At 52.1% G+C, this 115,343-nt stretch carries 88 protein-coding genes, 1 tRNA gene, 2 pseudogenes, 1 riboswitch and 1 other annotated feature (2 of these 93 running past the window's edge); of the genes and pseudogenes, 51 read left to right on the forward strand and 40 right to left on the reverse strand.

Annotated features, from left to right (window positions below; genetic code table 11):
• From EI42_RS04100 to EI42_RS04110, 3 genes are all read left to right on the forward strand, one after another.
• Nucleotides 1-136: the end of a hypothetical protein gene (locus EI42_RS04100; RefSeq protein WP_111319068.1), read on the forward strand. It extends 575 nt beyond the left edge of the window; only the last 136 of its 711 coding nucleotides appear in the window; the start codon falls outside the window, past its left edge; its stop codon occupies nt 134-136.
• Nucleotides 124-789, forward strand: coding sequence for a hypothetical protein (locus EI42_RS04105; RefSeq protein WP_137686114.1), 666 nt, complete (start codon nt 124-126; stop codon nt 787-789). Before EI42_RS04100 ends, EI42_RS04105 begins: the two co-directional genes overlap by 13 nt.
• A 68-nt stretch (nt 790-857) precedes the next feature.
• Nucleotides 858-2,030: a thiolase family protein gene (locus EI42_RS04110; protein WP_111319072.1), complete on the forward strand. Its 1,173-nt coding sequence runs from the start codon at nt 858-860 to the stop codon at nt 2,028-2,030.
• Between the two features lie 71 nt (nt 2,031-2,101).
• On the opposite strand, the gene EI42_RS04115 is transcribed toward EI42_RS04110, so the two are convergent.
• Nucleotides 2,102-2,311 carry a helix-turn-helix domain-containing protein gene (locus EI42_RS04115; protein ID WP_111319074.1) on the reverse strand — a complete coding sequence of 70 codons (210 nt, stop codon included), beginning with the start codon at nt 2,309-2,311 and terminating at the stop codon, nt 2,102-2,104.
• Nucleotides 2,312-2,652: 341 nt separating this feature from the next.
• Nucleotides 2,653-2,767, forward strand: a riboswitch (SAM riboswitch).
• A 71-nt stretch (nt 2,768-2,838) separates the two neighbouring features.
• Nucleotides 2,839-3,128: a binding site (T-box leader), on the forward strand.
• A gap of 192 nt (nt 3,129-3,320) precedes the next feature.
• On the opposite strand from EI42_RS04115, the gene metX reads away from it, so the two are divergent.
• The 4 genes from metX (at nt 3,321) to asd (ending at nt 8,557) form a co-directional block, all read left to right on the forward strand.
• Nucleotides 3,321-4,463: a homoserine O-acetyltransferase MetX gene (metX, locus tag EI42_RS04120; RefSeq protein WP_111319076.1), complete on the forward strand. Its 1,143-nt coding sequence runs from the start codon at nt 3,321-3,323 to the stop codon at nt 4,461-4,463.
• A 42-nt stretch (nt 4,464-4,505) separates the two neighbouring features.
• Nucleotides 4,506-5,831: a homocysteine synthase gene (locus EI42_RS04125; RefSeq protein ID WP_111319078.1), complete on the forward strand. Its 1,326-nt coding sequence runs from the start codon at nt 4,506-4,508 to the stop codon at nt 5,829-5,831.
• Nucleotides 5,832-5,962: 131 nt separating this feature from the next.
• Entirely contained in the window at nt 5,963-7,432 is a 1,470-nt protein-coding gene (locus EI42_RS04130; RefSeq protein ID WP_111319080.1) for an aspartate kinase, read from the forward strand.
• A gap of 51 nt (nt 7,433-7,483) precedes the next feature.
• Nucleotides 7,484-8,557 (forward strand): aspartate-semialdehyde dehydrogenase, encoded by a 1,074-nt coding sequence (gene asd, locus EI42_RS04135; RefSeq protein WP_111319082.1) that lies wholly within the window; start codon nt 7,484-7,486, stop codon nt 8,555-8,557.
• Between the two features lie 82 nt (nt 8,558-8,639).
• On the opposite strand, the gene EI42_RS04140 is transcribed toward asd, so the two are convergent.
• Nucleotides 8,640-9,599, reverse strand: a complete 960-nt coding sequence (locus tag EI42_RS04140) for a DUF2207 family protein (protein ID WP_170142335.1) — start codon at nt 9,597-9,599, stop codon at nt 8,640-8,642.
• Nucleotides 9,600-9,695: 96 nt separating this feature from the next.
• Nucleotides 9,696-11,024 (reverse strand): S53 family peptidase, encoded by a 1,329-nt coding sequence (locus EI42_RS04145; protein WP_111319086.1) that lies wholly within the window; start codon nt 11,022-11,024, stop codon nt 9,696-9,698.
• Nucleotides 11,025-11,486: 462 nt separating this feature from the next.
• On the opposite strand from EI42_RS04145, the gene EI42_RS04150 reads away from it, so the two are divergent.
• Complete coding sequence (locus EI42_RS04150) at nt 11,487-12,398, forward strand: CHAP domain-containing protein (RefSeq protein WP_111319088.1); 912 nt, start codon at nt 11,487-11,489, stop codon at nt 12,396-12,398.
• A gap of 276 nt (nt 12,399-12,674) precedes the next feature.
• Complete coding sequence (locus EI42_RS04155) at nt 12,675-12,911, forward strand: hypothetical protein (protein WP_111319090.1); 237 nt, start codon at nt 12,675-12,677, stop codon at nt 12,909-12,911.
• An 11-nt stretch (nt 12,912-12,922) separates the two neighbouring features.
• Here EI42_RS04155 and EI42_RS04160 read toward each other — a convergent pair whose 3' ends face one another.
• On the reverse strand, nt 12,923-13,279 hold the full coding sequence (locus EI42_RS04160; protein WP_111319092.1) for a DUF5522 domain-containing protein: 357 nt from the start codon (nt 13,277-13,279) through the stop codon (nt 12,923-12,925).
• A gap of 428 nt (nt 13,280-13,707) precedes the next feature.
• Between EI42_RS04160 and EI42_RS04165 the strand changes: the two genes are divergently transcribed.
• The gene (locus tag EI42_RS04165) at nt 13,708-14,982 is read left to right on the forward strand and encodes a phosphotransferase (protein ID WP_111319094.1); all 1,275 of its coding nucleotides are present in this window, start codon (nt 13,708-13,710) and stop codon (nt 14,980-14,982) included.
• 36 nt (nt 14,983-15,018) lie between these two features.
• On the opposite strand, the gene EI42_RS04170 is transcribed toward EI42_RS04165, so the two are convergent.
• Nucleotides 15,019-16,605, reverse strand: a complete 1,587-nt coding sequence (locus EI42_RS04170) for a winged helix-turn-helix domain-containing protein (RefSeq protein WP_111319096.1) — start codon at nt 16,603-16,605, stop codon at nt 15,019-15,021.
• 16 nt (nt 16,606-16,621) lie between these two features.
• Nucleotides 16,622-20,107, reverse strand: a complete 3,486-nt coding sequence (locus EI42_RS04175; RefSeq protein WP_111319098.1) for a TGS domain-containing protein — start codon at nt 20,105-20,107, stop codon at nt 16,622-16,624.
• 285 nt (nt 20,108-20,392) lie between these two features.
• Here EI42_RS04175 and EI42_RS04180 point away from each other — a divergent pair, with 285 nt between their 5' ends.
• Entirely contained in the window at nt 20,393-21,070 is a 678-nt protein-coding gene (locus tag EI42_RS04180; RefSeq protein ID WP_111319100.1) for an RNA polymerase sigma factor, read from the forward strand.
• Between the two features lie 63 nt (nt 21,071-21,133).
• Here EI42_RS04180 and pdxR read toward each other — a convergent pair whose 3' ends face one another.
• The 6 genes from pdxR to EI42_RS04210 all read right to left on the reverse strand — a co-directional run bounded on the left by pdxR (nt 21,134) and on the right by EI42_RS04210 (nt 27,622).
• Nucleotides 21,134-22,744 carry a MocR-like pyridoxine biosynthesis transcription factor PdxR gene (gene pdxR / locus EI42_RS04185; RefSeq protein ID WP_170142336.1) on the reverse strand — a complete coding sequence of 537 codons (1,611 nt, stop codon included), beginning with the start codon at nt 22,742-22,744 and terminating at the stop codon, nt 21,134-21,136.
• A gap of 144 nt (nt 22,745-22,888) precedes the next feature.
• On the reverse strand, nt 22,889-23,131 hold the full coding sequence (locus EI42_RS04190; protein ID WP_111319104.1) for a PLDc N-terminal domain-containing protein: 243 nt from the start codon (nt 23,129-23,131) through the stop codon (nt 22,889-22,891).
• 65 nt (nt 23,132-23,196) lie between these two features.
• The gene (locus EI42_RS04195) at nt 23,197-23,592 is read right to left on the reverse strand and encodes a response regulator (RefSeq protein WP_170142337.1); all 396 of its coding nucleotides are present in this window, start codon (nt 23,590-23,592) and stop codon (nt 23,197-23,199) included.
• A gap of 17 nt (nt 23,593-23,609) precedes the next feature.
• On the reverse strand, nt 23,610-25,847 hold the full coding sequence (locus EI42_RS04200) for a PAS domain-containing sensor histidine kinase (protein WP_111319108.1): 2,238 nt from the start codon (nt 25,845-25,847) through the stop codon (nt 23,610-23,612).
• A 104-nt stretch (nt 25,848-25,951) separates the two neighbouring features.
• Complete coding sequence (locus EI42_RS04205) at nt 25,952-26,545, reverse strand: HD domain-containing protein (protein ID WP_111319110.1); 594 nt, start codon at nt 26,543-26,545, stop codon at nt 25,952-25,954.
• Between the two features lie 30 nt (nt 26,546-26,575).
• Nucleotides 26,576-27,622 carry a lipid II:glycine glycyltransferase FemX gene (locus EI42_RS04210; RefSeq protein ID WP_170142338.1) on the reverse strand — a complete coding sequence of 349 codons (1,047 nt, stop codon included), beginning with the start codon at nt 27,620-27,622 and terminating at the stop codon, nt 26,576-26,578.
• 162 nt (nt 27,623-27,784) lie between these two features.
• On the opposite strand from EI42_RS04210, the gene EI42_RS04215 reads away from it, so the two are divergent.
• Nucleotides 27,785-28,195: a potassium channel family protein gene (locus EI42_RS04215; RefSeq protein WP_111319114.1), complete on the forward strand. Its 411-nt coding sequence runs from the start codon at nt 27,785-27,787 to the stop codon at nt 28,193-28,195.
• Between the two features lie 53 nt (nt 28,196-28,248).
• Nucleotides 28,249-28,908: a potassium channel family protein gene (locus tag EI42_RS04220; RefSeq protein ID WP_111319116.1), complete on the forward strand. Its 660-nt coding sequence runs from the start codon at nt 28,249-28,251 to the stop codon at nt 28,906-28,908.
• A 62-nt stretch (nt 28,909-28,970) separates the two neighbouring features.
• Here EI42_RS04220 and EI42_RS04225 read toward each other — a convergent pair whose 3' ends face one another.
• Complete coding sequence (locus tag EI42_RS04225; RefSeq protein ID WP_111319118.1) at nt 28,971-30,278, reverse strand: AI-2E family transporter; 1,308 nt, start codon at nt 30,276-30,278, stop codon at nt 28,971-28,973.
• Between the two features lie 696 nt (nt 30,279-30,974).
• Here EI42_RS04225 and EI42_RS34230 point away from each other — a divergent pair.
• Entirely contained in the window at nt 30,975-31,106 is a 132-nt protein-coding gene (locus EI42_RS34230; protein WP_282957309.1) for a hypothetical protein, read from the forward strand.
• A gap of 42 nt (nt 31,107-31,148) precedes the next feature.
• On the opposite strand, the gene EI42_RS04235 is transcribed toward EI42_RS34230, so the two are convergent.
• Nucleotides 31,149-33,221, reverse strand: a complete 2,073-nt coding sequence (locus EI42_RS04235; RefSeq protein WP_111319122.1) for an ATP-binding protein — start codon at nt 33,219-33,221, stop codon at nt 31,149-31,151.
• A gap of 347 nt (nt 33,222-33,568) precedes the next feature.
• On the opposite strand from EI42_RS04235, the gene EI42_RS04240 reads away from it, so the two are divergent.
• Both EI42_RS04240 and EI42_RS04245 read left to right on the forward strand, forming a co-directional pair.
• On the forward strand, nt 33,569-34,081 hold the full coding sequence (locus EI42_RS04240) for a thiamine pyrophosphate-binding protein (RefSeq protein ID WP_111319124.1): 513 nt from the start codon (nt 33,569-33,571) through the stop codon (nt 34,079-34,081).
• 3 nt (nt 34,082-34,084) lie between these two features.
• Complete coding sequence (locus tag EI42_RS04245; RefSeq protein WP_111319126.1) at nt 34,085-34,657, forward strand: thiamine pyrophosphate-dependent enzyme; 573 nt, start codon at nt 34,085-34,087, stop codon at nt 34,655-34,657.
• A gap of 13 nt (nt 34,658-34,670) precedes the next feature.
• On the opposite strand, the gene EI42_RS04250 is transcribed toward EI42_RS04245, so the two are convergent.
• On the reverse strand, nt 34,671-36,569 hold the full coding sequence (locus tag EI42_RS04250; protein ID WP_111319128.1) for a DUF790 family protein: 1,899 nt from the start codon (nt 36,567-36,569) through the stop codon (nt 34,671-34,673).
• A gap of 416 nt (nt 36,570-36,985) precedes the next feature.
• Here EI42_RS04250 and EI42_RS04255 point away from each other — a divergent pair, with 416 nt between their 5' ends.
• Nucleotides 36,986-39,367 (forward strand): serine/threonine protein kinase, encoded by a 2,382-nt coding sequence (locus tag EI42_RS04255; RefSeq protein ID WP_111319130.1) that lies wholly within the window; start codon nt 36,986-36,988, stop codon nt 39,365-39,367.
• A 726-nt stretch (nt 39,368-40,093) separates the two neighbouring features.
• On the opposite strand, the gene EI42_RS04260 is transcribed toward EI42_RS04255, so the two are convergent.
• Both EI42_RS04260 and EI42_RS04265 read right to left on the reverse strand, forming a co-directional pair.
• Nucleotides 40,094-40,741, reverse strand: a complete 648-nt coding sequence (locus EI42_RS04260) for a hypothetical protein (RefSeq protein ID WP_111319132.1) — start codon at nt 40,739-40,741, stop codon at nt 40,094-40,096.
• A 703-nt stretch (nt 40,742-41,444) separates the two neighbouring features.
• A tRNA-Arg gene (locus tag EI42_RS04265) sits at nt 41,445-41,517 on the reverse strand.
• Nucleotides 41,518-41,823: 306 nt separating this feature from the next.
• Here EI42_RS04265 and sufB point away from each other — a divergent pair.
• The 3 genes from sufB (at nt 41,824) to EI42_RS04280 (ending at nt 45,843) form a co-directional block, all read left to right on the forward strand.
• Nucleotides 41,824-43,224: a Fe-S cluster assembly protein SufB gene (gene sufB, locus EI42_RS04270; RefSeq protein WP_111319134.1), complete on the forward strand. Its 1,401-nt coding sequence runs from the start codon at nt 41,824-41,826 to the stop codon at nt 43,222-43,224.
• 127 nt (nt 43,225-43,351) lie between these two features.
• Nucleotides 43,352-43,813: a macro domain-containing protein gene (locus EI42_RS04275; RefSeq protein WP_111319136.1), complete on the forward strand. Its 462-nt coding sequence runs from the start codon at nt 43,352-43,354 to the stop codon at nt 43,811-43,813.
• 95 nt (nt 43,814-43,908) lie between these two features.
• The gene (locus tag EI42_RS04280) at nt 43,909-45,843 is read left to right on the forward strand and encodes a protein kinase domain-containing protein (RefSeq protein ID WP_111319138.1); all 1,935 of its coding nucleotides are present in this window, start codon (nt 43,909-43,911) and stop codon (nt 45,841-45,843) included.
• A gap of 48 nt (nt 45,844-45,891) precedes the next feature.
• On the opposite strand, the gene EI42_RS04285 is transcribed toward EI42_RS04280, so the two are convergent.
• Nucleotides 45,892-47,016 (reverse strand): citrate synthase, encoded by a 1,125-nt coding sequence (locus EI42_RS04285; protein WP_111319140.1) that lies wholly within the window; start codon nt 47,014-47,016, stop codon nt 45,892-45,894.
• Between the two features lie 340 nt (nt 47,017-47,356).
• Between EI42_RS04285 and EI42_RS04290 the strand changes: the two genes are divergently transcribed.
• From EI42_RS04290 to EI42_RS04300, 3 genes are all read left to right on the forward strand, one after another.
• On the forward strand, nt 47,357-47,989 hold the full coding sequence (locus tag EI42_RS04290; RefSeq protein ID WP_111319142.1) for a sigma-70 family RNA polymerase sigma factor: 633 nt from the start codon (nt 47,357-47,359) through the stop codon (nt 47,987-47,989).
• A gap of 21 nt (nt 47,990-48,010) precedes the next feature.
• Entirely contained in the window at nt 48,011-48,667 is a 657-nt protein-coding gene (locus tag EI42_RS04295) for a zf-HC2 domain-containing protein (RefSeq protein ID WP_170142339.1), read from the forward strand.
• Nucleotides 48,668-48,842: 175 nt separating this feature from the next.
• Complete coding sequence (locus tag EI42_RS04300) at nt 48,843-49,589, forward strand: hypothetical protein (RefSeq protein WP_111319146.1); 747 nt, start codon at nt 48,843-48,845, stop codon at nt 49,587-49,589.
• 130 nt (nt 49,590-49,719) lie between these two features.
• On the opposite strand, the gene EI42_RS04305 is transcribed toward EI42_RS04300, so the two are convergent.
• The gene (locus tag EI42_RS04305) at nt 49,720-51,066 is read right to left on the reverse strand and encodes a S1C family serine protease (protein ID WP_170142340.1); all 1,347 of its coding nucleotides are present in this window, start codon (nt 51,064-51,066) and stop codon (nt 49,720-49,722) included.
• Nucleotides 51,067-51,324: 258 nt separating this feature from the next.
• Here EI42_RS04305 and EI42_RS04310 point away from each other — a divergent pair, with 258 nt between their 5' ends.
• Nucleotides 51,325-52,383, forward strand: a complete 1,059-nt coding sequence (locus EI42_RS04310; RefSeq protein WP_111319150.1) for a tetratricopeptide repeat protein — start codon at nt 51,325-51,327, stop codon at nt 52,381-52,383.
• On the opposite strand, the gene EI42_RS04315 is transcribed toward EI42_RS04310, so the two are convergent.
• Together EI42_RS04315 and EI42_RS04320 are read right to left on the reverse strand one after the other, a co-directional pair.
• Nucleotides 52,380-53,102: a hypothetical protein gene (locus EI42_RS04315; RefSeq protein WP_111319152.1), complete on the reverse strand. Its 723-nt coding sequence runs from the start codon at nt 53,100-53,102 to the stop codon at nt 52,380-52,382. The two genes, EI42_RS04310 and EI42_RS04315, sit on opposite strands and share 4 nt — an antisense overlap.
• 114 nt (nt 53,103-53,216) lie before the next feature.
• Nucleotides 53,217-54,647: an HD domain-containing protein gene (locus EI42_RS04320; RefSeq protein ID WP_246046318.1), complete on the reverse strand. Its 1,431-nt coding sequence runs from the start codon at nt 54,645-54,647 to the stop codon at nt 53,217-53,219.
• A 213-nt stretch (nt 54,648-54,860) separates the two neighbouring features.
• Between EI42_RS04320 and EI42_RS04325 the strand changes: the two genes are divergently transcribed.
• Nucleotides 54,861-55,733, forward strand: a complete 873-nt coding sequence (locus EI42_RS04325; RefSeq protein ID WP_170142341.1) for a Cof-type HAD-IIB family hydrolase — start codon at nt 54,861-54,863, stop codon at nt 55,731-55,733.
• Here EI42_RS04325 and EI42_RS04330 read toward each other — a convergent pair.
• The 5 genes from EI42_RS04330 to EI42_RS04350 all read right to left on the reverse strand — a co-directional run bounded on the left by EI42_RS04330 (nt 55,688) and on the right by EI42_RS04350 (nt 61,810).
• Nucleotides 55,688-56,395 (reverse strand): protein-tyrosine phosphatase family protein, encoded by a 708-nt coding sequence (locus EI42_RS04330; RefSeq protein ID WP_170142342.1) that lies wholly within the window; start codon nt 56,393-56,395, stop codon nt 55,688-55,690. The two genes, EI42_RS04325 and EI42_RS04330, sit on opposite strands and share 46 nt — an antisense overlap.
• 23 nt (nt 56,396-56,418) lie before the next feature.
• Complete coding sequence (locus EI42_RS04335; RefSeq protein ID WP_111319160.1) at nt 56,419-57,387, reverse strand: DUF1385 domain-containing protein; 969 nt, start codon at nt 57,385-57,387, stop codon at nt 56,419-56,421.
• A gap of 92 nt (nt 57,388-57,479) precedes the next feature.
• Nucleotides 57,480-58,907, reverse strand: a complete 1,428-nt coding sequence (locus tag EI42_RS04340) for an MGDG synthase family glycosyltransferase (protein ID WP_246046319.1) — start codon at nt 58,905-58,907, stop codon at nt 57,480-57,482.
• A gap of 119 nt (nt 58,908-59,026) precedes the next feature.
• Nucleotides 59,027-59,236 (reverse strand): 50S ribosomal protein L31, encoded by a 210-nt coding sequence (gene rpmE / locus EI42_RS04345; protein ID WP_111319162.1) that lies wholly within the window; start codon nt 59,234-59,236, stop codon nt 59,027-59,029.
• Between the two features lie 324 nt (nt 59,237-59,560).
• Nucleotides 59,561-61,810 (reverse strand): serine/threonine protein kinase, encoded by a 2,250-nt coding sequence (locus EI42_RS04350; protein WP_111319164.1) that lies wholly within the window; start codon nt 61,808-61,810, stop codon nt 59,561-59,563.
• Between the two features lie 490 nt (nt 61,811-62,300).
• On the opposite strand from EI42_RS04350, the gene purB reads away from it, so the two are divergent.
• The 3 genes from purB (at nt 62,301) to fni (ending at nt 66,521) form a co-directional block, all read left to right on the forward strand.
• Nucleotides 62,301-63,614 (forward strand): adenylosuccinate lyase, encoded by a 1,314-nt coding sequence (purB, locus tag EI42_RS04355; protein ID WP_111319166.1) that lies wholly within the window; start codon nt 62,301-62,303, stop codon nt 63,612-63,614.
• 211 nt (nt 63,615-63,825) lie between these two features.
• Nucleotides 63,826-65,379 carry an MptA/MptB family glycosyltransferase gene (locus EI42_RS04360; RefSeq protein ID WP_111319168.1) on the forward strand — a complete coding sequence of 518 codons (1,554 nt, stop codon included), beginning with the start codon at nt 63,826-63,828 and terminating at the stop codon, nt 65,377-65,379.
• Nucleotides 65,376-66,521 carry a type 2 isopentenyl-diphosphate Delta-isomerase gene (gene fni, locus EI42_RS04365; RefSeq protein WP_111319170.1) on the forward strand — a complete coding sequence of 382 codons (1,146 nt, stop codon included), beginning with the start codon at nt 65,376-65,378 and terminating at the stop codon, nt 66,519-66,521. The genes EI42_RS04360 and fni overlap by 4 nt, the downstream gene beginning before the upstream one ends.
• A gap of 6 nt (nt 66,522-66,527) precedes the next feature.
• Here fni and EI42_RS04370 read toward each other — a convergent pair whose 3' ends face one another.
• The 3 genes from EI42_RS04370 to EI42_RS04380 all read right to left on the reverse strand — a co-directional run bounded on the left by EI42_RS04370 (nt 66,528) and on the right by EI42_RS04380 (nt 69,059).
• Complete coding sequence (locus tag EI42_RS04370; protein WP_111319172.1) at nt 66,528-67,130, reverse strand: molybdenum cofactor guanylyltransferase; 603 nt, start codon at nt 67,128-67,130, stop codon at nt 66,528-66,530.
• Nucleotides 67,131-67,138: 8 nt separating this feature from the next.
• Nucleotides 67,139-67,603, reverse strand: a complete 465-nt coding sequence (locus tag EI42_RS04375; protein ID WP_111319174.1) for a hypothetical protein — start codon at nt 67,601-67,603, stop codon at nt 67,139-67,141.
• A gap of 175 nt (nt 67,604-67,778) precedes the next feature.
• Nucleotides 67,779-69,059, reverse strand: coding sequence for a carbohydrate kinase family protein (locus EI42_RS04380; RefSeq protein WP_111319176.1), 1,281 nt, complete (start codon nt 69,057-69,059; stop codon nt 67,779-67,781).
• 274 nt (nt 69,060-69,333) lie between these two features.
• On the opposite strand from EI42_RS04380, the gene EI42_RS04385 reads away from it, so the two are divergent.
• From EI42_RS04385 to EI42_RS33085, 3 genes are all read left to right on the forward strand, one after another.
• Nucleotides 69,334-70,386, forward strand: coding sequence for an N-acetyltransferase DgcN family protein (locus EI42_RS04385; protein ID WP_111319178.1), 1,053 nt, complete (start codon nt 69,334-69,336; stop codon nt 70,384-70,386).
• A gap of 54 nt (nt 70,387-70,440) precedes the next feature.
• Complete coding sequence (locus EI42_RS04390; RefSeq protein WP_111319180.1) at nt 70,441-71,454, forward strand: dipeptide epimerase; 1,014 nt, start codon at nt 70,441-70,443, stop codon at nt 71,452-71,454.
• 302 nt (nt 71,455-71,756) lie between these two features.
• Nucleotides 71,757-73,034 (forward strand): DedA family protein, encoded by a 1,278-nt coding sequence (locus EI42_RS33085; RefSeq protein ID WP_111319182.1) that lies wholly within the window; start codon nt 71,757-71,759, stop codon nt 73,032-73,034.
• A 153-nt stretch (nt 73,035-73,187) separates the two neighbouring features.
• Here the strand turns inward: EI42_RS33085 and EI42_RS04400 are convergent, their stop codons facing one another.
• From EI42_RS04400 to EI42_RS04410, 3 genes are read right to left on the reverse strand one after another with little or no spacing between them, the layout of a single operon-like run.
• Entirely contained in the window at nt 73,188-74,057 is an 870-nt protein-coding gene (locus EI42_RS04400; RefSeq protein ID WP_111319184.1) for a carbohydrate ABC transporter permease, read from the reverse strand.
• Nucleotides 74,058-74,077: 20 nt separating this feature from the next.
• Nucleotides 74,078-75,019: a carbohydrate ABC transporter permease gene (locus EI42_RS04405; RefSeq protein ID WP_246046320.1), complete on the reverse strand. Its 942-nt coding sequence runs from the start codon at nt 75,017-75,019 to the stop codon at nt 74,078-74,080.
• A 60-nt stretch (nt 75,020-75,079) separates the two neighbouring features.
• Entirely contained in the window at nt 75,080-76,354 is a 1,275-nt protein-coding gene (locus tag EI42_RS04410) for an ABC transporter substrate-binding protein (protein WP_211326011.1), read from the reverse strand.
• A gap of 424 nt (nt 76,355-76,778) precedes the next feature.
• Here EI42_RS04410 and EI42_RS04415 point away from each other — a divergent pair, with 424 nt between their 5' ends.
• From EI42_RS04415 to EI42_RS04430, 4 genes are all read left to right on the forward strand, one after another.
• Entirely contained in the window at nt 76,779-77,354 is a 576-nt protein-coding gene (locus tag EI42_RS04415; RefSeq protein WP_111319186.1) for an HD domain-containing protein, read from the forward strand.
• Nucleotides 77,355-77,376: 22 nt separating this feature from the next.
• Entirely contained in the window at nt 77,377-77,790 is a 414-nt protein-coding gene (locus EI42_RS04420) for a hypothetical protein (protein ID WP_111319188.1), read from the forward strand.
• A gap of 9 nt (nt 77,791-77,799) precedes the next feature.
• Complete coding sequence (gene cas4, locus EI42_RS04425) at nt 77,800-78,360, forward strand: CRISPR-associated protein Cas4 (protein ID WP_111319190.1); 561 nt, start codon at nt 77,800-77,802, stop codon at nt 78,358-78,360.
• A gap of 148 nt (nt 78,361-78,508) precedes the next feature.
• Complete coding sequence (locus EI42_RS04430) at nt 78,509-79,345, forward strand: GNAT family N-acetyltransferase (protein ID WP_111319192.1); 837 nt, start codon at nt 78,509-78,511, stop codon at nt 79,343-79,345.
• On the opposite strand, the gene EI42_RS04435 is transcribed toward EI42_RS04430, so the two are convergent.
• Complete coding sequence (locus EI42_RS04435; protein ID WP_111319194.1) at nt 79,260-80,225, reverse strand: helix-turn-helix transcriptional regulator; 966 nt, start codon at nt 80,223-80,225, stop codon at nt 79,260-79,262. The two genes, EI42_RS04430 and EI42_RS04435, sit on opposite strands and share 86 nt — an antisense overlap.
• 218 nt (nt 80,226-80,443) lie before the next feature.
• Between EI42_RS04435 and EI42_RS04440 the strand changes: the two genes are divergently transcribed.
• The 7 genes from EI42_RS04440 to aceB all read left to right on the forward strand — a co-directional run bounded on the left by EI42_RS04440 (nt 80,444) and on the right by aceB (nt 91,403).
• The gene (locus tag EI42_RS04440) at nt 80,444-80,977 is read left to right on the forward strand and encodes a cysteine hydrolase family protein (RefSeq protein ID WP_170142343.1); all 534 of its coding nucleotides are present in this window, start codon (nt 80,444-80,446) and stop codon (nt 80,975-80,977) included.
• Between the two features lie 62 nt (nt 80,978-81,039).
• Nucleotides 81,040-81,534 carry a ClbS/DfsB family four-helix bundle protein gene (locus EI42_RS04445; protein ID WP_170142344.1) on the forward strand — a complete coding sequence of 165 codons (495 nt, stop codon included), beginning with the start codon at nt 81,040-81,042 and terminating at the stop codon, nt 81,532-81,534.
• 30 nt (nt 81,535-81,564) lie between these two features.
• Nucleotides 81,565-82,749, forward strand: coding sequence for a DNA glycosylase AlkZ-like family protein (locus EI42_RS04450; RefSeq protein ID WP_111319200.1), 1,185 nt, complete (start codon nt 81,565-81,567; stop codon nt 82,747-82,749).
• 203 nt (nt 82,750-82,952) lie between these two features.
• Entirely contained in the window at nt 82,953-83,966 is a 1,014-nt protein-coding gene (fgd, locus tag EI42_RS04455; protein WP_111319202.1) for a glucose-6-phosphate dehydrogenase (coenzyme-F420), read from the forward strand.
• A 243-nt stretch (nt 83,967-84,209) separates the two neighbouring features.
• Nucleotides 84,210-87,620 (forward strand): preprotein translocase subunit SecA, encoded by a 3,411-nt coding sequence (gene secA, locus EI42_RS04460; RefSeq protein ID WP_111319204.1) that lies wholly within the window; start codon nt 84,210-84,212, stop codon nt 87,618-87,620.
• A gap of 798 nt (nt 87,621-88,418) precedes the next feature.
• Complete coding sequence (gene aceA / locus EI42_RS04465) at nt 88,419-89,696, forward strand: isocitrate lyase (protein ID WP_111319206.1); 1,278 nt, start codon at nt 88,419-88,421, stop codon at nt 89,694-89,696.
• A 117-nt stretch (nt 89,697-89,813) separates the two neighbouring features.
• The gene (aceB, locus tag EI42_RS04470; protein WP_111319208.1) at nt 89,814-91,403 is read left to right on the forward strand and encodes a malate synthase A; all 1,590 of its coding nucleotides are present in this window, start codon (nt 89,814-89,816) and stop codon (nt 91,401-91,403) included.
• Between the two features lie 52 nt (nt 91,404-91,455).
• On the opposite strand, the gene thrS is transcribed toward aceB, so the two are convergent.
• Nucleotides 91,456-93,267 carry a threonine--tRNA ligase gene (gene thrS, locus EI42_RS04475; RefSeq protein WP_111319210.1) on the reverse strand — a complete coding sequence of 604 codons (1,812 nt, stop codon included), beginning with the start codon at nt 93,265-93,267 and terminating at the stop codon, nt 91,456-91,458.
• A 639-nt stretch (nt 93,268-93,906) separates the two neighbouring features.
• On the opposite strand from thrS, the gene EI42_RS04480 reads away from it, so the two are divergent.
• The 3 genes and pseudogenes from EI42_RS04480 to EI42_RS34800 all read left to right on the forward strand — a co-directional run bounded on the left by EI42_RS04480 (nt 93,907) and on the right by EI42_RS34800 (nt 98,906).
• Complete coding sequence (locus EI42_RS04480; RefSeq protein ID WP_111319212.1) at nt 93,907-95,853, forward strand: nitrilase-related carbon-nitrogen hydrolase; 1,947 nt, start codon at nt 93,907-93,909, stop codon at nt 95,851-95,853.
• A gap of 1,211 nt (nt 95,854-97,064) precedes the next feature.
• Nucleotides 97,065-98,348: pseudogene (locus tag EI42_RS34795) on the forward strand (GAF domain-containing protein); the annotation flags it as partial.
• A 63-nt stretch (nt 98,349-98,411) separates the two neighbouring features.
• Nucleotides 98,412-98,906, forward strand: coding sequence for a sensor histidine kinase (locus EI42_RS34800; RefSeq protein WP_371859998.1), 495 nt, complete (start codon nt 98,412-98,414; stop codon nt 98,904-98,906).
• A 9-nt stretch (nt 98,907-98,915) separates the two neighbouring features.
• Here the strand turns inward: EI42_RS34800 and EI42_RS32290 are convergent, their stop codons facing one another.
• Nucleotides 98,916-99,086, reverse strand: a complete 171-nt coding sequence (locus tag EI42_RS32290; protein ID WP_170142346.1) for a DUF7455 domain-containing protein — start codon at nt 99,084-99,086, stop codon at nt 98,916-98,918.
• 881 nt (nt 99,087-99,967) lie between these two features.
• Complete coding sequence (locus EI42_RS04495) at nt 99,968-100,489, reverse strand: DoxX family protein (protein WP_111319218.1); 522 nt, start codon at nt 100,487-100,489, stop codon at nt 99,968-99,970.
• Nucleotides 100,490-100,873: 384 nt separating this feature from the next.
• On the opposite strand from EI42_RS04495, the gene EI42_RS04500 reads away from it, so the two are divergent.
• Complete coding sequence (locus tag EI42_RS04500) at nt 100,874-101,530, forward strand: hypothetical protein (RefSeq protein WP_111319220.1); 657 nt, start codon at nt 100,874-100,876, stop codon at nt 101,528-101,530.
• A gap of 70 nt (nt 101,531-101,600) precedes the next feature.
• Here EI42_RS04500 and EI42_RS04505 read toward each other — a convergent pair whose 3' ends face one another.
• The 3 genes from EI42_RS04505 to EI42_RS04520 form a co-directional block, all read right to left on the reverse strand.
• On the reverse strand, nt 101,601-105,257 hold the full coding sequence (locus EI42_RS04505; protein ID WP_111319222.1) for an AAA family ATPase: 3,657 nt from the start codon (nt 105,255-105,257) through the stop codon (nt 101,601-101,603).
• 665 nt (nt 105,258-105,922) lie between these two features.
• Entirely contained in the window at nt 105,923-108,706 is a 2,784-nt protein-coding gene (locus EI42_RS04510) for a DUF4012 domain-containing protein (RefSeq protein ID WP_211326012.1), read from the reverse strand.
• Between the two features lie 487 nt (nt 108,707-109,193).
• Nucleotides 109,194-110,612 (reverse strand): DNA polymerase Y family protein, encoded by a 1,419-nt coding sequence (locus EI42_RS04520; RefSeq protein ID WP_111319228.1) that lies wholly within the window; start codon nt 110,610-110,612, stop codon nt 109,194-109,196.
• 418 nt (nt 110,613-111,030) lie between these two features.
• On the opposite strand from EI42_RS04520, the pseudogene EI42_RS34620 reads away from it, so the two are divergent.
• The 5 genes and pseudogenes from EI42_RS34620 to EI42_RS04550 form a co-directional block, all read left to right on the forward strand.
• Nucleotides 111,031-111,450 (forward strand): annotated as a pseudogene (locus tag EI42_RS34620) (Clp protease N-terminal domain-containing protein); the annotation flags it as partial.
• An 81-nt stretch (nt 111,451-111,531) separates the two neighbouring features.
• Nucleotides 111,532-111,987: a Clp protease N-terminal domain-containing protein gene (locus tag EI42_RS34625; RefSeq protein ID WP_487248050.1), complete on the forward strand. Its 456-nt coding sequence runs from the start codon at nt 111,532-111,534 to the stop codon at nt 111,985-111,987.
• Between the two features lie 96 nt (nt 111,988-112,083).
• On the forward strand, nt 112,084-112,911 hold the full coding sequence (locus EI42_RS04540) for a hypothetical protein (RefSeq protein ID WP_111319232.1): 828 nt from the start codon (nt 112,084-112,086) through the stop codon (nt 112,909-112,911).
• Nucleotides 112,912-113,038: 127 nt separating this feature from the next.
• A complete protein-coding gene (locus EI42_RS04545; RefSeq protein WP_111319234.1) occupies nt 113,039-113,836 on the forward strand; it encodes a GspE/PulE/PilB domain-containing protein in 798 nt (265 codons plus the stop codon).
• 178 nt (nt 113,837-114,014) lie between these two features.
• Nucleotides 114,015-114,941 carry a GDP-mannose 4,6-dehydratase gene (locus tag EI42_RS04550; RefSeq protein ID WP_111319236.1) on the forward strand — a complete coding sequence of 309 codons (927 nt, stop codon included), beginning with the start codon at nt 114,015-114,017 and terminating at the stop codon, nt 114,939-114,941.
• A 29-nt stretch (nt 114,942-114,970) separates the two neighbouring features.
• Here the strand turns inward: EI42_RS04550 and EI42_RS04555 are convergent, their stop codons facing one another.
• Nucleotides 114,971-115,343, reverse strand: partial view of a D-sedoheptulose-7-phosphate isomerase gene (locus tag EI42_RS04555; protein ID WP_111319238.1) — the 3' portion only. The gene runs 236 nt beyond the window's last position; the window shows 373 of its 609 coding nt (coding positions 237-609); the start codon falls outside the window, past its right edge; it ends in the stop codon at nt 114,971-114,973.

The following is a 115,343-nucleotide window of genomic DNA, read 5'->3' on the forward strand; positions in this document are numbered from 1 at the left end:
TATTAAGGGTGCGGGCATCGCCACCACCGGGGCCGGAATCGCAACCGCAGCACTGCTTGACCCGCTGATCTTTGGCGCGTATGCCGATCAGCATGGCCTGGCCACATGGTTTGTTCTGGCACAATGGTACTGGTAAAGCAGGCTGAGCGGGAGGTATGCTTCCCGGCAGCCTGCATGCCTCCCGGGCGCTTCAATCTGACCGACCAAACTATCCAGGAGTTTTTTATGCTGCCAACACAACGACAGAGACAACAACAGGACAGGGAACCTTCCCCCTTCTCAGGAATCAGCGTACAGGACTTCATAGAGCACACGGTCATTTATGAGCACCAACCGCTTCCCTTTACGACAAAGCTCAAGCAGGGCGCACGGGCAGGAATGTTACTCTCTGTGATCTGTGCGGCCCTTCTGCTGCTTTTCCCACTGATGAAGCAGCCACTACAGAGTATATACTTCCCCTTCTTTCTGGGCTGGTTGAACAATCCGCTAACTGTCTATATGCAATGGATCTCGCAGGCGTTTCCACTCCAACTGCTCAATGGCAGCCTCTTCTGTAGCGGAATAGCGCTACTCGTAATCACCCGTAACCTGCGCCAGGGCCATTTAGGGCTTCAGTGGATTGCTTTTGCGCAGGCACTTGGTGGAAGTTTGAACATGTTGCTTATGCTCCCTTTCTTGCTGCTTCTCGTGGTGAATCTGCTGGCCTGGTTTATCGCAATCGGCCTTGCGATCATCGTCAGCCTGCTGCTGATCCGCCTGCTGGTCGCTCTGGTTGAGCAACTCTCTTGAGCAATTTATGCGATAATAAGAGAAAAGACTATAGACTGTTTTCTAGCAGCAGTCAGGGAGAACATGCTATGTTACAGCCCTCCACGCGCGAGGCCGTGATTGTTGCCGCCCTGCGCACACCGATCGGGAAACGAAATGGAAGCCTGAAAGACTGGCATCCTGTTGATCTCCTTGCTCATGTCCTTTCCGCCCTGATCGAACGCACCAACCTTGACCCAACCCTCGTTGATGACGTCATTGTAGGCTGTGTTGACCAGGTTGGAGAACAGGCATTGAATATCGGACGCAATGCAGTGCTTGCCGCGGGCTTTCCCGAAAGTGTGCCTGCAACCACCGTTGACCGTCAGTGCGGCTCAGGACAGCAGGCGGTTCATTTTGCCGCGCAGGGCATCATCAGCGGAGCATATGACGTCGCCATTGCGGCAGGGGTCGAATCAATGACTCGTGTCCCGATGGGGTCAACCTATGAGCATGGGCCAGGACAGCCATTCGGGCCGCGAATGAGTGCACGCTACACAGAAGGACTTGTCCACCAGGGCATCAGTGCGGAGTTGATCGCAGAAAAATGGGAACTCAGTCGGGCCGAACTGGATGCCTTCAGCCTCGAAAGCCATCGCCGAGCAGCACAGGCTACTGCTGAGGGGCGTTTCCGCTCACAGATTATTCCGGTTCCGCTTCAGGAGACTGGCGTTCTAATGGAACGAGATGAAGGGATTCGTACTGATACCAGTCTCGAAAAGCTGGCCGCGCTTCAGCCAGCGTTCAGGTCAGCAGGACGTATCACGGCAGGAAACTCCTCCCAGATTAGCGATGGAGCTTGCGCTCTGCTGCTAATGGAGCGAGGAGTTGCTGAGCGCCTCGGCCTCAAGCCACGAGCGCGTTTTGTCTCCTTCGCACTTGCCGGAGCTGATCCCGTGTTTATGCTGACTGCGCCCATACCTGCCACGCGCAAGGTCTTAACAAAGGCACGTATGACGCTTGAGCAAATAGACCTGTTCGAGATCAACGAGGCGTTCGCAAGTGTTGTGCTTGCCTGGCAGCATGAACTTGGGGTCGATCAGGCAAAGGTCAATGTCAACGGCGGAGCAATTGCGCTTGGGCATCCATTGGGCGCCTCGGGGGCACGTCTGACCACTGCGCTGCTTTGCGAACTGGAGCGAACGGGGCTCCGCTACGGTCTTCAGACGATCTGTGAGGGCGGAGGTATGGCCAACGCCTTGATTCTTGAACGGCTGGATTAAGCCAAAAAACGTACCCTGAGCGGTTTTCAGGGTACGTATACATTGTTCTCTCTCCTTTCCTGTCCATAGTTCTAATTGCGGTCGGGCTCCTCCTCAACCAGATCGCCAACACTGACCCCTAAGGCTCGTGAGAGCTTGACCAAAGTGCTATACGCTACGTCACGATACGGATCATGAAACAGCGCCTGTACAGTCTTGTAGTTTACATCAGCGATTCTCGATAAACGGGTCATACTGATGCTCTTGCTTTCAGCAATTTCCCTCACCTTGAGACGTATCATGTCTTCCCCCTTGAAAAACGAATATCGGTTTAAGTACGTGTAGTACGGCCTCTTAGTAAATAAAGGTAGTAACGGGAGAAGCCGACAAATGATAGTATACTCTTACTTATTTAACGTCTTAGTATATAATATTTTCCATCTATTTTTCATATTTTAAAGGAAAACATGACCATTCTCCAATATTTGCTCTTTTTACACCGGGAACGGATAAAAAAAAGAAGGGGAGCGGCTCAACAAATTCCAGTGCACCCCCTTGACATTTTTCAGAACTCTTAGGTATACTTAACAACGATACGAAACGCAAGCACCTTTTGACAATAAAATATATGCAGTAGCAATTGCTCTCATCCAGAGAGGTGGAGGGAAACGGCCCGATGAAGCCCGGCAACCCGTGTTGCAAAGTCGCATTACACAGGGTGCCAATTCCGGCGGAATGCATAATCCGCAAGATGAGGGGAGTATGCGTAGTCGCAGCACCCCTGTCAAAAGTCAGGGGTTTTTTGTTGCCCTGAACACTGCATAGAACGGAAATGACCGTGAAGAGGACGAGTAAATGCAACGGGTGGCTACAGCGAGTTGACGGTTGATGAGAAGGTCAGCGTCATACCAGCATTGAAGATGACCTCGGAGTTGCAGACTGAAAAAGCTGTATAGCTAGAGTAGGTTGAGCCGTGTGGCTACGTTACAGGCCAGCAGTGCTGTCACTTCCAGCAGGTAGAGAAAAGAGGAAGGAGAACAGCACTCACTGAGGTTGCACACCGTGAGGTGTCAACAAATCAGGGTGGTACCGCGAAGCCTAATTACCCTCGCCCCTGTGATGGGGGAGGGTTTTTTTTCACCCTTTTCCTCCTCCATAGATATTTCAGGGCGTGTCAATATATATTCGATATCGGTTCACTAGCGTTCTAGAGCCTGAATACGGTACATCCGTCTGTTCGGTTGACATACAGGAGAGCCCTTTTGAGAGGCACGCTACAGTCCAGTCGCGTGAAAGGAGAGTCGAAAACTTATGGTGGCAAAAGTTCAGATCACGCAGCCCATTTCGATCACACCGGAAACACAAAAGAAGACCTTTTCCTTTGATCGGCTATCACTCCAGCAGGGAGGAGTGCTCGGCCCGATTACGCTGGCATATGAGACATGGGGAACACTCAATGCCACAGGCACAAACGCGATTCTGATTACCCATGCGCTGACCGGTGATGCCCACGCCCATGACCCGGCTCGTCCCTATGATCCCAAAGCAGCATGGTGGAATCCATTGATAGGGCCGGGCCGCCCACTGGATACCGACCGGTATTTCATCATCTGCTCGAACGTGCTTGGCGGCTGTTATGGCAGCACCGGAGCCGCATCCATCGACCCTCGGACTGGGCGTCCGTATGGAATGCGCTTCCCGGTTATAACCATCCATGACATGGTGCGAGCACAGCGCAAACTGATCGATCATCTGGGCGTGAAACGGCTCGAACTGGTCATTGGAGGGTCTATCGGCGGTCAGCAAGCGCTCTGCTGGTCAGTACTCTACCCCGAGCTGATCTCAAAAACAGCGGTCATTGCCGCCACAGGAGCGCTGACCGCCCAGGGAATTGCCTTCAATGAAGTCGCCCGCCAGGCCATTATGGCCGATCCCGACTGGCAGTGTGGCGACTATGCACCCGGGAAAGGCCCCGCCACCGGCCTTTCGATTGCACGCATGCTGGCAATGATCACCTATCAAAGCGAGGCGTCAATGGAACACCGCTTCGGGCGCAATACGCTGAGACGCGAGGCCGTTTCTTCGCCGACCAGTCATCCCGATCTGGGTGGCCGCTTCGACGTTGAAAACTACCTCTACTATCAGGGTGAGGCGCTGGTGCGTCGCTTTGATGCGAACTGCTATCTCTATCTCAGCAGGGCAATGGATCTCTTCGACATCAGTGCTGGTTTCCCCTCGTTGGAAGCGGCATTGCGCCGAATCAGCAGCAAAATCCTGTTTGTCGGCATTACCTCGGACTTTCTCTTTCCGGCAGCTCGTGTGCAGGCTCTGGCTGATGCTGTACGCAAGCTGGGCGGTAATGCAATCTATACAGAACTTGACTCGCCTTGTGGTCATGATGCATTCTTAAAAGAATGGCAGCAGATGTCCGCAGTTATCACGCAGCTTGTTTAGCTGGTTTCTCTACTCACTCGATTGAAAAGGAGTTGACTTTCTATGGCGCTCAACAGTAATCGCAGCTATGGATTTGAAACCCTCTCTCTGCATGCAGGACAGGAGACAGCCGATAGCGCAACTAATGCCCGTGCGGTGCCCATCTATCAGACATCATCCTATGTGTTTGATAGCCCGGAACATGCGGCGAATCTCTTTTCTTTGCAGCAAAGTGGCAATATTTACACCCGCATTATGAATCCGACTCAGGATGCATTTGAGCGGCGTATTGCGGCATTAGAGGGCGGCGTTGGCGCACTGGCTACCGCCTCTGGACAGGCTGCTGAGTTGCTGGCGATTCTCAATATCGCCGAGGCGGGCGACGAAATTGTTGCCTCCGCAAGCCTCTACGGCGGGACCTACAATCTGCTGCACTACACCCTTCCCAAGTTCGGCATCACCACACGCATTGTTGATAGCCGCGACCCGGAAAACATTCGTGCTGCGATTACAGAGAAAACAAAAGCTGTCTATGCAGAAACGGTCGGCAATCCACGGCTGGACACGTTGGATATCAGCACGATCGCCGAGATCGCGCATGCCAACAAGATTCCCCTGATTATTGATAACACTATGGCGACGCCGTATCTGGTGCAGCCGCTGAAACACGGAGCGGATATCGTGATTCACTCGGCCACCAAGTTTATCGGTGGTCACGGAACCTCCATCGGTGGGGTTATTGTCGATGGCGGATCCTTCGATTGGGCCACGAGTGGGCGCTTCCCCGGCCTGACCGAGCCAGATCCCTCATATCATGGGCTGCGCTATGTCGAGGCACTGGGTCCACAGGCATACATTACGAAGGCACGTGTCCAGCTTTTACGTGACATGGGCCCGGCTGTCAGCCCGTTTAATGCCTGGCTTTTCCTGCAAGGTCTGGAAACCCTTCCGCTGCGCATGGAGCGGCATAGCCAGAACGCGCAGCGCATTGCAGAGTTTCTGGAAGAGCATCCTGCTGTCTCCTGGGTCAGCTATCCCGGCTTGAAGAGCCATCCGCAGCACGAGTTGGCGAAAAAATACTTCACGCATGGTTATGGCGCTATTCTTGGCTTTGGCATTAAAGGTGGGCTTGAAGCAGGTAAGCAGTTGATTCGCCATATTGAGCTCTTCTCGCATCTGGCAAATATTGGCGATGCCAAATCTCTGATTATTCATCCTGCCAGCACTACGCACTCACAGCTCACGCCAGAGGAGCAAGAGGCAACCGGCGTCACTCCAGACTTCATCCGTCTCTCGGTTGGCCTTGAGACCGTAGAGGATCTGATTGAGGACCTGGATCAGGCGCTCAAAGCTGCTGTAGCCGCCGCAAATGAATCGGTCAACGCGTAACGTGACACGATTCGCTTCATCGAGAGGTATCGCGGCGTATCAGCGATACCTCTTCTTTTTGTTTTCGGTTCATAGGAAAGAGTGTCCGGCAATCCCGGACCATGAAGCATTGTCAAATTGGGGTGACTTAAATGGAACATGCTGTTTGTGTTTTGAAATTCGGCGGTACATCTGTAGGAAGTGGTGAACGTATCCAACAGGTGGCCCGCGTTATCGCACAGGCGCGTCAGGAACAGGACGCTTTTCCAGTTGTCGTTGTATCAGCAATGGCAGGTATCACGGACCAGCTTCTCCGTATTGCCCGCTACGCCTGCGAAGGGCAGCAAGAGGAGATTATACGAGAGTTTAAGGAGCTGCGACAAAAACATCTCGACGCCGCAGAAGTGCTCGTCACTGATCGCAGAGCGCTTTCGGATCTGCTTGCTGAACTGACCAATACCTTTTCATCATTACAACTCGATATTAAGGCTCTGGCGCGGGTTGCCGAGCTGAATCAGGATGTCACGCTTCGTACCGCTGCGGTTGCCGCATATGGCGAGCGGCTTTCGGTCCTGCTGGTTGCCGCCGCGGTCAATGAAATAGGGATTGCTGCCGAACCTATCCGACAGGAAATTATCATTACAAGTCACCCCAAAACTGATACCACTCAGCCTTTCGGTGTGGTCATTGGCGCAAACCCTATTCCTGAAGAGACCCGGGCCAACGCGGCAAAACTGGTTCGCCCGTTGGTCGAGCGTGGGATTGTCCCCATTGCTGCTGGCTTCCTGGGCCGCACCATCACAGGCTTTGTGACCACCCTGGGACGTAACGGCTCGGACTACTCTGCCACGGTTATCGGTGCAGCACTCGACTGCACGGAAGTGACTATCTTTACCGACGTGGATGGTGTCCTTACCGCCGACCCACGCCAGGTGACGAATGCCCGCCTTCTAACACACCTTTCATATGCAGAAGCCGCCCGGCTCTCCTGGTTCGGTGCGAAGGTTCTGCATCCGCGCACGCTGATCCCGATTGCCTCACGCAATATTCCGGTCCGGGTACGCAACACATTCCGCCCGCATCTTCGCGGCACCGTGGTGGGACCGGTTGCCCCGCAGCGGAATAGCGGCGCACGTGCGATCACCGTTAAGCGTAACCTGGCCCTGATCATCATGGAGAGCACGGATATGTTCGGGGCTCAGGAGAATGCCGGTCAGGTCTTTGAGCTGGCGGCACGCGCCGATGCAGCCCCGGTTGCGATCTGTTCAACTTCGGGTCAACACCTTTCATTTCTGGTTGAGGCTGCATCTGCTGACTCGATCCTTGCACTGCTCCAACACGATATGGGACACTGGACAGTACGCTGTCGCCGCAATGTAGCGCTCTGTGCCTGCATTGGCTCCGGTTTTATGGCTGATCCGATGAGCCCGGCCCGCGCCGTCGCAGCCCTGGCACACGAGCGAATCCCGGTTATCGCTCAGGGTTCCTCCGACCTCAATATCACGCTGGTTATTGAGGAGAAGGATAGCGAGCGGGCGCTGCGAAGTCTGCATCGTGATCTGATTGCGCCTGTTATCCCGCTGGTACGCCATTCCACACAGGAAAAACGCCGCGAAGCATAAGGCTGCCAGACAAAATCAATCTTGAGTGAAATGGAGAGAATACGCACTATTATGGCATCACAGTTACAGCAACGTATTCCAGTGGCCGTTCTTGGCGCGACAGGCATGGTCGGTCAACGCTTCATCGAGCTTTTGCACAATCATCCCTGGTTTGAGCTGGTCGGGCTTGCCGCCTCAGAGCAGCATGGTGGCCGCCCCTATGGAGAAGTAGCCCGCTGGCGTCTCCCCGAAAGCGACATGCCCGCTTCTGTCGCCTCCTTGCCGGTCGTTGCCTGTCGTCCCGAAGCGCTCCCGGGCGTACGCGTTGTCTTCTCAGCGCTTCCCGGAGAGGTAGCGGGCGAGATCGAGGAGGCCTTTGCCCGAGCCGGAGTAGCGGTCTTCAGCAATGCAAAAAACCACCGCATGGCACCCGATGTGCCCCTGTTGATTCCAGAAGTCAACGCCGATCATGTCGCGGCCATTCAGGAACAGCGCCAACGCAGAGAATGGCCCGGCTTTATTATCACGAATGCGAACTGTTCGGCGACGCCGCTGGTAATGGCCCTCAAGCCACTCCAGCAGGCCTTTGGCATCAAGAAAGCCATCCTCACCACGCTACAGGCAATCTCCGGGGCAGGTTATCCCGGTCTGCCTTCCTATGACATTGTAGATAATGTGATCCCATATATCGGGGGCGAAGAAGAGAAGCTGGAACGCGAGACGCGTAAAATGCTTGGTACCTGGGAAGAGGGCCGGGGATTTGTTGATGCTCCCCTTGCTGTCAGTGCTCACTGCACCCGCGTTCCTACCCGAGAAGGACACCTGGAATGCGTCAGTATAGAGCTTGAGCGTCAGGCCACCCCCGAGGATATCATTGCAGTCTGGACAAACTATCAGCCAGAGCCACAACAGCTCAAGCTTCCTACGGCTCCCGCGCATCCGCTGATCTATCGTTATGAAGAGGATCGCCCGCAAACGGTTCGCGACCGCAATGCAGGCCGGGGTATGACAGCAACTATCGGACGCCTGCGCCCCTGCCCGATTCTCAGCTACAAGTTTGTGGTCCTGGGTCACAACACCATCCGGGGCGCGGCTGGTGGTTCGGTCCTGAATGCGGAACTCTGTGTGCAAAAAGGTTTGCTCTAGCCTCTTGCGATGAAAGGACGGCGCAAAGCATCAGGCCTTGTGCCGTCCTCTTTCTCTCGACCAGAGACGTCCCGGATACTTCCTAGTTACTTTTGCGGAGATCACCGCCATTGCTACGGGTAAAGATCGAATTCCACATCAAGAGCATCGCAGCAAATGAGCGTGGTGCATCCCCCGAGGTACGAGGCTGATACCAGTCAGGAGCGTTCAAAGCCTCACGCTGCTGAAACGCATAAACCCACGCGGCCAACCAGCCAAACCCGGCAGCATAGGGGAAGTATTGCACAAACGTTTCGGGCCCGGTATCCTTCTTCATTGCCGTGAGCAGCGAGTTCGCGAATTCCCGGCAGCGCTGCGACTGCCTTCGCCCTCGGGGTGAGAGCGTCGAATAAAGCAGGCGCATAAAGAACGCGATGGCACTAATGCCCAATAAGCCAAAGGCCAGGTGGACAACCGAACCGATCCCCTCGGTCGAGCCAACGGTCAGCCCGATCATACACCCGATCAGCGCCAGGATCAGAGAACACACACAAATCAGGCCGAAATGTCCGCGGACATATTGCCTTCGCCGATCCAGAAACCCCTTTTCTTCGAGCTCATGCAACAATGCGTCAGCGAAATATCGATATTGTTTGCTATAGGCTCGCTTCAATTGAGAAGCTTTCAGCGAGGCACCCCGCGTATATCCTTCCGGGAAAAGCATGGCAAGCACTCCCTGCTCATGCTCGCTCAACTGCTCTGGCACCTGAACGATTTCAAGTAGATAATCCGCCTGATCGGGTCGCCAGAGAACCGTTTCCTCAAGTTCCCGCACTCGTAAGATGCCCTGATTGGCCAGATGATAGAGGGCGCTCTGGGCATGATGCCAGGACGGCAACGGCGCACTCATCGCCATGATCCCTGCAATTGCCGGAGCCAGGCACTCCGGTTCCTGTATCTCTGTATCATCCAGATGAGTGCGAGCAAAGCCACCTTCTTTTCTCCAATACCAGAAGAGGGCAGCGGCCCCGAGCAAAAAAAGAAGAATGCCAGCGATGAACACAGCGATCGACCATCCTTTATCTTTTATTTTTCAACTTCCTTCATACTCTAGCGCAAGCGCCCCTGAAACGCAAAAAAAGAGAGCAGCTCACCTCATTCAAGCATGTTGTATTTTGATTAACTCAGGAAGCAGTTTCTCCGCGTTCGGTGTGCCCAGACCGGTAACGGGATCCCATCCTTGCACCGCCGGATAGCCTTCCACATCAGCCTCACGATTGGTATTGTCGCCGGTCGTTATATCATGGAAGCACTGGTTATAGGCGGGAGTCGTAGCCAGTTGATACAGAGCAGGATTGATAAAGCCGAGTGGTTTCCCGGCCATCTGGTTTGCAATGGCGATCAGGCCTGCCCACAGGGGAGCGCTGGCGCTGGTTCCACCTGCCATTGACCAGTTACCCTTGAGATAATAGGCAAGGCCGGTTGCCGGATCAGCATTAGCCGAAACATCGGGCACGCCTCGTCGGTTCTGCAACATCTGTTGTACCTGCGCGGGTAGCTTTTTCTGATATTCGGGAAGCGCGAAAATACTGCTGAAGCCACCACCACTCCCATTCCATGCCCTCTCGGTATAGCCACCAGATTTTTTGGGCAGAACCGTTGTCCCACCGACGGCAAGCCCCCAGGGATTACTGGCTGAAAAAACCGTCGTCGGCTTATCACCCAGACGTGTACTCTCCTGATCGATATAATCGGTAGCCCCGGAATCACCAGACGAGCTAAGGTAGGTAATATGATGCTCAAGTGCCCCTTTTTTCAATAATGCATCCCACTTATTGAGCTCATCGCGGGCAGCTTTATCCTGCAATGTCAGTTCAGATGCCCCCCAGCTCTGTGAGACAATATTTCCAAGCTTATGGTCAAGAATATATTGTTCTAGCTGACGATATTCCGGTAGGCCAAAAGTGCCCTGCGTTTCAGCCACCGGACTGACCAGAATAACGATCTTTGCTTCGGGAGCAATAGAATGCACAATCTGGACATCCAGCGTCGTTTCTTGCATCCAGCCATATTTATCATTATGCGGATCTTTTTCCGGCACATTGAGCGGCGAGATGACCTCTATATCGGCAGGAGGAAGGCCGAAGGTCTTGCTAAAAGCGTCTGTATCTTCTTTGATTGTTGGGCTCCCAAAGGACTCGATCAGCACAACGGTCTGCCCTTTCCCGGTATATCCCTTATCAATCAACGACTGGACACCATACACCTGCCGTAGCGTATAGGGCGTCAGACAGGTTCGCACTTCCTTGAGCCGTGCAGGACAGGAAGTGACAGGCTCAGTCGTTGCAGTTTGTGGTACTGTTGGGGTTACCAGTGGCTGCTTTGTCGGCTGTTCTCCATTGTCCCCACCACCTCCACCACAGGCAGCCAGCAGTAGCGTTAGCAGCAGGCTGAGGGAACACCAATACCGCAAAAACTCTTTTTTCATGCTTCTCCTCTCGTTATACCTGACCCACGCAGGTCATAGCGATGGTACACCAGGTCAGAAATACTCTATTGTTTCTGACCCTGCGCACATTATACCTGTTCCCCTCGTATCTGGTCAGCAGAAACAGGCTCGTTCAGGTGAAATCCCCGGAGAAAAGGAGTGTAGAGCAGCAACCGGTTTATCCTGTTCCGCCTGTTCCTCAGATTACTACTAATTGTGCCCGATTAGCATATATTTCACGTAGCAATGAGTAGCTCTGTATTTTTCCAGGGAGAGGAGTAGCAGCGTACTTTCTTTTTTGGTTAAGATCATGCTGCTCAATGTAGTTCTATAGTCCTATTTAACGGAACATAACTTGACCCCCCCGAGCTCCTTGGGTAAAGTCAGGTATAGGTGATGAAGTGCTGCAAATCGCAAAAGTATTTATTGTAATGCGAGATACTGGAGTGAAGGATATTTCGTATGTCGTCGTTGAATTTCACAAAGAATCCTGAATCACAATTACACACTGATTCTCTCTCCTCGGATGCCACAGAACAGCAAACTCCGGTAGAGCAACTGGCGTTTCCAGGGGCAGAGATGCCACCAGCATCACAGCCGCTTCCCGCTGCACCTTTGAATGCTTCGCAGATGATGGCTCCCAAAGTGACGCGCCAGCTCACTGGAGCACTAGGAGATAATGGGGTCAAACGTGACCCGGTTGTTATTAAAGGCTCCGGGAAGAAAAGTGGCGGCGTCCGCCCTCCAAAAGGTCGGCGTTTCGTTCTGCATATTGCTGCCACTCTGACGCTCGTCCTGATCATCGGCGGCGCACTGGCAACAGTCGTTCCTATCACATCTGACGCAAAGGGAGCGCCAAGCACGCTCCTCAACAGTACGCTGAACAGTTTTAACTCGAAGAATGACAAAGTGACCTTGCTCCCCGAGCAGGCAGCCACGGCGACGGCTGTAACCCAGGACGGTTATGATCCGGGGAATCAGGTCTTTGAAGGTGTTCCGACTCCTCCTCCAGGCGCTTACGGCGACGGCAACCACTTCTTTTACGGTCAATGCACCTACTGGGCGGCAATGCGCTATCACGAATTAACCGGGATCTGGGTTCCCTGGCTCGGTAATGCAGCAGACTGGGTAAGTGGAGCATATGCGTATGGCTGGCATGTCTCACAACAACCTGTCGTCGGTTCTATCCTGGTAATGATGCCGGGTGTACAGGGAGCAGGTGGCTACGGTCACGTTGCGATCGTAGAGAGTATCAATCCTGACGGAACCGTTCATACCAGCAACTGGAACTGGTATGCCGGAGGCGGCGGTTTCGCAACCCTGTCCTACTGGGATTTCTCACCCGGTCCGGGAATGTACTTCGTCTGGCACTAAAGCAAACATATGACAGGGCTACAGGTTAATTGATCTGTAGCCCTTTCTTTTTGCCTCAGTATTTCTCAAAAAGAGGTAAAAACAGAAGAGAAAGCAAGAAAGGGCTCTTCTTCAACAGACAGCGAGAAAAGGGGAGTAGCATCTTGGTCCTGGTATCCGGCTCGTTTGCTTGACGAAGGAGCTCAAAGCTGGTTTAATTCAGCAATGGACGCCTGATGTTTTTGTGAGTACATGTACACGTTTGAATGCAAGCTAGAAGAGAAAAGGGAATTCTGCATGCCGTCCTTTTATTCCACAACATCTGAAACATTCCGTCAGCAACCAGAGAACGAAACAACAGGAACCACATTGTATCAAAATGCCACACCAGAACGTCAACCAGAAGATGAAGTACTACAAAAAGATACAACCTCACTACGTCAGATCGTCATCATTCGCGGTACCGGTCGCAAGCAACCCGGACCACGCTCACCAAAGCGTCTCGTCGTGCATATCGCAGTCTCATCACCATAAAGCAGTGGCGATCAGGAACCGGCCCCCCAACAACGCAACAGATGAGCATAATGTGTCCACATACGCCGATGATAGCGCTGCTCTTGCTCGTCGTGAGCCAGCTCTAATTGTTGCCTATGATAGGCCAGCATAGCTTCAGCTCCCGCGATCGCTTTTGGTGATACCCGCATCTGCCGTACGGCCTCTGGCGGTGCGGGCTCCCACTTGGGGTTATCCCGCCAGTTGATATACGGACAATTCTTACACCGATTGGCGCAACAATAGCCACGGCGAATCAAAAATCCTCTTGTCGCAACATACAGACCATCAGAGGTTATTTCCCAATCTGCATTCTCATTTTGCAGTTTTCGCTTCAAGTTTGCTTCCATCTCCCCATATTCTCAGACAAGTTACTTCATTATGCACCATCGCGAATGGAACAGCCTTGTTTTATTGTAGCGCATTTCACATCACAGAACCACGCCTCCCCAAACGTTATTCAGATATCTCTGCTACAGCAATCCGGTAGGTAGTATACAGAAGTATAGCGAAATATACGAAGCTTTTGCTGACAGGATAGTGATATCAAAGTACTCAGGGCCATTTTGGCTATTTCCTTCTTAATTAGCAGAGCTATATCCTATACTAAGTACAGTGCAATGGATTTATTCGTTGCAACTAGAGAGGGTAGAAGGGCAATTCTACGCAACAGGCAAGTTTTCCCGGAAGTGGTTAAGGAAGATGCTCCTATGGATAAAATTACTCCGATTAATACCGGATCTATTACGTGTGAAGCAGGTGGAAAGGAGTCCATTAAATGAAATGTGAAAAAATCGAGGTGCTAGCAGATACCCCTATTTCCAAAGTAATTCAAATAGATTATAAAGGCGAACTCAGGGTTATAAAATACAACAAAGGGCCCCAATTATATGAAAGTCTGAAAATTTACATCCCCTCCAGAGGACATCACGTTGACAGGACCTATATGTATACCTTTTTCGACAATACAACACTGCTTGAGCGAGGAAAGGATTCAGACCCCGGCAATATCACTGCCGCTCCCGAATTAATCGGGCCTGATGCTAATACCCCTTCTACCTTACGCAACAAATTTCCCGGCAAGGAGTTCAAAATAAACCTTGTAGAGGATGACGGCAGATATACAGGAGAGCCGTTATATAACCGAGCAATAGAACATGGAGATATTGCACTTTATAGTTTGCTAGATGGCTTAAAATTCAACAGAAAAAATGCTCCCATCTATATAGGCGTCGTCCAATTTTACGAAACAGATACTCACATATTACTTGGGAAACATATAGTTCATCCCGATTTCAACAAGTTAAACAATGATGGATATAGATATGCCGTTCTGATGCATTATATCCCAAAAGCCAACTGGCTCAATCACTACTTGAGTCAGGAAAGCTTTGTTTTCGATATGAGCAACCTCTCCATGCTCATTCATCAGATTGCTCGCCATCACCAAGGGCTTGATCCGGCTCCAACACGATTTGGTACAATCTGGCAACTTTATTCCAAATTTCAGTCTAATCTGGGCGCTCTGAGAAGCGCACATCTGCCTATAGATATTGTCAACCCCTCTTCTTTAAATCAAATTGCAGACACAATGGAAAAAGCCCTGCGAGTGTATAAGTCCTCTTTTGAAGAACGCCAAAAGAATGGGCAAATTCGGCGCTGTCATGGGGATCTCAAAGCAAATAACCTGTTTACTCAGAATAATTCTTCAGGTTTTCGGGTATATATTATCGATGCAATTGATTTTAATGAGGACTTTTTCTACATCGATCTCCTCAGTGATCTCGCTATGTTACTGGTTGAGATCTTTTTTTATTATCCTTCATCTAACGAGCGAAGACATCATTGCATTCTTCAACTCATAGCTCAGTATTGTCAGGATAGTGGGGAAATTATGGAAAAAATATTACCCATAATTTTCTACTATCTGGTGGAAAAAGCACTCGTTCGTACATACACGAGCTATAGTTATGATCATCAATCCCCAGACGTAGTACATCGGTATTTTGACATCGCTCAATGGTATACAGGCAAACTTCATTTATATATATAAATCCAATAATTTCAGCGAGAGCGCGGGGCATTTCTCTTACTCAAACCTCAAGCGGTCAGGAAAACGCAAAGAGTAATGCCCTCCATAATGATTAGCAATAAAATCCACGCCACTGTGCTTTCGCAACTTCTTTCGCAAATGGTATAACCGTTGGGAGAGAGTTGAACGCTCTATCATTTTCCCCCAAACCTCTTTCATTAATACCTCGCTACTACAGCGCAGCGGATGCTCCATTAATACCTTGAGCAATCTGTATTCGAGCTCGGTTAATGAGAGCTGCTTTACTGACCGATTCTCCAGTGAAATACTCACACTGAAACTGGCAGTGCGTCCCAATTGTGTGGGATATTCACGGAACTGCTGCTGACGCAAGAAATGACAAAGCAGAGAACCTGGTAAATAAATGGGTTGGAAAGGATCGTAGCGCACAATGCCTTCATTGACTAAAATGTAGCGTATCTTATAATGCAGCGCCTGCCACTCGTGGGCAGAAAGCACCTCCTCTCGTTGTTTCAAGGTCAGAACAAAGTGAGCAAAGGCATCCTTCGCATCCTGCCCGCCGCTTGCCAGCGCTTCAGTAAGGCGTTTCCAGAGTCCTATAAGGAACGTTGCTACGCCGGCATTTACCTGCTCAACTAAATGCGCTCTACTTTCTGGCGGCACCTCTTTCCATTGGCCGTACATATCTGCATAAAGCTGCTTCAAATAAAAAAGCTGATAGCAGAACTGCTGTAAAAGATAGGGGTGAGATCCGGCTTGTTGTAAAATCCATTGCTGCTCTTGTAATGAGAATACCTCTTCTCCTCCTAAGCGCCGAAAAGCTTTGGCCCAAGCAGGACCAAAGCTATCAGCATCTTGAGCCAAAAAAGCCATAGCATCTTTTCTGGTAAAACACTGAAGTGGCATTGTATAAAAACGAGCAAGGTCGGCAGAGATATTTTCAAACTGGCCTTCAATATTCGCAAGAGGAAGACTTTCAATAGAAAGAATCACATTCAAGCAGGCAAACTCATCGATCAAATCAACCAGGATGCGAATAGCACCGCAATGGTTTAATAAAGCAATTCCTCGTTCCTGGGGTGATCTTGCTCCACTGCTCTCTAGCTCAGGGAATGTTATATCAGGTCGATCAAGCTTCTCAATCGAGTCCAACATCACAAAGTAGCGATCATTGGGGTATAAAAGATTCATCGTTCTCAAGAGATCCCGTATGTCTTGCACTTCTATACTCGTCGCATCGTTTGAAATATGGTGAATCTCAGACAAAGAGTTAAAACATTCTGTAACAAATGCAGGAAGCATATCCTGTACATGCTTGCATACTTCCAGAGGGGTTAAATCTATCTGCACAAAATGATATGTATCCAGAGAAAATAGATCCTGCAAAGAAGTAAGCTCTTCTTCGTGACGCCATGACCAGATATTCTCCGGCCTCCCTTGCAGATACCGAATCAGGGATGTTTTCCCGATACGAGGTGCTCCCGTTAAAATAATTGCGCTTTGTTGGGCAACAATCATTTTTTTGATATCGGTTCCTCTCCCTGATATCCTCCGTATCCGTCCTTCAGCACTACTAGAAAACGGATTCAGTAAGCCCAGCCATGTCATGCTTTGATCTACCATCTCTCACCCTTCCCCTTCAACGATAATTGAAGAACCAGCGATTTCGTGCCATCCAGCGACGCACCAACTCTATTTTAAAAGCATAATAAGGGTTTAAACTCCCTTTTTTAGAGATGTATTCATCTAATATCAGACCATTTCGTAAACGCTCAAGACGAGAACGAATGTCTAAAGGTGAAAGCGTAAGAAAACTGGCAAGTTGTTTTACTGTCACCGTCTCCCGTTTGTTCATTTCAGTCAATTCAACAATTGCTTCAAGAATAGTTGCCTCTTTGCTATCCTGCAATTCGCGGCTGTAAAAAATAAAATTTTGTGTTGATTGAGCTCCAATAATATCTCGCACTACATATTCAATATCCTCAGCAACAACATAATTCTTTTCTGTTTCTACATTCAGATAGAAAATCAACTGCAAACCAAGTAATGAAAGATAATAAGGATTCCCTCCAGTTAAATGCATCATGTAACTCAAGGCCTGAGGAGCAAGCCGAACATGTTGCTCACGTAAAGGGTGAACCAATAACTGGCCAGCACTCTCTTGATCAAGAAACGAAACAGGCATTGATTGTGCAAAACTAAAGACATTCGCAAAATCATTTGAAGTCAACATGGTGTGCGCACGAGTAGGGAGAGCAATAAGCAAACTAAGCTGTGGGCAATCATCCATTAATTGTCGCCAGAGATCAAAGAAGTGAGAACTTAACCTTCCATTTTGATAGCTATCCAGCGCTCCCCCAAACTCATCCAGCACCAGGATAAAACGAGAAGCAGGGGCTTGTCGTGTACACTGCTGCACAAATTCTCGAAAAATGGTATACATATCCTTCTGATCAGACCAATCCAGTACGGGAGGAGCCAGATGAAAACAGCAAGAAAATGAACGAGCAATCTCATCAGCGATTCGTCGTAAAACCAGTTCATCAGCCCAACCAACAACATTTTGCAACGAATAGAATGTATACCAATGGGGGGGCATCACATAACGCTCTAAGAAATTTCTACATAATGATGTTTTTCCCGAACGACGAGGACCATACAAAAGAATAGCCTTCCCATATTCTGCATCACAAAGCTCCATTTTCAGACGCCCCATTTCCTTCCCCCGCCCCACAAACATCTTAGCAGTTGCTGGCCTGGAAATATCATACGGATTTTTCAAAACTCTATTTCGTTGTTCTAAGCCGCTATCAGAATTTTCATTCCTGGAGTGCCAGGTACCGCTCTCAACATGATTTTCATCAGCAGAGGAATTGCTTTGCAGGCGTTCCAAACGTTGTGCAACCACCTTTAAAGTGGCTTCCGTATCGATATTTACCCTTACTACCCCATCTACCGCCAATAACCTATTCCACACAATTAACGCTCCCTGATCGTCTGGAACCTCCACTACCAACCAGATTTCAGCATTTCTCCACTTATTCACGGACCTTGCATTCATTCCTAGCAAAAGACCCGGGCACGCCAGCAATCGCTTTGTAATATCATGGATTAGCCCCTGACGATCTTGAGCATAAACCACGAACGCAACTCTCAACGTTGAGTCAGAAAACACCCACTCCATGGGCACATATCTTGTCGGTCCTTTTCCCCCCACCCTCCGAATACAAGGACACAGCAGTGAATGCACTACAATGAACTTACTTCTCCGCCTACAGCCAACAATTTCTTGCGGATACCCTGGTTGACAGATATTGCAGAGACGCATAGGAAGGTGTTGCTTCTCATTAACAGCCCGTGGAATCCACACCTCAATACTGGACTGGAATGTATTGAGCGCCTCTCTCCTTTTGATAATCTGTAACGCAGCCCATTCAGGTGTATATGGAGCGTCTGACCCCATTCTGAAATTCTCTAAGTATCCCTGCCGCGTTCCCAGGTCATACCGCTTCACCAGCCAAAGAAGCTCTTCATCTAGCTCCTCTGTTGAAAGCGTACAATGATAACGCTCCAACTCTCGAACAATTAATATGTATCCTCTGTATCGGTGCAACTGAGCCGTAAGCAAAGCACGCAGGTTGACAAGCGCTTTTTCTGTAATGGCGTATTTTCCTTCCAACCAATCATCTTGCACACGCACTTCTTTATCAGTGATAATCTCAACGACATCCCCGGCATCTAATTCACGGTACAGCGGCACACGGCGATTATTGACATAGGCACTTGCTGTATAATTTCCCACCTGGGGGCCCATTTCGTATGCAAAATCGAGGACAGTAGCGCCTCTGGCAAGTGATAAAGGGTTATGCAGTTTGTCATAAACAACAACGGGCCGGGCATGATGTTCAGATATATGGGTAGTATTTGTAAGAATGGCATGATGAATAGCATAGAAAGCTCGACCAATTGTACTGTTCCAGAACTGAGCGCCTTCTGGCAACCACGCACTTGTATTTGTGGGGGTGGCTTCTGTTGTATAGAGACGATAACATTCAGGGTAAAGGCAGCCATAATAGATCACCGCCAACATAGGAACCGTGGCTATTTGTAATGCACAACTCACACATTCCTGACGCAGCCATTCTAGATCATGCCAATATGGTTGCTGACCATCAAGTATGAGATTATAAGCAAGCAGACTGTATCCATTAGGCTTTGGAGCAGCAATCTGGTCTGCCACTCTATCCTGTATCGTTCCGAGGAAATTGAGCGCACCAAAAGCAAGATAGCAATCTTTTACGGAGGGAACTATTATATGAAAAACGACAAGATCAAAACCTGTAAGCTTTACCTTATTGACAACAGAAGTATATACCTGCGTTTCTCTCCGTTTTAGCCCCGCTACGCCACAGGTAATCATCTCGATTGTAATTGGTTGCCCAACCATCTGTTGGTAATGGGCAATGAGTTTTCTTTGGATTGCTTCCAACTTTGACTGATCCCTATTCAGAATATGATTGTATCTCTCTTCATACTCCTTATATTCCTTATATCTAAGAAGATATTCCAGTACATCCTCTACCTTACGCTTCAAAGACCACATCCCTAAATGAGTACAAATGTGAAGGAGGATTCGCCCGGTGCTCTCAATACGTGGTCGCCGCTTCTGATCGTCTCCAGGCCGCTGCTCGCTTTTGGACAGTTGCACTAACGACTGATAATGGATAGCAACCGCAATCAACAACGCTCCTAGATCACGATGGGGCAGAGAAAGGAGGGGCCCTAATTGCTCTTCTTCAATAGAACGAGAGTACAGCAGCGACTCTTTAAAGTGGCTCATCACCCGCTCTCGATCCAGAAGCTGCCGCCGCTTAATCAACTCCTCATCGTAGATACGCAGGTATCCCGCTGCCACAACCTGCCAGGGCAACCCCCAGTTCTGTAACAGCTTCCCTACTTCCCGGGCATCATACCTGATCACATTCAGCACATAGGCATGGGCCGGACGAGGGCTTCCCACTGTCTCCCGAGCCAGCTCTTCGATCCACATAGCCCATTCAGCGGGTATTGTTGTAGGAACCGGTTTCCAGCATGCAAGCTCTGCCTGCAAACGAGTCTTTCCCATCAGGAAGCACCTTTGCTCTTTTTGCTTGCCTCACAGTTTTACAAACCATATCCTATTTCGTAATAATAATATGTAAAAATGCATAAGTCAAGTCTCTATATCACTTTGTTTAGGAATAAAAATAAAATAAAGAGATGAAAATAAAATTGTTTCTCTTTTGTCTATTATTCCAAAAAATTACGTCAAAAGTTATTGACATTTCCCAATAATTACTGCATATATTACTTAATATAAAAATTTCTGCTCTTTTTATAACTAACATCACAGGAAAGAAAGGGGTACAGTATGACCTATCAGAAACCTCAAGTACCATCTGACTATAGCGCCCCTTCTCTTAACTCGGTTCTCGTAGAGCTAGAACCCGTAATTCGTGTGATGCTGAAGCATGCCAACTGCTCACTGAATGACTGGGAACAGGACGAGATAGCGCAGTGCACGCTGTATAAGCTTGCCAGAGCCCTGGCAAGCCGCGAGATCAGCAATCTCCATGGATACCTCAAACGAACCATCCACAATGAGTTTGTCAGCTATCTCCGCAGCACCAGGCCCTGGCTCTCCCTCCATACCACAGAAGAAGGTGAACCCTGTACCGGAACACCACTCATCTCTTTGAGCCAGGGGTGGGACGATCCCGCCCTTGAATATGAACACCGAGCATCATTTCAGGAACTACTTGACCTTGTTGTAGACGCCATCATGGAATTACCCCCCGTACAGCGGTATGCCACCATCTGCTACTTTAACGATATCGTTGATGATCGACATGTCCTGATCGCGTCTTTTCAACGATATAACCTGGATATCACGCCTTGCCGCTGGCCGCAAGAACGCGCAGATAAGCAGAAACTGCTTGCGTCATTCTATGCAGCACGCAGCACACTTATTCGCCACCTTAGCGCAAATCCGCACTTTAGCTCAGACCATCCGTTCACGTGTTTTCATGTTCGTAGGCGAAGAAAATAGCCAGTGTCCTCTCTTTTTTCTCAGGGGGTAGCAAGGGGGTGGCGGCTATTTTATATAAAGCGATCAGACAACAGGAAAGCGCTCAATCCTCTCCTGCTCTTCACGCGGTACATGGCGAGCTAGAATACGCTGCATTGCCAGACCGATACGTCGAATACCCTCTACAATCTCATCTTCTGAGGCGCTAGCAAAGCTCAAACGAATATGTTGATGGCCACCTCCATCAACATGGAATGGCTCACCCAGAACAAACGTAACCTGTTCTTGAATGGACTCTCGCAAGAGCGCTCGCGCCCGAATACAGCCCGGAAGATGACACCAGAGATGAAAACCGCCATCCGGGACATGAATTCGCACAGGAACCGGCCAATAGCGCTTTATTGCATCAAGCATCAGATCACGTTTGTGGTGATAGAGCGCTCGCGCGGTTTCCAGATGTTTACTCAGTACATTTTGACGTAACATTTCGGATACAAGCCACTGCCCCAAAGCATTCGTATTCAGATCAAAAACCTGCTTGTGCAGGGAAAGCATCTCTATCAACGGTTCCGCTGCCGCCAGCCACGCAACCCGCAAACCGGGAGCCAGGATCTTTGAACAGGTACTCAGGTACAGCACATGGCCCCGCGTATCTAGCGCCTTCAAGGGCTGAGGCACATCATTCTCAAAATAGATCTCACCATAAGGGTCATCTTCCAGAATCGGTACCTGATAGCGCCGGGCCAGAGCCAATAGACGCTTACGCCGCTCAAGCGACATCACCACCCCGGTCGGATTCTGAAAGGTTGGCAACACATAGATCAGGCGCGGTTTCCGCCTGGCAAGCATCGCTTCCAGCAAATCAACACGCATTCCATCCTTATCGACCGGGATCCCGATAATCCGCGCACCCAATGCTCGAAAGGTCTGAATCGCTCCCAGATAAGTCGGTACCTCCACCACAACCTCATCTCCTGGATGCAAGAGAAAACGCCCGATCAAGCCGATTCCCTGCGTCGAACCGGACAACACCAGGATATGCTGAAAGTCAACCGGAACCCCACGCTTCCGCATGTGTGATGCCAGCGCACGCCGCAATGATTGCAATCCCTCAACCGGACAATACCCTAGTGCGCTTTGTCTCCCCTCAGCCAGCCTTTGACTCATAATGGACTGTATCAGTTCAGCCGGTAACATATCAGGTGGTGGGGTTGCTGAAGCCAACGAGATAATATTTTCGCGCTCTCCCATTGAGGCAATATCGCTCAGGACGCGCGCCTGAGGGCCCTCTGACAGATCATCCATAGATGACAAACCAAAAAGCCAGGAAGGACTATCATCAACAAAGGCTTCCTCATCCTCAAAGGCCTGAAAATAGGTTCGCTTAACCACTGTTCCACGACCAACATGTCCCTCTATCAGTCCCTCGGCAGCCAGTTCATTATAGGCGTTCATGATCGTCGTTCGATTGACATTCAGTTCCTGCGCTAGCGCCCTCTCAGTTGGCAAACGTGATCCCTCACCAAGCTCTCCCGAGAGGATCACTTCGCGAATCTGGTCACTGATCTGTTTATAGAGCGGCACACTGGAAGAACGCTCTAAATGAATATAAGTATGCAGCGGGACCACCACAGATCGGGGCGTGCTCTGGTAGAGTGGGGGATGTTTCGCTTTTCGGATAGTTTTCTCTCGCATCTCTATTCCTCCTGCATTGGCTTCCTCCATTCACTGTAAACTGTTCGCCCCCTATGTGACAAGGGCCAATTGACGTATTAAAAAAGCAGCCAATTGATGTTAATTGGCTGCTTTCCTGTATAACAACTATGGAACAAGTGTGGTTTATGCCGACTGGCCGAACCGAATATACCCACGGCGCTGCGGAGGACGTTGCCCGAAAAACAGATAGAGCCAGGTACCAATCACCGGCACCAACCAAATCAGAACCAGCCAGAGCACTTTTCCAGAGGTTGAGTACTCATCTTCAAGCACCATAAAGGTTTCAATAATCTGACCAACAATCACAGGTAGAAACAGAATAGCAAGAAACAAAACACTATTAAAAAAACATCCGCGATTAGACATTTTTATTTCTCCTTTAGATGAAGCGCTTTTTCTATTCAATACAATCACACTACATACTACTCTATTTAAGGTACGTGAGACGAGGTATCCGGGTTGGAAATGCTGGAAAAAGCGGCGATCTTCTCATAGAGTTCTGCTGCGCTAAAAGGCTTCACCAGATAACTCGCTCCACCGTATTCATACCCTTCATCTATCATTGAACGTTGAGAGAACGCCGAGATAAAAATGATCGGAATATGCGCCAGCTCAGGACGCTCTTTCACCATTCTGGCAAGCTGAAAGCCGTCATAATAGGGCATCGAGATATCCGTAAAAATAATATCTGGCCTGACCTGCTCAATCAGAGCCAGCCCTTCACGCCCATCAGCCGCAAGGTAAAGCTCATGTGGTGTTGAGCGAAGCATGACCCGAACCAGCTTCTGAATACGCTCCTCATCCTCACAAAAGACAATCTTCGCCATCTCAATTCCCCCTTCCATTACACGCTTTTTGGGCCATAACGCACTGTAAAATGAAATACAGAGCCTTCTCCGACCGCACTTTCAGCCCAGACCTCGCCGCCGTGCAACTGCACAATCTCTTTAACAATCGGCAGGCCAAGTCCGGTCCCCTGAATAAAACGTGTGCCCATCGTCTCAACGCGAGTATAGCGCTCAAAAATACGCTCTAACTCATCATCGGGAATGCCCAGACCATTATCTTTGACATAGACATGAATCATACTACCCTCAAGAATGCTCCCAATCACGATCTCTCCGCCGCCGGGTGAATACTTGATGGCATTGTTCAGCAGATTGACAACGACCTGCGTCAGCTTATCACGGTCCCCCAGTATAATGGGCAACGCTTTTGCCAGTCGCAAGCGGATATGATGCTTCGGCGCCGATTGACGTAGCCGATTCACAACCTCAATAATAATCGCGTTTAGATCGAGCCAGCCCAGATTCAAGCGCAGACGCCCCGACTCCAGCCGATCGAGATCCAACATATTATTAATCATGCGCACCAGGCGACGTGCATCCGCATGGATATCGGCGGCGTATTCTTTGACCTCCATCGCACTGAGTTCACTATCCCGCATAATCTCGCTGAATCCCTGAATTCCAGTCAGGGCTGTGCGGAACTCATGACTGACAATCGAGACAAAGTTACTCTTCATCCGATTGAGGCGTTCTAGCTCCTCATTGGCATCTCGCAAGGCTTGCAGGGCCTGATCCCTCTCCTGTTGTGCCTTCTCACGCGCGATCAACAACGCAGCAAGACGCCCGATCCCCTGAATAATTGAGAGGTCGTCGGGCTCCAGGCGCACCTTCAACGTGGCATAGCCAATAACCAGCAGGCCAATGAGCTGCTTTCCCTGCATGATCGGTGAAACAACCCTGTAGAGCGAAGAGCCTTTCAAGGCTGATGCACCGGGGCGCAGGCCAATTACCTCACCCTGATATAGCTGTTTCAGCAAGGCTTCGTTGCCCATCACAATGTCATGCAAAGTAATGTCCTGCATGCGATTGCGCCACTGCAATTCTTGCTCCGGGGAAGCCCCCACAATAATCATTGGCTCAAGCGTCTGGGCCTCAGGATCAAGCAACAGAAGCGCTACTCGCTCGCAATCCAACAAATGGTAGGGGATCTCAGCCAGTCGACGACGCACCATATCAACACTTTCAGCATTCTCCCCTTCGGAAAAGGCAGCAATCAACGAGCCCGTGTCATGCCTCTCCTCAACCATCGCCTCAGCCATTGAAAGGATGGCATGCAACGCGTTCTGGGTTCGCTGTTCCAGCATGCGCCGCCGGGTTACATCCATTGAGATCGTCACCGCACCTGTGATGTGCCCATATTGATCAAACAAAGGTGCACCAGTAATACTAAAACGGACATCATGCTTCTCGGCACGCTGCACCACAATATCGACCGCGTTTGCATCCTTGAGTACTTCGCCACGTAGAATACGGGCGGTCGGCCACTGGTCACGGGGAAGCGGCTCTCCATGCTCATCCAGAATGCGGCTCTGGTCCTTTACCAGTATATCCAGACTTTCCGGCAGATTCTCTTCAGGCAGTTCTAATGCCTCACGCAAAACTCGTCCCATATGCAAGATGTGCATATTACAATCGTAGACGGAGACGTGATCGGCGATGACCTCAAAAATGGCCTCCAACTCTTCAAGTCGTGAGCGCGCCTGCGCCTCAGAGGAGCGGAGTATATCTAGATGTTGATGCTCATTGGTACAATCATGAAATACCATAAGCACAAAGTCAGGCCGGGTTGCTCGAGAAGGATGAGAAGGAATCACATTCATCAGTAACCAGCGATATGCTTTTTCTTTGGGATTCAAAACGCCCACCACAATACCGGCTTGAAGTTGTCCACTACGAAGCGAGCGAACCACGGGCAGAGCATCCACAGGGAACGGCGTGCCATCCTCCTGCAACATACGCCAGGCTGGATCGGAGGGCGTACGCTGCATAAGCTGTTCCATCGGAATGCCCAGAATCTGGGCCGCAACGGGATTCGCCATAACTGGCCTCCCCTCGGCGTCATACACGATTACGCCCTGTTCCATGCCCACAAATAGAGAACGATAGATGCGTAACTCATCCTGGCTATGGATCCTGTCAACCTTTTCGATCACCGAGGTCGAGGGTTTACGCCGCTGCTTTTGCTGCTCCCCCGTTTTCTGCTCTCCCGTCTTCCGCGCACCTTCTTTACTCATGCTGTTTGCCCCTGAACAGAAACAATACACTCTCACTCTGTTCAGTGTACAAAGTGCATCCAAAGAGAAGCTATAGACAAAAGAAGAAGAAGAGCAAAGGACTTCTAGCCCTCTTTTGGCAGCTTGTATCGTGAAGGAATCGGAGGCAGAGGAAACCCTTTCTTGCGCACATAATCGAGGAACCAGCGAACCGGCGCCGGGTCTTTTGAGTCGGTGCCACTGTCAGCCAGAAAGAAGCGGATATAGAGGGGTAACGCCGGACCAATTCTGGCAAGCAGGAGGTCGACACGCTCTTGCGCATGCCGCCAGTCGCCCTTAATCGCGCCTAGTCGCCAGCTATTATAAGCCTCGTCATGCAACTCAATCAGGTCTAGCAAGATGGGATCAGAAATATAGCGCTGTGCAAAGCATCGAGCGCGGTAGGCGTGGTGGTTTGAATGAATGCGCGGCCTGTGCTCGTCAACCTGATACTTGAATGTATCATGAAGCAGGGCAATCAAGCGCAACACCCGCCGCTCCTCTGGCTCAGGATGTTGCGCATCAATATTTGCCAGCACGTCTGCAATATGGAATTTCACCGGACCCTCCATGTGACCGGCTCGCGGTTTCCCCCATTCAATCCCGGCCAGCCACTCAGGGTCAGCGGCGATTTTCCGTTCTAATGCAGTTTCCAGGCGAAATGGGATATTTTCTTCCATTGACAGACGTTTCCTTCCTTTCCGATTGGGCTAGAGGAATCGTTCGGCAAGCCTCATCAACCAGGGCTGGTAAACGTGCTGGTAACTCCCTATATACTGTACCACGCGTCCGCCCCAACCGCGTTTGAAGCGATACACACCGGCCATCGCCTCGCCCTCTGCATCGGTATCAGGGATCCCCCAGAAGTCATACGTCGTTGCCCCCTGCTGTTTACACCAGCGAACCGCCTCCCATTGTAACAGATAATTTGGCATCAACTGGCGCTTCTCATTGCCCGAAGCCCCATAAAGATAGATTCCCTGACGTGCAAACAGCCCGACAAAGATTCCTGCCAGAAGCTGGCCCTCGTGCTCCGCGAGCAGCAACCGAAGTCGGTTCTGTGGTGCGAAAAGCTGCCAGACCCGCAGATAATACTCAAGATCATGAATTCCGAAATGATCGCGTTCACTGGTAACACGATAGAGGTTATACCAGGCGCGGACATCAGCCGGTCGCTCGGCCACTCGTATAGTGACGCCACGCCGGGCCGCCAGCCGCACATTATAGCGCCACTTCTCTTTCATGCCAGCAAGGAGCGCCTCTTCAGCAGGGGAAAGGTCCAGCACGATACTGCGCAATGGTTGAACTGGATGCAGCGGCTGCATTTGCCAGCGTCGATACCATTCCGCTACCCACCGTCCACCCTCTGTCTCGGTCTCTTCCGCTGATTCAACCTGAAGGGCCACAGCCCCCTGGCGCTTGAGATGCTCATGCAGTCGGGTAAAGAATGGCTCCCAGAGCTCGGGCTGTCGCCAGTCCAGCACCGGCCCTTTCGGGATATACGCCAGATGCCCCATACGCAAGGGGACATGGGGAGCGGTCCGGCAGAGGACCTGTGCTCCCGCAACAATGCGCAGCTGCTCTCTATCCCATAAAACCAGGCGCTGAGGGAGCCAGCCAGTGGGCGCCTTGAGCTCGCCCCATTCCCATGACTGCAAAAAATGTCCGTTCGGGTGCTCATCAACAAAGCGGTTCCAGACCTCGCGCGCCGCCTCATGAAGCAGATGAAGTGTATAACGCTGATGTAGAGCTTGCATAGGACTCACTTTCTCTCGCATTTATGATAGCTTATCATATCACTGGCCTTCTTCACACTCTTCCACAGGAAAACCATCCTATCACTAAAGACAGACATGCTATAATACCATTGTCATTTCACCTAATCCTAAACGCGGTTGACAACCGACAGGAGGCATTCTGTGAGAATTGTTATTCTCGGCTGTGGTCGGGTAGGTGCCACCCTTGCATCAAATCTCGAAAAGCAGGGTCATCAGGTATCTGTCATTGATATCAATACAGACGCCTTCCAGCGTCTGGACCCCGAGTTCCAGGGAGAGCGCATCACCGGAAATGGAGTGGATGAGGATATCTTGCGCCGGGCTGGAATCGAGCAAGCTGATGCCTTTGCCGCCGTTACCAATGGCGACAACCGCAACATCATGGCAAGCCAGATCGCAAAAGAGATTTTTCACGTCAAGAAGGTCGTTTGCCGTATCTATGACCCGATTCGCCAGGGCACGTATCAGGAACTTGGGATAGAGACAATCAGCCCTACAATTGTAGGAGCAGAACTTCTCTCTCAAGCCATACTGAAAGAAGAAAAGCAATGAGCACTATCAATACATTCCCGGCATACGAGGGAAGGGAGTAGAGAGGCGTATCTATGTATATTATCATCGGAGGTGGTGGCGACGTCGGCTACTACCTGACCAGGAGCTTGCTCAAACGCGGACACGAGGTGCTCCTTCTGGAAAAGTCGGCACAACGTGTTCAAATGCTTGCCGAAGAACTGGGACAGGCCATTCTTAAGGGAGACGCATGCGAGGCCCGCACAATGGAAGAAGCGGGCGTCCGCCGTGCTGAAGTAGTCATTGCTGTCACCGGTGAAGATGAAGACAACCTTGTTATCTGCCAGATGGCAAAGAAACGTTTCAATGTTGCTCGTACTATTGCTCGTTTGAACAATCCCAAGCACGAGGCCCTCTTCTATAAACTGGGAATCGATGTCACGATCAGCCCGACAAAAGCAATCCTCTCGCTGATCGAAAGTGAGTTGCCCGGCCCGCACTTTATCTCTTTGCTGACGTTGAAACGAGCCGGCCTTGAGATTGTCGAAGTAAATGTTCCGGCAATGTCACCGGTTGTTGGCAAGAAGCTAAGCGAAATCAACCTTCCACGCAAATGCACGCTTGCGCTGATTATTCGGAACAACGAAGAGATCTTCCCCAATGCCGATACCGTGCTACAGGCAAACGATATCGTCTATGCGCTCCTCAGTCAGGAGGGAGAAGAAGAGCTGCGCCGCAACTTCGGCACAAGCTAAACGTCAGGACAAGCCAGAAGCAAAAAGAGCACTTCAATCCAGCGATGAAGTGCTCTTCTGCCCTATTTCTCACTCAAAGGAGGCTCTTTCTTCGAGGTTTCCGATTGCTCTTTCTCCTTCTCTTCGCCCTCTTCCTCCGCCTTGCCTTCCTGATCAATCGCATAGATCAGATCACTATACTCAACCTCACCTTCCTGCGCTTCGCTTTCATCTGTACTATTGGGTGGCCTCAGACGAACCCGAAAACGCCCATTTGGACGGCGAATAGTCCACGGCGCTCGCTTACGCGCAAGAATCTGATCGGGCGTCTCGCCTCGAGCCGAGCGATAAATGCTGGAAACAACCACCCACAGCGCCGCCACAATCGGGGTCGCCAGCAGAGCACCAAAAACGCCAAACAGACGCGCACCTACCAGCAAGGCCAGAATAGCAGCCACCGGATGCAGCCCAACCGCGTGCCCGACAATGCGAGGCCCCAGAATGTTACTCTCAATTAACTGAATCGCGACAAAACAACCGGCAACAATAAAGGTACGTGGAAATTGTTGCGGCTCCAGCAGCGATATCACAATAGGTGTAATCGAGGCCAGCGCCGGCCCCACCATCGGAATTGTTTCAAAGAGGAATGCCAGGACCGCACAGATCAGGGCGAACTCGCCCAGAGGTGGGTTAAACACACAGACCAGCCCCGTCATCGCGCCAACGATCAGCGCCAGAGTCAACTGTCCCCGAATATAATTCCCAACTACTCGCGTCAGTGCATCCTCAAACAACAGGACATTCGGCAAAAAGCGCTTGGGAGCCAACCCTACCAGCGAGTCACGAATCCGCTTCCCGTCAAGTGTCAGGTAGAAGCTCATTACCACAACCAGAAAGATATTGAGGAAATACTGCACCGCCAACGTCAGAATGTTGACCGTACTGAGTGGCGCGGAAGAGGCAAAGTTCCAGGCCTGCGTTCTTAACTCGTTAAGGACATTGTCAATATCGCTCTGGGCAATGCCCATCTCTTTCAGCCAGTTAATTGTAGAGTTATAGCGATCCGGTATGCTGACAACGAAGTCATAAACAGTACCGGAGAATTTTCTTCCCTGCTCTGCCACGTTCGCTCCTAACTGGTAGATCAGAAAACCAAGCAGGAACAGAACGCCAATATAGACAATCGCGGTGGAGAGCACACGCGGGATTTTCGCACGCGTTAACAGGTTTACAAGAGGAGTCAGCAGAAAGGCAATCGCCATTGACAGGACAAGAATCACGATCGCCTCGACAAACTGACCCAACAAGGCCCATGATGCGCTGAAAATAAAACCAACGCAGATGATACAGATTAAAATATCACGCGTTCGTTGCCAGTTAATTTGACCCATATTTCTTTTTCCTCGCTGTTAGCAACCGGACGGTGTACCTTTATCTTCACCATTGTGACATGTTTCATAGTCGAAAACAAGTGTTTTCAGCTATTCTTTTTACAATAGATAGTACTCTAACGGACAGTCCTAGCCAAAAGCTTCTATTTGCTTAGACGTTTCATCAGAAGAAAACTAGAATATACCTATATTGAGATCTTTATCCAGATGCTCTTTTCCAGATTATGTCAAAAGAAGAGACTCGCACAGTGAAACTTTCTATGGCTATGTTTCGTCATGTCAATGTGGAGTCCAGGCCCGCCGGAGGCTGTAGAGCTAACCGGCTTGAACGCTATCTCATTCTTTGTTTGAGGGCAATGGGCACCCCTCAGCAGCATGCGATAGCCACTCCTATCAGGTATGAGGAAGATAGCCTATGCGGTCTGTACTTCTCTCTTAGTGAGCGCATCGAGTCTCACATTTTTCCAATTTCGTTTTCTCTGTAACTTGACGTTTCATTATACAGCTTAGAAAGTATCTATCAGAAACCAGCTTGAAAAGAGGATAAAAACAGTGGGCATATCACATCTGACTTCGACATCACAAATCACGCTTCTATGGGTTCTACTGGTTGTCTTGCTGGGGTGGTTCATTACGTTCGCCTTCCTTGCCCTCCGAAATAAAGATCAAGAAGCAGCCAGGCTTTCTCATATACATGTGACTTCGACATCTCAGGTAACGTCACGCGCTATCCTTGCGGCTACCATTCCCGATACACCAGCACCCGTCACCGAGCAGCAGGTTGTACGTGAGCAAGCTGCACTGCAACCCTCCCGCGCGGCACGCTAAAGCGAAAAAAACCCGTCAGAGTCCAGCTCTGGCGGGCTTTTTTCAGGATGCCTCCCGCTTCCCCCGCTGCGTAAATGGGTTCTGTCCTCCTTTAAGCAGATGATAGGAAATCGTACACCATACTTCCTCTTCGTCCTGCTTATAGAGCCGGGACAGTGCCTCACCGGCCAGCCGATGAAGTGATGCCTGTCGCGCCGCCGAAAGCCGCTCATATAAACGCTTGCCAAACAATGGATGCGCAAAGCGATACAGCTCTTGCTCTCCCTGCTTCTCCACAAGTAAGATCCCGGCCTGAAGCGCTTCTTCGAGCATCTGTGATAGCCCCCCCTGTCCTTGCGTCATCAATGCGACAAGCTCAAATGGAAAAGGATGATCCAGTACCGCTACCTTCGAGAGCACCCGCCGGCACTGCTCGCTCAGTTTCTCAAGGCGCAGATCGACCGCCGCCGCGATAGTGCTTGGCAAAGAGCCAAACTTCAGCGTATAGAGAATCTCGTTTTCTCCCTGCTGCTGCTCCATCTCTTGAATGGCATGTATAAACTCGATCGCAAAAAAGGGATTCCCATGCGCGTACTCGAGAATAGAACGCTGAATTGCAGGAGAACAGCGCCGCAACAATCGACCTATCTGCTCAGACGGAAGCGGCTTCAGTTCCAGATGCCAGGCGCGCTGCTCTGCCTGCAAATCTCGAATGAGCATCTGTAGCCCATTCTCCTCCCCGTCTGTGAGCGGATTGCAAGTTCCCAGGAGCAAAACCGGCTGCAACCAGACGCGCCGCACGATAGTTGCAAAGACCTCAATGCTGGCTCGATCAGCATAATGGAGATCATCAAAGACCAGCAGGATCGGCGCTTTCTGTCCTGCCAGATAGAGGCACTCAAGCAGTGTTTCGGTCAGGGAAAAGCGCTCACGGGCAACTCTGGCCGACCAGGAGGGAGCCGAGGAAAGTAACAGCCCCGAGAGCGTCTCTCGCAGCACTCGCTCCATACCTTGAACTTGTTCCAGCCCGCTCAACTGCCGCAATACATCGATCCAGAGACGATAGGATACAGTTTGCTCCTGCTCATAGACTTTGTTCCAGAGGATAGCCCAACCCCGCTCGCTCAGCGCCCGACTGACCTCTTCTGCCAGTCGCGTCTTTCCAATGCCGGGCTCACCAGTGAGAAACAGTGAATGAGGGAAGCCCTCTTTGTCGCTCTGAAGAGCGTCTGCCTGTTCAAGAATACGCTGATACTCATATTCCCGGCCCACAAAATGACAACGCGTTCCTCGCGCCACCGGCAAAGGTAAGCGCGGATGCACCGCTCCTATCTGGCCGCTACTTTGCAGTTGCTCATACAGGGCTCGTGTTTCTGGCAACGGTTCCGCCCCATAGAATTTCCACAGCGTCGCTTCCAGACGTCGATAAGCAAGCAGTGCTTCTGTGCGGCTTCCCTGCAACGCCAGCACGCGCATTAGTCGGCAGGCCGCCGCTTCATGCGCCGGATATGCCTGTAGCAGCTTCTCAAGCAGAGCAAGCGCCTGCACAAAGGCCTCTTTCTCCATATAGCTATCTGCCAGAGCCAGCAACACACCGAACCATTTCCGCTGCAAGGTCTCGCGCCGCACGGTGACCCATGAAGCGATCTGTTCCCCCTGGAGAAAATCACCCCGATACAGGGCCATTGCCTCCTCAAGCAGGCTCTCTCGTTCGGATGGCTCCTGTGTCTGTAACGCCTGCTGAAGTAGCATCTCAAAATGATCGGCATCAAGCCATACTCTCTGCTGTGAGGCAAAGCGAAAAATATCATGTTCCAGACGCAGCAAGCTGGAATTGGCAGGCCGGGCAAGATCCGGCTCTAGAAGTTGGCGCAAGCTATGCACCGTGATATTCAAACGATTGGCCGCCGTCTCCAGATCGGTTTCAGGCCAGAGCGCCTCCATTACTTGCTCTCGTCCAAGCATACGAGAAGGCACGCTCAGCAAGCACCCAAGAAAAGTACGAATCCGTCGCTGTTGCCATGCTGCTTCATGTACCTCCTGCCACTCTGATCTATTCCATCGTTCCAGACGACACTGTCCCAGTAGATAGATACGAATTACGGGAGTATGCCCCTCCAGGCGCTCTCTATCCATATATTCCCTCCTCGTCTTCGATGGGAACCAGACAAGCTACCACGTCTCTCACATATACCTCATATGCTTTCCTGCTTTCTGATCTTGCTCATAGGCCTCCTGGTGCTGTCTCCTCTTCTCTGGTTCTCTCTATATATAGAATCATATATCTGAAGTATAAGTTGCTGCTCAAACAGAATGCAAGGGCATTCCAGCAGGTGCCGCGCTGCTGCTCCCGATGTATCGACTGGCTTCCAGGCAAGCACATGAATGAGTACGTATTTCATGTTATCTGATATAGCTATGGTATAATGAAGATATATCCCCTGTTTCTTCCTTGTTCGTCCATTGTCTGCCAGGGAGGTTGCATGCCAATTTCGTGCAAGAACGCCCGCTGCCTCTATGAGGCACTCAAGGCCTGTGATATCAAACTGATTGCCGCGCTGCCTGAAACATGGTTAGTTCCCCTGCTCAACTCCATTGACGATGACCCGGAAATGACGTTCATCCAGGTTGCGAAGGAAGAAGAGGGGGTGGGCATCGCTGCCGGCGCGTATCTGGCAGGCGTTCGCTCAGCCCTTATCGTGCAGAATCATGGCTTCCTTGCCGCTATCAATCCGATTGTCTCGCTGGCCTTCCTCTACAAAATTCCGCTCTTGCTGCTGATCAGCTATCGTGGCTCATCAGGAGAAACAGATCCGTGGCAGACCCAGGGTGGGCTAAAGACCGAGCCAGTCTTGCGTGCGCTCAACATTCCCTATTCGCTGTTGACCTCACCCGCTGACGCACAGCGCACCCTCGCAGACACACAGACGCTTGCACACGCAGCGCTGCAACCTGTCGCTGTGCTACTGACCCGCCAACTACTCTGGGAGGAGTAAACCATGCTTCGTTCAGACGCCCTTCGAGCAATCTATCCAGAATTGCAATCGCGTATTGTGGTGACAATCATGGGGGCAACGGCCTGTGAGCTCTACGCGCTTGGACACCGACCGAACTTCTTCTATCTGCAACATGCAATGGGTCTCGCCTCCTCTCTGGGTATGGGAATTGCTCTTGCGCTTCCCTCCGAAAAGGTAATCGTCCTTGATGGCGATGGTTCCTTGCTGATGAATCTGGGGACGCTCAGTACAATGGCCCGCTACCAGCCTGGAAACCTGTTACACATCGTCTTTGATAATGAAAATATGGCCTCGATTGGTGGCTTTCCCACGGCGACAGCCACAGGAACCGACCTGGCTGGAATTGCCCGGGAAAGTGGCGTTCCTGCTGTTTTCTTTGCTTCGACGCTTGAGGAGTTTCAAGCGCAGGTTCAGCAAGCACTGATCACCAATACACTGACAACAATTGTCGCGAAAGTGGAGTCCGTCCCACCTCAATCGCTGTTTATGGACATCACATTGCAGGAAAACCGTGACCAGTTTCGGCGCTTCCTTGAGGCACGGGGTCGCTCCTGAACGCCATCCGATTTCAGCCAAAATTCCAGAGGCCGTCCTGGGGCTCGGGTGCTTCCTTCTTGCGTGCCGATGCAGCTCGCTTCTTGCGCCTGGGAGCTGGCTCGGCAGGCTTTTCCATGCTAACCGGGGTCGGCTCACCATCCTGTAGCATGACCGTTGCCTCAAAGATTGAATCATGGGTGATGTGAATAGTCGGTTGCAAGGCAAGCAGAGCCTCTATTGTTGCCTCCTCGCACGGCTGCAACACAGAATATTGCTGCTGGAGAGCGATCACCAGTTCAGACAGGGGAACGGTGCCATGCTCTTTCAGCCAGACAACGGCCTCCGCCAGAAGCTGCTGCTGCCAGGCTACTGCGCACAAACCAATGCCCGGGAGATAGCATATATGCTCGTCGGTCACATGGATCTGCGCCTGCATCAGTTCGGAACGACTATAGCAATGCAGCAGCTCATAGCACTGCTGTTCAGGGATCAATCCGGCCTGAAGCACGCGCTCCCGTACCGACTCAGGTTGGATGTGCAGGATGCGCTCGGAGAAGTTATCATAGTGTTGTCGCAACACCTGAAGCATATCCGTCACGGTAAGTTGCCCATTATAATAGACAATCGGGAAAAACGTCGAGATCACCTGAAACGCCTCTTTCGCTTCCTCAGGGATCGCGAGCACGATGTCATCGCGCCCACGAAGCTGCAAGAGTTTCTGCACCTTCCGCTCTCGATAGGCCGGAGTCCAGAATCCCAGAATTTCCACATACAGGCGCTTCTGCCCGCGCGTCAGGGCAAAATCGGGGATCAAAATACTGCCCTGTACCAGCAGGGGTTCAGGCTCACGTTCCAGCATCCAGCCCTCCACACCCTTACGACTTGCCAGATCCAGAAACGCAGCCGCGAACTGCTCTTCAACACTGCTATCGAAAATGGTGTCCTGATTTTCGTCGTCGTTCCCTTCGCCAGCAGGAAGCAGGCGAAGCAGGTGGGAATCCATCCGGAAGAGATAGCGTCGTTGAAGGAAATGCACAGTCGCGCTTGCCTCAACGATTGCCTGTATCACTGAGCGCTTCTGTCCCTGCTGATAGCGCAACAGCAGGCGGCAAAGTCGCGCCAACCGTAAGCCATACTGTTGCGGTGCTCCGGTTACTTCCTGCGGTCCATAGAGCGTCAGGGAGAGCAGCATATGTTCAGCCTCCCCCTCATAGCTCAGCTCATAATAGACGCCGAGCCGCCGCGCCAGAAAACATAATCGTTTGATTACTGTGCCGATACCTGCCACTGGTCGCGTTTTGCCGCTCGTCTGCCCGCTCGCGAATGCCCGACAATCGAGCACAAACTGCACCTCTGAAGCGCTACACAGAGCGGCTTCAAAGGCCCATTGATTATACAGCGTCGCCACATCCTGAGGAGAAGGAGGCGCCTCCGTCATTCGGATCAACAGAGCCTCCTCATCGCTATCCAGCAACACCAGATATTCCAGTGCCGGAACCGTCAGGTGATAGCGCGCGGCAAACGCTGCCAGCGTGGCATGACGATTCTGCTGTGTCAGGAAGCCGTTCTGCTGCTCATTCACATATTCATAGAGTGCCAACCGGAGCTGTCCCGGGGACGCGAAGTCACGCAGGAAATCCGGGCTTGCCTGCATCTCCCGTACAACAGCTCCCCACTCACGCTGACGCCAGACATACCAGTTGCTTAGCGTCGCGATCAGGCAGGAAGCCAGCCGATAATCACCGATACAACTGCGTGCCTCGTCAAGCGAGAACGAGCGCTGCGTCTGCCCCAGGAGCTGTTCAAAATAGGCAATCAGGCTCTGAATCTCGGTGGTGAGAGTTCCCGGGCGCACAAAATGCAGTGAGACAGATAGCTCTTGTCCCCGGCGCTGGACTGTCTTTTTCACATCCTGTAAACTAAACCGCACACATATTCCTCTCTCAGTAGTCTCTTTCCCATCCAAGTATATAACACAGAATCAGGCGCTCGCGGAACAAAGGCACGCACGCCATTCTCTCCTTCTCTTCTCACGCGGAGAGCAGAAAAAGGAAAGAGCATTCGACAAGGCTGCCATTCCTCTTGAGAAGACGGGATAGGATAAGCATCCTAACATAATTGAAGATGCCGTTTTTTTATGCTATGGTAGCTATGGGCTGTTCTACGATGTTTCTTGTTGTATCTTGAAAACAGTCAGGAGTGCACAGACTGCTCCGGTTTTCCCCGTACAGTTCAGCACGTTTCTGCGTTTTTCACCCTCGTTATCGTCGTCAAAACAAACAGCTATGCCAGTCTGGCGTAGCTTACAACAAAACGCCTTTGCGAAGTGTCACATTGGAGGTCGCAATGAGCACAATCCCGAGGCAACTGGGGAAATACGAGCTGCAACAGCGTATCGGACAGGGCACTATTGGCGAGGTTTGGAAGGGGAGAGATCTTCAGCTCCAGCGTGACATCGCCATAAAAATTCTCCACACCGATTTACAACAGACCGATCCCCGGTTCTTTACGCATTTTCGAGAGAATGGACAAGCTCTGATAACGTTGCAGCACGCCAATCTGGTGCCAGTCACTGATCTAAACGTGTATCGCTCGGTAGAGACAAACACTCTTTTTGCCTATTTGGTGATGGACTATATCCCGGGCATGACGCTCCATGCCTATCTGGGAAAAACATCACATCGTGGCATCTTTCCGCCTGTGCCCCAGATTGTCTATTTATTCGCCTGTATTGGTTCTGCGCTTGATTACGCGCATCGGCGCGGCATTGCGCATGGAAATATTACACCGCGAAATATTTTACTTCACCAACAGAATACAACACATTTTGAGGCAGGTGAACCCTATGTAGCAGATCTAGGCCTGGTTCGCTTGCTCAATATGCCTATTAATGCTCATACACCCTTTTATCTTTCACCCGAGCAAGCACGTGGAGAAGCTCCGAGCGCACGCAGTGACATCTATGCCCTGGGAGCGCTTCTCTATGAGATCTGCACCGGAGTACAGCCCTTCCGTGGAGAAACGCCGACCACGGTTCTCATGCAACATCTACACACACTGCCCACACCGCCAAACCTGATTAACCCGAACATTCCCGGGGCTCTTTCAGAGGTCATCCTTCGCGCCATGTCCAAAGATCCGGCCTCGCGTTACCCAAAGGCTGCCTATTTGGCTGCCGCCATCGCTGAAGCCTGTTCACTGCGGCCAATCTATCCAGTAACCAGAACCGGCGAGATTGAGGCACTGCCTGCGCCCCCAACAGCCAACGAGGGGGGAACACTACTCGGCGTCTCACAGCCGCTCTTCCGACCCTCAACGACACGAACAGGGTCAACACCTTCTCTGCCACCACTACCCGCGGCACAGATGCCATCACAGACACTTCCGGTTGAAAAGGCGCCACAGCAAACGCCTCCTCCGGGATCACTCCCGGCGGCCAGTATTTCCATGCAGCCAACGGCCATCAATCCTGTGCTCAAAAACGAACCCGAGCCAACAAAAGTCGTTAGTGCCAGAACACCCACCACAACCCCGGCTGCGCCGCAGGAACAACTGATGCAGCAATCACCGGTCCTGCCGCCTCCCGTGCCCACGCAGGAACAGCGGACCTCATCACTGCATCCCGTCCCTGCTCACCAGAAGCAACGCGCTCGCACAAATCCTCTGTACCTTATTGCGGCAGTGCTTGTCGTGTTGCTGCTGCTTGGCGGAGGTGCAGCCAGTCTGCTCTTTCTGAATCGTGGTGGTCAAGCGCCAGCCTCGGCAGCGCTCGTCGGACAGGTCTTTTTTCAGGATAATGCACTTGGGCATAATAATGTTATTCGGATTCAACTGAATAACATTGAAGCTCCACCAGATGGGATGGGCTATTTCGCCTGGCTCCAGATGCAGGATATGACACAGCCTGAGCTTCCTCTTGGTCAGATCACATTCAAGGAGAAACAGGGCTCTTTGCTCTATCCCGGCGACAAAAAGAACACGAACTTGCTCTCGCTCTCACCGCGTGGTGTGATCATCACGCTTGAGAACGCTGACCATCCGCCACAACAACCGGGCAATCGAGAGGTGTTCCGAGGGCTCTTCGATCAAGCAGCCTTCCCCTCTATTAAGAATATTCTCTACGCAACGCCCGGCCTGTCAGAGAAGCAGAGCGCTATAACCAGTATGCGAGAAGCGCTTCAATCGATCAATGATAAGGCAGGCAGTATTGTCGACTCGCTTCAGAACACCGGTGATTATCAACTGGCATATCGACAGGCGGTGCGCATCATTGAGCTGATTGATGGCTCCACGATGGCCCACAAAAGCGGAGATCTCCCTGCAAAACAAGCAAGCCTGCTACCGACCGAGACCGGCATTCTGACGATTGATAATACGCAGGGCTATCTCGATTTGCTCTCCACGCAGATCACCCAACTGAAAAGCGTCGCAAGCTCAGATCAGGAGTTAATGAAACATGCAAGCAACGTGGAAAACGCCATCACGAACCTGAAAGACTGGGTCCAGAAGATGCGAACCTACGCAACCCAGCTTATTAAGGCATCGGATATCAAGAGCCCCGAGATGATTAAGGTTGCTCTTCAGTTGAAACAGCTCGCGGCTGACGCTTATGCCGGCCGAACCATTCCACCCAATCAGGGCCCACAGCCGATTCTGGGTTCAGCCGGAGCCTATCAGGCGTATGTCGAGAGCCAGTATCTGGCAACCCTCACCCTGCAAAAAGTCTAGCAGGATCATTCCGAGGCATGGACAGAAACGGATCCATGCCTCTTTTTTTCCGCTCACCATACAGGACTTCATGGTACGCTTTAAGGGCAAAAAGAAGTACTGATTTGGCCAAATAATCAGCACTTTCTGTTTTGAGGGCGTTTTCACGCTTCTACTGCCGGAAATAATGGCTATTTCTGGCAGACAGAATGCTCTCGCAATGGGGGAGGAACTATAGGAAAAGGAGAGAAAGAAGCAAAAGTCCGCTGAACTGTAGAGCTTATTGCCGGCTTTCATTGTCGCAAAATGGGAGATCTGACATTCAGTTCTGAAGAAAAAACCTTACAGAAGTGTGTTTTGATATTTGTTCTATAGGGTTATTTGGCGCCAAGCGCGGGCTAAAATAGAAAAACGCGCCCAGCACCTGCGACATACGGTTTAGAAAACCTGTTTGTAAGCATTCGGCTCTACAAGCTACTTTACAACGTTTTTATTCTGCTCCAGCTAAGGTCAATATCACACCATTACAAAGGGTAGGAGTTCTCCGGGATCGGTACCTGACTCCGCCTCTTTCCTAAATACAACCTCATCTTATGATGAGCGCTCTCTACAGTTCCTGAAATTGCCCAAAATTCGGGCATACATTTGCCGGGACATAAACGCATCCCGGCAAAACAACTGCGGCTCGCTTCAGATGGAAGTACATGAAAAACAGCAAGGCCGTTTATGGCATCCAGAAGAACAGTCCTATTTTTGCAGGAAAGATGCCAGAGACTTAAAGTCGTACGCATCCCAGGCAGTGCGCCACGTTAGATTTTGCCATACAAATTGCTCAGCGGTCGGCCTCTTCAGTGTACAGCCTCCGACCTGTTCCCTTGCCTCTTTACCATATGTATCAATGGTATCCCCTTGTAGAAAAACAATTACACTCTCCAGACCGAGCGGCGGCTGTGCGGTCCACAGCGCCTTCTGCATTCTAAAACAATCCATCTTGACCGAATCGCGAGCTGAGTTGTTATCCCACTGTGCTCCGATATACGTTGTGACCTGAACCGTTTTCTGATCAGGAAAATAAAGCACCTCAGCATCTTTCTTCACGCTGGTCGCAGTCGCTTTCACTCGCTCTTCTAGAGTGAGATTCCTGGTAGGCGTGGGAGTTGGCGCAGCTTGTTGCTGTTTCTGCTGGGTGGGCTGAGTTGTCGCCTGGGCTTGTGTTTGCGCCGTTTTGCTACCAGAGTTAGCAAAAGATCCAAATCCACTACAGGTACAAAGCAAGGCAGCACAGGCAACAATGAATAGTACCTTTCCTCGAACCGACAAACGCTTGAACCAGGCAATAAAAGGGTTGGTCTTCTTCTGGGGGTAAAGTGGTTGATAATTTGGTGGTTGTTGCATTCATATCCTCCACAAGCTTTAATTCAAAGAATCAATAAAAAAGGATCTGATATGCTAAACGTAGCCTCACCGAAATTTCATAGCATTTTTTTACAACTTACTATGATAGAAAGAATTTTGTAATTTTTATATGCTTTTGATTCTTGATTCATTGCGAACTACAGACAGCTTTTTTTGATTAAGGGTCTGATCCCTCCTCTCTAAAGATTTATCATGTCGTTTATACCAAGGTTTTCTCATACGATATATAGTTATGACGAAATTCTTATATTTATAGTATCGTGTTATACGCCCTATACTTACGATATAAGATGTTATATAGCCTTATATGGATATCCTGTATTCATCTCCCTGCAAAGGTTTTTGCTAAAGACAGGTCACAGGAGGCTCTTTAGCTTCTGTAGTCCTTTGGTTCTGTACCTCTGTCTGGAAACTAGATGCATTCATTGTGAAGAGTGGCTTTAAAAGCCTCTAAGTGGCAAAATAAATAAAGGCAGATGGCATAAAATATGACAGAACATAGTGTTATAAATTTGATGTGATCACTTATACTCAGTGGATAGAGTAACGAGCTTCAGTAACGATTTTTAAAAGCCACAGTGGAGGTTTTATGAAATGGAGATAAGGGTATGCAGATTTTTCAGGAATATGGCAAGGGCACAAAAAAAAGAGAAACGGCTTAACAAGCCATCTCTCTTACAAACGCGCCCAGCAGGATTCGAACCTGCGACACACGGTTTAGAAGACCGTTGCTCTATCCACTGAGCTATGGGCGCTTCCATCCGGGAAACCGTTAAAACACTGGATAAACAACGGCAAACCCTTTATCATAATAGCAATGCCTGCCCCATTCTGTCAAGCATCTGCTGACTTTTTGCCCCGGTCGACAGATTCAGCAATACAGACTCGGCTCGCTACCAGAGGATGAGCAGCCACTAGCCCGGCCACCGGACACACCTTGACAAGCAACGCTCAAAGACTTATAATACACCTGAAATCCGAGTAGAGAACTAAGGATTAGGGGAAGCAATCCTTTTCCCATTTTTGATAGAGAAGATTTAAGCCAGCAAGTGGAGAAATCTATGAGTCAGGCATTTGAACTGGAACAGGATACGTATAGTGCTGGTTTCCATGTACCAGAAAACTATGCGTTTAAGTCCGAAAAGGGCCTCAACGAGCGCATCGTTGCACAAATATCTGAGATGAAAGGCGAACCCAGTTGGATGCGGGATTTCCGTCTGAAGAGCCTGAAACTCTTTGAGAGACGGCCGATGCCAACCTGGGGCGCTGACCTGTCCGGTATTAATTTTGACGATATCTATTACTACATTAAGCCTGTGCCCCAGCAGGGTAAGTCCTGGGATGACGTGCCATCCGAAATCAAAGAGACATTCGACCGTCTTGGTATTCCTCAGGCAGAACAGAAATACCTTGCTGGCGTGACCGCACAGTACGAAAGTGAAGCAGTCTATCACAAGGTTCGTGAGGATCTGGAAAAGCTCGGTGTGATCTTCACCGATATGGACACCGCCTTGCGCGAGTATCCTGATCTGGTGAAAGAGCACTTCGGCACTATTGTTCCGCCTTCCGACAACAAATTCGCCTCGCTGAACAGCGCCGTCTGGAGTGGTGGTAGCTTTGTCTACGTGCCCGCCAACGTTCGCGTTGAGATTCCGCTACAGGCGTACTTCCGTATCAACGCCCGCAACATGGGCCAGTTCGAGCGCACACTGATTATCGCCGAACCCGGTTCTTATGTCCACTATGTGGAGGGTTGTACGGCTCCTAACTATACCGATGATAGTCTGCACAGTGCTGTTGTTGAGATCAAGGTGAAAGAGGGCGCACGCGTTCGCTATACCACCATTCAGAACTGGTCGAAGAACGTCTACAACCTAGTGACCAAGCGTGCCGCCGCATACCGTGACGCAACGATGGAATGGGTTGACGGTAACCTCGGCTCAAAAGTTACCATGAAGTATCCTGCTGTCCTGCTGATGGAGCCAGGCGCGCGTGGTGACGTGCTTTCTGTCGCCTTCGCAGGCGATGGGCAGCATCAGGACGCAGGCGCGAAGATCACGCACCTTGCACCGCACACCACTTCGCAGATTCTGTCGAAGTCGGTCTCGAAGGGCTCTGGTCGCTCCTCCTATCGCGGCCTGATCCGCATCAATCCAGGCGCCCATCACACGAAGTCGAGCGTCCGCTGTGATGCGCTGCTGCTTGATGAGCAAGCCCGCACCGACACGTACCCGACCATCCGCGTCGAAGAGAACATGACCGAGATCGGCCACGAGGCCACTGTCTCGAAGGTCGGTGAAGATCAGCTCTTCTATCTGATGAGCCGCGGTCTTGATGAGTCCGAGGCATACTCGCTGATCGTCAACGGTTTCATCGAGCCGATCACCAAAGAGCTGCCGATGGAATACGCCGTTGAGCTGAACCGTCTGATCCAGCTTGAGATGTCCGGTAGTGTGGGCTAGTCCGCAACCAGAACAAACAAAAAAAGGGGACTTCGGTGAAGAGGTCCCCTTTTTTTGTTGCTCCTTGCAGCCCGCAGCCGTCATCCTGTATGCTAAAAGAAACAGGTCTTGCAGTTGGAGACGGCATATGTCAGCGATATACTACATGAAGGGCGATCTCTTTACCTCAACAGCGCAGACGCTTGTTAACCCGGTGAATTGTAAAGGGGTCATGGGGGCAGGGCTTGCTCTCGCCTTCAAACAACGCTACCCGAAGATGTTTCAAGCCTATCAGCGGGATTGTGCGGCGGGCAGGTTGCGTATCGGGCGCCCGGTCCTCTATACCGAAAGCACGCCCTGGATTCTGAATTTTCCGACAAAAAATCACTGGCGCCAACCCTCAACTCTCTCGATCATTGAACAGGGCCTTGCCCACTTCGTCGCCCACTATCGCAAGCAAGGCATCACCAGTATCGCGTTTCCCAAACTCGGCACCCTGCACGGGCGACTCTCCTGGGATACGGTTGGCCCGTTGATGGCCCGCTATTTACGCGCACTTGATATTGATGTTTTTCTCTATATTACTGATGAGGACACACCGTACCCCTGATCAGAGACAAAGCGCGTAACCCGAGTGCCGACCAACCGTAGTAAGATGTAGAGGGAAGGAATCTGACCCCGACCATATCGAAAGCAATCATAGAAGTGGGAGACAATTCTTTGGCCTACTGCCTCAATCCACGCGGGGGACACGAGAACCCGGATACAGCTATCAGTTGCTCACGTTGTGGTTTCCTGGTCCACGGCGCTCATATCGGCACCTATCAGGTGCTCTCATTTATTGGGGCCGGGAGCTATGGCTATGTCTATAAGATCCGCGAGTCGGCTCCACTCAGCCGTGTACTGGCCCTGAAAGTCCTGCGTCTGGATCAGTTTACAGCCAAATCCAGAGCGAACTTCTTTCAGGAGGCTCGACGGATTGCGGCCATGCATCATCCAAATATTCTACCGGTCTATAACTTTGGCCAGCTAGAGGATAGCGAACAACCCTATCTTGTCACTGACTATGCCCCCCGAACCATTCTGGACCTGTTCCGTAACAGTAATGGCGCTCCCCGTCTTGCTTTCGCCGAAGAGCTTGTTCCCTATGTGCAGCAAACCGCAGACGCGCTTCAATATGTACATAATAGCGGAATGGTGCATCAGGACGTCAAACCGGGTAATCTGCTCATCGGGCGCAATGGACAGGTACTCCTCTCCGATTTCGGCACAACGCTCCATCTCGGCACTCAGACACATGCCTCCCTGGGCGAAGTCACTGGAACCGCCGCGTATATGCCCCCGGAACAGTGGCAGGGCACGCCACGACGCGACTCGGATCAATACGCTCTCGCCATCTGCTGCTATGAGCTCCTGACGGGGCGAACACCATTTGTCCATAAAGGGATTGAAGAAATGTGGCTGGCCCACGTCCATACCGCGCCTCCCCCACCACAGCAATGGAATCCGCGCATTCCGGTTGAGGTCTCCGCTGTGTTGCAGCGAGCGATGGCAAAAGATTACCGCCAGCGCTATAGCAGCGTCAGTTTGTTCGCTCGCGCCTATACCGAGGCGGTTGAAACAGCGCTGCTCCGCTATGTTTGTCGTCATTGTGGGCAACAGAATCGCAGTGGCGCTCAACGCTGCGCCTTCTGCGGCACCGAATATGATAACCGCCGCTGTCCCTACTGTGAGACGCCGGTTCGCTTCGGTCAGCGCTGCTGCTCCACCTGTGGCCGCCTGACTATTCCTTCAGCACTGGCACTCTATAGCCCACTGGCAGGAGTCAGCCTGAACCAGGGCCGCTATATCATCAAACACATGCTCAGGCGCTCGGAAGAATCACGCTCAATGGTGGCAATTGCTTTTGATGAGCGAACGCGGCAGAAAGTCATCCTCAAACGGTGGGAGTGCGCCGACACCCCCTTAGCACAACGGGCCAAAGATGTCGCGCATTTCGATAGAGTGACCGAACCCCTCACGCGCCTGCAACATCCGTTGGTACCTCGGGTCCTACAGCGCTTTGCCGAGGGCCAGCACTACTATCTGGTGATGAACTATATTGATGGGGAAAGCATTGAGGAACGCCTGCTGAAATTGCTGCGTCCGATCCCTGAACAGGACGCCATTCAGTATATGTTCTCGATCTTAAATATTCTGATCGCACTGGAAAAGCAGACACCTCCTCTGCGGCACTATGATATCTCGCCTTCTAACATCATTATCGAGAAACAGCGCAATCGAGCCATGCTCACAGGCTTTCAGGTGCCACTTCCGCCCTCGATTCTGGCAGCTCATCCCGGAGGAGGCCCCCGCCGCACCACGCGCAAACTGGCTATCTCCCCCTATCTGCCAATTCAGGACAAGCCATTCGATCAACGAACCTGCATCTTTGCTCTGGCCGCGACTATGCATCATGCAGTAACCAACATCGCGCCGCCACACTACCCAACCTACCCACCGGCGCGCATCCTGAATAAAGCAATCTCGCCAGCGTTTGAAGCAATTCTCAGTAAGGCGCTGGCCGAAGACCCGGGCGTGCGCTATCAGACCTATGAGCAACTCAAGGCGAGTCTGCAAGCCCTGGTAACCAAAAGGTAAAGAAGAAGAGACCGCGCAGTCTCTTCTTCTCGCTCAATTTCGTCTGCACTAGCCACGCTGTTCCAGCGGGACATACTCCGTCACCTTTGGTCCGACATAGTCGGCGCGTGGCCGGATCAGGCGGTTGTTTGCATACTGTTCCAGGATATGAGCAGTCCAGCCTGCTACGCGGCTCGAAGCAAAAATGGGAGTATCCAGATCCACAGGAATGCCCATTGTGTAGTACACCGAGGCAGAATAGAAGTCAACATTGGCGTTCAGCCCTTTATGCTCCTTCATATATGCCTCAATCTTACGCGATATCTCGAACCAGCGAGTTTCGCCCTTGCGCTCACCCAATTCCTTCGACATCTCACGCAGATGCGTTGCTCGGGGGTCCTCCGTCCGATATACACGATGCCCAAAGCCCATAATGCGCTCTTTGCGGGCCAGCGCCTCCTGAATATAGGCCTCTGCCTTTTCAGGCTCGCCGATCTTCAGTAAGGTGCGCATGACCTGCTCGTTCGCGCCACCATGCAGCGGGCCAGAAAGCGCGCTAATAGCCGCAGTGATTGAAGCATACATATCGGCTTTTGTTCCGGCAGTGACACGAGCGGCAAATGTCGAGGCGTTCAACTCATGGTCAGCATGCAAAATCAGGGCAACATCCAGAACCCGAGCGCTATACTCGTCGGGCTTCTCGCCATTCAACATATACAGGAAGTTAGCGGCATGGGAGCCATCGGACAATGGCGCAATCGGTTCACGTCCGTTCCGAATATGGTGCCAGGCCGCGATAATGGTAGGGAAGGCGGCAGTCAGGCGAATCGCCCGTTGCTCGTTGGTATGTGTCGATGTATCATTCAAGCTTGTGTCGAATGCAGCAAGGGCAGAAATGGCCGTGCGCAAGGCGTTCATCGGGGCGGTCTCGGCAGGAAGCAGTTTCATCAGCGCAATAATCTGCTCCGGGATAACACGATGAGCACAAAGCTGCGCTTTTACTTCCTCTAGCTGCGCTTCCGTTGGGAGCGTACCATGCCAGAGAAGATATGCGGTCTCTTCAAAGGTCGAATAGCGTGCGAGATCGTGGATATCCACCCCAAAATAGGTGAGTTTGCCAAGTTTACCATCAAGATCACAAATAGAAGACGTCGTGGCGACGACATCCTCGAGACCTGCTGTAGCAGTGGTCATTCTCAGTCCTCCACAGGATATCGCTTCGTCTCAGGGGAATATATGCGGCATACTTGCTCATCAATGAGCCAGTCTTTCCGCTTCCACAGCGAAGCAGAAACTTTTGTAGACATTGCGCGATAGTTCTAGTGTTATTGTGTACAGGTATTATGACACCAGAGCTTGCAGGTGTCAACGAAGCTAGCTAACACGCTTATCTATCTACATATATCACCTTATATCCCTCTTTTTCAAGTCGTTGTAACTTGGAGATAGCCTTTCATGCCAAAAGCAATAGTCACCGCACGTAAAATATGCTACACTAGCACAAACGGCTTCAAAGTCTGGGGTAATTTGTGTGATGAGCAGGTCAGCAACAGAAGACGAGCGACTCCTGATCGCTCGGAGCCAACGAGGGGACGTACAGGCATTTAACCAGCTTGTGCTGCGCTATCAGCAGTTGATGTATAGCGCAGTTTTTCGCATGCTCGGGAACGCCGAGGTTGCCGCCGATGTCACGCAGGAAGCCTTTCTTTCCGCTTTTCGCGCGATCTCGAGCTTTCGGCCCGGCTCCTCTTTTCGGGCATGGCTGTTACGCATTGGCTCCAACCTGGCCTGCGACCACTGGCGTCGGGTTCAACGCCACCCCGCGAGCTCACTGGACGAACTGACCGAAGAAGATGCGCCCCATGCACCCGAACAATTAGGCCCTCTCATCACCTCCCGGCAAGAGGAGAACCCGGAAGCGCACGTACTCGCACGCGAGCTTCAAGAACTGATTCAACAGGGGCTGGCGCAGCTTCCGCTTGATCAGCGCGTCGCGGTGATTCTCTGTGATATTCAGGGCCTTTCCTATGATGAGATTGCTGAGGCCACACAGGCCACGCTCGGTACCGTTCGTTCCCGCATTGCGCGTGGTCGGAGCAAACTGCGCAGTTATCTTTCGCAACACCGGGAACTTTTACCCGGCACCTATCGTCTAAGCAACGAGTAAATCTTTTCCTGGAGCTTTTGTGTGACACACGATACCCGGCATCTGACAACTGAAGAACTTTCGGCCTACCTTGATGGAGAACTCACCTCCCCCGAACAGGACAAGGCGGAACGCCATATACAATCCTGTGAGGACTGTAGGCAATCGTTGGAGTCGCTCCGGCAAACGGTCGCCTTGCTCCATGACCTTCCGCCGCTGCCCCTGCCACGCTCCTTTACGCTGCCAGTAGAAGAGGGCAGCACTGTCACACCTGTCAGCAAGCATAAGCGGCATTTACCCGGCCCGCTTCGCAGATCGCTACGCCTGATCAGTGGTCTGGCAGCGGTGATCGGCATCTTCTTCCTGCTTTCCGGCTTCCTGATGTTCACACAGCAACATAATAGCGTGATGCTTTCGTCAGGTGAACGGCCTGCGAGTCAGTCCGATTCAAGCCAATCAGCAGAAGCGAACACACCACAGCCGGTCACCACCAATAACAAGCCAACAACGCCAAGCCTGAAGAAAACGCAGGAAACAACGCATCCACCTCAAACACAGGAGCCAGCGCCCGGCTTCTCGCTGCTCTCCTTCTTGAACCTGAATACGCCCGGCATTCAGCTCGGGGTAGGCATTCTTCTTGCGATCCTCGGCGGTATGGGAGTAACCCTCTTCAAACCTCGGACCCGGGGCAGTCCTTAACTTTCGCTCTAGCTCAAACACAGAGGTCTTCCTGCTCCGATTCGCTAAGCATTGTCCTGACAGGCCTTTTTGCATTTCCCCTATCGTTTTTTGTATATTTTGAGAGAATCTTTGAGAAAATCTCAGAGCACTTCTGGAGATTTTGAGATTGTACGCTAACACATAAGGGCTTGTCATGAATACACTCTTGATCTATCTGCCACCTATCATTAACGTGGTAGTGACCGCAATCTTTGCAGGAACCGTCATCAAACAATATCTACAGAAACACCGAGCCAATCAATTGTACTGGTCGATCGGTCTCAGCATGGCAGTGGTTGCGACGCTTGCCTATATTTGTATGCTGCTGGTACAACCGACCAGCGCCACGGGAATGCTACTGTATCGCATCTACTATATCTTTGGTGCAGCAATCATGCCAGCCTGGCTGGGCCTGGGAAGCATTGCGCTGGTTAGCGGTCCGCGCGTTACTCGAACCTGCCTTTTGATTCTCTCGTTCCTGAGCCTGATCTGCATCGCGTTTATTCTAGATGCTACCATCGATGTTACGCATCTGGCAGCAATTGCCGGAACCCCTGGAAGCGGCGTTCTGCGCCCCGGTCCCTGGCTTGTTATGATTATTCTCCTCAATTCACTGGGTGTTGTTGCCGTCGTCGGGGTTGCGATCTACTCCGGCTGGAAACTGATTCGCCACCAAACCAATATTAAAGGGATGCGTACAGCAAATCTGCTCTGGGCGAATCTCCTGATCCTGCTTGGAGACCTGCTAAACGCGGCAGCAGGCAGCCTCGCGCGTTTCGGCATCCAGAGTACCTTCTGGCTGATTATGGCAGTTGGTTGGATTGTCTTCTTCTCTGGCGTCGTGCTTGCCAGTCGGCGTCCTCGCCCGGCCCCAACCGCGCAGGTTTCCCATACCTCCTAAAGCGCAAAAAAGAAGAGAGGATAGGAGCCAGGATTCTCCGTCCCCTCTTCTTCGTTCGGAGAAGAAGCACAGTTAGAACGCACATGCGAGAAATGGTATCTTCAAGTCAAACGCAATGCATGAGCGCTTCTTATTGCGCCTTCAATTCGTCCAGCGTTACCTTGACCGTCAACTGCTGATTACCGCGATAGAGCCCAATCGTCACCTGATCACCTGGTTTCTTGTTCAACAGGTAATTGGTGAGATCTGAGCGACTCTTTACATCTGTATCATCGATCTTCACAATCACATCCCCGTTCCGAATTCCAGCCTTTGCAGCCGCACCACCCTGCGTGACCTCGGCCACCAGCACGCCACGGTCCACCGGAAGGTTATACTGTGCCGCGACAAACGGATCAACGTCAGCAGCCTGAATGTTAAGCGCAGCACGTCCGCTATTGGTGACCTTTCCGGTCTCAATAATCTGCTTGACGACCTGTTGCACCCGGTTTGAGGGAATCGCGAACCCGACACCATTTGCCGGAGTACCAAACTGTGGATCAATCGCCGTCAACGTTGGAATACCAACCACATTCCCCTGAAGATCAGCCAGCGCACCGCCGCTGTTGCCAGGATTAATAGGAGCATCGGTCTGAATCGCGTTCAGGATCGCACCCGAACCATTATCCTCAGAAACCGTTCGGTTGAGTGCGCTTACGATACCTTTGGTTACGGTCTGCTCATTGCCCAGAGGATTACCAATTGCCAACACCTCCTGACCTACTCTGAGCTTTGATGAGTCACCCAGTGTTGCGGGAATAAGCGTCTTCTTGGTCTCCACCTTCAGCACGGCCAGATCGTCAAGTGAATCGGTGCCTACCACCTGCGCGTTCAGCTTGGTACCATCGTTGATCGTTACCTGATAATTGCGTCCACCCTCAATGACATGGTTATTGGTGACAATATAGCCTCGTTTATCCACAATGACCCCTGAGCCAAGACTGGTCCCTTTACTGGTCTCAGCCGTAATCAGAACCACAGATGGGCGAACCTTCTCAACAGCCGCCTCACGCACCTGTTCGATGTTGGTACCTGTTAGAGGCGGTATGGTCGGCTGAGGAGTCACCTGCTCGTTTGCCACCCCCCCACGGGCAACCTGCAAACCGGCAAACAGGCCACCGCCAAAGACAAGCGCCAGAAGCAAAAGGATCAGAAGCGCGAGGCCCCATTTCCGCTTGCGTTTTGGCGGAGGCGCACCATATGCCTGTGGGGCAGTGTACATATTGTATGGGGCTTCCGCGGTCGTCTGTTGCGCGTTTTGCATCGGACTTATCTTTTGATCCATGTGGCTCCCCTGGCTTGCATACAGTCCATAGTCGCCCTGTGGAGTGCTCCCCGCTTCCTGCGGAGCAGAAGAAGATGTCTTTTCCGCTGATTGCGTATTGGGAACAGCATTATATGATTGCAATTCATCCTTGTCCGGTTCAAAAGTAGACATTGGCAGTCTCCTCTTCCCTTTTACAAGTCCAGATATCCTCACTCTCATACCACGTCTATCCCTATCCCCTCTGTAAACTTTCTATACTTACTATACAGGGACCTCATCAGGAAACCTTGTGAAAATTGTAAAGAATCTGTATAGTCATGGCATGTAAAGAAAGGCTTGCTCATACCCGGTATACATGCGATAATGAGTGTTACTATTGTTGAGGGGGGATAGCTTCCCTGATATTCTCGGAAGGGGTTATCTGGAACGGTGAACGAACAGCAGCGCCACACAATGACAGCCCAGGAGTTTGAAGATCTTTCTGCCCAACTTCTCCAACATATCACAGAAGAAGATTGGCAGCTCGCACAAAATTGCCTGGTCAGAATGCTGGAGCAGAACTTTCATGATTATAGAACACAAAGCTATTATACCTATTTCGCGAAAGTTCTGGAGCAGGCAGAACAGTTCGAGCAGCTCTTAGAGCTCTCTCAGCAGTATCTTCGTCTGAAACCGGCATCTCCTGAGGGTCTGGCCTTTAAAGCACGGGCACTGCAAAAACTCGGACGACTTTCTGAAGCCACCGTTGCAAATGATCAGGCGCTGCTGCTTGATAATACTCTTCCGCTAGCATGGATTAACCGGAGTGGCCTGCAACTGCTTCAGCAAAAATATCCAGAGGCCCTGCGCAGCGCACAACGCGCCGTTGAAGTTGGCAAAAATGACCCACGAGCGTGGGCCAATCTGGGCGTTGCCCTGATGAACTTTCAGCGACTGAACGAGGCCCTGAGCGCCTTCAATCAGAGCATTGCGCTTGACCCTGAATATATCTTCCCGCTTCAATTGAAAGGCGAGATTCTCTACAAGCTCGGACGCATGACGGAAGCAGCAGAGGTAGCGCAGGCCATTCTCGCGCTGGAACCGCTCAACACCATTGCCCTGATGAATCTGGCTCAAGCCCTTCGCTCATTGGAGCGCTATCCCGAGTTGCTGGAAATCTCCGGACAGTTGCTTCAGATCATCCCCGATCACGTGTTCGCCTGGGAACATTTTATCCGGGCACTGCGTGGCATGGGCAGCTATGCACAGGCAAGCCAGGTAATTGATAACCTTATCCAGCTTGATCCTACCAATGTGCGCTACTGGACCCTGAAAGCGGATACTCATTACCGCCTTGAACAATATCAGCAGGCCCTCACGGCCTCTGAGCAGGCGCTTGAGATCGATATGCAATATCCGCCTGCGCAGCGGCTTCATGATAAGGCACTGAAAAAGCTTCGCTTGCAGGATCGAGAACCAGCCAGCATTCGCCCGATGCGCCCCGTTTAATCCCGTCCTCTATCACGAAGCGCCCGGCGAATGCGCCTCAGCCAGTGCTCCGGCACATAGAGGTCCTCTCGTCTGTTCTGCTTGTCCAGGAGTTCCAGCGCCTTTTCTTCGGAAACGCGGAGCTCCCCGTACCGGCCCTTGCGCTTCGCCAGCCAGTCCAGCAACAACCCGAGCGAGGCAAAGAGCCACCAGAGCAGCCCGAATCCCAAAGAGCCAAGCCCTAGCGGCCAGCGATTCACCGAATAGCCATCGGGGTGCTGGCGCAGCGTAGCGCTTGTAAAGGTTTCATTCGGGCTCAGCGTCAACTGCACCACCCGGTAGCTCTTCCCGCGTAAACGGCGACCATCCGGTAGCCAGAGCTCAAAATGCTCCGCCCGATCTTCAATCAGCAAGGACACAATCGGTGGCTTGTCCCATTGCTCCGCCTGAATGTGCGGCATAGGCTGAAAATCTCCCACCGCCACACGATAGTAGACGTTCTGTTCGGACTCAGTAGAGAGATAATAGGAGTCACCCGAGACAAGGAGATGATAGGGACCGGACGGACCAGCCTGATAGTGCACTGTATATGATGAGAAGCCATACGCCAGCCCACTTACGACATAGATGATACCCACCACAACCCGTCCGGGTGTGGTTACCACCAGAAAGTGCAGCCAGCGAAAGAGAAGCGCCATGCATCCTGGCCGTCGCTGTTCCTGTCTGTCTGCTGCATTCATGGTCCGACTCCTTTGCTGCTTTCTGCAACAATTACGTCCTATCACTGCCAATCTTCACCAGCAACAAAAAAGCGAGAGCTCCCGGAACCGGACTCTCGCTTTGCGGAAAGCGCTTTAATGGACAGAAGCAACCAGTTGCTCCAACAACGAAAGCACGATATCATCCTTGCGCGCCTGAATCTTCTCGCGCAGATGCGCGGCTACCAGGACGCGAATACGCCGCTGATGCTGCTCATAGCGCGCCAGATCATCCGGTTGCAGACCGGTCACCTCGACCCAGGACATAAGCGGCTTCATCCCGACGGGGGGATGCTCAAAAGAGATATAGAGATCCATTTCCCACTTCTCGGGGCGGGGAATATCGAAGAGGATTTCATAATCGGCGATCTTCATATCCAGCTTCTCAGTGAGCGCAGCAGCCAGTTCCCGTTCAATCCGGCGACGGCGTTCCGCGTCCCAGTAGAGGGCATCCAGCCGATTAAAGAAGCGGCCCGCCTTCCGACTGACTTCCAGCACCACTTTATACGGGCGGCGCTTGTCCAGATCCACGGCTAGCGCCCTTGTACTCTCTGGCATAGTCTCAGCTTGCAGCAGTTCAAGCAGAGAGGCATCATGAAGGCCAACCAGTTCTTCAGCCGTCAGGCACTCCGCCGATAGTGCATCCTGTACCGCCCTGACCAGCATCATCTGGAATGAGCGGCTCGTATGGTGCCAGTAGATATTATCATACATCTCCTGACGCGCATGGAGCAGTGAATGCATCGGGCTAATACCCTTATTCGTTACGACAATGCGCCGCATACCATCGATGGTATGAACGCGCAACGCACTGATCAGCCTGGCAACATCAACGCCTCCGTAGGGAACATTACAGGCTCGCGCATCTCGGGGAAGATAGTCCAGCTTATCAACGTCCAGCGGCCCACTCAGGAGCGCACTCAACAGCTCATCATCCGGATGGCGCTCTCGATTGCGCGGCGGGTCAACAAAGTCAGCGACACGCTCGGGCGATAGATGATAATCGCGTTCGATGATCGTTGCGATTTCGCTCTTCTCAATAATCGAGCGCCCCACCTTTTCATGCAAGAGGATCGGGTGACCCAGTTCCTCAATCGTATGTGAATAGGGATAATGGCCAATATCGTGTAACAATGTCGCCACAACCAGCGCCCGAATGCTGCTGACAGAGATACCATCCAGGCCACCATGCTCCCCCCGATACAACAGCGAGCGCAGCGCCCGCACGACCAGATGATAGCATCCCAGACTATGTTCATAGCGCGTATGCGTCGCACCGGGCCAGACACGATAGACAAAGCCAAGCTGTTTCACCTGCTGCAAACGCAAAAATGGAGTTGTCCCGATCAGTTTTCTTTCACGGGGTCCAAGCGGGATCAAATCGTAGAGGCTATCACGTACCGTGCTAACAGGCTCCATATCGGGAAGAAGCGGACAGCCTTCCGCATCCCGCCAGAAAGAGCGCATCTCGGGGCGGATCACTTCCTCCTGCTTCTGCGCAAGCGGCTGTTCAGTATCGTCACTCATATTTACTGTTTGTTCTTCTCTCGTTCTCATTGTCATCCCTTCAGGGGTTGCTTGAAAAATGCGTGGCGGCCCGAACGATCGTGCTCACAAGCGCGGGCAGCCAGTACTTGTAGGCTTTCTATTGGCCCTCTTCCGTCAGTCCTGCTTATAATGAGAGTAGCTTTCTCATTGTTTTGTTTGTAGAAAAGGGTCTCTGTACATTCGCCCATGAATATGCTACCACAAGATATCCGACTGATAGCAATTGATATTGACGGAACACTCCTCAACCCCCAGAAACAGATCTCCCCACGCACACGCGCTGCGATTCGTGCCGCCCGAGAAGCCGGTATTACCGTCACACTGGCTACGGCACGCCGCTATCTCAGCACGGGAAGCATCGCGACTGAACTCGGGCTTGACATCCCGATTGTGCTCTATGATGGTGCGCTGATTCTGGACCATCCGGATGGTCATGTGCTCCATACCAATCTGCTACAGGCCGAGATCGCACAGCAGGTTGTTGATGTGCTGGTTGAGTACAACGTGCAACCGGTCATTCATCATTTTACCAATCAGGTTGAGGAAACCTGGACCGGACCAGAGGACTTCGATAACGAAGATGTCGCAAAATACTTTGCATACCTTCCCGAAATCAACATCATTCGTCGCTTCCAGCATGCGACCTGTTGCATGGGGCAACCGGACCCCCTGCGCATTGTGGCCTTCACCACAGAAGACCGGGTGATGAAGCTGGTTCCAGCAATCTCATCCCTGCACTGTGCCTGGAACATCACGCCACTGGGTAGCTACCAGACGGCAGAGCTGGCAATTATGCATAAGACCTGCTCGAAAGCCAGCGGCGTTGAAGCGCTGGCCCGCCATCTGGGAATCACCATGCAACAGGTTATGGCTATCGGCGACAACAATAACGATATCGAGATGCTTCAGGCAGCCGGTTGGGGTGTGGCAATGGGGCAGGCCCCGGAAGCGGTAAAGGCGGTTGCCCATGCGGTTACTGCCAGTAACGCCGAGGATGGGGTTGCACTCGCGATTGAGCGCTATGTTCTGGAACGGCAGGCGGCCTCAAATTCACGCAGTCGCTGAACCTGCCGATGGTTTGGCGAGGCCTGCCAGCGTTTTCGCTGCACCAGACTGAGCGCTTCAAATGCGTTCATCCCGCGATAGACCAGCACGGCACAGGTCAGCAAAACGCTGCGTCCGACGCCATGTTCGCAGTGGATCAGCACGCGTCCTCCCTGTTCAAGGCGCTCGCTGACCCACCGTGCCCCTTCCATCAACTGATCTATACTGAGCGGATAGGTATCGGGGGCAGGCAAATGCAGCAGTTCGATATCGACTGCCCGCATAGCCTCTTTATCGTCACAATATTCGGAACGGGTATCTACCACATAATTCACGCCAGCCCGCGCTAACGTCTGAATGTCCTGCGGATGCACGCGTCCACCCACGGAAAGCTGATCCGTGACCCAACTCATGTTCAAGCTGTCAGGCAGAGGAACATGCAGGGCGCGGGCGACTCGCTCGCCCGGTGAGTTCTCCGGAAACAGACGAACCGCCAGCCGTGTCCAGAGCCGATAGAGTACGCGAATCATGCCCGTTGTTCCCCAACGCACAAACGAGAAACGAAGCTTCTGCGGCTCCCGCAACCCCGCAAGCATGGTTTCGCTCTCTACAGGCTCAGGTAAATCATATGGTACAGCAGTATTTTCCTCAGATGTTTGTTTTGGCGCTTGTTCAGATTGCATCGTTCTTAGCTTATCCTTTTCCATCACTTCTCAGTTACGACCCGACGATCATTGACCGGCACCTCATCGTGAGCCGATTCCGCTTCTTTGTCTCTCTGTAATACACGTTCGAGCGCGGCAATTGCGCACTCAATCATACCATCGTCAGGCTCACGCGTCGTTAAGCCTTGCAAGGCCAGAGCAGGCGTCAACAGCCAGCGCACCAGAGGTACATGATAGAAGTTCGCTCCCAGACGCATCACCTCATAGGCGATCCCTGCCACAACAGGAACGAGTAGAATACGCGATAGTATTTTAATCGGCCAGATCGGCGAACCAACCAGTGCGAAGACAAAAATGGAGATTACCGCGACTATCAGGATAAAGCCGGTGCCACAACGAGTATGCAAGCGGGTCGCCTGCCGCACATGCGCAACGTCGAGCGGCTGCCCATGCTCCATTGCATTGATTGCCTTATGTTCGGCTCCATGATAGCCAAACACACGCTGAATATCGGGTATTCGTCCGATGAAATACAGATAGCCAAGCAACAACAACAGGCGAATGCCTCCCTCAACCAGCAAGTTGAGCCAGCCGCCACCAATCAATGGCTGAAGGAGATTCGCTACCAGCATCGGTCCGACAAAGAAGACCGCAACAGCAATCGAGAGAGAGACCAGCAAGGAACCGACCATACCAGCACCGCCAATCATTTCCGGCTTCTCGCCTTTTTCGGTGGTCTCCTTCGGTGCATCAGGGTCCAGCGCGCCCGTCGCAACATTGGCGGAAAGGGTCAGGATCCGAGATCCCAGGCCCAGAACCTCCCACATCAGGATCATGCCACGTAAAAAGGGCAGACGGAAGAGCTTATTCTGATAGATCTTTGGTGTCAGCTTCTCCTCGTAGACATAAATGTTCTGATCCGGTTTTCGAATAGCGACAGCGAGCGAGTTCTGCCCGCGCATCATGACACCTTCAATAACTGCCTGCCCACCATAATAGAATTTAGCCATGCGTTAAAAGCTCCTTCACCCGGCATTGCTCCCTTTTCAAATTGTATCAGGCGCGATGGAAAAGGATAGAGATGCTCTCTCAACAAGCGCCTTTACTTGCGCTTATTTGTTTCCCAGACATCACTGATATCCGATAAATCATGTGTCTGTGTAGAACGGCGTGTCGCAGGGTTCTTTAGAAGAGTGTGAGGGAAACGCGCAGACAAAGGACGCAGGCGCACAGCCGAACGCAAGCGCTCCGTCAGATGCCGCTGCCGTCGTAACCACTGCGGGGACTCCCAGGGGTCCATCTCCTGATTCGCAGGAATATAACTCAGGATGCACCGTGCAATATCAAATGACGCTTCTGGACGGCTCAGGGCCTTCGCGTTCTCCAGGCGCTGCTGTAGCACTTTTGAGCCGGGCTTAATCAACTTGCGCAGTTCATTCACCAGCGTGCGCGGATCAAGCGCCAGGACACCAACCCCATTCTGTACCACAAAATCAACATTCCCCTCTTCCTGCCCGGGCACATAGCCGCTGAGGATCAGGGGCAGATTACAGGCCAGCGCTTCACAGATCGTTCCCGGTCCAGCCTTCGTAATCAGGACATCGGCAGCGTGCATCAGCTCAGGCATATTATCAACAAAGCCAAAGATCTGCGCCGGAACGTGCAAACGCGTGCGCGTGCGCTGTAAATTGGCATACAGACGCTTATTTCGTCCAGTCACGACCAGTAATTGCACGGGAAGACGAGCCTGAGAAATTGCCTTGACCGCAGTTTGCAGTCCTCCCGCACCATCACCACCACCAACAAGCAGAATCACAGGCAACCCCGGCGTCAGGCCAAACTTCTGACGCAGCTCTTCTTTACTTGCAATCGGGCGCGAAAATTTCGGGTCAATAGGCATGCCTAACACATGCATTCGCTTCGGATCAAGCCCACGTTCCAGATAGAGCTTTTTTGCCTCTTCCGTTGGCAGAATATAGCCGTCAGCGCCCTCAGCCAGCCAGAAATGGTGTACAGAAACCAGATCCGTGACCACAGTTAAAAACGGGATCTTCAAGCCAAGCGAACGCAAGGCACGAATTGTCACATGATTAATCATCGGATGGATAGAAACAATGATATCAGGCTGTACACTGATGATAAGCCGCTTCAAGCCGTTCAGCAGTAAGGGCGTCGTCATGGTATTGACTGCGGTTACCGTTCCAACGCGATTGCTTAAATGAAATACATCGCCGTACAGTTTGGGATTATAACGAATCGCAGGCCCATAGAGTTTGACAAACTCACGCAGCGGGAAACGGCTGTATTCCTCAAACACATCAACGATTTCGACGTTGTAATGTGGTGGTGGCGCCTGCTTCTCCTCACTCCCGGCCTCCGCATCAGAGCGTTGCAGCCACTCGTCCTGCTCTTGCTGAGAGATGAGGTGTAAGGCATTTCTGATCGCGTTCGCCGCGCTACGATGTCCCGCGCCCGTATCAGCAATCAGGAATAAGATAGTGCGCTGCTTTGCATTCACCAGAATATTCACCCCCTGTAGTCCCTTATGTATCTCATGGATCTCTCATATCTATCCATTGGGCTCAAACTGAAAAAAGGGATAAAGGAGTGCCTGAGCCATCCTTTATCCCGTTGCATACGCTCAAAAGCCTATTTCTCGTCTTCAAGATTGAAGCGCTTGCGGAAACGCTCAACGCGCCCTGCCGAGTCAAGAATACGCTGCTGCCCGGTGAAGAACGGGTGACAAGCAGAGCAAACATCAACTTTCAGGACGGGCTTAATGCTCATCGTCTTAAAGCTATTTCCACAGGCACAGCTCACTGTGGCTTCAACGTAGTTCGGATGAATTCCCTGTTTCATAGTGATTGGTCTCTCCCAATTTCTAATCAATGATTACTAGGTGTCCGGGAAGGCTGTGCTTTCCGGCAGGTTCCCCCCACACACAACACAGTGACAAGATTGTACATGCATGGTCTTGCTTCGTCAAGATGTGCTTGCGGTTTCCTTTAAGGGGGGGATTGCCCTGACCCGCCGCTCCGGCCTTCCATATCTACATACAGAGGGACCCGCAATTGACGGGTCCCATCCTTTTTTCATTTCTTAGCAGCCCGTCATATTCTATCATAAATAACACGCGACGACACTGTTTTATGCCGACATTACTAACCCACCTGCCTCAGCGCACTATTTCTCACTTCCTGCGGCATACGAGAGCAGTGGTAAGGCAGCAAGGTCCTGCGTCTGTACATATATCTCTACGAAGCCGGGCTGCTTCTGGTTGTTTTTTTCCTCCACACAACCCGTATAGGCATACGAGCCATAGCGGGCAATATCCACAAAGACGCCGGTTGAAGTGAGCTGCTTATCACTCATCTTGACCGCCTGCTTGGCATCATTAAGTATCTGCATCAGCCACTGACGCTGGACCTTCACCTCTTGCCTCAGCGTTGATAGCTTTTCCTGATGTTCCTGAAGCAGGTTAGGTGACTGCCTCATATTCTCAAGATGCTGCTCAAGCAGGCCCAGATAATTCTTTGAACCACTCACCAAACCCAGTTGTGTCGCCTGCTTTTCACTCTCCGAAAGCGTTACCGAGATGGGTGATGCATCCTTTGTTCCCTGCTCATAGCCTTCCAGATAGATCAGCAGCTTTGCCAGTTCCTGGCGCAGAGACGTTGGATCCCAGGATGTTGCCTGAGTGCCATCAAGCTGTACACTATAGATGTGAGTCGAAAGGGCAAAGAGGTTCTGCATATTCTGAAGCATCTGGCCGCTCAGGCCTGCCTCAATGCCATATGTCTTCAATTCAGGTGATTGCACCAGCAGCGCCCGCATCTGTTGGAGCAGCGTTTTATCGTTGCCCACGCTCTGTGGCATCTCAGCATAATAACGCCACTTGCTGGTATCCGTTGTCAGCTTCTGTGGAGGGCTCGGATCCGGTTCCTCAGTCACAACCAGCCGACTCATGCGCAAGAACAGGTTCGTCTGCTGCTTATCCTGATAGAAGAGCGTCGCCTTGCCGTCATCTCCAAGCTGAAGTTTGCCCAGGAGCAGAGCAGATGCCAGGCTCATCCCTTTATCTGGAAGTAACCATGCATAGAAGCTAGAGCCAGCCGCGGGCTGCTTTTCCAGATTAGAGAGCGTGACTGTCATCTGATCATTATTGCCGCGCCCATCCTTTTTCACCTCAAACAGGTGGCTGCTACTAAAGGAAGCGTAGCCGAGCACCTTCGGCTCGGAGCGCATTGAGAGAGTCAGGGTCAGAGTCAACACAATGCCAAGCACCAGTGTCAAAGCCAGCAGAGCGCTCACGGTCACGATCAATTTTTGCTGCCGGCGCTGTCGTTCCTGCCGGGAGGCCAGCATCTCCGAAAGCGCTTGCACCTGATCGCTTTTCTGTGAAACATTCTCGTTACGCCTATGGTCTGCCGGTAGCCCTGATTGACTCCGCACGTCAGATGCTACTGTACGAGCAGGCTGCTGTTCCGGCCTTTTGGGAGCGGGAGTAGCATCGATCACCCGAGGAACGCTTTGAAGCCAACCAGATGTCTGCTTGCCACTCAGCGACGGCGTTGTGTTCTCTGGTAGCGGAACCTGTAGCGCATCTGCCAGCGCCGAGACCAGTTCTGGTGCACTCTGAAAGCGCCTGGAAGCATCTTTTTCCAGACAGTTCATAATCACTGCTTCCAGCCTCTCAGAGATATGCGGATTGATCGCCCGAAGCGGAACCGGGGCTTTATTGGCATGCTGCATCAAGAGCGCGACCGGTCGATTGCCCTGAAATGGCACCGTTCCAGCACAAATCTCATAGAGAATCACACCGAGCGCGTAAATATCACTGCTTGGTCGGCCCGGATTTCCCCATGCCTGCTCTGGCGAGATATACGTCATTGCGGTCAAAGAGAGGCGATGCTGCGCGTTTGCGGGATTGCCGAGTAGTTGCCATGCCCCGAAGTCGGTTACAACCACCTCACCCGAGTAACTTCCGCCGCGTCCGTCAGGCTGACGAAGAAAAATATTAGATGGCTTTAAACCTCCATGAATGATCCGGCTTCGATGTGCATACTCAACAGCCTGAGCGACAGGATAAAAAATCTCGACGATTTCCTGCGCCGAAAAGGTCTCTCTGGCTTGCCGTTTCTGCTGCAGGATGTGCGCCAACGTCTTTCCGGTCACAAACTCTCTGACCATATACGCCCCGGCGTTTTCAAGAATCCCCTCACGCAGCGGGATCACGTTCGGATGATATAAGGCCTTGAGTATGTCGGTTGTCTGCACAAAAGCAGTTGGATTATCAACCTCAGCCTGTAGCTGCTTGACAATGACATGCTGTCTTTTTTGCCCATCGAATGCCTTCCAGGTCTCGCTTGTCCCCCCTTTCCCCAGACTTTCCAATAGCCTGTATTTGCCAATTTGCTGCACATTTGAGCTCACGCTTTACACCTCTTTCATGCTCCCTGAGGCGCTACTGAAACAATATTCAGGTCTCACTTCCCTGCACATCCCATGAGCCATCGATAGAGAGACACGTATCTCTCTTTCACCCCGAAAGAAACACGATTTTTAGAGAAAAAGTGTAAGGATATCTGGCCTCATAGATAAAGCGAGAATATCACAAGGAAGTATGTAACACAAGAATTCTAGGAAGTAGAGGAACGAATAACCAGAGAAACAGGACAAATTGCCTATACCATCCCGGCCAGCGAGGCCCGACCCCCTCGCAGAATCGCGCCCCTCCACGATGGAACAACACGTTCCAGGTGACAATAGTACTAACAAGATGCTACAATCTTATCGGCACACCCTGATTGTGTTGTGCGTTCTGCTGTGATGTGAGCACCCTGGTGTCGCCAGGCAGAACCACTCTCGCGGCTTTTCTCTTTATTGATCTCTACAACCATTGATTGAGGATACACAGAAAGCAATGATCGAGCGTTACTCACTGCCAGAAATGGCAAACCTCTGGACCAACAAACATAAAACCGATAAATGGCTTGAAGTCGAGCTCCTCGTCTGTGAGGGCTGGACCCGTGAAGGTGTCATTCCCCCCGAAGCAATGGAGAAGATCCGGCAAGCACGCTATAATGAAAAGCGCATGCAGGAGATCGAGAAGGAAACACACCACGATGTTATTTCGTTCCTTCGCTCCATTCAAGAGCAGCTCGGGCCCGAAGGTCGCTTTATCCACCTCGGCCTGACCTCTTCCGATGTACTTGATACCGGGCTGGCCGTCCAGATCAAGGAGGCCGGACAGGTCTTGACCGCTGCACTCTCCAAACTGACCGCAGCCGTTGGTGAAGCAGCGAAGAAATATAAATACACCCTGATGGCAGGTCGCACACACGGCATTCACGCCGAGCCCATCACCTTTGGTCTGAAGCTTGCGCTCTGGATGGATGAGCTGCGACGCCATCAAAAGCGTCTGGCCGCTGCTCTGGAACAGGTCAGTGTCGGCAAGATCTCCGGTGCGGTTGGCACACACGCCACGATCCCACCACAGATCGAGGAATTTGTCTGCGAAAAGCTTGGTCTGGGTGTGGCTCCGATCTCCAATCAGGTTGTCCAGCGTGATCGTCACGCCCACTTCCTCACCACGCTAGCCCTGCTTGGCAGTTCGCTGGAAAAAATGGCACAGGAGATCCGACACCTTCAGCGAACCGAGCTCAGCGAAGCCTTCGAGCCCTTCGGCTCCGGTCAGCAGGGGTCCTCTGCAATGCCTCACAAGCGCAATCCTGAACTGTGTGAGCGTATTTGTGGTCTGGCACGTGTTCTGCGAGGCTACTCGGTCACAGCAATGGAAAATGTTGCCCTCTGGCACGAGCGGGATATCAGCCATTCGTCCGCCGAGCGCATTATCATTCCCGATGCCTGTATCCTCCTGCATTATTTGCTGTCCATCTTCACTAACGTGATTGAAGGACTCCAGGTAGACGAAGAGCGCATGAAGGCCAATCTGAATATGACGGGCGGCCTGGTCTTCTCACAGCGCATTCTGCTGGCATTGATTGACAAGGGTGTAGGCAGACAGGAAGCCTATAAAATGGTCCAGCGCAACGCCAAAAAGGTCTGGGCACAGGCAAGCCAGGGCCCGATTCAGGGTCCGGCATTGCTGAACGAGCTCAGCAACGACGCTGAAGTAACGCAGCACCTCAGCCGCGCTGAGCTTGAAGAGCTAACCAACACAGATTTCTATCTCAAATATATCGATACATCCTTCAAACGCGTTGGACTGGAATAGCTTTCTACAACGGTAGCTTCCTGTTATAGAACCTTTCTGCTATTCGACATACTATATAGTGGTAGGATAGTAGGAGGAAGATGGTTCACTCTCGTGAAAGCATGCCCCCGGGTGATGCTTTCAGAGCAGGAAGTTACCGTCTTTTTTCCCCAGTTTTTGATGAAGGATTGCTTTCATTTTGGCTATTTCAGTACAAACTCAAGCAACATCAATGCTTAAAAACAAAAAATCAGGACGTCAGCTCCTTTTCTTTTGCGTGCTGGCGCTTGGTATAGAACTTCTCTGGTTTTTGCTTCTTGCACTGGTTCCCTTCTCCGTGCTGCACCTTCGTGCAACTCCCCTGCTCGAACAGCTTTCCTGGCTTCTAGCTCCCTATCAACAACTCGCAGGACTGTTTCACACAAGCGCCTCATTCCTGCCTTCACTCCTGTTCGGCGGTACTCTTCTCGGGCTGATCTTCCTGTATCTGTTAGCCCTCTCGCTGAGTCGACACGCGGGGGAGATCCTGCGGCATCCGCTGCTCCTGCTATCAGGAAGCACAGCCCTTTTTGGTGTCACTCTGCTCTTTTTGCCGAAGCTGTTCTCGGATGATGTGTTTACATATATGATTGCCGGAAGAATTATCACGGTCTACGGGCTTGATCCCTATAACACGCTTCCGGCCCAATTGCCCTACGATCCCTATATCCATTGGGTGATTTCCGGACGGAATATCGCCAACATTTATGGTCCCCTCTGGTTCTGTATTTCGGCTCTGCTCTCTCTTCTCAGTGACAATCCGGCTGTCAGTCTTTTGCTCTTTAAAGGCTTTGCACTGCTCATGCACCTGCTGAACACACTGCTTGTCTGGACCATTCTTGGCAGGATCATGCCCAGAAGGCAGTTCTCGGGCACGCTTCTCTATGCCTGGAATCCTCTGGTGCTGATCGAGCTAGCAGGGAACGGACATAGTGAGGGACTCCTTTTATTGCTTCTGCTCCTTTCCGTCTATTGCTACACCTATAAAGAGCGCATCGTTCCATGTATAGCGGCCTTTCTCATTTTTGGGCTGGCAATCAGCACGAACCTGATTGCCCTGTTGCTGGCTCCCCTTTTTCTCTGGTTTGATGTCCGACACGAGCGTGTGCTACTACAGGCATTTCTGGCATTCTGCCGCCGCCTGGTGCTCGTTCTTCTTCCGGCATTCTGCCTCTTTCTCCCATTCTGGAAAGGGGCCGTCACCTTTTTTGCCATTACATCGGCGATCGACATGCAGCACTTTGTGCACTCACCAATTGGTGTACTGGCAATCCCGTTGCGTGCGCTCTTCTCTTTTTTTGCTCAAGTGGCGCATATTCCTAAATATATCAACCCGGTCATTTCCGCAGATATGACGCTCCGAGCTTCTGCAACCATTATCTTTGTCTTGATTTATGGCTCGTGCTTTGGGCAGGTACGAGCGGCATATCTCAACAAAGCAGGTATCTTTACCCTGTTCAAGAGCTGGTATACCTCCGCTCTCTGGTATCTTGTACTCGTTTCCGGTTGGTTCTGGCCCTGGTACACCCTCTGGTTTTTCTGGATGCTCCCTTTTCAGAAGCTGGACACCTTTTCCAGTACAATACTGGGGTTGACCTTCACCTCGCTCTTTATTTACGCGTTTATCGGTTTTCAGAGTGATCCGATCGCCCCATATCAGACAGCGCTTATCTTTGGTATTCCGCTTGCCTATCTACTTATCTCGCTCCTCCGTCGCAAGCACAAAGAAAGGATTACACGCTCATGACCGATGAAGTCAAACAGCGCAAATTAGAGCATGTCAAGATTGCACTGGAAGAAGATGTAGCCGTCCCGCAACGCGCCAACTGGAATGATGTGCATTTTGTGCATCAGTCGCTACCAGAGGTGAACCTTGACGCCATTGATATGTCAGTCGAGTTTCTCGGGCAGCGGCTCCGCTACCCTATCTTTATCTCTTCGTTGACCGGCGGCCATCCCGACGTGACCACCATCAACCGCAATCTTGCCAGAGCAGCCGAAGAATACGGCCTGGCGCTAGGAGTTGGCAGCCAGAGAGCCGCCCTTGTCAACGCTGAGGTTGAAGGAAGCTTTGCTATTACCCGGCAACAGGCCCCCCACGCGTTTCTCATTGCCAATATCGGCGCACCACAGCTTATCGCGCAGGAAGGCCATCCGGCTTTTACGCTTGAGCAGATACAACGCGCGATCTCCATGATTGGAGCCAACGCCCTTGCAGTCCATCTGAACAGCCTTCAGGAGGCCACACAGCCCGAGGGAGATCGACGAGCCGTCGGAATCGCCAGCTCACTTCAAGCATTGACCAAACAGCTTCCACAGCCAGTGATCGCCAAAGAAACCGGCGCAGGCATCTGCCGGGAACAGGCGCTCCTGTTCCGCTCCTACGGCATCGCGGCAATCGACGTCGGAGGAGCAGGCGGCAGCAGTATGCCAGCGCTGGAAGCGATGCGGGCCCGCTCACATGGGAACACAGCCGCAATGAATCTCGGGCTGCTCTACCAAAACTGGGGGATCGCGACACCGATTGCCATTGTGGAGGCATCCAGCGCACACGTCCCCTTAATCGCGACCGGGGGCATACGCACCGGACTGGATATGGCGCGAGCGCTGGCACTCGGAGCTACGCTGGTCGGTGTTGGTCTGCCATTCCTGAAGGCAGCCAGCCAGAGCTATGAGGCCGTTCAGGAATTGCTGGAGCGCTTTATTCAGGAGCTCAAAATAGCGATGCAGTTGAGCGGAGCCGCCTCCATCGCCCAAATGCGCGAGGTCGATGTGGTGCTGCTTGGAGAGACGCGTGAGTGGCTCACCGTTCGCGGCTTTGAGAATGAAATCAAGGGGCTGGCACAGCGCCGCTGGCGTCGGTTTCAAGCCACACAGCCAGAAGCATAACCTGTATCAGGAGGGCTGTTGAAGGGCAGCCAACTCTTCAGGAGTGTTCACATTGAGAAACGAACGCAACTGCGGTTCAATCAGTCGCAGTTGCGCTTCTTCTATATAACGGACTCGGGCAAGCGTCAGCAGGGAGCGAGGGTCGCGTCTCCCTTCCTGTAAACGCTGTTCGATCAGGGGAAGAACCGTTCGCGGATACACAGCGAACAAGACCTGCGGGATATTCTTCACAACGGGAACAAGCAAGGTATCATCCTGAGGGAAAGCCAATAAATAGTGAATGATCGCAGGCTGTACCAGCGGCATATCAACTGCCGTTACCAGTGCATGCGTTGCCTGCATGGCCCGTAAGCCACTGTAGAGACCCATCAGTGGCCCAACATCTGGCACCACATCAACGACAGTACGCACATTCGGCATCTGATACAGGCGTGCCTGCTCCCTGTCGCGGGCAACGAGAATCACTTCGCTACACTGAGAGGAGAGGGTCAGGCTGAGGCGTTCAACGAACGTATACTGCTCATTGCCGGGGAGCGGTAAAAGCCCCTTCTCGCGTCCCATTCTCCTGCTTCGTCCGCCTGTGAGAATAATACCCGCAGCGCTGTTCATGCTCTGTTCTACCTGCTACCTGCCTTTGCCTTCTTCCGTTTCCCTGCCGGTATATACTGCTGTCTGCGATTCCATGCCTCCATATTCGCCCGCTCCTTCGGATAGCGCTTGATGAGATAGACAACCCAGACAACAGCCCAGGTAAGCAGGCCAAGCCCCCAGAGATACCGCCAGAAACGCCAGGCGAACAGACTTGAGTCCATCGCGACACGAGCAAAGATAAAGACAAAGCCAACCAGACAGAGCACAGCAAGCCAGCCGAGGAAGCGATCAAGCATGCGCTTTGCAATCGGTTTGCCTTTCACAAAACGTTTCCGGCCCTCAACTGTATAGTAAAACCAGACAAGGAGTCCTAAACCACAAAAAATAACCCAGGGCCAGAGAAAATGGAACGGCTCAGACCCTGATAAACCCGCATCAGCACCGGCTGTAGCAGGGTCCTGGAAGAGCCAGCGCAATAAGTCAAACTGCATGAAAAATCAACTCCTTTAAATACCGTGCATCCACGCCATACGGTTGCAGATAATGATATCATGTCTGCCTGTTAGAGTCCAGTAGGCGCCTGCTCTGTCAGAGCAGGGAAAGCGCATCAGATGCACTCTGCTGTAGATACGATTTTCTGACGCCTTCCCGCTCACGATTTCACAGCTAATAACGGCTGTCTTCAGGACCAAGCCAGACCTCGTCTGTTTCAGACCAACGCCACTTAAAGGCTTCCATATCCAGTGGAGTCCGCACCTTCTTCCCGGGCAACAGACGCGGCCATCCAGCCGCCAGCCGCTCCATGATTTCCGGCCAGCTTCGCACACCACTTAACGCATCTGGCGCCTCAACGCTGCTCGCTCCGACCGCACACGCCGCCGAAAGCGCCGCCACTGGAGACATTCCCCGCAGCAACCCGAGCAAAAAGCCTGCAAGCGCGGTGTCCCCGGCTCCAGTGCTACTTGTCACATCCACCTTAAAACAGGGAGCCCAGATCTCGCGATCCGCCCAATTCACCAGTCCCGAAGGCTGCGCCCGCCCCATCTGTTCCAGCAAAGCAAAGCTGGCCGTACGCAGATAAAAGCCACGATGCCCGAGTTTCAGTCCGACCATCTTTGGGCCCATCTCCATCAAGGTTCGGGCAAGGGTAGAAACCAGTTCAGGCGAAACCCGGTCTACAGGTTTAATCTTATTAGCGCGGGCTGTAAACTTCTCATACAGTGGACGTCGCAACAGAAATAGCAGCGTCTCCACATTTACCAGCACCACATCTACAGACGGTAGAACAGCCGATAACATCTCGTTCCACTCCGGCTTGACCCCGAGGAGCGTGGGGAACGAGAGATCCAGCGAGGTGGTCACGCCACGCTCCTTCGCCTGCTGCATCAGCGCAAGCAGCCCTTCTCCATTGTTTTGATACATGCATGGTAACAGAGCAGGAGTAGCAACATGAAAGAGCGCGATATTTTCCAACAGCCGATAACGAATATCATTGACACTGAATGTCTTATTACAACCAGGTGAATAGATGACCGTGTGCTCTCTCCCGGGCTTCTCCACCACAATTGCACATGAGCTGGCCTCTCCCACCGCAATGATCATGCTCTCGGTCAGAAGCGGGCCATAGGGCTCAAGCGCCTGTAAGAGTATACGCCCGAAATCATCATCACCGACCTTTCCCATTAAACCGGTACCAATGCCAAGCTTTTGCAGTGCCACCCCGGTATGAAAGGCAGAGCCAGCAGCCGTCAAGGCCACCTGTTCGGCCTCGAACATTTTCCTGGATACGCCTGCTTGTTCCCCGAATCGCGGTTGAATATGCAGGCTGATGGGACCTGCAACAATGGCCTCCATCTTTATCGGGTTTTGATCGTCATACGACGAAAAATGCTTCATCGCAGTATCAACTCCGTTGCTGTACTCAGTCAATCCTTTCTGCTCCCTCATATGCTATTCCTTCTAGAAGATTTCTCCCTGATCTCCCCTTTACATAGTACGTGGTTATTTCTATCACGTTTCTCAAACTATACAGATAATCAGCTTCCTTTTTGCAGAAGCGCTTTCCCTCTCGAAGCAAGCAAGCGTACCTCCAATCCTGCATACGAAAAATCAGGCCCTACAAGCCCGTTTTCAGGTTATATAATAAGAGATACTATTTGTCGTTCTGTCAATTCATCCTGAAATGACAGAGCATCTTCGAGTATTGAGAGGTTGGGCTATTATGAGCAGAATCGTTATTCTTGCAGAGGGCTCCTTTCAGTTTCATGCAGCGAAAACAGCAGTAGGTGTCATCCGCTATAGCAAGGATACAGTTGTTGCTGTCATTGACAGCACCAAAGCTGGTCAGGATGTTGCGCAAGCACTGCAAACAAACTTCGGTATAGGGATACCAATTGTTCGAGACATTCGTGAAGCCCTCCCCTATCAGCCAGATACGTTGCTTATCGGTATCGCTCCACGTGGTGGGAATCTGCCGGCAGCATGGCGCTGGCAGTTGCTCACAGCAATCGAGGCGGGAATGAACATCGTCAGCGGGCTCCATTTCTTCCTATCCGATGATGAAGAGCTCCGTCAGGCAGCCGAAAAGCATGGCGTCATGCTCTATGATGTACGCCGCCCACCTGAGAAAAAGGTTGTTGCGAACTATACTCCGCACCGCGCTGGTAGCCATACTATTCTCGCAGTCGGCTCCGATTGCTCAACCGGGAAAATGACCACCATGCTGGAACTCGAGCAAACAGCCCGCCAGCGGGGCCTGAACAGCGCCTTTGTCGCCACAGGCCAGACCGGAATCATGATCTCAGGGAACGGCCTGCCTATCGACCATATCATCTGTGATTTTCTAGCTGGAATGGTCGAAGAAATGGTGCTGGACTTCTGTGAGAAATATGATTGGGTCTTTGTTGAGGGACAGGGGGCCCTCAATCACCCCGGCTATTCCCCGGTTACATTAGGCCTGTTACACGGAACACTTCCCGATGCGATGATCTTCTGCCATATTGCCGGAGCCACAACCATTGACGGCTATCAACATTGTCCGCTCCCATCTCTTCCCGAGATGATTCGGATGAACGAAGACGCTGTCAACTGGCTCCATCCTCACCATAACAGCAAAGTGGTTGGTATTTCATTGCTCACCCATCATCTTTCTGAAGCGGAAGCCCACGCCGAGATACAACGTATTGAGCAGGAAACCGGCCTGCCCACTGTTGATGTTCTCCGCTTTGGTGCAGATCCGCTGGTTGATGCCATTCAGCGCTATTTCAATGCTTGAGTTTGACCGTACCGCCAGCCACGCGCTGGCCCTATGTAAGGAGGGAAACACAAGATGCATATTGACGCCAGGCCCATGAATCTCGATCTAGAAACCCCATTTCGGATTGCACGTTCGGTTCAACTTGTTGCGACAAACGTTGTCGTCCAGATAACTCATAATACCATTACCGGCTATGGTGAAGCGGCCCCCAGTCGCTACTATGGCGAAATTCAGGAAACCGTGCTCGCCTGTGTTGAGCGCTTTGCCGACCATCTGGGCGAAGATCCATTCCTGCTTGATACGATCCTGCAGGATGTTGAGAAAGCGATAGGGCGTAATCCAGCCGCGAAAGCAGCGATTGATATGGCTCTCTATGATCTCATCGGCAAAATACTGAACATCCCGGTCTATCGGCTGCTCGGCCTGAATCCAGAACACACACCGCTGACCTCCTTTACGATTGGCATCGATACCCCCGCTGAGATGGCAAAGAAAGCGCTGGCCGCCAAAGACTATCCCATTCTGAAAATCAAGGTAGGGACAAAGAACGACCTGGACAACCTCCGGGCGATTCGCGAAGTCTCGTCAGCGGTGATCCGCGTTGATGCAAACTGTGGCTGGACCCCAAAAGAGGCCATTGAGAAGATTCAACAATTCGCAGACCTGAATGTTGAATTCGTCGAGCAACCGGTTCCAGCCCACGACCTGAAAGGGCTCAAGCTGATTCGCGACAATGTGCCCCTGCCCATCATTGCCGATGAGAGCTGCGTCACCGTCGATGACATTCCAGTCGTTGCTGATTGTGTTGATGGGATTAACATAAAGTTAATGAAATGTGGCGGTCTGCGCAACGCCCTGAAGATGATTCATACCGCACGAGCACACAACCTGCGGGTCATGATTGGTTGTATGATCGAAAGCTCGCTTTCGATCACGGCAGCCGCTCACCTCACACCGCTGGTTGATTACGCCGATCTGGATGGACATCTCTTGATCAAGAACGATCCCTATAGTGGTGTCAAAGTCGAGCACGGCAAGCTTATCCTCCCGGATGCTCCCGGATTGGGCGTCACCCCACGAAACTGAGAATAACAGAAGAGAGGTTCATTCCTGCAATGCCTCTCTTCTCCCCCACTCATAGAGCTATCCCTAACCTTTATAGCTATCTATGCTCTCGATTCATCTAGATTTAAGATAATCTATGGTACAATTTTCGAGAAAGCACCGGAGAATAATGGTATTTTTACCATCTTTCCCATGAGAAACAACTTATCTGAGTTTGCATCGTCTATAAAATAAAAAAAACTATGCCTTTTTACACTCAATCGCCTTGAACATACACACGTTTCAGCTTAAAGCCCTGACAAAGTGAAAGGATAACTCACTTCATGAGCCAGATCATTGATAGCCTCGTTAAAACATTTGAGGCCCTCGGGTACCCCGGTATAGGCATACTTATGTTTCTGGAGGTGCTCTTTCCACCCATCCCCTCAGAAGTCATCATGCCGTGGGGAGGATCTATCGCCAAGAATCCCCTGGATGCCGTCTTTGTTGCCTTAGCGGGAACAATTGGCTCAATGGCCGGTGCCATTGTCTTCTACTATCTGGGGAAATTCGTCGGTACCGCGCGACTCGTGAAGTTTGCTAATAAATACGGTCGCTGGCTTACTGTCTCCGGGAAGGATATTCGCAAAGCGGATGCCTGGTTCGACAAATATGGCATCTGGGTCGTCTTCTTCTGTCGCTTCATTCCCGGTATTCGCTCTCTGGTCTCACTCCCGGCAGGCGTTGCTGAAGTAAAAATCGTCCCATTTCTGCTCCTGACCCTGCTTGGCACATCTCTCTGGAATATCGGTCTGACTTTTGGCGGCTACGCCCTCAAAGAAAACTACACCCAGATTGACCACATCATGGGAGGATGGGGCAAATACATCCTCGGTGGCTGTGTGGCTATTCTTGCAATTATCTATATCTGGCGTCTCGTTTTGCAGATGCGTGAGAAGCCGGAACCCGAGGAAACCGAGGCACAGGTTACCGCACAGAACTGGTCCCCTGAAGTTCCCGGCACAGAGCAGCCCGCATGGAATGCACAACAGCCTCAGCAGCAGCCCACATGGGGTCAGCAACAACCTCAGCAACAACAACCCGCATGGGGACAACCACAGCAGCAATCTGCATGGGGTCAGGCGGCGTTCTCAGGCGCACCGCAGGGCTCCTCACCAGATGTCACAGTGGTACGCCATTCCACACCGCAACAACCTGCATGGGGTCAACAAGCGCAACCTGCATGGAATGCACAACAGCCTCAGCAGCCCGCATGGGGTCAGCAACCGGTATGGGGACAACCGCAACAGCAGAACGCCGATCCTGATGCGACAGTGATTCGCCGTCCGGGACCTCCTTTCCAGCCACAGTCGGGAGCACCTGTACAACAGCAAGGCAGCATGCCGCAGGTCCAACCACAACAGCAGGGCTTTATGCCGCAGGTCCAACCACAACAGCAAGGCTTTATGCCACACGTGCCGTCAATGCCGGGCATAGGCAATTCGCCCTTTACGCCTCAGCAGCAACAGCCCGCCGCAAACGGGAATGAGGCTACGGTTGTACAGCGTCCCTGGACAGCGCCACAACAGGGACAACAACAAAACCCCTGGAAACCCCTCTAGCCATAAGCCAGATAAGACAGACAGAGAGAGCGAGCCACCCTTTTCACCGGGTGACTCGCTCTTCTCTCTAGTGTGCGCTCGTTATTTCATCTTCATTTTCAGATCCATTGTCAGGACGCATGCCTCTTGCACCCGACAACAGTGACTATCGCTCTAGAACTTCAGCGCGCCGGCTGAAATATTGGCGATAAACTGTCGTGCTCCCAGGAAGAAGATAATAATGAGCGGAATCGTTGACATCAACGTTCCGGCCATGATCATGCTGTAGTCAGTGTCATACACCCCCTTCAGTGAGGTCAGCGAGACCTGTAAGGTGTACATCCTGGGATCATTCAAGACAATCAACGGCCAGAGATAGTCATTCCAGGAGGTAATAAAGGTCAGAATGCCAAAGAAGCCAAGCGCCGGGCGCAACGCTGGCAACGCGACGTGCCAGTAGATCCGCAAATGGCCGCACCCATCGAGACGGGCCGCGTCAATCAGCTCATTTGGAATCGCCGAGAGGGCATACTGACGCATCCAGAAGATCCCAAAGGCGGTCGCCATTCCCGGTATAATTAACGGGAGAAATGTGCCAATCCAGCCAAGATTTGCCATGATCACAAACGAGGCCACAGTTGAACCGGCAGTTGGAATAAGCATTGTGCCCAGGAGCAAGGCAAACAGCACATTCCTCCCCGGGAATTCAAATTTCGCGAAGGTAAATCCTGCAATTGAGCAGAAGAACAACGCCAGAACAGTACATACAAGAGAAACAATCAGCGAGTTCGCAAAGCTCTGAAAGAAATCCATATTCGTCAGGACATTCGTCACATTGGTCCAGAGATTACCACCCGGGATCACTTTTGGCGGTACCCTGTAGATATCGCTGGTGGTGTTGGTCGACATGACGAAGACCCAATAGAACGGGAACACAGAAGCAATCAGTCCAAGCAAGAGCAAACCTTCAACCAGAATGGTCTTGACCCAGTAGCCGGGACCCTTTGCGCTCAAATGGTTTTGTTGCGGTGCTACGCCTATCATCTTTCGGACTCCTTTCCTTTTTACCGATCGCCCCGGTTGACCACTTTCCAGTTAATAAAGGTGAACACCAGCAGGATCAAGAAGATCAGCCAGCTCACCGCGGCACCATAGCCATAGCGGAAGCTCACAAATGCCTGGCCATACTGATAGAGCGACATCGTCAGGCCCTCAGCCGCCGGACCGCCACCGTTGCCCAGCATAACCTGAGGCTCAGTGAAGAGGGTCATACCGCCAATTGTCGAGGAGATCACTGTAAAAAGAATGACCGGGCGTAGCAGTGGAAGCGTAATATGAAAGAAGATGTCTTTCGTACTTGCACCGTCAATGCGGGCTGCCTCATACAGCTCCGTTGGAATGCTTTGCAAACCGGCCATATAGATCAGGGCGTTATAGCCAGTCCAGCGCCAGATGACCATGATCGCAATTGACCATTTTATCCCCCAGGGATCAGAAAGCCATTCTATCCCGGGCAAATGAATGGCGCGTAGTATCACATTAATCAGGCCATACTCTGACCCATAGAAGGAGTTAAAGATCAGGGTAATCGCCACAATCGAGGTCACGTAAGGCAGGAAGAACGCTACCTGATAAAGAAACTTCGATTTTTTCCGCTGGTTCAGCAGGAAGGCCATCAGCAATGCCAGAAAGAGCATCGGTATTGTGGACATGAACCAGATCAGAAAGGTGTTGATGATTGACTTGCCGAACTTGGGATCGGTTAAGGCAAAGATAAAGTTATTCAGCCCGATAAACTTCATCTCGCCGATACCATCCCATTTCTGGAACGACAGGTACAGGGTGAACAGTGATGGTAGAAGGCCAAATACCAGGTACAGGATGAAAAAGGGTGCCACAGATAGGTACATCGGAATATAGCGCTTAAAGTTCTTCCGTGCAGTTGTAGCACCCGCGCTACTCTTGCTCCCACTCATCGTTGTCGCAACCGGACTCAAGCTGCCCATAACTAGCTACTCCTTTTGCGTCTACAATGACGCGTCCTTCAAGTCTCCTGTTTGGAATCGTTACCGCAACAAAACTCTCCGTGCTTCGTTCTGTGCATCTTGCCAGGCCTGTTCGGGATTCTTTCCCTGAAGCTCAATCAGCGTGAGCTGATCGGTAATCGCGGTGCTCACCACACTATCATCAGGGGCAGAATAGCTATTAGGCACATTTACAGCAGCCGCACTAAAAATCTCAGTCGTGCGCTGACCGCCAAAGAATGGCTCAGGCTGAGCAAGCTCGGGTGATTTCAGGGCATCGAGTGCTGAGGGAAAGAGCTGCATGGTTTTGTACGCGGTTAACTGGTTCTGGGGAGATTGGAGCCACTTGATTACTTCAAACGCCTCTTTCGGGTGCTGGCAATATTTGGTGATCGTCAGGAAAGAGCCGCCATTGTTTCCATCACCACCGGGGGCGCGAGCAATACGCCATTTTCCTTTTGTATCGGGCGCGGCATCTGCCAGGATCTGTTTCTCCCAGACAGCGTGAACAAAAGCGCCAATACGCCCGTTGTTCGCGGCCTTGTTCCACTCACTGCTGACAATTTTGCCATCAATGCCCATCTGATACGCCTTCACGGCAAGGTCCCAATTCCGTTTCACATGCTCCTGATCGCCGATATAGTTTCCGTCCCGATCGAAGTAGAGCTTCGGGCTTTGTGACATGAGCTGCGTATACAGGTTGGTCAGGCTGTCCACCACGTAGACCTGTCCGTTCGTTGCCTGCTTGAGCTTCTGGCCCAGTGCGAAGTAATCGTCCCAGGTCTTGATCTGTGCAGAGACTTCTTCAGGATCGCTTGGAAGACCAGCTTTCTCAAAGAGATCTGCCCGGTAGAAGAGGGCCGTCGGGCCTGTATCCATCGGAATAGCGATCTGACGATTCTTCGGAGTCAGACCGTAATTCCATTTCCATTCAAGGTACTGCGACTTGATCTCTTTCGCGCCCAGAGTATTGAGATCATAAAACTGATCTTCGTCCGGGAAATAGATGGAGATGTTGGAGTTAATTGCCAGAATATCGGGGACCCCATTATGAGCCGCCATTGTGGTACGCACCTTTGCGTCATAATCTGACATCTTCTGTGGTTCCAGGACCACATTCGGAAAAACCTTGTTCACCTGTGCAAGCAGGTTATCATCAATGGAGCGGTTCCAGTACCAGAGTTTCAGATGTATCTTCCCATCTCCGCTCGCATTGGCATTCAGCCCACACCCTGCCAGACTCAGCAACACTGCCATAAGCAACAGGATACAGGCCAGGTTACGCATCCTCCCCGATGCAGAAAAGGTCCGTTCCATAATTCCTCCTGTTGGATAATCTTGAGCGCACATCAGGAGAAAACGTTTCCACCAAAGAATACAAACAAAGAGGCAATTCGTATCCCTGGAAGAAAGCTCTAAAAGTTAGATAATTTATAACACATAAAATGAAAAAAAATCAATACTAAAACAAGCAGTCTTTTTTTTCATCGCAATCCAAGTGTAACCGGTTCAGGATAGACAGAGATCACATCTAGAACAGAGAAGATGCAGGCTCTGTCAATGTAGTATTTCTAGAAATGAAGTAACTATCATAAATAACGGATGGCGAAAGCGGACTTCTGGCCCCTTTTTCCGATTGCCCCAACAGCGGGAGGATGCAGAACCATCGGGATGTAGTATAATAGCTTCAATAAAACCGGAAAGACATCATTTTATTTTCTGCTAATTGTAGAGGTTTCCTATGCCAACACGAGAAGATGCCTATCGACTGATGACCAGTCATGTCAAAAACGTGAACCTGCAAAAACATATGCTCTCTGTTGAAGCTGCAATGCGCTTCTATGCCCGGAAATACGGGGAGGACGAGGAACTGTGGGGAATTGCAGGTCTCCTGCATGATTGCGACTATGAAGAATACCCCGATTTAGAGCGCCATACGCAGGTGGCCGCCCACTGGCTGCGCGAAGAAGGATATGACGAGCGCATTATCTATGCGATTCTGGCGCATAACGACCTCAATCAAGAGACCAATCCTCGCAATGACCTGCTCTCACGTGCGCTGTTTGCCTGTGATGAGATCACCGGCATGATTACAGCCACTGCCCTTGTGCGTCCGAATAAAAGCGTGATCGGGCTGGAAGTCTCTTCTGTGCGGAAAAAGATGAAGTCGAAAGGCTTTGCCGCCGGGGTTAACCGTGAAGATCTGGTACGAGGGGCAGAAGAACTGGGTATTCCGCTTGAAGAGCATATCGCGAATGTTATTCAGGCCATGAGTGAGGTTGCAGATCAGCTCGGCTTGCGAGGCACTGCCGCCTAGAGAGGCACTGACGGGATGCGCTATGATTGATAACATCGACAATACGCCTCGTCCACCTCAATCACAGCGACTGTTTACCGCCAGCGAGATTGCGCAGTTCGAGTACTGCCCTCTCTCCTGGTGGTACGAGCACTTCGGCCCCACAGCCCGGGCCGATACAGAAGAGCTTTTTGCCCGTCTGGTCGAGCTTGAGCACGAATACGGCTCGCAGGCTCCATCCCTTCCTGAGTATCAGGTGATCGAGCAACTGCTCCTTCGCCAGAATGCCTTCAATGAGGGTATCCACCAGCATATCAACTATGATCATGGCCCTCAACGTGGTCTAAAAGCGCACTCATCATCAAATGATCTGTTGCACAGATTGACACTGATTGCACTCTGCATGCTTCTCATTGCCATCATCCTGATCGTAGCAGGTCTCTTTTTGGGACGATAAAGAGGGCTTATGGGTTCATTATCGATCGCTTTTGGCCTTGTTCTGCTTATTACATCGGTTGCCCTGCTCCTCCTGCTGAGGAACGAGCGGCAGCACCAGCAACAGCGTCGGGAGACCGCCTACTATCAGGCGTTACGCTTGCCAGAAGGAACATTGGTCTATAAAGATGCCGATGGCCAGGGAACAACGCTCAGTTCCAGCGCATACCCGCTTATCGGCAAGCCTGACTATGTGATTCAGCAACGGGATGGTCGCCTCATGCCGCTTGAACTCAAGCTTTCTACCAAAGGGGCGACACAACCGTATAGCAACCATGTCATCCAGGTAGCGGCGTACTGCTTGATCCTGGAAGACTACGCGAATGAAGCGCCAACACATGGCATACTTCGCTATGCCGACCGAGATTTTACGGTCGAGTATACACCTGCGCTGCGCAAAAAAGTGCTTCGACAACTCAGAGCAATGAGTACCTGCGATGAAAAGGAACAGCCTGTTCTGAAAACCCAGAATGCACGGAAATGCCAGGCTTGTCCCTTTCGAGCAATCTGTCCGATTGGGCAGGAAAAATAAAGTGCCCTCGCGAAAAATTCGAGTACCCATTCTATAGAAAAGCTTTTCTATATATACACTATTTCTATTGTCTTAGAAGAACCTATCTCCTTCTTTTCTGGAATTCCCCTCAAGAGGAGAAGACAGCTCTGTTGAAAGGAAGAAAAGCATGCACCATCTTGCGGATATTGTCTGGCGAACCGAATGGCACATCGCGACAGCAGGCAATCATATCCTTGAGCTTCCGGCGGGTCAGCTTACCTATAATTGCGCCTGGCACGACCAGCACAGCTCTCATCAGCTCTGGATACAACAGCCCGGTCAGGCACTCAGAGACCTCTCACTTCCCTGCCTCCACCCCTTCGAGCTGATCGTACTGGCTCCGGGTGAATGGGCCGACTTCTTTCCAGAGCCTCAACCGCCAACCGTTCGCATGCAGCATGAATGGGGGATGTGGCTGCCAGCTTCCGCCTTTCCTGACATCCATTCCCTGCGTCTGGGGCTCACTCCAGCCCAAAACGAAGCCGATTGGGCAACCATGTTCGCCTATCGCTTCCAGGGAGAGCAAGCGTTCGGCATCACCGATTCTCGCACCATTCGACGCATGATCGAGCATATTCGCTGGCGCCAGCGCCATCTAGAAAGCGCCTGGTATCTTGCGCACGCTGAAGGGGCCATCGTTGGAGGCATCGGTCTGGTATGCTGCAATACGCCCTATGGCAAAGTTGGAAGGCTACAAGATGTCAATATCATCCCGGCCTATCAGGGAAAAGGGTTCGGCAATGAGCTCCTGCACGCCATCTGTCAGCTTGCCACTACAGCAGGACTACAGGGACTATGCCTGCGAGCCGATGCAGCCGATTGGCCTAAAAACTGGTATGCACGATATGGTTTCGAGCATGTCGCGACCTGGACACGCTTTAAAGGGTTCTCTCGGCCTGCATTTTCAGCACATCAGCCAGACGCTTCAATTCCTCTCGTAACTCCGCCGGCTGACGAACATTGATCGGGAAAGGCCACCCCGCCACGATCTGCGCCATCCAATCCAGTTCATTGACATAGCAGCGAAAGCTTACCATCCGCTCATGGTCCGGAACAGGTTCCAGGACTGCCAGTGCAGGTGAGACATAGCGCTGCGCTTCCTCCAGCGAGGTTTCAAGCCAGAGCTCAATGAACCAGCGAGCAGGCGTCATTGGCAGTGATTTCACCACGAACTCCAGACAATCAAAGTTCTCTGGCCGGGTAAAGGTCCCGTCTCGTAGCTCAGCCATTTCCACACGATCCAGTCTGAAATTACGCAGGTCCTTCCGCAAATGGCAATACCCGACCGTGTACCAGTACCCTGCCCGACACACAAGCCCATACGGATCAATCTCGCGTTCTGTCGCCTCCGCGTCATATGCGCCATAGCGTACCCAGACTCTACGGCGCAAACGCGCCCCTGCCGCCAGCGTAGCAATAATCGCACTTTGTGTTAGCGCCTGTACTTCCCGCACATCGACACTGAGCACCTCTTTGAGTCCCTGCACCTGATCACTCAGGCCGCGCGGCAACACTCGTTCCAGCTTGGCAAGCGCTCCCTCCACAGCCGGAGCAGCATCAGCCATCCCCAGTTTACGGACCGTCAGCAAACCGAGCGTCAGGGCAAACGCTTCATCGTTAGTAAACATCAAGGGAGGCAGCTTAAAGCCCGGGCGCAGATAGTAGGCCCCATAGCGTCCCCGCCCACCTTCAACCGGGATCCCCATACTCTGCAACATCATGATATAGCGTCGCACCGTTCGGATATCGACCTCAAGGCGCTCCGCCAGTTCCGGTCCGCTGATCTTTGAGCGTGATTGCAGGAGTTCCAGCACAGTCAGGACACGTGTCGTCGGAAAATACATTCATTCTCCCCTCTCATCTAACTACTTCAGGCGGCTCCTGGTCATGGTGCGAACCGCCATCCTCAACGAGCGGAGGCCACGCAAGTGAAACAGTTCTCCGGTTTGAGAGCAGCAGACAGAACCGCCTTAAACAGGTCAAATTATAACCTGATATGCTGGTATACTCAAGATGAGAAGCAAAAAGAATGCTTCAGCAATTCGGTAAAGGAGTCCAGGCCATGAAGGATCACACCGCGCTTCTTATCATTGATATGCAGGTAGGCTTACTCGAAGGAGCCTATCAATCAGAACAGACCTTGAACACCATCCGCACACTGCTTGATAAAGCCCACGCGAAGCAGCTCCCGGTTCTCTATGTGCAACATGATGGCCCTGCTGGTGACCCGCTGGAGCCTGATACACCGGGCTGGCAGCTTCATCCAGCTATCGCGCCAGCACCAGAGGAGCCGGTTATCCGTAAACAGGCCTGCGATGCCTTCTATGAGACCGAGCTTGAGGCTGAGCTTCAGAAGCGCCACATTACCCACCTGATTGTCACTGGCGGTCAGACCGAGTATTGCGTTGATAGCACCACGCGAAGCGCGACCGCACATCACTATGACGTAACACTTGTCTCCGATGCACATACAACCTCTGATTCGTCATCGTTCTCAGCAGAACAGATCATTCGCCATCATAACGAGCTTTTAAACTGGTTTCAGACGGGCGAATATCGGGTCCGGGTCGTTCCAGCTCATGAAATCCAGTTCTAGCACAGGACATGGTATACTGGCATATATTACGATATACAATATATTACGAAGGAGTAAACATTATGCCTGCCGACCCAATTGCAAAAGCAGAATTGCTTAGAAAAATTCAGGAAGGGCATGACGCCCTTAAAACCTTCCTTGCTCAGTTCGATGAGCAGCAATTACAGGAACCAGGAGTCAATGGTGAATGGTCAATCAAAGATAACATTGCACATTTGAGCGCCTGGCATAAACGCCTGATAGACGATCTAGCAGCGGCGCGGGCGGGTATCACTCCGGAGGATCGTGACCAGGGACTCGACATTGATGGGATCAATGAACGCATCTTTCAGGAGAACAGACACCGTTCTCTGGCTGATGTGCAGCAAGAGCTTGAGGATACCTATGCTCAGACAGTGCAGAGTGTTGAGCAGACGCCCGAAGAGATGTTAAATCGGCCTCCATGCTGGACTGACAAATATCTTCTCTGGGAACTCGTAGACGGAAACACATTCAGCCACTATCAGGAGCATACCGAATACATTCAAAACTGGTTGCAACGCAAGGCAGCCCAATAACTCTTCAATAATATCGCAGGAAACCAGCCTATGACTGTTCATCTCTCTCTACCACAGGCTCGCCAATTTCTGGCGAGCTACCATTTTCAGCCGACAACGTTGCCAGCGATCTTTGAGCAACTGGGCACTGTACAATATGATCCATTGAACCCGGTTGGACGCAATCCGGACCTTGTCTTTCAGGCGCGTATTCCCGGCTATCAGGTGGATGACTGGCAAACAGCGGCCTATCAGGATCGCTTGATCTACGATGCCTGGGATAAACAGGCCTGCCTTGTTCCTGTTAGCGATTGGCCCTTGCGCGCAATTATCCGTGCCCATCACCGCCCTTACCACGATCGTGAGATTCTGGGGCTGCATCCCGATCTACCACGTACCATCATGGCAGCAATTGATTCCCGTGGGCCGCTCTCCTCGCTTGAATTTGAGGAAAGGGCACGCTATGGAGAAAGGAACTCCTGGTACGGTATCACCCAGATCAATCGTGCCCTACGAGCCATGTGGGTCTGCGGCGAGTTGCTTACCCATCATCGCAAAAATGGCCGCCACTATTATGATAGACCGGAGCGCGTCATTCCTGCCAAACATTTCGCGCAGCCTCTCCTGGCCGACCATGACGCCTACCTTCGCTGGATCGTAGCGCGTCGCATTCAGGCTGTTGGTCTCCTGCGTCTGGCAGCCGATCCGGCTATCTGGAGCGTGTGCGGCAAAGCCGAGGGTCGCAAGCGTGTTATTGCCGAGTTGCTCGAAGAGGGAACCATCACGCAGGTCACAATCGAAACGCTCAAGACGCCGTACTATATCCCGACAAGCGCCCTGCCGCTGCTTGATACCACCTCCATACCAGCCGACCGCATGCGGATTCTTGGTCCACTGGACAATCTACTCTGGGATCGCAAAAACCTGCAACAGCTTTTCAACTTCTCGTATATCTGGGAAGTCTACAAACCAGCCTCACAACGCCGTTGGGGCTATTATGTCCTACCTGTCTTCTATAAGAACCGCTTTATCGCCCGACTTGATTCGCGGCTGGAAAAAGGTATCTGGACCATCTCTCAATGGTGGTGGGAAGACGACGTAACCCCCGACGCAGATATGCTTACCGACCTCACGCAGATGGCGCGGGCATTCCTCCATTATCTCCGCGCGGATGGAATCCAGATCCCCGACCATCTGGACCATGCAACAAAGGTTGCCCTTCTTGCAGCGGGCTAAAATAGAATAGAGATCCAATAGTAGAGAATAACGAGAGTATACAGTTCATCTTGACAAAAGCTCCCAAATATTCCGTAAATAAAGGGAGCAACTTTCGTTTCCTTAGGTACACTAAAAAGAATATTCACCTTCGGCCAGAGTGACGAGCGGTCGAAGGTGTTTTTCCCCTTTTATTGGGATAAGCATTGGAGGAATCACAAAAAATGGCACGCTTTCCATTAAAGCTTGGATATAAAGCATCAGCCGAACAATTTGGCCCTCAACATCTGCTTGATCTGGCAATTGAAGCAGAGAACAATGGTTTTGATAGCGTCTGGATCAGCGACCACTTCCAGCCGTGGCGTCACACCGACGGACATGCCCCGTTCGCACCTTCCTGGATGGCCGCTGTTGGCCAGCGCACAAAGCGGATTGTGCTTGGCACCAGCGTTTTAACGCCAACTTTTCGGTATCAACCAGCGGTGGTAGCGCAGGCGTTTGGCACGCTTGGAGTGCTGACCCCCGGTCGTATCATCCTGGGCGTAGGATCAGGTGAAGCGCTCAATGAGATCGCTGTTGCCAATATTGAATGGCCATCGGCGAAAGAACGTCTTGCCCGTCTTGGAGAGTCGGTAGAACTTATTCGCCGCCTCTGGACTGAAGATCTGGTCACATTTGACGGCAAGTATTACCATACACGCAATGCAACCATTTATGATAAGCCTTCACAGCCGATACCTATTTATATGGGTGCCGGGGGACCTGTTGCAGCAAAACTTGCGGGTCGTCTGGGAGATGGCTTCATCTGTACCTCAGGAAAGGGCGATGAGCTCTATCGGGATAAATTGATACCGGGATTAGACGCAGGCGCGAAAGCAGCCGGGAGAGATCCCGAGCAGATCGAGCGCATGATTGAGATAAAGGTTTCCTTCGATACCGACCGGGATCGCGCCCTGAAAGATACCCGTATCTGGGCCGCTCTGGCGCTGCCAGCAGAAGATAAAGTTGCGATTCATGATCCCCGGGAGATGGAGCGCAAAGCCGAAGAGGTTGCAGATCAGGCCCATCGTCGCTGGCTCGTTTCCAATGACCCAGAAGAACATATTGAGCAGATCCGCCCGTATATTGAGCTTGGTTTTACACATCTGGTCTTCCATGCTCCGGGCAATGATCAGTCGCGCTTCCTGAAACTCTATGCGAAAGAAATTTTGCCCAGATTACGTCAGCGCTGGGGCTAAACAGATCATAAATCGGGAGACGGAAGGATCACCCTTCCGCCTTCCCCCTCTTCCTCATTTCCCCGTTCAAGAATGCACCCATCATAGCGGTCATAAAGCCAAAGCAGAACAAAGAAAAACGTATGTGCTAAACTGAGCATCCGTGGTATAATAGGCACGAAATCCATTGCATCACCCGGAGTTTTCATTTCCAACACTATTACCAACAGCACCGATGCCGGTCAGTAGGAGAAAACAGACACTATGCAACTTCTAAGCAAACTACTGGGAGACCCCAATAAACGAGAAATAAAGAGTATTCAGCCTATCATTGATAAGATCAATGCCTTAGAACCGGAACTAAAAAAACTCTCTGATGAGGAACTGGCCGGAAAAACCGCTGAGTTCCGCTCACGGCTTTCTCTCCATCTCAAAGGCGGCCTGGTGCTGGAAGACGAGCTCGTACAGCTCTTCCGTGAGGCACTCGATAAAGTAGAGCCGCTTGCCAGGAAATGTACAGATGACCAACTCCGTGCGGCAATTACCGAGTACCGGCAGAAAATCGACCGCAAAAAAGATGCAGAAACTGAATTAAAAGATCACCTTCAGGATCTCCTTTCGGAAGGCTTTGAGGAGGCTTATACAAAACTCTCTCCTATCCTCAATGAGCTTCGCGTCAATGCTGCAATGGATCTTGCCGAAGAGCGTCAGGAATGGCCCGATGAGGCGTCAGACCCCAAAAAGACCACCTTCGCCCTGCTGACCGAAGTGGAACCACTGCTCAAAGATATTGATGAGGATGAGCGCAATGAAGCTTTCGAGACAGCCTGGTCGGCATACGAGAAAACGCGTTCCTCCGGTCAAATCACTGATGAGAATGCTGACCGCTACATGGAGCTGTTCTTCCTCACCATCCTCAATCACATGCAGGAAGAACTGATTGCGCTGAAGGCCGAAGAGATGGACGCACTGCTCCCGAACATGGTGAAGCGCTATCGTACAGGTGAGACGCTGGACGACCTGCTTCCCGAAGCCTTCGCGGTTGTCCGTGAGACTGGCCGCCGCGTGATTAATATGCGCCACTATGATGTGCAGCTCATCGGTGGCTACGTGCTCCATCAGGGCAAGATCGCCGAGATGCGAACCGGTGAAGGTAAGACGCTGGTCGCAACCGCTCCGGTCTATCTGAACGCGCTGACCGGAAAAGGAGTCCATGTCGTGACGGTCAACGACTACCTTGCACGGCGTGACGCCGAATGGATGGGCAACATTTATCGCTTCCTCGGCCTGACAGTCGGCATTCTGGTAAATGCGATTGAGCCGTACACACCAGAGCGTAAAGCAGCCTATCAGGCGGATATTACCTATGGCACCAACAACGAGTTTGGGTTCGATTATCTGCGTGATAATATGGCAACCTCGCTCGAGCAGACCGTACAGCGTGAACTCAACTTCGCAATTGTTGACGAGGTCGATAATATCCTGATCGACGAAGCACGTACGCCGTTGATCATCTCTGGCCCCGGCGAAGAGCCAACCGAGATGTATGCACAGTTCGCACGCTGGGCCCCACGCCTGAAAGAAGAGCTCGACTACACGGTTGATGAGAAACACCGCGCCGTCATGCTGACAGAAGCAGGCATTGACAAAATTGAGAAGATGGCCGGTATCGACAACATCTATGCTGAAGAGAACCTGGATATGACGCGCTATATGGAGAACGCGCTGAAAGCCGAGATTCTCTATAAGCGTGACCGTGACTATATTGTCAAAGATGGCGAAGTCGTGATCGTCGACGAGTTCACAGGCCGCCAGATGCCGGGACGCCGCTATAGCGAGGGCCTGCATCAGGCAATCGAGGCAAAGGAAGGCGTGAAGGTACAGCGTGAAAACCACACGCTCGCGACCATCACCTTTCAGAACTACTTCCGCCTGTATAACAAGCTGGCTGGTATGACCGGTACCGCTCTCACCGAGGCCGAAGAATTCCACAAGATCTACTCGCTGGACGTCATCGTCATCCCGACGAACAAGCCAATGATCCGCCGCGATATGCCAGACCTGATCTTCCGTAATCAGGAAGCCAAGTACCGCGCGATCGTCAACGAGATTAAAGAACGTCACGAGGCAGGTCAGCCTGTCCTGGTCGGTACAACCTCGGTCGAGATCTCCGAAATGCTCTCCGCCATGCTGGAACGCGAAGGGATTGAGCATAACGTCTTGAACGCCAAACACCACGAACGTGAGGCACATATTGTCGCTCAGGCCGGTCGGAGTGGTGCGGTTACGATCGCCACAAACATGGCCGGTCGTGGTACCGATATCCTGCTTGGCGGCAATCCAGAAGGATACTTTGATACGATCCTGCGCAAACACGCCGAATCGGTCAGCTTTATTCGCGACATGCCCACCCGCTCTGAAGAAGAGCGTGAGGAGAAGGAAGAGGCAATCCGCGATTATATCGCGAATATGAGCGAAGAGGAAAAGCAGGAGCTCTTTCAACAGAAGATCAAGGAGTGCGAGGAAGATCGCAAGCGGGTTATCGAGCTTGGCGGCCTTTATATCATTGGTACCGAACGCCACGAATCGCGCCGTATTGATAACCAGCTTCGTGGTCGTGCCGGACGTCAGGGTGACCCCGGCGAGTCGCGTTTCTTCCTGGCGCTGGATGATGAACTGATGCGCCGCTTCGCCGCCGATCGTGTCTCTGGCCTGATGGAAAAAGCCGGGATGGAAGATATTCCGCTGGAAAGCAAGATCTTCACCCGCTTTATCGAGAACGCACAGCGCCAGGTTGAAGGCTACAACTTTGACCTCCGTAAACATGTGGTGGAATATGACGACGTGATCGCACAGCAGCGTGCCGTCATCTATGCTGATCGCCGCACGATTCTCGAACATGGCGATATGCATGATCGTATCGTGCACATGATCGAAAACGAGGTCGCACAGCTCGTTGAGGCCCACATTCCAGGCCATGCCATCAGCGATGAAGAAGAGCTTGACAGCCTCTTTAAGGCGCTGGAGACCTGGGTCGAGCTTCCCGAAGAGATCGTTCCAGACAATATCCACGCGCTGCAAAAAGATAAGCTGAAAAAGGAGCTCATCGAGCTGGTGGTCAACCACTACGAGCAACGTGCCCAGGAGCTTCGCACGCAGGCAAAAGCACAGGGCCTGACGATTGACCCCATCCGCGAGCTTGAGCGTACCAACCTGCTGCGCATCGTTGATCGCCTGTGGATGGATCATATCGACGCGCTGGACCTGATGCGTGCGGGTATCGGCCTGCGCAGTGTCGGTCAGCGTGATCCTCTGGTCGAGTTTAAGAACGAGGCCTATATGATGTTTGAAGAGCTTAAACGAGCCATTCAACGTCATACCGTCGATAACCTGCTGAAGCTGCTGCGCAATGAGGTCACGATCCAGGTCAATCGACCGGAGCCGCCGCGCCGCATTCCGCGCAATGTACAGACAAACGCCGAGGCCATTGCTGAGGCCAGTGGTCAGGCCAAAAGCGACGAGACAAAGCAGCCCGTAAAAACACGCTCAAACAGCCACCGTCAGAACGGGCAGCGAACGCCTGCTCCAGCTGCACGTAGCCTGCCCAAAGTCGGGCGCAATGATCCCTGTCCCTGTGGCAGCGGAAAAAAATACAAGCGCTGTCACGGCGCATAAGCCAAAAGACAAGACGGGTTCCCACTGAATGAAGAGGGGAACCCGTCTTTTTCTTCGGCTAGCCCGTTTCCAGCTCAATCCCATGAAGAGGATAAACCCCTGCTTCCTACCACGATTGCATGAACGATGTTTTCCAGCTCATCACAGAGATGCAGTGCTTTGATCTCTCGCTCAACCTGTGGGTACAGCTCGCGCTCGCCTTGAGCTGACAAATGCACACTTGCGCTTTTTCACGTTGTCCCTGCCAGGTGCTGGTAAGTGGCTCCGAAACCCAACCAAAGGCCGCCAGCCGCCTCCTTACCAGCACATTCGGTGCGCCCTTCCTTGCATCGACCGCAGTACAGGCGACAATAGAGTCAGATATCCTCTTCCTCTCTGAATATTCGCTTGCTTGTGAGAACTTGCCTCTTCATTTCGTCCGAGGCCTCCTCACAGGGATACGCCTACCCCCCATGCTGCCAATAGTGGTGCTGTAACTTAAACAGTTGCTTCTGGGAAAAGAGCGCAGAAACGAGTATCCAGCGACTTCTCATGCTGAACCGGCCTTTTCTTTTCAGATACATAAGCATTTGGTTATGGATAACCTCAGAATTTGCGAAGTAAAAATATAGACTGCTTGAGCTTCTTCGTGGTACTCTTTTGGTAGAAAACAATCTCTGGGGACAAAGGAGTCTCCGCCAGGATACAAGGGAGACAAAGGGGTCTCCCTTGCGTCATCCTCACGCGTAGACGCTGGTTTCTACTGTTTGTTGTGCAGCGCTTCAAAGTTGAAGCATGTAGAGATGAGGAGCATACATCATGACGACTGACTCCCTGGCACAATCCCTTCAAGAACAATGGACACATGATCCTCGCTGGAAAGGGATCAAACGTCCCTACAGTGCAGAAGATGTTCTGCGCTTACGCGGCTCCATTTCAATCGAGCACACCCTGGCCCGCCTGGGTGCCGAACGATTATGGCACCTGCTGAACACTGAACCTTATATTGCAGCACTCGGCGCGTTGACCGGTAATCAGGCTGTCCAGCAGGTAAAGGCTGGACTTAAAGCAATCTATCTCAGTGGCTGGCAGGTAGCAGCCGATGCCAATCTTGCCGGGCAGATGTATCCGGATCAAAGCCTCTACCCCAGTAACAGCGTTCCCCATGTCGTGAAACGGATCAATCAGGCCCTCCAGCGAGCCGACCAGATTCACCATTCCGAGGGCAAAAATGATATCTACTGGTTTGCTCCCATTGTCGCCGATGCCGAAGCCGGGTTCGGTGGTCCCCTCAATGTCTTTGAGTTGATGAAAGCCATGATTGAAGCCGGGGCTGCAGGCGTTCATTTTGAGGATCAGCTAGCCTCCGAGAAAAAATGCGGGCACCTGGGCGGCAAGGTCCTGATCCCGACCAGAGCCGCGATCAAGAACCTGATCTCTGCCCGTCTTGCCGCTGATGTTATGGGCGTTTCCACCATCTTGATTGCCCGCACCGATGCCAACGCCGCACAGCTTATTACCTCTGATATTGATCCAAACGATCAACCATTTTTAACGGGTGAGCGGACTCCTGAAGGCTTCTTCAGAACACGGGGAGGCCTTGAGGCTGCAATTGCACGCGGTCTGGCTTATGCTCCCTACTGCGACTTGATCTGGTGCGAAACCTCAACGCCTGATCTGGATGAGGCCCGCAGTTTTGCCGATGCCATTCATGCACACTATCCCGGCAAACTGCTTGCCTATAACTGTTCACCTTCTTTCAACTGGCGAAAGCACCTCGACGAGCAAACTATTGCCACCTTTCAGCAGCGTCTCAGTGAAATGGGCTACGTGTTCCAGTTTATCACGCTGGCAGGCTTCCACGCTCTGAATTACAGCATGTTCACGCTGGCCCAGAGCTACAAACAGGAGGGCATGGCCGCCTACTCCCGGCTGCAACAGGCAGAGTTCGAGCTTGAGGCGCAGGGATATACAGCGACCAGGCATCAGCGCGAAGTCGGGACGGGTTATTTCGACGAGGTGGCGCAGGTGATTGCGGGCGGAGAAACCTCTACAGTGGCCCTCACAGGTTCAACTGAAACGACCCAGTTCCAGTAAGACAGACAGTACGCTTCTATGATAAGATGTAGGAGTGTGTATCAGTAGACGTGAATAGCACACTCCTGCGTCTTTCTGTAGTTTGTTCCCGCACAAGTGATAAAGAAGGACGAAAGTATGACCAGTCAGGAAACTGTACGTTTTCCCGCAGGTATCGAGATCACCGCGCCAATTTCGCCCGCATTTGCCGAGATCCTGACACCGGCTGCGATGGAATTTGTGGCTCTGCTCTGTCGCACCTTTGAAGGAAGGAGGGCAGATCTTTTACAGCGCCGCGCCGCTCGACAAGCCGAAATAGATGCCGGAACACTGCCCGACTTTCTTCCCGAAACCGCGCACATTCGCCAGGGCAACTGGACCATTGCGCCCCTGCCCGCAGACCTCCAGGATCGCCGCGTTGAAATCACCGGGCCAGTCGATCGCAAGATGATCATTAACGCGCTCAACTCCGGAGCCAAAGTCTTTATGGCCGATTTTGAGGATGCTCACTCACCCACCTGGGCCGGCACCATTGAGGGACAGATCAACGTTCGAGACGCGGTGCGACGCACCATCAGCTATACCAGTCCAGAGGGCAAACACTATCAGCTCAACGAGCAAACGGCTGTGCTGCTGGTTCGTCCTCGGGGCTGGCACCTGGACGAAAAGCATGTCCTGCTCGATGGGAAACCCATCTCTGGCGGGATCTTTGATTTCGCGCTCTACTTCTTCCACAACGCGCACGCCCTGCTCGAACGTGGCACAGGCCCATACTTTTATCTGCCCAAACTGGAAAGCCACCTCGAAGCGCGGCTCTGGAACGATATCTTTAGCAAGGCACAACAAGAACTGGGCATTCCGCAGGGCACCATCAAGGCCACCGTCCTGATTGAAACCATCCTTGCCACCTTCGAGATGGATGAGATTCTCTACGAGCTTCGCGAGCATTCAGCCGGGCTCAACTGTGGACGATGGGATTACATCTTTAGTGCCATCAAGAAGTTTCGCAATCACCCGGACTTCCTGTATCCCGATCGGGCGCAGGTAACCATGACCACACACTTTATGCGCTCCTATACCCTGTTGACTATCAAGACCTGTCATCGGCGCAACGCTCCTGCTATTGGTGGAATGGCAGCCCAGATTCCGATCAAGCATGATCCTCAGGCCAATGAAGAGGCGCTAGCACGCGTCCGCGAAGACAAGCGCCGTGAGGCAACTGACGGGCACGACGGCACATGGGTAGCACATCCCGGACTGGTTTCTATAGCGCGGGCCGAGTTTGACGCTGTCCTGAAGGGGCCCAATCAAATTGAGCGGAAACGCGAGGATGTACAGGTAACCGCCGCCGATCTGCTCAAGGTGCCAGAGGGAACGATCACCGAGGGCGGAGTGCGCAACAATATCAGTGTCAGCCTGCAATATCTTGAGTCGTGGCTGCGCGGTACTGGCTGCGTGCCGATCAACAATCTGATGGAAGATGCCGCAACGGTTGAGATCTCTCGCGCTCAGCTCTGGCAGTGGCTCCATCACCCACGGGGAATTCTCGGCGATGGGCGCAAGGTAACGGTTGAGCTATTCCACAGCTTTCTGGATGAAGAGCTTGCTCGGCTGAAAGCACTACGCGCCGGGCGTTTCGAGGATGCCGCTCGCATCCTCGATGAGCTGGTTACCTCTGCTACCTTCGTTGAGTTTCTGACACTCCCGGCCTATCGATATCTGGCATAAAAAGAACCGGCATCCTCCTGACTCCTTCAGGAGGATGCCGGAATATCAGACCTTATGCCTCTTCGTCCCAGAGCGCGAGGCTCTTCGTACGTACCAGTTCGGATACCTTGTCGATAAACTGCGACAGAGGCACAGCACCGAGATTCTTGTTCGTGCGCAAACGAACCGCGACGGCCTCGGCTTCGGCCTCTTTATCGCCAACAACAAGCATGTAGGGGATCTTCTGCAACTGCGCATCGCGAACCTTCGCGTTCATGCGCTCGCCGCGAACATCCACATCAACCCGAAGCCCGATGGCTTTCAACAGCTCCTGCACCTTATAGGCGTAGTCAGCGTGACGGTCAGCAATCGGAATCACCATCGCCTGCACCGGGGCAAGCCAGACCGGGAATGCGCCAGCATAGTGCTCGATCAGCATTGCCATAAAGCGCTCTGTCGATCCCGTTACCGCACGGTGGATCATCACCGGACGGTGCGGCTGGCCGTCTTCGCCGATATACTCCAGCTCAAAGTTCTCGGGCTGGTTGAAATCAAGCTGCACCGTTGAGCACTGCCACTCGCGACCAAGCGCGTCACGGACCATAAAGTCAATCTTCGGGCCATAGAACGCGGCTTCACCGATACCAATTTCATACTTCAGGCCTTTCCCCAGCGCAGCATCACGCAAAGCATCCTCTGCGGCCTGCCAGATCTCGTCACTCCCGATATACTCTTCTTTCTTCTCGGGATCACGCAGCGAGAGACGCACCCAATAATCATTCAGACCATACGTCTTGAAGGCCTCTAGCGTTAGATCGATCGCCCGGTTAAACTCTTCTTGAACCTGATCGGGGCGCATAAAGACGTGGGCATCATCCTGCGTCAGGCTGCGCACCCGGGCCAGACCGGAGAGTGTTCCAGCCTTCTCGTATCGGTAGAGCGTGGCGAACTCGGCGTAGCGAATCGGCAGCTCACGATAGCTATGGCGCTGCGATTTATAGAGCGTGATATGGTGCGGGCAGTTCATTGGCTTCAGAATGTAGGCATCATCCTCAAGCTGCTCCTGTTCGCCCTTCATAACCGGGAACATGTTTTCGCGATACGTATACCAGTGGCGCGACGTCTTATACAGGCGCACTTTGCCCAGATGCGACGTCCAGACGTGCTGATAGCCGTGGCGCTCCTGAAGCTCACGCACATAGCCTTCCATCAGGTGACGCAGCATCTCACCATTCGGGAGGAACATTGGCACACCCGCCGGGAGATCATCATGCATCACAAACAGCTTCAACTCGCGCCCGAGCTTGCGGTGATCGCGCTTCTGGGCCTCTTCCAGCCGCCAGAGGTACTGGTCAAGCTCTTCCTGTGAGAACCAGGCCGTACCATAGATGCGCTGCAACATTGGCTTGTTCTCATCGCCACGCCAGTAGGCACCAGCAACCCGCATCAGCTTAAAGGGACCGATTTGTCCCGTATTCTCAACATGCGGACCACGGCAAAGGTCAAGGAAGTTCCCCTGTCGATACATGCCGACCTCTGCATCAGGGAGTCCCTCAATAATCTCAACCTTATATACCTGGCCCTTCTGACGGAAGTATTCGAGCGCCTTTTCACGCGGCCACATCTCATGCACAAACGGATGTTTCGCCTTCACAATGCGCTTCATACGTTTCTCGATTTCCGGCAAATCCTCAGGCGTCAACGGACGTGGAAGATCGATATCGTAGTAGAAACCATCTTCAATGGCTGGACCAATCGCGAACCTGGCATCGGGGAATATCTCTTGAACGGCCTCCGCCATCACGTGTGCAGCCGAATGGCGCATACGCTGAATAGGCGAATAATGCACCGATTGTTTTTCCAGATCTAATTCAGCGGAAGACATCTATTCTCTCCTGGCATCTTCACTGTAGCGGACAGAACAACAAAAAAACCCTTTCATCCCCACTGGGACGAAAAGGGCTCAATACTTTCCGTGGTTCCACCCAGATTCTTTCCGCAATAACGTATCTCCTTGAGCTCTTCCAATCTCTTCAGAACTCAAGTGAGACCATCTCAAGCGCAGAAAGCACTCGTGGTCAAAACCGTTAACGGGGTTTTACCGTGTACCTTACTGTCTCGGTACAGACCTGACAAGGGGTATCTTCTTCTCGGGTTACAGGTACACTTTCAGCCGCCGGTGTATCCTCTCTGAATGTCCTTGAGTAAGAAGACATGTCTTGTGTCCACGGTCACATTATCTCATTTGCCTACCGGTAGAACATACCTATAGCATACCATAGAGAAGCGCAACCTGTAAATAGTTTTTTGTGAGAGAATATCATAGAATTATGACCTTGCAAGCACTTTCAAACGCTGGGGCGAAAGTACTAAGCAAGCGACAAGAAAATTATACAGTGAAGCGTGCAAAGTGCTATAATACAACGATGATGAGATAGACTGCCTACTAGCCAGTCATAAAACCAAGCCCTTTGGCCTCAAAAAGCGAGGGACCTTTCGCACAGTTACCTAGCCAGGAGACTACATGAGTAATCCCATACCCTCCCCCTTTCGCTATCGTGTTGCTGCAATTCAGTATGAACCAACGCTCGGGGAGAAAGAAAAGAATGTCCGCGACTTGCTCCATCTGGCAGAAGAAGCGGCAAAGAACAGGGCCAGTCTGATTGTCCTGCCGGAGATGGGCACAACCGGCTACTGTTGGACATCACGCGAGGAAATTCAACCATTTGTCGAATCGATTCCCGGACCAACAAGCCAGCAATTCCAGGAGTTAGCTGCACGATATCACTGCTCTATCGCGCTCGCACTACCTGAAGTTGACCCCCTTACACAGGTATATTACAACAGTATGGTACTGATCGGGCCAAAAGGGATAACAGGGACGTACCGCAAAATACATTCATATATGTCAGAACCACGTTGGGCACGGGATGGGGATAAAGGAGTACCGGTCTGGGATACAGAGCTCGGTCGTTTGAGCGGCCTGATGTCACAGGATGCCTTCTACTGTGAGTCGGCACGCCTCTCCGCCCTGCACGGCGCAGATGTGTTGCTCCTGCCTTCCAGTCAGGTAGGTGATCAGCAGGTAATGGGCTGGTGGATGGCGCGAGCGCTGGAAAATGGCCTGTACGTGGTTGTCGCCAACCGCTACGGGAACGAACGAGGCGTCCAGTTTAGCGGCGGAAGCTGCATTATTAACCCAGATGGCACCCTGCAAGATTTTCTCAGCAAAGGAGACGGCATTGTCTACGGAGAGATTGACCTGCAAGCAAGTCGCCAGAAGGTCTGGGGACAGGGCGCGGTTAGCCGGGGAGATCGTTTGAAAGATAGGCGACCAGCCGAGTATATTCAGCTTGTTGATAATACCTATCTCTGGGAACCACTCCGTTATCATGGGCTGTATGAACTGGGCAGCCTTCCACCGGGGCAGCTCTCCTGTGTTGGCTTTCTACAGCTCGGTCTGGGCACCTTTACGCGCAGTACTACAAGCAATAACCTGGCAACAATTGAAGCACTCGGGAACCTGATTCGTGCTGTTATTAAAGACAGTGGCCCGGCTTGCCCGGACGTGTTAGTGCTTCCCGAACTGCTCCTACCCGGCCCGCTACCACGCGAACAACAGGGCAACCTGAGTGATGAGGAGTACCGCAACTATATCCAGCGAGGCGCAATTCAAATCCCTGGTCCCGAGACCGCAGCCTTTGCCACACTCGCTGAAGAACTGCAACTCAGCATGGTCCTCGGCGTCGCTGAATATGCCGATGGACACTACTATAATTCCGTTGTGCTGATTGACCCTGAGGGCGTCTATGGCACCTATCGCAAGCTCCATCTCACCGAACGAGATCGCCTCTGGGCAACACCTGGAAATGCCGGACTGCCTACCTTTGATACGCCATCAGGGCGTATTGGACTTACAACGGGATATGATGCGCTCTTCCCTGAAACGATCCGTGTGCTTGCGAGCAAGGGAGCCGATCTGGTCTGTGCGCCCACGCTGCTCGACTTCCCAGACCCTGTGCCTCTGCCCTTTACAGCTCCCACTTTTACCATTCCCAGCATTCTGGGCTTTGAAGAGGAAGAGCCACCACAGCATTATCTCTGGCGCATTCGGGCCGCCGAGCATAATGTCTATCTGGCAGTGACCAACTGGAGCGGACAGCACGCCGATGCCCGGGCGAATGGCCTGAGTGGCATCTTCTCGCCCACTGGAGCCAATGAAGTGATCGCCGATGAGGATGAGCCGGGCTTGATGCTGATGACGATCGATACGCGCGAGCAGCGCACCGGACGCCGCACTACCCATACCCTCGGATACGCGCCGGGAGATATGGCAGGCTCACTGACCGGAGAGCTGGACTATTCCATACAGGACAGCATTCCAGGCAACTCAGTCCGCAGCAAGCCCATGCTACGCAAACGTCAACCATACTGGTATCTGGACCTCGTCAAGCCCAAAATCGATCAGTGACACGCTGTTCACGGAGGGTGGTTCTCTCCGTGAACAGGAGCAACCTCCCACAAAACTCAGCCGGAAATGCCGTTGACTCTTTGTTTGCATGTTAGTATACTTGCATACAAGACCCACGCTCTCAAGGACTGTGATTGCAACGTGCAGAAACGCTAGCAATGTCCGAACACACAACAAAAGCACCATATAGCCTCAAACAACAGAGGTTCACAAAATACATATTTTTGGCTACATGCCTGGCAGTGGTCCTTCTCGTCATTAGCCTGCCCTGGCGTATCAATGATCGAGCGGAAACCACTCTTTTTATCAGTATTGCACAGATGATCGCTGCACTACTGGCGAGCTTCTGGTGCTTTCAAACGGCTATTCTGGCCCGAAAAGGCCCGATACGGCTCCACAGGCGTGATCAATATGCCTGGTTCACTATCGGGGCTTCCATATTGCTGTATGCCCTCTGGTTATTGCTGCATATGTGGTGGCACCAGATGTTGCCCCTGTTACAGGATGTCTCTTTTGCACTGCTCAGTCCGTTACTTCTGTTATTGGGAATTTTTCTTCTATCGTTTCGCACTCGTTTCTCTTTCCAGATGCTCCTTGACGCGATCATCACCACGCTTTCTCTTTTTGGGATCGCCTGGGTGCTCATGCATATACCAGAACGGACGCTTCCCTTCCTCGGTGAGGTCGTCGCTCCATCGCCTTCATTGACGTTACTGTATCTCTGTCCTACTCTGGCTCCCCTGTTCGGGATAGCCTACCTGCTCTATCGCGACGTCCATTCACTGTATAAGCCCTCATCACTGTTACTGATTGGCGGTCTGGGTATCTTTATCATCAGCGATATAATTTCGCTCTATACAGGGGCAATGGATCGTTTGCAAAATTCACTCTGGATAGCAGGATGTCTATTGACCGGCCTCTCCTCCCTTTATAGCTATCGAGAGGTGCTCCTGGAACCAGAAGAGGCCTCCAGCCAGAAAGAGCCTGTTCAGGGAAACGGCAGCATCACCCAGAATTTACTGGTCTACATTCCCATGTTGCTGCTCTTCGTGCTAACAGCATATCGCCATATCCGAATAAATCCTCAGTATGAAGCGATGGTTCTACCGCTGCTGATTCTGAGTATTGGCATCTTGATCGGGGCGCGTTTCTTCGTTGCCAGCCGCGAAAACGAAGGACTGCTGCGCGAAAAGAGCGCCCATCAGGATAAAATGGCCCACCTGCACCAGATCGTGGCCCGGCTGACACAGCATATTGAGCTCAAACCGCTCCGAGAGCAAGCGACCCGCACCTTGATTACGGATCTGGGCTTTGATGCGGCACTCTTGCTTCTCGTAGAAGAGCATCGTGGACCGTACCATATGCCACCCCACCTGCACATTCTTGCAGCAGCACATAAACAGCCACTTCAGAGCTGGTTTTTCCAGGGCGAGAACATTCTACAGCGCACCTATCGTAGTGAGCATGAAACCCTCTTACATTGGAACAGCCACACTCCCGATATCCCGGAGCCGGTGGCCTCGTGGTTTCTGGCGCAACGGATCGCGACAATGACCTTCTTTCCCTTAAGCTATCATGGGCAACGGATCGGGTGTCTGGGTGTCGCGCGCCAATCATCGACAGAGATCAATGAACAGGACCGCTCCCTCCTGGTAGCCTACAGCGAGCAGGTCGCCACACTGCTTCGCCATGCACAGCTCTACCAGGAAACGCAAGAACGTGAGGCATTCGCCCAGGCAATGGCAAATATAGCAACCCGTCTCAATGCCGCCGTTATTGAACCTGAAGAACTCAGCCAGCTTATCTGTGAAGAGGGAGCGCGTGCCCTGCGAGCGGATTTCACAATCTTCTATCTGTTGCAAAAAGGCCAGGGGCTACAGCCACAGGCCGCCTACTCTGGCAGTGACCAGCCCATCCATTGGCCCCCGATCAGCCTGTATGAACCAGATGCTCAGGCACTTGAAGCGTTGCAGCCAACGCTCATCGTGCTGGAAGAGGAAAAGCAGGATAATGTCAATTTTATCGGCAAAAAGCGACAACAACAAGCGCAAGGAGACGAACACAGCACCTATCGTATCGCGACTCAGTCACGACAGGGTTTCCGAGATACGCTGATACAGCAGGGCGTCACCACCGCTATTCTCACACCCTTAATTGAAGGGGGTGAACCTTTTGGCCTGCTTGTGTTTGCACGCTCAAGTTACCGGAGCAGCACTACCACACGGCCTCTGGATCTGCCCGAGCTATCACAGGCACAGGATTTCGGTGAGCAGGCGGGCGTCGCATACACGAATGCACAGCTCTACCAGCGTCTGCAAACAGCACATAGTCGCCTGCAAGAGCTCGATCAAATGAAAGATCAATTTATGGTTACGGCCTCCCATGAGCTCCGCACACCATTGACCGCAGTACAGGGCTATATCGAGCTCCTGGCTCAATATGATGAGATCCTGCCTGCAAATGACCGTCGGGAGTTTCTGGAAAAAGCACGACGTGGATGTGACGAACTGGCAATGCTGCTTTGCAACGTGATGGATGCCAGTCGTCTTGATAAAGAAATGACCATCGGCCCGGCACTGTTCAAAAACGTTTCGGTGCAGGAAGCGATCGAGAGTGTGGTGCTGATGATCGAGCCACAATTAACCAAAGAGCAACGAAACCTTCATCTTCATGTGCCCACCCATCTCATGGTGCGGGCTGATCCGATGCGACTTCGTCAGGTACTGATGAATATCTGTACCAATGCGCTGAAGTATTCACCGCCACAGACCCCGCTCTCGATTGTCGCACGCGTGCGTGAGGAGGAGGGGAGACAGCAGGTGATGATTACCATCAGTGATCGAGGGAAAGGAATCAAACCGGAGGATCATGAGCGGGTTTTTCAGCGCTTCTTCCGCGTGGAAAGTGATGTGAACAGTCCTGTCCGGGGTTCTGGTCTGGGTCTCTATATCTCGCGCCGCCTGATTGAAGCCATGGGTGGAAAGATTCGGATTGAAAGTGAAGGTATACCAGGCAAGGGTACAACAATCTCTATCCTATTGCCCATGGCTTAGGCGGAGAGGCTACTTTTTCGCACTATCCTTATCTTCAGCCGCCTTTGCCTGCTTTTTGACCAGCAAGGGGGCATGTTCTTCACAGAAGAGGAAACGGCGACCACCGGGGAGCAATTGCGCGTAAGCAGCGGGCTCTCCACAGGTATCACAGCGCCCGACGTGCGTTCTAACTGCTTTCATAAGAGATATATCCTCCTTTATTCAGAGAAATCTATAGAGATAAGGGCGACAAACCCGTGTGATTGAAAGGAATGCACCCCTATCATACCATAAATTGAGTAAATGTGTGACACCTGCAATCGGGAAGCGATATTTCTGGCGTAGGGCCAGAAAGCAGAGCGCGCACCACTTCCACGGTCTTATGTAAGACTTCAGAGAAATGAAGAGAAGAAATACACCTCGTCAGAAGACAGGGCAGAGATCTGCCCCCCTCCAGTGGCTTCAGAGGCTTGTACGGCCACTTTTACCCGCTGAAGAGAGGAACAGAGCGAAGCAAAGGGCCAGGGAAGCTGCTCGCGGTATAGTTGTAGGCAAGGGTGGTCGATTGTCGCACGGGTGCCAATAAGCCCGGTTGCATATCCTCAGGAGATCCCTGAAAGCGTGGGTTCCGATAAATCTGGTGTTGAGCAGTGCTCCACAGGGTACAATCGTTGAGCCGCTTACAAGGTTCTCTTCCGTGATCGCAGCAGGGTGAGAGCGAGAATCGCCCACCTCTCTTCTTTAGTATCAGAATAGCATCTATTCCCCTCAAGAGGTGAAAGAGGCGTTTCGAGCGTACCTCTTTCACCTTCTCTTGCGATAGAAGCAAGCTTTTAGCCACCTGTAACATTTCACCGGTCCTTTGCGTGAAAACAATGTGTGGTTCCTCTCAGTAGAAAAGCGGAGACTGTTTGCCCGCACACATATTCACTATCTGCGGTGTATTCATGCCAGGGCTGGCAGAATAGTCCGTCGCACATTCGGGAATGTCGTTGACTGTAACGTCGGCGACATTTCTTTTTTGCCGCAACAAAAAAGGCCCGCTGCGCTCACACCGGGCCTTTCTCTAGCGGAAAGAGGGGTTATGCTTGCTGGGTGGCAGCCTCAGCCGGCTGCTTGCTGGTCACAAGGCCGATCACATCGACGATAATGGCAAGCACCGCAGCAACCAGAAACACAGTTAGCTCAGGAAGAACCGTGGCGAGCCCAAGTGCTCCATCCAGTGCATATGCTCCAGGACCAACCAGACCAAGAATAATACTGATAATACCGAGAATCAAAGGATACTCATAGCCGCCCTTCGTCCCCCAGAAGCCAGCCGACCAGTGGAACTTCAATACAGCCATTAGCATAGCAGCAAACACACCGGCAGCCGCCAGCGGTGTCAATAGACCCAATACCAGCAACAGGCCGCCGCCAAACTCGCCCCCTGCTCCTAACAAGGCCCAGAACCCGGCAGGCTTAAACCCGAGCTTCTGCAACAATTGCGCAGTGCCCTTCAAACCACTACCACTAAACCAGCCCAATAATTTTTGTGCTCCATGTGCTGCAATGATAAGTCCAAAGCAGACGCGCAGCAGAAACAGTCCAGTTTCGATAGACATGGTAATCTCCTCTTAGTTTCCCTCGTTGGTTACTTTAGATAAGTGACTTTCTTCTCCTCAGTAGGATACCTCTTTCACTTTCTTTTGTCAAGTCCCTAATTTTAAATTAGTAACAAACTGAGCAACTCCATTGTAAGCTTCGCTCCGAAGAGCAAGGAGGGCTGAAAACACCCAAAATGTGCATAGTCCACGAGAGGAGAGAAGTGCCCCGCAGCATGAGTTCGCTATCCGTCTGATCTACTAGAGCATGCAGAAGGCTTATAATATTAAGAACATATATTGAAGTGCATGTATTTGAATAGCATATAAATTATATATTATACTTATTTAAGAGTACAATAGATAGAGGCACCTTGTTCTATGAAGAGGAGGGATCAAAAAAAAATGTCATTGCTCACAAAAATTCGCTTTTCTCTTCTCGTAATAAGTATAGCATGTATACTCTTTTTTACTGCCTGTACCAATAACAACACAACGCAACAGAACCCGGCATCAACGCAGCAACCAGCGCTGCCACAACAAAGCCCAACAACCGGGCAGAATCAGCAACCTCAGCAGCCAACAACGGCACAGACCATCGAGTTCACCGGCACCGTGAAACAGGCCAGCAAGGACAGCCTGAGCGTCACAATGCCTAACGGGAAAGAACTGGCCATGCGCGTCACAGAACAGACCAGGCGCGATAAAGTTCCCCCCGATCAGCCGACTGTCGGGCAACTCATCAAAGTCAAAACGATTGCCGATAATCAAGGAAACTTTGTCGCAAATAAGCTTGAGCTCCCCGACGACGAGGATAGACGGGAGCCAGGAATCAAGAAGGTTCATTTTGAGGGTATCACCACCAGCCCGGTTGGAAAGGACAATATATTGCACTTCAAGGTAGGCAACAACACCTATGATCTGCCAATCGATCCTTCACGCACCCGCATTGAAGACTTTGCCAATGCCCAGTCTATCCCAGGCAAGCAGCCTGTCGATGTTGAGGTTATCTATGACGGAACCAGGGGAGCTGTGACAAAGGTTGACAACGGCCTTGACTGATCGCAGAAGCACAGTCGATAGCCCTTTTCATGGATGAATGAAGGGCTATCGACTCTTCTTTCGCCTGTACTTATGAGGTCAACTCGGCATCCAGCGGGATTTCATCCGGAACGCTTGGCGTATGCTCAGGAGAAGACATGATGGTTGAGGTATCGCGCAGGTCAATATTCAGCTTACCATTCACGGCCGAGACACGGACCTCACAATGCTGCGGGACATCGGCCAGAAGAATACGCAAGCTGAGAGGAACTGTCAGCATACGCTCAATCACACGACGCAACGGACGTGCGCCCTGCGTCGTACTGAAGCCCTCCTTACAAAGCAGATCGACAGCGCTATCTTCTACATTCAGCGTCATTCCCTGTTCCAGCAAGCGCCCGGCCAGCTCATGCAACTGTAGCCGGGTGATCGTATGAGCCTGATCGCGATCCAGCGGGTAGAACTGCACGATATCATCAATTCGATTCAGGAACTCGGGGCGGAATGCCTGACGAACTCGTTCCATGATCTGCTCACGCTGCATCTGCTTCTCGTTCTCGCGTGTATAGGCGCGGAAGCCGCCGGGTACCGAGCGCCCAAGCATCTCTGTTCCCAGATTTGAGGTCATAATCCAAATGGCATGCTGAGCATCAACGGTATGCCCCTGTGCATCGGTCAGGCGTCCGGCATCAAACACCTGCAAGAACAGGTCAAACACCTCCGGGTGTGCCTTTTCCAGCTCGTCCAGCAGCACCACACAATGAGGGCGCCGCCGCAGTTTGCCGGTTAGCTGTCCCTCTTGATCGTAGCCTACATAGCCCGGAGGAGCGCCGATCATGCGAGACACAGCATGTTTCTCCATATACTCGGACATATCCACCCGAATCAGGTAATCATCGGAGCCAAACAGCTCCGCCGCCAGTGCACGCGCAAGCTCCGTCTTACCAACACCGGTCGGGCCCACAAACAGGAAAACCCCTACAGGTCGATTGCGCGGCTTCAATCCTGCACGTGCCACCTGAATCGCCTGAGAGACACGCTTCACCGCCTCTTCCTGACCGATCACCCGGGCTTTGAGCCGAGTTTCCAGACCGAGCAAGCGATCTCGCTCCTCACGGCCGGGAGCGCGCACCGGAATGCCTGTTCGGTGGGAGATCACTTCGGCAATCAGCGGAGGCGTAATCACCGGCGTCGGGCGATTATCCACGTTCTCCTGCTCTTCCTCCTGTTCCGCTTCCTCCGCATGTTCCATCCAGGAAATACGCGCCTGTGAACAGGCCTCGTCCAGCACACTACAGGCCTTATCGGGAAGCCTGAGATTTGGGAGATACTGGACCGAAAGATTCACTGCTGCCTGCAACGCATCATCAGTAATCGTCGCATGATGATGCTCTTCATAGAGCGAGCGCATGCCCTTCAGGATAGCGAGCGCCTCATCCGGTGATGGCTCTTCAACCAGAATCGGGCGCAAACGGCGCTCCATTGCCGCGTCTTTCTCGATCAGACGATACTCTTGTGGCGTAGTGGCGCCAATACAGCGTAGCCGTCCCCCGGCAAGAGCCGGCTTAAGAATCCCTGCCGCGTCAATACTTCCATCGGCGGCCCGCCCGGTCCCGATCAGGAGATGCATTTCATCAATAAAGAGGATAATATTGCCACTTCCCTCCGCCTCTTCCAACACCTTCAGCAGGCGTTCCTCAAATTCGCCACGGTATTTTGTTCCAGCAACAAGCGAGCTAGCGGACAGCTCTATCAGGCGTTTTCCTTTCAGTTCGGGCGGTACCTTGCCCTCAATGATGCGCTGTGCCAGACCATATACGATGGTGGTCTTACCAACACCAGAGTCGCCAATCAGGATGGGGTTGTTTCGATCCTTGAGCATCAGAGTTTGCATGAGCAGACGCATCTCTTTCTCGCGCCCGATCAGCGGTGTCAGTTGCTCCTGGCTTGCCTGGCGGGTCAGATCGCGTCCCAGACGCTCAAGCACCGAGTTTCCGCCTTTGGGTGCTCCCTCGGGGGCAAGCACGCCCGGCAGATCATCAGCGCCAATCTCGGGGCCTCCCGCGCTCGCGGACGGGACCAACTCAAGCAGCGCATGGGCGTTACTCTGAGAGATCAGTTCCATCAATTGCGAGGGATTAATACCAAGCTTGGTTAACAGCTCATGGGTCACGCCATCCCCTTCACTCAGAACAGCCTGCGCAATGGCCCGTTCATCAACCAGCGAGCTCCCGGCAGAAGCCGCATTGCGCTCTGCCGTTTGGAGTATCTCTTTACAGCGACGTGTGGGAAGAATGGGCGTATCGATGGACGCCTTCCCTGAGCCAAGCGCCAGCCGGATGACATCACGCACCTGCTTGGGAGAGAAACCAAGCGTCCGTAAAGCATCCTGCGTACAGCCTCCATCCAGCTTTGTGAGCGCAATGAAGAGATGGGGGGTTCCTAAATAGTCCTTGTGCATCCGCCGGGCCTCGGTCAGAGCAAGTTCAAGAACTGCTTTTAAGAAACGTCTATCAGGTGTATGAGAAGATGCGAAAAAGGGTGGCATAAGTTGACTATCATCCAGGTCATCAAATTGTGGCTCAACAGGGCGTTCTTTCCCTGCAAGCGATCCAGTTACCAGACGTTGCGTTGGATCACCATATAAGACAAACGTCATCCAGGCGGTATCATCTGTATAGTGCTGAGCCATATAGGAGCGTGCCCGCCGCAACGCGTCTCCCAGCGTGACGCCATCTGCAATATCCTGGTAGAAGAGCGCCATACATTCGCGCATGCGCAACGGATTCGCAGGCCAGCGAGGCACGACAACCGCACCCGCTCCAGCCTGGAGCAGTGTGGCGGCCAGTTGCTCAACAATCTCATCACGCTCCAATTGTGCTGCCGCACTGCCAGTTGAACGCAGAATTCGTTCATCTTCATAAAAGCTGAGAAATACCAGCGGACTCCTGGGTAATGCCAGGAAAAGCTGCTCAACCGCAGATGCATCTAGACGTGAGTTGCCCGCCAGAGGCAAGACAGGCTTGAGGCCCATGAAGGAAGGAAGAGGGCCGGCATAGTGCACAATCAGAGGATTTTCTGCGTTCAGCCGCATGCGCATTTCTAGTTGATTTGCCTGCTGCCGGTAGAGGATCAGTCGCGCAATGGCTTCGGGCAGACTGGTACACAGAGAGGCAACTTCCTCTTCCGCACTCACAAATTCGCCCGTTGGGTTGACCAGAAAGAGGATCGAAAGCGCTTGCGCGTCACGTTTGGAAAATTTATGAGCTCGATTCACTCGATCCTGTAACCCGGGCCGATAGGAGCGATCACGCACCGCTTGCGGAAGACGAGCAACGCTCACCGTCTGACACAGATATTTCCCCGGTCGGGGGCTCTGTGTTGAGTCAAACATGATCTCCCACGGAATATCAGGGGTGTTTGTCGTAAGCAGGAGAGCACCGTTTAGTGAGCGCAATGCATCATGCAAAACAGGAGGTATAAGCGTATCAAAGAGGAAGCGACCAAGCGCCATGTGCGTATCACTGACGGCAGCCGTCCTGGCCGTTTGTCTCTTTCCATCCAGTGTCCCGACAGAGCGGGTCGCTTGTGCCATTGCTTGCAGCATCCGACGAAGACGGTCATTCTGCTCCGGGCTCAGCTCTACGCTCAGTTCCTGTCCCGCAAGCACCTGACCATCGGGAAGATCAAGACGAAACTGGTATTTTGCATCGGTTCGGTTGATATTTAAAATGGCTGGCTGTTCCATGAATACTTCTCTTCCACAATCTTCCCGTGAATTACGATAACGCACGATCGGTACATTCTGCTACGAATTGTGATAACGCTGTTTCTCTCATTTCTGCGTTGACAGCGCGCCCCATCCTTACCATTGTACCCGCCACAACCTCCGGCGGCAATCACTACGAGCAGATGCCCTCTCTCCAGGCCCCACCGCCACTTTATCGGCCCATACAGACCAATAAGAGCCGCGACCGAGACCATTTCCTACACAGTACAACAAAGCAGTTCCTGATCTATAGCTCGACTATAGACAGCTTCCACAGCAATGTATCGGGTGAACTACCTACCCGCTTTCCCCTTCACCTGAACGGCCTCGGGGACTTCTTTTGCACAACGTAGTATACGCTGTTCGGAATACCACACGGTACAGAATCTGGCTCCCCTCTGTTCTACCACCATTTCCCCTGTTTGCTGATGTCGGGTCGCAGTCTGCTCTACATTATCAAACGCACAGCTATTTGTACAGTATAAGATAGCATATAAGTTCCATAGAGGCAATAGGAAAATTGCCTCTTCGTACTATTGACAGATTCATTAGTATGTTTAAAGATTGGAAATGTACAATAGTGAGAAACTTGTGTAACACTTTCTTTTTTAGGCGAAAAAGGGAAGATTTTCCGCCTGTTTTGTCTATACAGCGACTGCTGGCTTCTCAGGGCAGCTCGCAGCATTCTCGTGCTGTCCTTCATCCAGCTTGAAAAGCATATCTTGAGTCATCACACCATTATAGTATAATCCATCGCGTGGCATTGTTGCACATCCGCTCTCCGCTTTTTGCAGGGTTAGATCCAGCTCCGGAAATGTACCCGCCTGACGCTGCACCAGTAGATCGTATACTCCAGCCTGCTGGCCCTTCTGGGGCGGCACATACCACGCTATAGTAGCAAGCATGGTGCAGTTCTTCGGCACTACCAGATAGCCGCCAAACATAGCCCGCCCGGCAATATCGCTCTTGAAATTATTCGGTGGCCCGATCTTGTTCAGCGGGTGCCATTGCCTGTAATAGGGATCTCCAATCATCGGCGCAGAGGCTCCCGCCTCGTACTGATCAGTTGGGCAAATGAGTTCCTGACCCGGATAGATTCCCTGCGCCGGACAATGACCAAGCGTTCCCCCGCATAAGGGTTCTCCGGTATCAAAGCCATTGCCCCAGAGGAACTTTGCATCGGGCGGCACATAGAGACGAATATAGTCACGATAGGTATCCAGGCCATAGACTGAACCCAACTGGTTATAGGCCAGTCTGATCTGTAACATATGGGTCGCCCCTCCCTGTGCATCCAGGGTGACCGTATCTTTCATCAGCGTACGCACATACTGCGAGGCTTTGCTTGCGCTTACGTTGGTCTGGACCAGGTAAAAGGCATCATGGTCCGTCGAGCGATCAATCTCCGCGGCATAGCCATAACGGCTAAGCAACTGCTGAGCCTGCTCATTGGCGAAATAGATCTGCAAATCCTTTGTCTTCAAATTCTGTAGACCCATCACTCCGAGCACCAGCAATTCATCAAAGGATGCGTTGCGAATACGCGCCATCAATGCCTGCGCAACCAGACTGGTAAAGACCTTGCGAGCCTCCTCATTGTTCTCAATATGCTCGATTGTTTTGATTTTCAGGATGCCCGCGTTATCGAGCTGATAATAATGCAGGCGATCCTCAAGATTCTCAGCAGTCACAGTTTCGTTGTACTTCGGGATGGAAAGCGGCCCAATCACCTGTAACATGTGCTCGATCAGAAATGGCGTAAACATAATCACGCCATCCACATTCTTCTTCAGTTCATCCTTATATGCCTGCATAATAATCTTTGCGGATGCAGGAAAATCGGCTGACAGGTTCGCATCCCGCAGCCCCCAGTTAGCAAACGGCCACCATGAGCGGTATTCTTTCGGTGCATCCTGCTCGCTATTCGGGCTACCAGGCGCATACTCGATCAAGGCCACATTGGTTAACGAGAATGGAGCCACGCGTCCGCCATTGATCTTCAATTCTCCAAACTGGCCGGTAAAGCCTCCGGTCGCCCGCAATTCGCCCCGATCCATAGTCTGCACCAGAAAGGTGCGCGGCGTATCCACACCCAGAAGCCAGCCAGCAACCCCCATCATATTCTCAAGCAATCCGAGCGTCTCTCGCACCTGTGGCAACAGCAGCACATACTGTTGAAGCTGATTCCGCTGCGCAGTATCCAGCGGCAAGGCATCCAGTGAAAGCAGCCTGGCCTGTTGCTCGATCTTGTCCAGACGCGGCATCACCTGTTGAAGCGTCTGTTGCAGGAGCTGCAAGTCTGTCGAGGTAACCAGCGGCTTTTGCTCATTGGCAAGCAAGGGCCCCCGAAAACGAGGAGCAAGCTGTATCCCCGCATCCAGCGCTATCTGAGCGATATCAGTTAACTCAATCCCGATCTGGCTTGCAGCCTTTGCCGAGGTAATCTGTGGCTCAAACTGAGGCAACCACTGCGAAATATGGTGAATCACGGCTGAATCATTCAGCAACCCCTTGAGCGCTTCAAACTCCGCCTTCGCTGCCAATACTTCCTCTTTTGCATCTTTCAATGTACTGGCATCAAGCATGCTGCTCGGGCTTTTGCGGATCATCGATTGCCCATCTGTAGACCCGGAACCAGCAAGCAGCGTCTTCATATTCAGAAGGTGCTGCACCCCATTCTCAGCATGTGTGCGCAGTGAGGTATATGTCACCCAGGCATTTACACCATAGATCACGCCAGCGCAGAGCGGAGCCAGCAGGCAGAATACCAGCGCCAGACGCACCCCAATAGAGAGCCGGCGGCTTAACGGCAGCTTGCGCTGTACAATAGGAGCTTTGGGCCCAGGAACAAGTTCTGCTTCCTCTGGCTTTGTTTCAGGCATCTCCGCTTGCTCGTCCACAACTGCAACAGCCGGAACAGCAGCAGCATCTTGCACTTTCCCTTCCCGGGTTTGCACAGTCTCGGGAAGCGCAACCTCTTTCTTCTCCTCTTCTCCTGAGGATTCCGGCTCTTCCTCTTTCGGCTGTTCTTCCTTCTCTTCCGAGACATACAAAGGCTCCGGCTGCTCTTCTGCCTGTTCCATGACCTCAGGTATAGCTTCTCCCTCTTTCGGCTGCTCCTCTGCCTCTTTCAGGAGTTGCGTGGCCTCATAGGGTATGGCTTCCTCTTTCGGCTGCTCCTCTTCTGAGACATGCAAGGGCTCCGGAAGCGGTTCTGCCTCACCGTTCTCAACCTGGGAGGAAGGGGTAGCCTCTTCCGTGGAAAAAGGAGCTTCTGGTATTGAAGGAGGCACTTCGACCTGTTCCTTTTCGCACTGTGTGTCTCTGTCCATCAGCACCGCCGGTCTTTCTTTGACAGCAGCTCTTGCCTTCCCCTCGGAAACAGCCTCTTCTGTTCCCTCAGGTTGCGCTTCCTCAGGACGTTGCACACACGGAGTTCGCGATTTCTGTTCTCTCTGCACCTCAGATCCACGCATCTGCTTACGTGCATATTGCGAGGAATCTGAGTGACGTTTATTTCGCTTTTTTCGTTTTTTAGACATACTTTTTCTATGATGTATTCAAGTAAGAGCGCATTGCTTCAAAGACCAGAAAAGCCATGTATCTCTTCTGCCCCGCAACTCCCACTCTATAGCTATAACGCATTCGCCGCTCGTATGTTACATCGGCGGGAATACGATAGCATGAAGGAAATAGAAGCGCAGAATTATGCCGACAAACCCGGCTCCTCGTCATAGCTCGTCTGACCAAGCAAGGCGTATGCGCTATCATCATACACAGGCATTAAAATAATGCAAAGAAATATAGCGATTTTGTACTTCAGAACCAGAGAGACATTTCTTAGTCCCTTGACCTTCTCAACATCAGAAAAAAAAGAGGAGCAGAAGATGCTGCTCCTTTTCATGAGGTGCTTCGTTATCGTCCTGATGACTGCAATTTTCGGGTCAAGCGACCACGAGAGCGAGCTGGTGGCGGGTAATATGAAGGGATTGTAGCGATAATATCACCAATTCTGATCTGCACCTGCACATACCGATATGCTGGACGGTGATAGTGAGCAAAGAGCATCAAACTATGGTGGGCAATCACATCGGCGTCATCAGTATGGCGGGCAAGAATCATCTGCCCTCCAATCGACTCATCCGCCTCGCTCACCGCCATTTCTTCACCACTTTCATCCAGCATGAGCTTTCGTGTCTCACGTCGTAGCAACCGGTGCGGCCAGAGAATCAGGGCGATTGATTGACCCTTTAAACGTTGCTCAAGGAGACGTTGACCGAGATAATCCGCCAGTTTCCGAATCGCAGCACAGGTCTCGTCAGCATCCGCGGCATGATGAAAGCGCACCCTGGCATTCTGGCTCAGCGGTGGAACATCCGGCACAACCAGGCTGGAATCTTCTCCCTGTGCGACCTTAAACAGCCAGCTTCCCAGGCGTCCCAGGCGACGGCGGAGCCCTTCTTCAGTCAAGGTTGCGACCTGAGAGAACTCGGTAATACCAAAATCGCGCAAATGGGCAACCATTTCAGCAACTGCAAACGAGTCTATCTGCTCACCTCGACCATCAGCCTCAGGCGGACGAGACAGTGTCCCCCCCCGTTCATCTCCATCGGTGCTCCCGGCACTATTGCCAGCAGCACGCACCTGTAAGAGCAACGACAGAGGCAAGGTCTGCACAAATGATGCCTCGCTCCCCGGAGGAATGTAAAGGACGCCCTGTCTCCCATCACGCCGGCTCATCAGCGCGGCCAGTTCAGCAATTGCCTTACCGCTGGCAACACCGATCTGTGCGGTCAGTTCCATCTCGGCGATCTCAGCACAGAGACGTTCCGCAAGCGCCACAGGCGAGTCAAAAGGAAGTTCGCACCCGCGCAGATCAATATAGGCATCAGCCAGAGGTAGTGACTCGATAATCCGGGAATAGGCTCTATAGCGCTCCCGCAGCTTCTGTAAGATCGGCTGGTAGCGTTCATGAGCTGCGGGCATAAAGCGTGTGCGTGGCGCGATTCGATGCGCTCTCCGTAGTGGCATACCCGGAGTAATGCCCTGGCGTATTGCAGCAGGCGAAGCGTCAATCACACGCCCCGGCTCATTCGGACGTCCATTCCCGGTACCAATCACAAAGCTGGTGCCCTTCAATGAGGGGTCAAAGTGCTCTTCCAGCGTACAGTAGAGATGGTGGATTCGCACATGCATAATACCCTGACGTAAACGGGCGCGTTCGGCCGCTTTCGCTGCCTGTTCCAGATCAGCGGAAGAAATAGTCTGCCCCTCAGATACCAGATGTTCAGTCTGAATATCTCCATCTAATGGAGTATGAAAAGGTTGCTGCATAGTTTCGTTTTCTTGCTTCTGCTATTGCTGCTTTTTATACTGTACGCCAGAAAAGCGCACAGAGAAATGATCTTCCAAACAAGAGGGCTGATAAGCATCTGACAGCTCAAACGCCATTGTATTACATCGCCACGCAAAGCGGCAGACAGATAGGAACGTTGTCCATCTCGCGCAGAATAAAGCCCTCCTTTCTCCCCACACAATACATAAACGATTGCAACAATGCTTTCGGTTTTACAGGCCATCAAAACAGAGCGCAACAGATACAGCACTTCTATTTTCATACGCTCTGAGAGGTGTGTCAAGAAACATTCAGAAAGCCGCATATGCGAAAAGAATCACAGTATTTACAACTTCTCAATACAGTTCACGTACTAGATGTTAGAGTATTTCTGCCTATCAGAGAAGGGGAAAGAATATGGATCGTGACCGCTTTGACAAATTTACAGAACAAGCTCGCAAAGTGCTTTCCTATGCGCAAGAAGAGGCATAGAAGTTCTCACACAATTACATTGGCACCGAACATCTCCTGCTCGGTCTGCTACGTAATCCAGAGAACGTAGCAACAAAAGTACTCCTCGCTCGTGGTATCGCTCTTGAGAAGATTCGGCATGAAATCGAATTCATTATCGGACGCGGTGATCGTATTGTGCTTGGTGCGATCGGCCTGACACCACGCGCCAAAAAGGTCATAGAACTGGCCGTCGATGAAGCCCGGCGGATGAATCACCGTTATATCGGCACCGAACACCTCCTGCTCGCCCTGATGCGTGAGGGCGAAGGCATCGCAGGCGGCGTGTTGAAAAGCCAGGGCCTCTCTCTGGAAGACCTGCGTACCACAACAATACAGCTAGTTGGATCATCCTCAACGCTGCATGCCAGAGAAGAAACCATCAGGCAGCAGATCTTCAGCTCAGGAGTGACGTTCACGATCTTTCCACAGGATATCCCCTATGGGCAACTGAGTCCACTTTCTATCTCAGCACTCACGTTCGCAGGTGGCGAACTTGCCCGCTTAAAGCAATTGCTCCTCACCCCTGAATTATTGCTGCTTGGTCTGCTTCACGAGGGCAGTTCACCAGCAGCGCAGGCGCTTCAGAAGCAAGGAGTCACCATCGACAAGGCTCGCTCGATTATTGAACAAAAGGAACCGGAACAGGAGCCAGATAGCACCCATCCCGGCATCTCTGTTCTGCTCTCAGCGTATCTGCTCATTGCGCATAAAGAGGCTCAAACCCGAGACGAAGAGCTTATCAGTCCTGAACACCTCCTGCTGGCAATGTTGCGTGATGAGCAGGGCCCTCTGGAAAACATTTTGACGGCGCTTGGCACTACCCGCACCAAAGTGAGGGAAACGCTCATACCGCTGCTCTAGATCAGCATGCTTATACCTGACAATTCAGCAGGTCCGGTACAATGGAGAATAAGAGTTGTTGTGTTTTTGTGGATGAGGGAGAGAAGGGAAAAAGACGTGAATCACAACAGCACCCCTGAGAGCGCCATCACAGAACGGCGGCTCCAACCCGGTAGCGGATCTGAACAGCGCTGGTTAGCAACCATGCTCAGGCGGCTTGAGATACACTGCGAACAGCGTGTCTTTGCCGCCGATATCCAGCTTTTCAAGGTCAGCCTGCATCATATTTTTCTCAGTACCTCGAAACTCTATCAGGACATCCTGCCCAGAGTCACGACCACCATTCAGAGTATGCACCTGCCCGTGCGAGGAAGCGAAGAGCTCAAACGCAAACGCAAAATATGGAGTAACCTGCTGGTGGGTCAACGCCAGCTTGAACGCCTTGCCACACTCTTTCAGCTCCTCAATAGCGCAATCAACGGGATGATTGACTCGCTGGATGCCACCGCCGACACCTCACACGTCAGAGAAGAACAGGGGATCAGCCCCGGCTCTGAACGCTTCCAATCGCCCCCAGAAAGCCGCTGGCAGCCCGAAATTCAAGAGCAATGGCGTCGAGCCTTCGCCATCGTCAGTACCCACATTAAGAGCTGGAAAAGCTACCGTGGTACCCTGAGCACCTATGCCTTCCACCTTCAATCAATGCCTCCCGGTTTGGATCGTCTGGACAGCCTTTTTCGTGAACTTCTTGAGAGCACCTGTGCGATCTATGGCGATATTCTGGCAGACTTTCAGGCAGTACTCGCGGAAGACGACGAGATGGTGATGACTCTTTTACTTGATATGATGCAGAAAGCAGATCAAGCCATTTTTACCATAGATGCATTGATGGAACCGTTACAGGCACTGATAGCGCATCACGCATTGAAACAAGAAATGAATTGATCTTAACCATAAATTACAAGACTTAACAGGACTGCAACCGGGTCAAGACTCGAATTCCAGTGTGTTGCGCTATACTTTCCACAACATCTCAAGGATACAACTTTTTCGATATACAAGGAGACGAGTTATGCGCCAGGAGGCAATCTCAGCACCGGGTGGAGCGTTAGAGGTACAGGAACATCACTACAGAATGGTGGAAACAGTGCCAGAGATTGCCAGGATGATAGAGGGTAGCATTTCGCAACTCTCACCCTCTACAGCCCTGGTAACCATTTCACTTCGTTTTCAGGACACTATTCCTGCTGCAACACGTGAAAGAAGTTGCCATTACTATCTTTCACACCTGCGTTTACGCGTCCGCAAAACAGATATCGTGCTGATGCGGCAGCAGCAATTTCATTTTCTCCTGCTCGGAGCCAACCGTCAGGGCGGCCAGCTTGTGCAGGAACGCCTCTGGGATACGCTGCTCTGGCGTATTCATCATACTGCCGAACAGGATATCAGCCAACCCCTGCATGTCAGTATCGGCCACAGTGCGTACCCGCTCCCTGACCCCAGTGGAAGAGAATGTCTGATTACCGCTGGTATGCAGCAACAAAGCGCCTTGATTCACCAGAGCGACAACGGTCCAGCAGCGCACGAACCGGAAGAGCTCTCTCGCCTTGCACGCAAGCTCGGGATACCCTATCTCTCCCTGCTTCCGCGCCAGTTTCCGCGCCGCCTCAAGGGAGTCATCAGCCCGAAACTGGCACAGGAGCTTCACTGCTTCCCTCTTGGTCGTGAGCGCAATACCCTGACGGTCGCAATGTCGGACCCACAGAACAGCCAGGCGCTTGACCGGCTTAAGAAGGAGACAGGCATGCAGATTTATCCGGTTCTTGCCAGTCCACAGGAGCTTCAAGCAGCACTGGAAAAAATGTCCTGAACATCATGCTCACAGAAGGAAAGCCTGGCAATTCGTCAGTAAAGTTGAACTTGCCCGAATTTCTTTCTATAATGCAAGGGGGCGATGTTTGCGTGTTTGTTTAGCGGTCAACTGAGCAAATAAACGCTCGTGGCACAACGCGACCGCCCGGAATAACCTGCAAAAGAAAGGGCTGCTGATGAGAATTCTTGTTACTGGCGGGGCTGGCTTTATCGGCTCACATATCGTAGACCACTATATTGCGGCTGGACACGAGGTCGCAATCATAGATAACATGTGGAATGAGGGCGGCGGGAAGAAGGACAACATTCACCCCAAAGCGACATTCTACAATGCAGATATTCGCGATGAAGAGGCCCTTACACGCATCTTCAGCGAGGTACAACCAGAAATCGTCTGCCATCACGCGGCACAGCATAGCGTTGCAGTCTCCACGCGTGATCCCAGGCTGGATGCACAGGTCAATGTCATGGGCCTGCTCAACGTGCTGGAAAACTGCACCCGCGTCCAAACTCGCAAGATTATCTTCGCATCTTCTGGCGCGACCTATGGGACTCCTGCCCGTCTGCCTCTGGATGAGGATGTACTCCAGCGGCCAGAATCCCCTTACGGGATCACAAAAATGGTCTCCGAACATTATTTGCGGTACTGGCAGCAGGCACACGGCCTGACCTATACCATTCTGCGCTACGGGAACGTCTATGGGCCACGTCAGGACCCGAACGGCGAGGCTGGTGTGATCGCAATCTTTGCGAAACGCTTCCTTGCTCATGAAGCAGTGCGCATTGACTGGGATGGAGAGCAGCGCAAAGATTACGTCTTTGTCGAGGACGTCGCCAGAGCAAACATTCAGGCGTTGAATCGCGGGGATAACGATGTGTTCTGCATCGGCACAGGAAACGCCGTCTCCGTCAACCAGATCTATCGTACCCTGGCAGATCTGACCGGCTATGAACCGGAGATTGTCCGCGCCCCCAAACGCCCGGGAGACCTCTATATGGCCGAGTTCAGTTGTGGCAAGGCAGAGCGGCTGCTTGGCTGGAAACCCGAAGTCTCTTTTGCAGAGGGCGTCAAGAAAACACTCGCATACTTTCAACAGCACTGAGGCATTGCGGTAGCTCTGATGGCGCAGGGCTACCGCTCTCCAATCACGGCCGCCGCTTCCGCCTGTTCAAGCGCATAGGAACGCACCACACCGCGCATATGCCGGGTGATCACATGCGCAAGGATCATATGAGCATCCTCTTCTTGCTCAATATTTCGTCCCGGAGCCAGAACATAGGCATCAACCATACGGCGCAGCTTGCCGCCCCGCGCCCCGAGCAGGGCAATGGTCGCCGCCTGATATTCTTTCGCCAGTTCAGCTGCCCGGATAACGTTCACAGAATTGCCGCTGGTGCTGATCAGGATCGTGACATCTCCCGGCTCGACCAGATTTGCCAGTTGCTCCGCAAAGACATGCTCATAAGCGGTATCGTTGCTCCAGGCCGTGAGTAAGGGAACATGG

Origin of the sequence: Thermosporothrix hazakensis (genome assembly GCF_003253565.1) — a bacterium.
Lineage (GTDB): Bacteria > Chloroflexota > Ktedonobacteria > Ktedonobacterales > Ktedonobacteraceae > Thermosporothrix > Thermosporothrix hazakensis.

Coding starts and splice junctions, on each gene's coding strand:
- EI42_RS04105 (WP_137686114.1), top strand. CDS start 124: ATGGTACTGGTAAAGCAGGCTGAGCGGGAGGTATGCTTCCCGGCAGCC.
- EI42_RS04110 (WP_111319072.1), top strand. CDS start 858: ATGTTACAGCCCTCCACGCGCGAGGCCGTGATTGTTGCCGCCCTGCGC.
- EI42_RS04115 (WP_111319074.1), bottom strand. CDS start 2,311: ATGATACGTCTCAAGGTGAGGGAAATTGCTGAAAGCAAGAGCATCAGT.
- metX (WP_111319076.1), top strand. CDS start 3,321: ATGGTGGCAAAAGTTCAGATCACGCAGCCCATTTCGATCACACCGGAA.
- EI42_RS04125 (WP_111319078.1), top strand. CDS start 4,506: ATGGCGCTCAACAGTAATCGCAGCTATGGATTTGAAACCCTCTCTCTG.
- EI42_RS04130 (WP_111319080.1), top strand. CDS start 5,963: ATGGAACATGCTGTTTGTGTTTTGAAATTCGGCGGTACATCTGTAGGA.
- asd (WP_111319082.1), top strand. CDS start 7,484: ATGGCATCACAGTTACAGCAACGTATTCCAGTGGCCGTTCTTGGCGCG.
- EI42_RS04145 (WP_111319086.1), bottom strand. CDS start 11,024: ATGAAAAAAGAGTTTTTGCGGTATTGGTGTTCCCTCAGCCTGCTGCTA.
- EI42_RS04150 (WP_111319088.1), top strand. CDS start 11,487: ATGTCGTCGTTGAATTTCACAAAGAATCCTGAATCACAATTACACACT.
- EI42_RS04155 (WP_111319090.1), top strand. CDS start 12,675: ATGCCGTCCTTTTATTCCACAACATCTGAAACATTCCGTCAGCAACCA.
- EI42_RS04160 (WP_111319092.1), bottom strand. CDS start 13,279: ATGGAAGCAAACTTGAAGCGAAAACTGCAAAATGAGAATGCAGATTGG.
- EI42_RS04165 (WP_111319094.1), top strand. CDS start 13,708: ATGAAATGTGAAAAAATCGAGGTGCTAGCAGATACCCCTATTTCCAAA.
- EI42_RS04170 (WP_111319096.1), bottom strand. CDS start 16,605: ATGGTAGATCAAAGCATGACATGGCTGGGCTTACTGAATCCGTTTTCT.
- EI42_RS04175 (WP_111319098.1), bottom strand. CDS start 20,107: ATGGGAAAGACTCGTTTGCAGGCAGAGCTTGCATGCTGGAAACCGGTT.
- EI42_RS04180 (WP_111319100.1), top strand. CDS start 20,393: ATGACCTATCAGAAACCTCAAGTACCATCTGACTATAGCGCCCCTTCT.
- pdxR (WP_170142336.1), bottom strand. CDS start 22,744: ATGCGAGAGAAAACTATCCGAAAAGCGAAACATCCCCCACTCTACCAG.
- EI42_RS04190 (WP_111319104.1), bottom strand. CDS start 23,131: ATGTCTAATCGCGGATGTTTTTTTAATAGTGTTTTGTTTCTTGCTATT.
- EI42_RS04195 (WP_170142337.1), bottom strand. CDS start 23,592: ATGGCGAAGATTGTCTTTTGTGAGGATGAGGAGCGTATTCAGAAGCTG.
- EI42_RS04200 (WP_111319108.1), bottom strand. CDS start 25,847: ATGAGTAAAGAAGGTGCGCGGAAGACGGGAGAGCAGAAAACGGGGGAG.
- EI42_RS04205 (WP_111319110.1), bottom strand. CDS start 26,545: ATGGAAGAAAATATCCCATTTCGCCTGGAAACTGCATTAGAACGGAAA.
- EI42_RS04210 (WP_170142338.1), bottom strand. CDS start 27,622: ATGCAAGCTCTACATCAGCGTTATACACTTCATCTGCTTCATGAGGCG.
- EI42_RS04220 (WP_111319116.1), top strand. CDS start 28,249: ATGTATATTATCATCGGAGGTGGTGGCGACGTCGGCTACTACCTGACC.
- EI42_RS04225 (WP_111319118.1), bottom strand. CDS start 30,278: ATGGGTCAAATTAACTGGCAACGAACGCGTGATATTTTAATCTGTATC.
- EI42_RS04235 (WP_111319122.1), bottom strand. CDS start 33,221: ATGGATAGAGAGCGCCTGGAGGGGCATACTCCCGTAATTCGTATCTAT.
- EI42_RS04240 (WP_111319124.1), top strand. CDS start 33,569: ATGCCAATTTCGTGCAAGAACGCCCGCTGCCTCTATGAGGCACTCAAG.
- EI42_RS04245 (WP_111319126.1), top strand. CDS start 34,085: ATGCTTCGTTCAGACGCCCTTCGAGCAATCTATCCAGAATTGCAATCG.
- EI42_RS04255 (WP_111319130.1), top strand. CDS start 36,986: ATGAGCACAATCCCGAGGCAACTGGGGAAATACGAGCTGCAACAGCGT.
- EI42_RS04260 (WP_111319132.1), bottom strand. CDS start 40,741: ATGCAACAACCACCAAATTATCAACCACTTTACCCCCAGAAGAAGACC.
- sufB (WP_111319134.1), top strand. CDS start 41,824: ATGAGTCAGGCATTTGAACTGGAACAGGATACGTATAGTGCTGGTTTC.
- EI42_RS04275 (WP_111319136.1), top strand. CDS start 43,352: ATGTCAGCGATATACTACATGAAGGGCGATCTCTTTACCTCAACAGCG.
- EI42_RS04285 (WP_111319140.1), bottom strand. CDS start 47,016: ATGACCACTGCTACAGCAGGTCTCGAGGATGTCGTCGCCACGACGTCT.
- EI42_RS04290 (WP_111319142.1), top strand. CDS start 47,357: ATGAGCAGGTCAGCAACAGAAGACGAGCGACTCCTGATCGCTCGGAGC.
- EI42_RS04300 (WP_111319146.1), top strand. CDS start 48,843: ATGAATACACTCTTGATCTATCTGCCACCTATCATTAACGTGGTAGTG.
- EI42_RS04305 (WP_170142340.1), bottom strand. CDS start 51,066: ATGTCTACTTTTGAACCGGACAAGGATGAATTGCAATCATATAATGCT.
- EI42_RS04315 (WP_111319152.1), bottom strand. CDS start 53,102: ATGAATGCAGCAGACAGACAGGAACAGCGACGGCCAGGATGCATGGCG.
- EI42_RS04320 (WP_246046318.1), bottom strand. CDS start 54,647: ATGAGTGACGATACTGAACAGCCGCTTGCGCAGAAGCAGGAGGAAGTG.
- EI42_RS04325 (WP_170142341.1), top strand. CDS start 54,861: ATGCTACCACAAGATATCCGACTGATAGCAATTGATATTGACGGAACA.
- EI42_RS04330 (WP_170142342.1), bottom strand. CDS start 56,395: ATGCAATCTGAACAAGCGCCAAAACAAACATCTGAGGAAAATACTGCT.
- EI42_RS04335 (WP_111319160.1), bottom strand. CDS start 57,387: ATGGCTAAATTCTATTATGGTGGGCAGGCAGTTATTGAAGGTGTCATG.
- rpmE (WP_111319162.1), bottom strand. CDS start 59,236: ATGAAACAGGGAATTCATCCGAACTACGTTGAAGCCACAGTGAGCTGT.
- purB (WP_111319166.1), top strand. CDS start 62,301: ATGATCGAGCGTTACTCACTGCCAGAAATGGCAAACCTCTGGACCAAC.
- EI42_RS04360 (WP_111319168.1), top strand. CDS start 63,826: ATGCTTAAAAACAAAAAATCAGGACGTCAGCTCCTTTTCTTTTGCGTG.
- fni (WP_111319170.1), top strand. CDS start 65,376: ATGACCGATGAAGTCAAACAGCGCAAATTAGAGCATGTCAAGATTGCA.
- EI42_RS04370 (WP_111319172.1), bottom strand. CDS start 67,130: ATGAACAGCGCTGCGGGTATTATTCTCACAGGCGGACGAAGCAGGAGA.
- EI42_RS04375 (WP_111319174.1), bottom strand. CDS start 67,603: ATGCAGTTTGACTTATTGCGCTGGCTCTTCCAGGACCCTGCTACAGCC.
- EI42_RS04380 (WP_111319176.1), bottom strand. CDS start 69,059: ATGAGGGAGCAGAAAGGATTGACTGAGTACAGCAACGGAGTTGATACT.
- EI42_RS04385 (WP_111319178.1), top strand. CDS start 69,334: ATGAGCAGAATCGTTATTCTTGCAGAGGGCTCCTTTCAGTTTCATGCA.
- EI42_RS04390 (WP_111319180.1), top strand. CDS start 70,441: ATGCATATTGACGCCAGGCCCATGAATCTCGATCTAGAAACCCCATTT.
- EI42_RS33085 (WP_111319182.1), top strand. CDS start 71,757: ATGAGCCAGATCATTGATAGCCTCGTTAAAACATTTGAGGCCCTCGGG.
- EI42_RS04400 (WP_111319184.1), bottom strand. CDS start 74,057: ATGATAGGCGTAGCACCGCAACAAAACCATTTGAGCGCAAAGGGTCCC.
- EI42_RS04405 (WP_246046320.1), bottom strand. CDS start 75,019: ATGGGCAGCTTGAGTCCGGTTGCGACAACGATGAGTGGGAGCAAGAGT.
- EI42_RS04410 (WP_211326011.1), bottom strand. CDS start 76,354: ATGGAACGGACCTTTTCTGCATCGGGGAGGATGCGTAACCTGGCCTGT.
- EI42_RS04415 (WP_111319186.1), top strand. CDS start 76,779: ATGCCAACACGAGAAGATGCCTATCGACTGATGACCAGTCATGTCAAA.
- EI42_RS04420 (WP_111319188.1), top strand. CDS start 77,377: ATGATTGATAACATCGACAATACGCCTCGTCCACCTCAATCACAGCGA.
- cas4 (WP_111319190.1), top strand. CDS start 77,800: ATGGGTTCATTATCGATCGCTTTTGGCCTTGTTCTGCTTATTACATCG.
- EI42_RS04430 (WP_111319192.1), top strand. CDS start 78,509: ATGCACCATCTTGCGGATATTGTCTGGCGAACCGAATGGCACATCGCG.
- EI42_RS04435 (WP_111319194.1), bottom strand. CDS start 80,225: ATGTATTTTCCGACGACACGTGTCCTGACTGTGCTGGAACTCCTGCAA.
- EI42_RS04440 (WP_170142343.1), top strand. CDS start 80,444: ATGAAGGATCACACCGCGCTTCTTATCATTGATATGCAGGTAGGCTTA.
- EI42_RS04445 (WP_170142344.1), top strand. CDS start 81,040: ATGCCTGCCGACCCAATTGCAAAAGCAGAATTGCTTAGAAAAATTCAG.
- EI42_RS04450 (WP_111319200.1), top strand. CDS start 81,565: ATGACTGTTCATCTCTCTCTACCACAGGCTCGCCAATTTCTGGCGAGC.
- fgd (WP_111319202.1), top strand. CDS start 82,953: ATGGCACGCTTTCCATTAAAGCTTGGATATAAAGCATCAGCCGAACAA.
- secA (WP_111319204.1), top strand. CDS start 84,210: ATGCAACTTCTAAGCAAACTACTGGGAGACCCCAATAAACGAGAAATA.
- aceA (WP_111319206.1), top strand. CDS start 88,419: ATGACGACTGACTCCCTGGCACAATCCCTTCAAGAACAATGGACACAT.
- aceB (WP_111319208.1), top strand. CDS start 89,814: ATGACCAGTCAGGAAACTGTACGTTTTCCCGCAGGTATCGAGATCACC.
- thrS (WP_111319210.1), bottom strand. CDS start 93,267: ATGTCTTCCGCTGAATTAGATCTGGAAAAACAATCGGTGCATTATTCG.
- EI42_RS04480 (WP_111319212.1), top strand. CDS start 93,907: ATGAGTAATCCCATACCCTCCCCCTTTCGCTATCGTGTTGCTGCAATT.
- EI42_RS34800 (WP_371859998.1), top strand. CDS start 98,412: ATGACCATCGGCCCGGCACTGTTCAAAAACGTTTCGGTGCAGGAAGCG.
- EI42_RS32290 (WP_170142346.1), bottom strand. CDS start 99,086: ATGAAAGCAGTTAGAACGCACGTCGGGCGCTGTGATACCTGTGGAGAG.
- EI42_RS04495 (WP_111319218.1), bottom strand. CDS start 100,489: ATGTCTATCGAAACTGGACTGTTTCTGCTGCGCGTCTGCTTTGGACTT.
- EI42_RS04500 (WP_111319220.1), top strand. CDS start 100,874: ATGTCATTGCTCACAAAAATTCGCTTTTCTCTTCTCGTAATAAGTATA.
- EI42_RS04505 (WP_111319222.1), bottom strand. CDS start 105,257: ATGGAACAGCCAGCCATTTTAAATATCAACCGAACCGATGCAAAATAC.
- EI42_RS04520 (WP_111319228.1), bottom strand. CDS start 110,612: ATGCAGCAACCTTTTCATACTCCATTAGATGGAGATATTCAGACTGAA.
- EI42_RS04545 (WP_111319234.1), top strand. CDS start 113,039: ATGCGCCAGGAGGCAATCTCAGCACCGGGTGGAGCGTTAGAGGTACAG.
- EI42_RS04550 (WP_111319236.1), top strand. CDS start 114,015: ATGAGAATTCTTGTTACTGGCGGGGCTGGCTTTATCGGCTCACATATC.